Source organism: Bradyrhizobium tunisiense, from assembly GCF_042263385.1.
Lineage (GTDB): Bacteria > Pseudomonadota > Alphaproteobacteria > Rhizobiales > Xanthobacteraceae > Bradyrhizobium > Bradyrhizobium tunisiense.
On record NZ_JBHLEV010000001.1, the window covers coordinates 1 to 111,366 of the forward strand.

Genomic DNA, 111,366 nt, shown 5'->3' on the forward strand with positions numbered 1-111,366 from the left:
TTGGATGAGCCGGGATGCACGACACATACGCCGAAACCGAATTTCGGTAAAGTGGAATATTTTTGCGGGGAGGGGGTTGACGGAGGGCGACACGGGGGAGGGATTGGGCTGGAGGGTCAATCATCGCAGTCGCTAGACACAGCACCCAGCTTCCATGGCCCCTCACCCTGCCTCGAACGCCCCCCGCGCCGCCTTCACCGACGACGCGATGAACCGGTGCACCTCCTGGACCCTTCGCGTCCCGTGCGTATCCGGATGCGACGTCAGCCAGTAGCTCCGCACGAAGCGCACCTCGGGGAGCAGGCGGCGCAGTTCGGGGTAACGGCTGGCGGCGTAGTCGTGCAGGATGCCGATGCCGTGGCCGGCGCGGACCGCCTCGATCTGCGCGACGATGCTGCCGCATTCGTAGCGGCGGGACATCAGGCGGCCGAGGGCTGCGGCATAGTCGAGGGCGCGGCTGTAGGCGAAATCCTCGATGTGGGTGACGAACAGGCGGCCGGCGAGATCGGCCTGTGTCTCGATCGGTCCCTCGCGCTTCAGATAGGCTTTCGAGGCGTAGACGCTGAGGCTGTAGTCGGTGAGCTTGGACAGGATGAGCCGGCCCTGCTTCGGCCGGTCCAGCGTGATCGCGATATCCGCCTCGCGGCGCGACAGCGAGAAGGTGCGCGGCAGCGGTACGAGCTGGATCACGAGTGCCGGATGGCGCGCGGCCAGTGCGCCGAGATGCTCGGCGAGGAAGAAATTGCCAAGGCCGTCAGGCGCGCCGACGCGCACCGTGCCGCTGACGGTGTCCGCGCTGCCGCCGATGCTGGCGCCGACCTTGAGAAACTCGCTTTCGGCGCGCTCGGCCGCCTGGACCAGCGCCTCGCCGGCGGCGGTGAGCGTGCAGCCGGCGGTGTGCCGATCGAGCAGCTTTGCCTTCAGGCTCTTCTCCAGCGCGGTAAGCTGACGCGCCACCGTGGTGTGGTTCAGGCGCAAATTCTTCGACGCCTTGAGGATCTGCCCGGCGCGCGCGACCTCCAGAAAAATCCTCACCCGCTCCCAATCCATCGACGGCCCCCCTCGGACCACTCTGGCGATACGACGCGTCTTGCACAAGAGAGGCATATGGGAGCGCGGCGACGAGGCCGATTTCACGCACGGCTGCCCTCTCTTCTCTTTTCCACTGTGTGCTTCAGATCACAGCAGAATCGTGCGCCTGCGCCTACGATGACCGGGCATGGCCGCAAACAAGGTAACGGCGGTACGCGCGAGGCTGCGGAGGCGATCAACAGCTATGGACTTTTCGAGGCCGCCAGGGTGAAGAGCCCGGCGGCCTTTTTCTTGCCAAGCCCGCTCCAAGCCCTGCTTCTATTGTTTCGGCGACGCGTCGGACGACTTCCGCTCCTCGCGTTCAGCCTCCATCTGCCGTTCCGCTTCCAGCCAGAACTCCAGCTCGCGACCCGAAGGCCGTCCGGCCTGCTCCCAGAGCTCATAGGCACGCGCGCGCACCTGGCCGCGCCGCATCAGCCGGCGGAGCTTTCGCCTCAGTTCCTCGGCAAAACTCCTGAAGCGCTGGCCGGTGGTTTCGTCCTTGACCAGCGCGGCCGCTCGCGTCGCGAATTCGATCTGGTGCTCGATTTTTTTCTGCTCGTCCACCGCCGACACTGCCGTGGGATAAGGATTGCCTTGAAGGCCCGTGCTGGTCAGACACTGAATTCATTGCCGGGGTCGTCTGTTCCCCGCGATGCGCTGCGCAGGGTTGGTTAGCCCTGCGCACCATCACGTCGGGTCAACGCCGTCAGTGCCACGTCGTGTCGGGCTGGACGATCACCACGCGTATCCCGGGATCTTCGGTGGTGTTGCAGATGCAGGGCATGCCCTCACCGCAACGGCAGCCCCCGAGCTGTTCGCTCCAGACCCGGAGCGAATGGTTTTCGCAGACCCATCCCAGTCCCTGGCAGAATGGGCAATTGCTGTCGGTCACAACGTATCCGGCGTCCGCAACGTGTTCGACTTGTCCGCGTTGCGCAGCTCCTGCTCGGCGGCGTGCCAGAATTCGTCTTCGCGGCCTTCGGGCTTGCCGGCCTGCTCCCACAGGCGGTGCGCGCACTCTCTGATCTCTTGCTCGGTGATCTCTTGCTCGGTCGGCTCGGACAATTGCATCTCCTGCTTGTGAAGCACGGCCCCACCCTGGGGGGTATGGGGGGCTTGGAGGCGGGGCCGTGCAGGCCAGCGATCGGCGGCGAGGCTGGCCCGCTGATTCAAGTTTCGACCAGGTGCAAGAGTTCCTGCGCTTCTGACCGCGCCGGATGGCCCGGCTTGTCGCGGGCCTGCCCGCCTTTCGGCCCGGCATTGTGCCGATGTCGGATGCACATCGGCCGTTTACGTCATGCGAACCCAGACGCCCTTGCCCGCGGATGACCTCACCGCCGCATCGATCAACTTCACGCCGGCGAGGCCATCCTCGACCGTCGGGAAGACGACGTCGGGATGCGGCTTTTCACCGGCCGCTGCCGCGCGGATGGCACGCGCCGCCTCGGCATAGATCGTCGCGAAACCTTCGAGGTAGCCCTCGGGGTGCCCCGATGGGATGCGGGTGACCCGACCCGCCTCGCCCGATGCACCGGCCCCGCCGCGGGTCAGGAGCTGCCTGGGCTTGCCGTAGGGCGTGAACCAGAGCTGGTTCGGATTCTCCTGCGCCCATTCGAGGCCGCCTTTGCTGCCGTAGACGCGCAGCGTGAGCCCGTTCTCATTGCCGACGGCGACCTGGCTCGCCCACAGCATACCCCTGGCGCCGCCCTTCCACTTGAGGAGAATCTGGACATCATCGTCGAGCCGCCGCCCCTCGACGAAGGTCGACAATTGCGCAAGCAATTCGTCAAGCTCGAGCCCGCTGACGAAGCAGGCCAGATTGTAGGCATGAGTGCCGATGTCGCCGATGCAGCCGCCGGCGCCGGACCGGGACGGGTCGGTGCGCCACGCCGCCTGCTTCTGGCCGGTGGTTTCCATTGGCTCGGTCAGCCAATCCTGCAGATACTCGACCTTGACGAGACGGATCTCGCCGAGATCGCCGTTCGCGACCATGGCGCGCGCCTGCCGGACCATGGGATAGCCGGTGTAATTCTGCGTGACGACGAAGATCCTGCCGGTCCTCCTGACCAGCGCCACCAGTTCCTCGGCCTCGGCAAGTGTCGTCGTCAGCGGCTTGTCGCAGATGACGTGGATGCCGGCTTCGAGGAAGGCTTTCGCGACCGGGCTGTGCATGTGATTGGGCGTCACGATCGAGACCACCTCGATGCCGTCTGCTCTTGCCGCTTCAGCCCGCGCCATCTCCTCGAAGGAGCCATAGGCACGGTCGTCGGCGATGCCGAGCTCCTTTGCGGAGGCCTTGGCGCGAATTGGATCTGACGACAGCGCGCCGGCCACCAGCTCGAACTGGTCGTCGATACGCGCGGCAATGCGGTGGACGGCACCGATGAAGGCACCCTGGCCGCCGCCGACCATGCCGAGACGGATGCGGCGATGGCCGCCGGTTTCATTGCTTGCTTCGATCGCCATGTTGCACTCTCTGTTCAGGAGATGCCGAGCATCTTGCGGTTGGCAGCGGCATCCGTGCCGCTGCCGGCGAAATCGTCGAAGGCCTTCTCCGTCACCCGGATGATATGGTTTCGGATGAACTCGGCGCCTTCGGCCGCGCCTTGCTCGGGATGTTTCAGGGCGCACTCCCACTCCAGCACCGCCCAGCTGTCGTAGTCGTACTGGGTGAGCTTGGAGAAAATGGCGCCGAAATCGACCTGACCATCGCCGAGGGAGCGGAAGCGGCCGGCGCGGTCGACCCAGCTCTGGAACCCGCCATAGACGCCCTGGCGGCCGGTCGGATTGAATTCGGCGTCCTTGACGTGAAACGCCTTGATGCGCTGGTGGTAGATGTCGATGTAGTCGAGATAATCGAGCTGTTGCAGCACGAAGTGCGAGGGGTCGTAGAGCAGGTTCGCGCGCGGGTGGTTGTTCACCCGCTCGAGGAACATCTCGTAGGACACACCGTCGTGGAGGTCTTCGCCTGGGTGGATCTCGTAGGCGAGATCGACACCCTGCTCGTCGGCATAGTCGAGGATCGGCCGCCAGCGCCTGGCGAGTTCGTCGAAGGCGGTCTCGATCAGGCCCGCGGGACGCTGCGGCCAGGGATAGACGTAGGGCCAGGCAAGCGCGCCGGAGAACGTCGCCTGGGCACTGAGCCCGAGCCGCCGGGACGCCAGGATGGCACGCTTGACCTGGTCGACGGCCCATTCGGTGCGGGCCTTCGCGTTGCCACGCACCTCCGGCGCGGCGAAGCCGTCGAATGCCGCATCATAGGCCGGGTGAACGGCGACGAGCTGGCCTTGCAGATGGGTCGAAAGCTCGGTGATGGCAAGGCCATGTCGCGCCGCAATGCCCTTCACCTCGTCGGCGTAGGTCTGGGACTCCGAGGCCTTGTTGAGGTCGAACAGCCGCCCATCCCAACTCGGAATCTGGATCCCCTTGTAGCCAAGCGAGGCCGCCCATCCGCACATCGCATCGAGCGAATTGAACGGCGCCGCGTCGCCAGCGAACTGAGCGAGGAATATCGCCGGCCCCTTGATCATCTTCATCGCGTGCTTCCTTCCTTGGACGTTTCTTTGGGCGCATGCCGCTGGGGCGTGAGCGCACAATTTGGTGCGAGGATGCCGGCCATCAAGGGAGAGAGCAATAGGACGATGCGAGTAGGTTCGAGATCGAGATCGGCTACGTGAGCGAAAGCAATTGTACGGACGCAGCTCCGCATTCTCGCGGCTGAATTCGCCCGAGTTGTGCCTGGTCACTCCACCCTCTGAAAGCCAAGAGGGCACAGGGAAGGCCGGGTGCTGACATCGCACCCGCGGTCTGCTGCGCAAATGCACACGCAGAAGAACCGCACAGCAGCATACAGGTGGTGCCGATCACTCGGCCTTCCCTGCGCGATGGTCGGACGACTTATGCCGCGCTCTCCCGGGAGCCGAGTTCCTTCTGGCCTCCCTCGCGCCCGCGGAATTCACCGGCCTTCGCGCCGGTTGACGCGATTGCCGCCTCCGCAAGAGCTTGACCGTAGCAACGACGGCCAGGACCACACGGTTTTGCCGTACGCACGGCCCGCCATTTCGCCGCAGTTTTCCCTGACACCGTCGACAGCGCCGGAAACTTACAGACGAGACGAGACCTAGCAGCGCCGTTCGTCCGCGCGCGGTTTCGAGCTCTCCGGGGACTACCCTCCCTGCCCGCACCTTTCGCGCCCGACGCTGCCGCGTCCACCGCAAGCCCGGCTCGCGATCAAGACGACGACGCGATCGCCCCTCAAGGATGAGCCGGGATGGGCGGAAATGTACGACATTTCCGAAATTCGGTAAATGGGAATATTTTTGTGGGGAGGGGTTGACGGGATGGCGAAACAGGGCGGGCCTGCGGCAGAGCCTTGTCTTCAACACCTGGGACAGCCTCAAGACCTAACAAGAATACGCGCCACAACCTTCGCTTGTAATCGCGCCACTCAAGTGGCAGGCTTCGTATTGGCCGGGGACACGAAGATGCATCGAAGGCAAATACGTGCACTGTTTAGAAATAACCGGTCACGACCAGCGGCCCTTCGTGGAAACCGTTGGTCCGCCCCAATTCTAGCGAGCGTCGTAACTTTTCTGGTCACGGTACTTGGCTTCGGTATCTCTGCATTTGGATTTTGGTCCAGTCTTCGACAAACCGACGACCTTCGAGTGCTTATCACCTCGTCCACACCACTCATCACGATCGACAATGACAGCATCAACATTATGCAGGCGCTCGATCTAACCTACATAAACTCGGGAAATCGGCAGGCCCGCATTAGCAACCTCGCTTGATAGGACTCAAGTACAACGATACTCAATTTCCGACGGATCGGAACTGCGACGAAGGCGAACCGGACACAAAGATTTATCCGACGTTCGACTTCTCATCCGCGACCATTAAGCCTGGCGAGATACTCGACTTGCACGACCTCAAATATAGGCACGGCGCAATGAGCAGGCCGCTAGGCAAAGGAATCTCATTTCCGAATCTCTTCCGGCTTACCGCCAGCGAGTCCATGCTCGTATGCCTCCAACAACGAGTCATCACTCCAGACAGCTACGTTTCTTCGTTGAGCAAAGCACTATGGCTGATCCGAAAAAACGGAGGCGATCTCAAACCGCTATTCGATCAGGAAAGACCAATCACCGTAAAGAAGACTACTCGCTACTTCGACTAGACGATTGAAAACCGTTGATGCTTCGGCTTGTGGCCTCGCAGGATAGAGCAAGACCAAACCCATCAAACTGTCCGACGCCGAGATATGATGGGTTTTGCAAGCATCGATACCACCCGATGTGAAGCATGATGGGTTTCGCGAGTGCTCTACCCATCCTACAGGCACGTCAGCCAGCGCAAGCTCGTTCGATTTCAGTTACGCAGGATGTCCAGTCGAACGCAAAGGGGCCGACCTTCGACAGCTTGGTTTCGCTGTCATCTCCGTTTTCGTACGCAAAGTCGGACCAATGCACGACGGCCTCGCTCCGCGACACACGCGCAGTGATCGCTCCGCAGGCAAGGTCTCCGCATTCCGGACAAACATACAGAGCTACGCGGTTAGTCTCACCAATCGGAACGGCCGACGTCAGAAGTCGCGCAAGTCCATCGTTGAGGCGAACGGCAAGCTCGGGCTCTCGTTGAGGGACCGAAAGACAACCGGACAAATCGAAGTTGGCGGCACCGGTGACAGTAAAGAGAGATTGTCTGTTGACGACAAAATCGAACGTGTATCGCTCCTTCTTCGGGGGGCTTCCGCTCCGATGAAGCACTACAAGTTCAAGCTGGTCCGACATTCCGCAGCACTCTGCGCCAGATTACTTTGTAATGCAGCGCACCCGGCGCCGGCCGCCAGCAGAGCCATACAAATAGCTACCGCAACGCGTCAGCATTGGAGCGAGCGCATCCGAACTCTGGGACGTTATCGGCCTTTAAGGTGAGTTGGTAGCGGGAGAGGGACTCGAACCCCCGACCCCAGGATTATGATTCCCGTGCTCTAACCAGCTGAGCTACCCCGCCACAGGGCCGCGAACGGCGGAACGGCCGATCTCGCGAACGCGCGGCATATAAGGAAGGGGGCGGGGGTAAGTCAATCCGCCTTCGCTAAAGCTTCCGCCTTCGCTGAAGCTTCGGCGGACAGGTCGGCGCGACAGGGCCGCGAGGGGCCGAAATAGCCGGTTTTGGCTCGATATGTCGTTCGTTTGCACTAAATCCAGGTACAATCGTCATGGCCGGGCTTGTCCCGGCCATCCACGCCTCAATTCGCGGGCCCAAGAACGTGGATGCCCGGGACAAGCCCGGGCATGACGGCATTCTGGGAGGCAGCGCGCCCTTATTTCGGCCGGACGTTCGGATCGCCGCCGGGGCTACCAGGGGGCGGGATCACAGGGGTGTTGGCGCCGGTGCTGGGTGCGGGGGCGTGCATGTCGGGATCGACGCCCGCGGGCGGGCAGAGCACGCCGTCGGTCTTGGCGAGCTTGTCGCCGAGCGGTTCCCGGGACTGGCCGGTGGTGGTGCCGTCCTGGGTGGTGGCGAGCCGATCGGATGGGGCACAGCCGGCTGCGCGTTGCGGGGATGGCGGCGCGGTCGCTTGCGGCGGCGTCACCGGGGCGGGCGGAGCCTGCGCGATCGCACTGCCGGAGGCGGCGATCAGGAGGCTGGCCAGGATGATGTTCGATGTCGTGCGCATGGGAAGGGAACGCGCCGGCCTCGGCGCATGTTCCCGCGGCATGATCACGATTTGCGGTAGCGAATCAGCGAAAAGTGCCCCATGGGCGGCATCGGTCGGCGCTCGGCGAGTGTGACGCCGCCGTGCCTGGCCGCCCAGCCCTCGAGGCGGGCCCACGGGAATTCCGGGCGCCAGCCGAGGCGGCGGGCGATGGGCGCGAAGGCGAGCTCGAACAGTTTGCGCGGGCCGCTCTCGGCCCCGATGTGGTTGACGAGGATCAGCTCGCCCCCTGGCTTGAGCACGCGCATGAACTCGTCGAGCGTGCCTTCGGGATCGGGCACGGCGGTGATGACGTATTGCGCCACCACCGCGTCGAAGAAGTTTTCGGGGAAGGCGAGGTTCTTCGCGTCCATCACCGAGAGCACTTCGACATTCGAGAGGCGAAGCGAGCGCACACGCGCCTGCGCCTTGCGCAGCATCGGCTCGGAAATGTCGACGCCGCAGATCTTCGTGGTGCGCGCGTATTCGGAGAGCGAGAGGCCGGTGCCGACGCCGACGTCGAGGACGCGGCCGCCGATGCGGTCGGCCTCGGCGATGGTCGACTGCCGGCCGGCGTCGAACACCTTGCCGAACACGAGATCATACACCGGCGCCCAGCGGCCATAGGCCTTCTCGACCCCGGCCCGCGAGATGTCTGCTGCCATGCCCCTGCCCTGCGCGTTCCTAGAGTGTGATGCCTGGTGGTGAAATCAAATCTCGTTCCGAAATTGGTCTAGTGCCTCTCCCGCAGGCGGGAGAGGGAATGCACTGCCTTCGCGGTAGCAGTTGGATTTATCGTCGGCAAGATTAGCCGCGCACGGCTTCGGCGAGCGGGCGCGATGTCGCGGGTCCGACCTTCGCGGCGGCGCTCTGGATGAAACCGCCGCCGAGCACGCGCGCCTGCCCGCTGGGCGCGTCGTAGAACACGCAGGCCTGGCCGGGCGAGACGCCCTCCTCGCCGGCGACGAGCTCGACCTCGTAATGGCCGTCTCCGCCGCGCAGCCAGGCCGGCTGAGGGCTGCGGGTCGAGCGCACGCGCACGAACAGCTCGAGGCCCCCGCCAATGGCCCGGTCGATGTCACCCTCGCCGATCCAGTTGACGTCGCGCAAGGAGATGCGGTGCATCTTCAGCGCATCGCGCGGGCCGACGACGACGCGGCGGTTAGCTGCCTCCAGCCGCACCACGTAGAGCGGTGCGTGAGCTGCGATGCCGAGGCCGCGGCGCTGGCCGACGGTGAAATTGGCGATGCCGTTGTGCCGGCCGAGCACGCGTCCCTCGAGATCGACGATGTCGCCGGGGTCCATCGCGTTCGGACGCAGGCGCGTGATGATGTCGGTGTAGCGGCCGGTCGGCACGAAGCAGATGTCCTGGCTGTCGTGCTTGTCGGCGACGGACAGGCCATAGCGCCGCGCCAGCTCGCGCGTCTCCGGCTTGGTCATGTCGCCGAGCGGGAAGCGCAGGAAGTCGAGCTGCTCCTGCGTGGTCGCGAACAGGAAGTAGCTCTGGTCGCGATCGGCATCGGCGGCGCAGACCAGCGCGCGCGAGCCGTCTGCGCGGCGGCGCGAGGCGACGTAGTGGCCGGTGGCGAGCGCCTGTGCGCCGAGCTCGCGCGCGGTCTTCAGCAGGTCGCGGAATTTTACGCTGCGGTTGCACTCGATGCACGGCACCGGCGTTTCACCGAGGGCGTAGGAGTCGGCGAAATTGTCGATGACGGATTCGCGAAAGCGGTCCTCGTAGTCGAGCACGTAATGGGGGATGCCGAGCTTGGCCGCGACGTCGCGGGCGTCGTGGATGTCCTGGCCCGCGCAGCAGGCGCCCTTGCGATGGGTCGCCGCGCCGTGGTCGTAGAGCTGCAGCGTGATGCCGACGACGTCGTAGCCTTCCGCCTTCAGAAGCGCAGCCGTCGTCGAGGAATCGACGCCGCCCGACATGGCGACAACGACCCTGGTGTCCTCAGGACGGCCTTCGAGATCCAGACTGTTGAGCATGGGCCTTCAGGGGTTGTGGCGGCGGCGTGCGGCGATCCGCGATGTCGTGCTTCTCGCGGGACATCGGCGATCCCCGGGAACTTCAGTTCCCGAAAGGCACGATTGCCCGGTCGAAAGCGGCTGAGAGTAACCTCTTTAATATAGGCGGCATTCCGGTGAAGCAATCACAGGGGCGGCCAGCTTAGGGCAATTCTTGCCGGGGAGGCAGAAATGGCGGGGTCGCGGCAGCTCCCGCGGCGGCGGGTCTAAATCGTCAAGCTATTGATTTTTCTATAAAAAATCCACCGAGCGACGCTGGCCCGCTCCTTGCTCCCCTGATGGGGAAGATATTCCGAGGGGTTGCCTGTGGTCGGTCGTACGTCAGATGTCGTGGCAAGCGTGCAGGTTTCGAGCGCGCAGCAAAAGCCTGCGCGCTCGCAGAACGCCAAGGAGCCGTCCGCGAACGATAGCTTCGGGTCGCTGGTCGACAGCAACAGCCAGGCGATCAGCACCAATGCGGCGTCTCAGGCCCAGTCCCAAGCTCAGGACAGCGCGCCGCGGCGCAGCGATTCCTCCTCGTCCTCCCGGGACAAGGGCCCGCGCGACACCTCGTCCACGGATCAATCCTCGCAGAGCAAGGCGAGCGACGACACCGACGCAGCGGCGCCGACCAGGAACGACAAGACGAGCGATACGGCCACCGAAGCGGCCAAGGACGCCGGCAAGGCCGAGGATAAGGTCAAGGACAAGCCCGAGACATCCGACGCCAAATCGGCTGATGCGTCCGAGGAGACCAAGGGCGACAAGACCGAGACCGCCGACGGGCTCGCCGCCGCCGCCGTCGTCGATGCCGCGGCGACCGCGCCCACCAATGCGGCGCAGGCCGCCGTGCCCGACCCCAACGCGATCGTGGTGGCAGCGCCTGGCGTCCCGGCCGATCCGAGCGCCACCGCGAACCAGGCCGCCACGGCGTCGCCGCTGGCGATCGCCGCCGCCGGCATCGCCGCCAGTGCCTCGACCGCGGCCCAGATCGCGGGCCCCAAGACCGACGCCGCGACGCCGGGCGACAAGAGCGCCAAGACAGCAGGCGCCATCGTCGATGCCGACACTTCGGCGACGCTGGCCGATGCCGCAACCGGCGCAACCGAGGAGGCCGCGACCGAGGCCAAGCCGACCGGCGGGCTGATCCCCGCCAATCCCGGCACGCCGAAGACCTCGTTCCAGGCCGTCGCTGCCATGCAAGGACAGGCCGACGTCTCCAATATCGGCCAGGACACCGGCAAGGTGGACGCGGCCACGACGCCAGCGCCGGGGGCTGCGACCGCCAATGCCGCCGCGCATCCGCAAAGCGGCAAGCCGCAGGCGGATGGCAGTGCGACCGAGGGCAAGCCCGGCGCCGCTGACCGCAACCCCGAGGCGATCCCGGCCGCACCGGCCGCCCACGCCCATGCCAATGCGCATGCCGCTTTCAACACCACCGACACAAGCGCGCAGGCCGCCTCCGCCATGCAGGCGCCGCTGACCAACACGACCTCGACCGCCTCCGCATCGACCGCGACGCTGACCGCGACCGCGGCCGCCGCCACGGCGGTGCCGATCAACGGCATTCCGGTCGAGATCGCGGCCGCCATCCGCTCCGGCAGGTCCCGCTTCGACATCAGCCTCGATCCGGCCGAGCTGGGCCGCATCGACGTCCGCATCAACGTCGACCGCGCCGGCAACGTCACTTCGCATCTCACCGTGGAGAAGCCGGAGACGCTGCAGATGCTGCGCCAGGACGCGCCGCAATTGCAGCGCGCGCTCGACGATGCCGGGCTCAAGACCGGCAGCAACGGGCTGTCCTTCAGCCTGCGCGACCAGAATTCATCGGGCCAGAACTCCGGCCAGAACAACGACAATGGCGGCAATGCTCGCCGGCTGATCATCAGCGAGGACGACAATGTCGCTGCCGCACCCGTCGGGCGCGGCTATGGCCGCATGTACGGGCCGAGCAGCGGCGTCGACATCAGAGTGTAAGGAGTATTGGACATGACCACGACTGGCGCCACCGCCCCTTCCGTCGTCTCCGGGACGACCGACCTCCCGAAATCCTCCTCGTCGAACTCGCTGGGCTCGACCACGGGATCGACGCTCGCCGGCAACTTCCAGACCTTCCTGACGCTGCTCACCACGCAGTTGCAGAACCAGAACCCGCTGGATCCGCTCGACACCAATCAGTTCACCCAGCAGCTGGTGCAGTTCGCCGGCGTCGAGCAGCAGCTCAAGACCAACGATTCGCTGGCCCAGCTCGTCACCCTGCAGCAGACCACGCAGGCGACCCAGGCGCTGGGCTTCGTCGGCAAGACCGCCCTGGTCGACGGCTCGACCGCGACCATGAAGAACTCGTCGGCGACCTGGCATCTCAACGTGCCGACCGACTCGACCGTCGACATCACCGTCGCCAATGCCAGCGGCCAGACCGTGTTCACCGGCAAATACACCGCCGCCGCCGGCACGGACATTCCCTTCACGTGGAACGGCATGGGCAATGACGGCACGCAATGGCCCGACGGCAAGTACACGATCTCGGCGACAGGCAAGGATGTCGCGAACAACAATGTCGGCATCGCCGCGCAGGTGCAGGGCGTGGTGTCGTCGGTGGACCTGACCCAGTCGCCGCCGCTGCTCACCATCGACGGCGCCAGCTACACGCTGAGCCAGGTGAAGAGCATCATCGCGACCAGCAGCAATTAAGGGCGGACCGCCCTCGCCACAAATTCAGTGTCATCCCCGCGGACGCGGGGATCCATGACCACAGGAAGTCTTTTTAGCGTGAGGTCGTAACCCCGAGTCCTCGTCAAACCACTCCCTGGGGTTATGGATCCTCAGATGCGCAATTGCGCATCATAGCTCCCGCTGCGCGCGCCCCGGGATGACAGTTGAGAGCTTCGCAGCGCCCGCGTGCTGGCTCTATTCGTTAGTAAAGTATTAACGAAGACCCCCTCGACCGGCCTTCACGCCGGCCGGGAGAAGCGCGTTCCAGCCATTTTCAACGAGAATTGTATTGAAGCCTTAGGCTTAGCGGATTTTTAAGCCGCCGGGCGTAGGGTTACCGGTGTGAGTTCAGTGGTTGAGAGTTTGTGAGTACGCCATGACAGAACCCCATCGCCCGAGGGTAAAATACGTCATCGGGCCGGACGGCAGTCCGTTGACGATCGCGGATTTGCCTGCACCCGGCACCAAACGCTGGGTCATCCGCCGCAAGGCCGAAGTCGTCGCCGCTGTCCGTGGTGGACTTCTTTCGCTCGAGGAGGCCTGCAGCCGTTACACCCTGACGGTCGACGAATTCCTCTCCTGGCAGTTTTCTATCGACCAGCATGGTCTGGCGGGTCTTCGCACCACCCGTATCCAGCAATATCGCCAGTAAGGCGATCCGGAAAACTGCGGCTTTTGACGAAAATCGGCCTCGCCCTGCGAGGCCGATTTTTTTCATATCGCTCTTTGTCGCTGTTTGGCGCTACTTTTGTCCGACCTCTTAACCTTCGTTAACCATATCGAAACCATCCCCTAGGCAATAATTGCCCAGTCGGCCTTTCCGGTGAAAGCGGCCGAATCTGTTGGGGCGGTTGCTTGCAAGGTCTTGCGGACTTTCTGAAGAGTATCGGCGCCGCCCGGTTCGGGGCGATGATCGCGGTCACCGCCGCGCTCATCGGCTTCTTCGCGTTCGTCATCATGCGCGTCACCACGCCGCAGATGACGACGCTGTTCACCGACCTCAGCGTCGAGGATTCCTCCGGCATCATCAAGGACCTGGAACGCCAGGGCATCCAGTTCGAGATCCGCAACGAGGGCTCCATCATCATGGTGCCCAAGGACAAGGTCACCCGGCTGCGGATGAAGCTCGCCGAGGGCGGCCTGCCCAAGGGCGGCGGCGTCGGCTATGAGGTGTTCGACAAGTCGGACGCGCTCGGCACCACCTCTTTCGTCCAGAACATCAACCACCTCCGCGCGCTGGAAGGCGAGCTCGCCCGCACCATCCGCGCCATTGACCGCATCCAGAACGCCCGCGTCCATCTGGTGCTGCCCGAGCGCCCGCTGTTCGCGCGCGAGGCGCCGGAGCCGTCGGCCTCGATCGTGGTCCGCGTCCGCGGCGCGCTGGAAGCCCAGCAGATCCGCGCCATTCGCCATCTCGTCGCCTCCGCCGTGAACGGCCTGAAGCCGCAGCGGGTCTCGATCGTCGACGAGGCCGGCCAACTGCTCGCCGACGGCGCGGCGAACGATCCGGAGCAGGCGGTCGGCGACGAGCGCCGCATCTCCTTCGAGAAGCGGATGCGCAAGCAGGTCGAGGACATCGTTTCCTCCGTGGTCGGATCGGGCCGCGCCCGCGTGCAGCTCTCCGCCGATTTCGACTTCAACAAGGTCACCCAGACCTCGGACAAGTACGATCCCGAAGGCCGGGTGCTGCGCTCGAGCCAGACCCGCGAAGAGCAGAGCATGACCGCCGACAACAACGGCCAGGTCACGGTCAACAACGAGCTGCCCGGCAACCAGCAGAACAACGGCGCCGCGGCCAAGGACCAGAGCAAGAAGACCGAAGAGACCAACAATTACGAGATCTCCCGCACCACCAAGACCGAGGTGACCGAGGCCGGCCGGGTCAACCGCATCTCGGTCGCGGTGCTGGTCGACGGCATCTATTCCAAGAACGACAAGGGCGAGCTGGCCTATCAGGACCGCACCAAGGAGCAGCTCGACCGCATCTCGGCGCTGGTCCGCTCGGCCATCGGCTTCGACCAGAAGCGCGGCGACCAGGTCGAGGTGGTCAATCTGCGCTTTGCCGACGCGCCCTCCACCGCTCCGATCGGCGAACCTGGCGGCCTGCTCGGCATGCTCCAGTTCACCAAGGACGACGTCATGTACTTCGTCGAGCTCGGCGTGATGATGCTGCTCGGCCTGATCGTGCTGTTCCTGGTGATCCGCCCGCTGGTCAAGCGCATCCTCGCCTCCGACGAGGTCGCCGCCGCCATCTCCGGCGTGCTCACCGGCCCGGCGGTTTCCGAAGAGGCCGCGCCGGCCGCCCAGTCGCTGCTGCCGAGCGGCGCCGCCAGCGCGATCGACGTCGCCACCATTCAGGGCCAGGTCCACGCCCAGTCCGTTCATCGCGTCGGCGAGCTCGCCGAACGCAACCCCAACGAAACCGTCGCCATCGTCCGCCAATGGCTGAGCGAATCCGCAAAGTAATACGAGAAGTGAACTGACATGGCCGCCGCACTGCAAAACGCCAACAGCAACGACATCACCAGCGTGATCTCCACGCTTGGTCAGCGTGCCAATACAAGGGCAAAGGACGGCAAGCCGGCCGAACAATTGTCCGGACCGAAGCGCGCCGCGATCCTGATGCTCGCGCTCGGCGAGCAATATGGCGGCAAGATCTGGGGCCTGCTCGACGACGACGAGGTGCGCCAGCTCTCGCTGGAAATGTCGACGCTCGGCACCGTCGAGGTCGACACCGTCGAGGACATGCTGCTCGAATTCGTCTCGCGCATGTCGGCCTCCGGCGCGCTGATGGGCAATTTCGACGCCACCGAGCGGCTGCTCCAGCAATATCTGCCGCCGGAGCGGGTCAACGGCATCATGGACGAGATCCGCGGCCCTGCCGGCCGCAACATGTGGGAGAAGCTCTCCAACGTGCAGGAAGAGGTCCTCGCGAACTACCTCAAGAACGAATATCCGCAAACCATCGCGGTGGTGCTGTCGAAGCTGAAGCCGGAGCACGCCGCGCGGGTGCTCGGCATCTTCCCCGAGGAGCTCGCACTCGACGTCGTCAACCGCATGCTGAAGATGGAAGCGGTGCAGAAGGAGGTGATCGAGAGCGTGGAGAAGACGCTGCGCACCGAGTTCATGTCCAATCTGTCCCAGACCCGACGCCGCGACGCCCACGAGGTGATGGCCGAAATCTTCAACAATTTCGACCGCCAGACCGAAACCCGCTTCATCACCTCGCTGGAGGAGGACAACCGCGAATCGGCCGAGCGCATCAAGGCGCTGATGTTCACCTTCGACGACCTCGTGAAGCTCGATTCCGGATCGGCCCAGACCCTGATGCGCAACGTCGACAAGGACAAGCTCGGCGTCGCGCTCAAGAGCGCCAACGAGGACGTCCGCAACTTCTTCTTCGGCAACATGTCCTCGCGCGCGGCCAAGATGCTCCAGGACGACATGGCAGCGATGGGCCCGGTCCGCCTGCGCGACGTCGACGAGGCCCAGGCGCTTCTGGTCAACCTCGCCAAGGACCTCGCCGCCAAGGGCGAGATCATGCTGACCAAGAACCGCGCCGACGACGAACTGGTGTATTGATGGCGGCTCCGGCGAAATTCCTGTTCGATACCGACTTCGCGGCGCCCGAGCGGGCGACGCGCGAGAAGGCCGCGACCGCCGCCGAGATCGCCCAGAAGGTCGCGGAAGCCGAAGCGCGCGCCTACCAGGACGGCTTTGCCGCCGGCCAGCGCGAAGCCAAGGCCGAGAGCGACCGCCGCGTCGCACTCGCCATGGAAGAGATCAACATCGGCATTCGCGGCATCGCGACCGGTATCGGCAACATCGAATCCAAGATGGAAACCGAGGCGGTCGACGTCGCGGTGGCGGTCGCGCGCAAGCTGTGCGCCGACCTCGTCGCCGCGGAGCCGCTCGGCGAGATCGTCGCGCTGGTCAAGGACTGTTTCTCGCATCTGGTCGCGACGCCACATCTCGTCGTCCGCGTCAACGATGCGCTCTACGACGCGGCCCGCGACAAGATCGAGCGGCTTGCCAAGCAGAGCGGCTTCGAAGGCCGGCTGGTGATCCTGGCCGAGCCGGAAATTGCCACCGGCGACTGCCGGATCGAATGGGCCGATGGCGGCGTCGTGCTGGAGCGCGGCGCCATCGCGGCCAAGATCGACGAAATGGTCGGACGCTACGTCGCGTCCCGCAGGGGGAGTTAACCCATGAGCGACACCGACGGACAGGTCCCGCTGCCCGATCTCAACGGCCCGATGCCGCCTGCCGGCACGGACGTCGGCTACAACGAGGACGAATATGCGGCACGTGCCGCCGCCGACCTCGAGGCCGTGTTCGACGTGCCGGTTCAGGTCTCGGCGGTGCTCGGCCGCTCCAAGATGGACGTCAGCGAGTTGTTGAAGCTCGGGCCCGGCACCGTGCTCGAGCTCGACCGCCGCGTCGGCGAGGCCATCGACATCTACGTCAACAACAAGCTGGTCGCCCGCGGCGAAGTCGTCCTGGTCGAGGACAAGCTCGGCGTGACCATGACCGAAATCATCAAGACCGAACGCACGTAATAGGCGCGAACAGGGAATGACGCGCGGCAGCGCGACCAGACGGACAGGAGACTGACATGCGGCTTCTCATCGTTGGCACATTGAAGGGCCAGCTCACCACCGCCACCAAGATCGCGATGGACAACGGCGCCACCGTGACCCACGCCGAGGATCACGAGCAGGCGATGCGCGTGCTGCGCGGCGGCAAGGGCGCCGACCTCCTGCTGGTCGACGTCGCCCTCGACATCCGCGACCTCGTGATGCGGCTCGAAGCCGAGCACATCCATGCCCCGATCGTCGCCTGCGGCATCACCAACGACGCCCGCGCCGCGGTCGCCGCGATCCACGCGGGGGCCAAGGAATACATCCCGCTGCCGCCCGACCCCGAGCTGATCGCCGCGGTGCTCGCCGCCGTCGCCAACGATTCCCGCGAGCTGGTCTATCGCGACGAAGCCATGGCGAAGGTGATCAAGCTGGCGCAGCAGATTGCGGGCTCCGACGCCTCGGTGATGATCACGGGCGAATCCGGCACCGGCAAGGAAGTGCTGGCCCGCTACGTCCACACCCGCTCGGCGCGCGCCAAGCGCCCCTTCATCTCGATCAATTGCGCCGCGATCCCCGAGCATCTCCTGGAATCCGAGCTGTTCGGCCACGAGAAGGGCGCCTTCACCGGCGCGGTCGCGCGCCGCATCGGCAAGTTCGAGGAGGCAACCGGCGGCACGCTGCTGCTCGACGAAATCTCGGAGATGGACGTTCGCCTGCAATCGAAATTGCTGCGCGCGATCCAGGAGCGCGTGATCGACCGCGTCGGCGGCACCAAGCCCGTGCCGGTGGACATTCGCATCATCGCGACATCGAACCGCAATCTCGCCGAGGCCGTGCGCGAAGGCACCTTCCGCGAGGACCTCCTGTTCCGCCTCAACGTTGTGAATCTGAAGATCCCGCCGCTGCGCGAACGCCCCGCCGACATTCTGGAGCTGGCCCAGCATTTCGTGAAAAAATATGCCGAGGCCAACGGCGTGCCGATGCGCCCGGTCTCGGCGGAGGCCCGCCGCGTGCTCACGGCGAACCGCTGGCAGGGCAACGTTCGCGAACTCGAAAACACCATGCACCGCGCGGTGCTGATGGCGCAGGGCGACGAGATCGGCGCGGACGCAATCATCACCCCGGACGGCGACCGCCTCGACCTCGCCAAGACGGCGCCGGCGGTGGCGCATGCCACGATGGCCGCCGAACAGGTGACGCGCGCATTGGTGGGACGCACCGTGGCCGATGTCGAGCGCGACCTGATCCTGGAGACGCTGAAGCATTGCCTCGGCAATCGCACCCATGCCGCCAACATCCTGGGGATATCGATCCGCACGCTGCGCAACAAGCTCAACGAATACTCCGACGGCGGCATCCCGATCCCGCCGGCGGGCACGCCCGGCGAATATCCACGGATGCCGATGATGGGGGCGTAAGCCGCGCCTTCGAAGCTCAAGAGATGCGAGTGCCCGGGCTGGTCCCGGGCATTTTCTTTTTGCGGTGAGGCGAATGCTGGCGCCACGCCTCACCGTCGTCCGCGCCTGATGCACAATTGCGTACTCGGCGGGGACGATAGCGGTGGGCATGGCCGCACCGCGTTCTCCGACTAGGTCCGGCCCGCGCAACGCCCTATAACCCGCCTGACAACCACGCGAGGGACCACATGTCTGAAGCTCAAATCACGGACTGGCTGGCGTCGCAGAAGCAGGCGATGATCGATCTGCTCCGCGATGTCGTGAACATCGATTCCGGCTCCTATGACAAGGAAGGCGTCGATGCGGTCGGTGCGCGGTTCGAGCGGCATTTTGCCGAGCACGGCATTCCGTTCCGGCGCGAGAACCACGACGCCTTCGGCGACGCGATCCATGCCGAGGTGGCAAAGCCCGGCAGCAACGAGAGGCCGGTGCTGTTGATGGGACATCGCGACACCGTGTTCGGCAAGGGTGAAGCCGGGCGGCGGCCGTTCACGATTCGAGACGGACGCGCCTACGGTCCCGGCGTCGCCGACATGAAGTCCGGCGTCGTGATGAACATCTTCGTGGCGACCGCCTTCCACAAATTCGGCGGCAACCCGCATCCGATCAAGCTGCTGATCACCTCGGACGAGGAGATCGGCTCGCCCTCCTCCCGGCCGGTGATCGAGCGCGAAGGCCGTGCCGCCCGCGCCGTGTTCAATTCAGAGCCGGGCCGCCCCACGGGCAACGTCGTGACGGGGCGCAAGGGCGGCATCTTCATGCATTTGGCCATTACCGGCAAAGCCGCGCATTCCGGCGCCAATTTCGCCGCGGGCGTCAGCGCGATCGGCGAGCTGGCGCACAAGATCGTCCAGATCCACGCGCTCACCGATCTCGACAAGGGCATCACGCTGAATGTCGGCCTGGTCTCGGGCGGGCAGTCCGTCAACACCACGGCGCCTTTTGCCGAAGGTCAGATCGACCTGCGCTATGTCGATCCGGCCGATCGTGCGCGGGTGATGGGAGCGATCGAGACGATCGTCGCGAAATCTTACGTGCCGGGCACGAGCGCAACGCTGACCATCAAGGGCGAGTTCGTGCCGGTGGTGCAGAGCGCGGAGTCGAAAGCGCTGTTCGAAAGCTACCAGGCGGCCGCAAGGCGGGCCGGCCTCACCACGCTCCAGGGCGAATTCTCCGGCGGCTGCGCCGATTCCGGCTTCACCGCCGCCGTTGGCACGCCGACCATCTGCGGCCTCGGACCGGTCGGCGGGCTCGCACACACGCCGGAGGAATATCTCGAGCTCGACAGCATCGTGCCGCGCGCGCAGGCGCTGGCGCTGGCGATCCTGCGGGGGTGAAGCGCTCCCCGTCATGCCCGGGCTTGCCCCCACGTCTCTCCGAAACCGCCGATGCACGTGAATAGCCGGGTCAAGCCCGGCCATGACGAGGAGAGCGTGTCGTCACGAATAACTCGGCGCGTCGGGCTTGCGGAAGATGTGGATGGGGTCGCCCGGCACGATCGGCGATCCCGAGAACATCGCATAGGCATAGAGCGCGAGATAGGCGATCGCGAGCGCGCCGACGGCGTAGAAGGCGAAGGTCGCGATGCGCTTCATCGATCCGCTCCATGGCCGTCCCGAACGGGACGCTCAGGGCGCTTCTAGAGCGATGACGAGAAAAAGGCCAGCCTCTGCGCCCCCTTCGGGCGGCGATCAAACGCCGCGGCGGCCGCGCGCGGGAAGGCTGACATCGGCGAGCCTGGCCGCGTCCTCGTCCTGGTCGACCGCCACGTACCGGCCGTGCCAATAGGCCAGCGCGGCGGTGCGGGCCGAGCTCTTGATGTCCCTGACGCGGCCGATGACGATGCCGTGCGAGTGGCGTTCGACGATCTCCTCGACCTCACAATCGAAGGCCGACAGCGCGCCCGCCAGGAGCGGAACGCCCGAGACCGCCGTCACCCACCGGCTGCCTGCGAAACGATCAGCGCCCTTTAGCCCGCCCTTGCCGGAAAAGCGCTCGGCGACATCCAGCTGGTCGGCATTGAGGATGTTGACGCCGAAGGCGCCATGGCGGCGGATCAGCGGAAAGGAGGAGGCATCGCGGTTGATGCTGACCAGCAGCGTCGGCGGCTCGACCGACAGCGAGGTCACCGAGGTCACCGTCATGCCGGTGATGTCCTTGCCCCTGCCGGCGGTGATGACGCTGACGCCGCCGGTGAGATGGCGCATGGCGCCGCGGAAATCGGCGGACGAGACGGGGATTTCAGTCATGAGATCGCGGGGCACTACATTCATGGCATTGCTCCCCGAAGCGGGGTTCCCTGCATTTAGGTACGATCGTCCGCCGATAACAGGTGGCTCAGGATCGAGCCTTCGAGGCCGGCGAGCTCGGCCGAGCCGCGCTGGCGCGGCCGGACGGCGTTGACCGTGACATCGTGGGCGATGCGACCATCCTCGATCACGAGCACGCGATCCGCCAGCGCGACCGCTTCGGCGACATCGTGGGTGACGAGGATCGCGGTAAAGCCCTGGTCGCGCCAGACCCGCTCCAGCAGGCGCTGCATCGAGATGCGGGTCAACGCATCCAGCGCGCCGAGCGGCTCGTCGAAGGCGAGCACCCGCGGACGGGAGACCAGCGCGCGGGCGAGCGCAACGCGCTGCTTCTGGCCGCCCGACAGCACTGATGGCCATTGGTCGCGCTTGTCGGCGAGGCCGACCTCCGTCAACGCCTTCTCGGCGCGTGCGTGCGCGTCTTGCGACGCGCGATCGCGGCCGAGGCCGACTTCGACGTTGGACAGCACACGCGCCCAGGGCAGCAGCCGCGGCTCCTGGAACATGACGCGGATGTCTTCGGGCTGGACATCGCAGCCGAAGCTGATGCCGCCGGAATCGATCTGCTCCAGGCCGGCGATCAAGCGCAGCAATGTGCTCTTGCCGCAGCCGCTCTTGCCCACGATGGCGACGAACTGGCCAGCGGGGATGTGCAGGTCGATGCCGCGCAGCACCTCGTTATCGCCGAAGGATTTGCGAAGGCCACGGATGCTGAGCGGCAGGCCGGTGGTTTGCGCCGCGCGCTCCTCGCGCACCACGCGGGCGTGAGGTGCGAAATTCGCGCGGCTGCCAAGTTCAGACTCGGGAAGGGAGGTACGAAGCGCTGTCTGCATGTGATTCCCAGTCTTTCTGCTCAACGTTTCTGGAAGGCGGGGTGCCAAGAGAGCGTCGCCCGCTCCAGCACGCGGGAGGCGCTGTCGGCGAGCTTGCCGAGCAGGGCATAGATCAGGATCGAGAGCACGACGACGTCGATCAGCATGAACTCGCGGGCCTGCATCGCCATGTAGCCGAGCCCTGAGGACGCCGCGATGGTCTCGGCGACGATCAGGGTCAGCCACATGATACCGAGCGCGAAGCGGATGCCGACGAAGATCGATGGCAGCGCGCCCGGAAAGATCACGCGGCGGAACAATTCGCCGTCGGTCATGCCGTAGATGCGGCCCATCTCGATCAATTGCGGATCGACGGTGCGGATGCCGTGCAGCGTGTTGAGGTAGATCGGGAAGAACACCCCTAGCGCCACCAGGAACAGTTTTGCGCTCTCGTCGATGCCGAACCAGAGGATGACGAGCGGGATCAGCGCCAGATGCGGCACGTTGCGCACCATCTGCAGCGTGGTGTCGGTCAGCCTGGCCGAGAGCTGCGACAGGCCGTTGGCGAGGCCGAAGGCGAAGCCGATGCCGCCGCCGATCAAAAAGCCGATCGAGGCGCGCCAGAACGAAACCCAGATGTTGCGGATAAGCTCGCCGGAGAGCAGCAGCTTCCAGCCCGCGAGCAGAACGTCGCTCGGCGCCGGCAGAACGCGTGTCGGCACGAAGCCGGTGACGCTCGCGATTTGCCAGATCGCGATGATGGCGAGCGGCACGATCCACTGGACCAGGCCGTCGACGCGGGGCAGGCGGATGCTGCGCGGAAGCGAGATGCTGTCGATCAGGCTCATGACTGCGACACCCGGTGCTGCGGACGGAAATCGCTGCCGACCGTCTCGCCGAACGGACCGCCGTTGAAGTGCAGCCGGGTCACATTGCTAGGGTGCTCCAGCGAGAGCAGCGGGAACACCAGTTCGGCGAAGCGGTAGGCTTCCTCCAGATGCGGGTAGCCCGACATGATGAAGGTATCGATGCCGATCTCCTGATACTCCCTGATGCGGGCCGCCACGGTCTGGGCGTCGCCGACCAGCGCCGTGCCGGCGCCGCCGCGCACGAGGCCGACGCCGGCCCAGAGATTGGGGGCGATCTCGAGCTTGTCGCGCATGCCGCCGTGGAGCTGCGCCATCCGCTGCTGGCCGACCGAGTCCATGCGGGCAAAGTTCTTCTGCGCCAGTGCGATGGTTTCGTCGCTGACATGCCTGATCAGCTCGTTGGCGGCTCGCCAGGCCTCCTCATTGGTCTCACGGACAATGACGTGAAGGCGGATGCCGAAGGAGAGCTTGCGGCCGCGCGCGCTGGCGACCTCCCTCACCTTCGCGATCTTCTCGGCGACGAGTGCGGGCGGCTCGCCCCAGGTGAGATATTTGTCGACGGTATCGACCGCGACGTCGATGCCGGCATCCGAGGAGCCGCCGAAATACAGCGGCGGGCGCGGCGACTGCACTGGCGGAAACAGCAGCTTGCCGCCTTCGACATGGATGTGCTTGCCCTCGAAATTCACCGTCCTCCCGGCGAGCAGGTCGCTGTAGACACCCAGGAACTCGCGGGTGACCTCATAGCGCTCGTCATGGCCGAGGAAGATGCCGTCGCCCTTATTCTCGACGGGATCGCCGCCGGTGACGACATTGACGAGCAGCCGGCCATTGCTGACGCGATCGAGCGTCGCCGTCATGCGCGCGGCGACGCTGGGCGATTGCAGGCCGGGCCTGACGGCGACGAGGTAGCGCAGCCGCTCGGTGAACGGCGCGACGCTCGATGCGACGATCCAGGAATCCTCGCAGGATCGCCCGGTCGGCAGCAGCACGCCGAAATAGCCGAGCTGGTCGGCGGCCTGCGCGATCTGGCGCAGATAGTTGAAATTGACCTCGCGGCCACCGATGCCGGTGCCGAGATAACGGCCGTCGCCGTGGGTCGGCAGGAACCAGAGGATGTTGGTGTTGGATTGCTTGCTCATGACTATGCTCACGATCCTGACTTCCGGGTGACGTCGGAGATCCTGATGGATTTCGGGATGAGGCCGAGCGCGAAGAACGCATCAGCCACCCGCTGCTGGTCGGCGATAACGGCGTCGGTGATCGCCTTGATGCCATAGGACTGCCGCTTCAAGGCGACCTCGACCACGGGGACCGAAAGGCCGATCGTCGGGGCCAGCTGCTCGGCGACCGCGTGGATGTCACCCTTGGCCCAGTCGTCAACGGTGCTGAGCTCGGCGAGCACGGCGTCGACGATCTCAGGATTGGCATCGAGGAATTTCTTCGAGGAGAAGTAGAACTGATAGTTGGCGACGATGCCGGAGCCGTCAGCCAGCGTGCGCGCGCCGGTGGCCGCTTCCGCCGCGGCCTGGAACGGATCCCAGATCACCCAGGCATCGACCGCGCCGCGCTCGAAGGCCGCGCGCGCATCGGCGGGGGCCAGGAACACCGGCTCGATCTCCGAATACTTCACGCCCGCCTTCTCCAGCGCCTTGACCAGGAGATAGTGGACGTTGGAGCCCTTGTTCAGCGCGACCTTCTTGCCTTTGAGGTCGGCTACCGATTTCAGCGGACTATCCTTCGGCACCAGGATCGCCTCGCCTTGTGGGGCCGGCGGTTCATAGGCGACGTACTGGATCGGCGCGCCGGCGGCCTGCGCGAAGATCGGCGGGGCTTCGCCGGTGTTGCCGAAATCGATCGCGCCGACATTGAGCGCTTCGAGCAGCGGCGGGCCCGACGGGAATTCGGTCCACACCACCTTGTAGCCGGCGGCGGCCAGCTTCGGCTCCAGCGTGCCCTTGCTCTTCAGCAGCACCAGCTTGCCGTATTTCTGGTAGCCGATGCGGACCACCTTGTCCTGACCGTAGGAGGTGCCGACGGCGGCGGCGACGATGCCGATCGACAGCACGATGGCCGCGATCAGACGCTGGATGATACGCCTCATGTTCAGACCTTTTGAAATGGGGAGAGTGGTCGGCACGATCAGGCCGCCGGGTTGCGCCAGACGATGTCGCGGATCGCGATCGGCTTCGGGATCAGGCCGAGCTTGTAGAATCGGTCGGCGACGCCCTGCTGGGTCGCGACGATCTCGTCGGTGACGGGCCCCACCACGAAGTTCGCACGATTGGCGGCGAGGGTCTGGATGTCCAGCGGGACGCCGGTGATCGCAGCGAGCGATCTGGCGACCTCGTCGCGGTGCTGTTCAGCCCAACTGCCCGCGGCGGTCGTCACGTCGACGATCTGCCGCAGGATCGTTCCATGGTTCTTCGCGAAATCGCGATTGGCGATGTAGAAGGAATTCGTCTTGGTGACCTCGCGCGCATTGATCAGGATGCGGCCGTTCTGCCTGGTCTCGCCGATCGCGAAGTACGGATCCCAGATCGCCCAGGCTTCGATGCTGCCATTGGCAAAGGCCGGGCCCGCATCCGGCGGCGCCAGATAGACCGGCGTGATGTCGGCATAGGTGAGACCGGCCTTCTCCAGCGTCTGCACCACGACGTTGTGGGCGCTGGAGCCCTTGGTGAAGCCGACGCGCTTGCCCTTGAGGCCGGCGATGTCGCGGATCGCCGAGTCCTTCGGCACCAGGATGCCCTGCCCGTTGGTGATGGGCTGGCCCGCGGCATAGACGATCGCAGCCCCGGCGGCTTGCGCGAACACCGGCGGAGAGTCGCCGACCGCGCCGAAATCCACGCTGCCGACATTCATCGCTTCCATCATCGGCGGGCCCGAGGAAAACTCGATCCATTTCACGTCGATGCCCAAGGCAGTGAAATGTTTTTCCAAGCTCGCCTGCTGGCGCGCGATCACCAGCACGCCGGTCTTCTGATAGCCGATACGAATTTCCTTCACAGTGCCTTGCGCGATTGCAGGCGCGGCGATCGCTGCGGCGGCCGCAGTTCCGATCGATAGTTTGAGAAAGTCACGACGCTGCATTCCACACTCCCGGCCACGTGAGGCCGTTGTTCATCTTCGTGTGGAGGATGATGGTGCGGGTTGTTGGAGGTGTCGAGACGTCCAGGAAAATAGCGATGCGCGCACTGCGCGCGCGGCCGTGCGCATGATTAATCTTTCAAGCGCGCGCGATGGTGCAGAGAGATTCTTTTCGCACGCGGATGTGAGCGATGCACGGTTCCAGTTCGTGATCGCGAAGCACCGAACTGCGAAATGTCGAAAACAACCCCATGCACAGTAGCCGGCGGCAAGGAGATCAATGGCTTACGCCTGAAGCGATCTGGTCAGGCAAATCCTTTGCTCCGTCGGGCAAAACAGGCGCATGATGAAATGATCAGCATGGCGCGCGCACGTCTGCGGGCTCAATGCCCCCATCTCACCGGCAGATTCTGCAGCCCGCGGAACGCCCAGCCGCCGATCCGCACCGGCTCGTCATCGGCGATCTCCAGCTTCTTCGCCCGCGCAAACACGCTCGGTAGCGCGACATCGGCGATCATGGCGCGGGACGCCCAGGCGCCGGCGCAGAAATGCGGGCCGGCACCGAACGCGACGCTCTTGGTCAGGTCGCGGCGCACGTCGAACTGATCGGCGCGGTCGAAATGCTTTTCGTCCCGATTGGCGGAGCCGAACATCAGGAACACGCGCTCATCAAGCTCGAATGCCACGTCGCGAATGCTCCAGGGCTTTGCAATGCGGCGCGGCGACATGCCGATCGGCGAGATCCAGCGGGCATATTCCTCGAACGCCTGCAACCAGGTCACCTCTCCCCTGCGCACGAGGTCGAGCTGCTCGGGATGGGTCAGCAGCGCCCATACCGTGCCGGCGATCGCCTTGCGTGGTTCGTTCTGGCCGCCGGAGATCGCAAGTTTTACATTTGCGCGCACGCTCTCCATCGGCATGCCGGAGGCGAGAAGGACGCCGAGGATGCTTTGGTCGGGATACTTGCGCATCACCGGCAGAATGTCGTCGATCGCAGCGTCGATTCCCGACGTCGCGGCATGGCAGCGCGCCTCGACGGCGGGATCACCGGCGTAATTGGCGATGCCCTCGATCATGCCTTGCGACCACGCGTCCATGTCCTCATAGCGGATGTTGGTGAGTCCGGTGATCGACTTCAGGCATTCGCCGGAGAACGGCAGCGCGAAGTCGCGCATGAAATCAGTCCGGCCCGGCTCGATCGCGTCGATGATGCGATCCGCATGCGCCTGGAATTGCGCGGTCCAATGCGCCTTCACCGTCCTCGGCGACACCGTCGGGAACATCGCGCGGCGCTCGACCTGGTGCGCCTCGCCGTCCTTGCGCATCATGTTATGGCCCATCAGCCGGTTCATCAGGCCGGCGGGCTGGTGCGAGGAGAACACGTCGATCTGCTTCTCGGAGATCGAGATGTCGTCGCGGCTCGTCAGCAGCGTCGAGCCGAGCTGCGGCACGAAGGCGATCGGCGCGTCCTTCCGCATCGTCGCAAGCATCGGATAAGGGTCGGCCCAGAACGCGGCCGGGTCGATGTCGATGCGCGGCGCGGTGCTCAAGATGGTCTTCCCTTGGTTCCCGAGATGTCAGGACAGACTAGCTGGCCACGCGGCCGCCGTCTGTCCCCAACGATAGGGACAGGCCATATTGAAGCGCGTGTTCAGAAGCCGGGTGCGCGGGGGACATCGCGCGGGCATGGCATGGATGCCGGCGAACCCACTTGTGTCAGGAAGATCGGTCGGTCATTCGTCGCCGGCGTCTGTCCCTGGCGATAGAGACGAAGAGAACCGAGCTACTGCGCCTCGGCGATCTTCGCTCCAGACGGCAGCATCTGCGCGTTGGCTGCCAAGGGCCGCTTCGACGGCGGTGCCGGGTCCGGGAATCGGAAAGCGGCGTCGGACGGCGCTCCCTGGGATGGGCGACGGGCGGCATTTGCCGGAAGCACGATCACTTTCGCGCCGACCTTCACCCTCTCGTAGAGGTCCACGACGTCGTCATTGGTCAGCCGGATACAGCCGGACGACACGCGCTTGCCGATCGTATCGGGCTTGTTGGTGCCGTGAATTCGATATTCGGTCTCGCCCAGATACATCGCCCGCGCGCCGAGCGGATTGCCGGGACCGCCAGCCATGAACCGCGGCAGATAAGGCTGACGCGAGACCATCTCCACAGGCGGATGCCAATCCGGCCATTCTGCCTTGCGGGCTACGGTCTGCTCACCGGACCATGTGAAACCTTCGCGGCCGACACCGATGCCGTAGCGCATCGCCTGCCTGTCGTTCAGGACGAGATAAAGGAATGTGTTCCCGGTATCGATGATCACCGTGCCCGGCACCTGCCGGCTGGCGTAGTCAACCACCTGCCGGACCAATGCTCCGGGACCATCGGCGTCGGCTTTGGGCGGTTCGACCAGAGGCGCCGGGGCGGGGATCGGAGCCGGAGTTGGCGCCGATGCATGAACCGGAGGCGCCACGTAAACTGCGCTGGACGATGCCCGGGCTTCCTGCGCGGGCGGCTTCCGCACCGGTTGCACGCTCGCCGGGCGAGACAGCAAGCCATATCCCAATGCGGCGACGGCCAGAGAGCCAATTGCAACCCTCGCCGCCATCGGGATTGCGATCGTCTCTGCCTTCTTGCCGCGCTTGGCCCGCTTGCTCATGTCTTTTCCCAGGTCACCATGCCCAAGAGAGGTAACCAGCAAGTTTTAAGAAACTTCGAAGCGATCTCGCCCGGGCCGGAACCGGCAGCGATGGTTAATACCGGATTCCGGCTTGGCAGTATGAGAATAGAGCGCTTGCTCATCAGGTCACGACGTAGACGGCGAACTCCTCATCGCGGAAAGCCGAGGTCCGTATCGCCAGGCGGAGGGACACACTCCGCTCGTTCGTTAATGGCGGCTTCGGGCCATTAACGGACCTGCTCCCGGCGTGACGACATCGAGCCGATTCTGCCAATGGGGCAACCAGAACTCTTCGACGCGGGGTCGGCCCCACGCGTCCTCCTTGATCGACGGTTCGAAAAGCAGCGTCAACCGGCGTTCCCGCGGCCAATCAACATGCCATTGGTCTTCCGAAAGGATTTCGACGTGGCGACACCTTCAGTTCAGGCCGCGAGGCCCCGCAAGCAGACCCAGCACGATCGCGAACAATTCGTTCTGCGAGGAGATGCCGAGACGCTCATAGGCACGCTTGCGGTAGGTCAGGGTCGAATGCAGGCTGATGCCGAGTGCTTGCGAGATCGCCTCGGAGCTGAAGCCGAGCAAGATGCGGCGGCAGACCTCCTGCTCGCGCGGCGTCAGCGCGGAGAGTGGCGCGCGCCCCGCGAACAGTGCGGCGAGGTTCTGGTCGGGCGTCGCGGTCGAATCCTGCTGGAAATGACGTGCGACACTGGCACCGATCGCGGGCGCGATCGTTTGAAGCCGCGCACGCTCGGCGTCGCTGAAGCGGCCTTGCGCGGCGATGCGGTAGAAATTGACGTAGAAGCAGGTGCCGCCAGTCCAGATCGCGGTCGCGCATTTGTCGACGATGCCGGAATCGTGGAAGAAAAGCTTGCGGTAGCGCGCGCTATACATGCGCGGCGCGAAGGCCGGTAGCATGATGGGCGCATCGCCGTCGCTTTCGAGCAGGGCGTCCCGGTTGGGATCGATCGCGTGGAACTGGCCAGCATAGGCCGCGCCGAGATCTCCGCCGATCGGAATGTTGCCGGCATCGAGCAGGCAGCTTGCCGCACCCGCGCGGCTCAGGGCGAACACCATGCAGTGGCCGACGCCAGCCTGCCGCCGCAAGGTGTCGATCAGGACATTTGGAAAATCGGAGCGGCCGATGGCGAGCACGGCGGGCGTGACGTCGCCAGCCGCCAGGCTCGGGCCTGTTCCGTGGGGCCGCATCATTTCCTCCGTCAGACGTCCTTTTGCCGGAGGATAGCAGCAAGGGGATTTCACCGGAAGGAGGGAGCGGCAGCGCCGTTGAGCCTCCAGGGGTCCGGTCCGGCGCCCCAACGCCTTCTCGCCGGCCGCCTCACAAGGCCGCCCTGTGCACTCAATGGTGGTGGCGCATCTTGTGGCCATTGTGCCCGCCATAGCCGCGGAGCTCGGCGTATCTTCGCATCTGGTCCGGGCTGAGAAGGTCGGCGGTCGCCAAATGATATTTAAGGTGCGCTTCCCGCAGATCGCCCTGCGTGGCGGCAATTGCCGCGGTCGATGCTTTGAGGCTGGCCGGCGTGACGGTGCGGCTTGCGAACAGCCGGTCCAACTCGGCCTCCTGCGCAATCAGCCGCGAGCCCAGGGGCTGCGCTTCCGCCTTCATGGAGTCGAACAGTGCCTTGACGCGATCGCGCTGGCCTGCGTTGAGCTCCAGCTTGTCGGCCAATTCGAGAACGTGAGACGGACCCGGGTAACCGTTCAGCTCAGCCGCGAGCGCCAAACCCATGCCGCGCCCGGCATCGAGGTCCGAGACCTGCTGTTCGGACAGCGCCTTGATCTGGCGTGCCTGCATCCCGGCGTAAGGGGTCTGGGCGAAGACGGAAGCCGACGCCAGCAAGAGCGCGCCGGTCAAGAAAAGTCGCCGCATGGGTCCTCCCGCTCATATCGCTGCAAGATCTTGACGGGGAGCTTAGCCGCCACGGGACGAAGGCGGCAATCACGTTCTGGGGAATTCGGCGGCTCCGTCGCCGGGGCCGCTGAAGACGGAAACAGTCATGGCGCCGCGATGCCGACTGGACGCCGGAAGACGCAGCATTGCGTTGGTTTGCCCATCGAACCAGACTCGCGAACGAGCCTTGCGTTGGATTAATTGGACTTGCCGCGTCGCTGAACCGACGCGCGTCGGCTCGCGGCAAGAGGTATGCGCGCGCCCTACCCCGCCCGCGCCACGTTGATCGCGAGCTTGCCGTAGCGATCCGTGAAGGCCTCCGTGTCGATCTCCTCCAGCTCGATCTCGCCGCTCATGACGCCCTGCTTCCAGGCCGCCTGCGCCGGGTCGTTCTGGAACTCCGGCATCACCTCCCGGCCGAACAGCTCGAGCGATTCACAGATGTGCTCGTGGCTGTTCTTGCCGGCCTGGTTGAGCAGGATGACTTGGTCGATATGCGAGGACTGGAAGCGCTTCAGTTTCTTTCGGATCGTCTCGGGCGAGCCGATCAGACCGCCGCGCAAGGCCGCCTCCTGCGCCTCGGGGTTGTCGCGCTTCCACTTGTTGTACTCGTCCCACATGTTGACGGTGTAGGGCGCGGGCCGCTGGCGGTTCTGCGAGGCGCCGTAGAAGCGCAGCGCAAACTGGAAGAAGGTGGCGCCGTCGGCGCGCGCACGCGCCTCCTCGTCGGTCTTGGCGCACATGAAGAACGAGACCAGCGCCATGTTCGGGTTGATCTCGTAATCGGCGAGCTTGTGCAGCCGCTTGGTCATGGCGTTGTAGTAGGCGTGCACCCAGGCATGGGCAGCATCGGCGCTGACGAACTGGAAGCCGAGCGCGCCAAAACCGTGACGGCCGGCGCGCTCGATGGTCGGCAGTTGCGAGCAGGCCATCCACAGCGGCGGATGCGGCTTCTGCACCGGCTTCGGCACCACATTGCGCAAGGGAATGTCGAAATACTTGCCGTGATGCTCGCTGCCGGCATCCCTGAACATCGGGAAGATCGCGGCCACGGCCTCCTCGAACACCTCCTTCTTGGTCTCCATGTCGCGGCCGAACGGGGTGAGCTCGGTGATGGACGCGCTCTCGCCCATGCCGAACTCGCAGCGGCCGTTGCTGAGCAGATCGAGCACCGCGACACGCTCGGCGACGCGCGCGGGATGATTGGTGGTGAGCTGCAGGATGCCGTGGCCGAGCCGGATGTTTTTCGTGCGCTGACTTGCCGCGGCGAGGAAGGATTCCGGCGAGGGCGAGTGCGAATATTCCTCGAGGAAGTGGTGCTCGACCACCCAGGCATGGTCGTAGCCCAGCTTGTCGGCGAGTTCCATCTGCGAGAGCGCGTTCTGGTAGAGGGCGAGCTCGTCGCCGGCCACCCAGGGCCGCGGCAGTTGCAGCTCGTAGAAGATGCCGAATTTCATGGCGTCGCTCTCCCGCATTCTTGTTGTTGACGTCATCTTAATGCGCGAGGCGGCGCTGTCTACGAAGTCCCAATTCCGCTCCGCGGACATCGCTCGGGGGGTCGCACGATCACACAACGCTGATGGTGCGGTGTGCAACGCAGCGTTCGCCCTGAGCAGGTTGATCTAGATCAAGGCACCAAGACCTCGTCCACCTAAGGTGCCGACAAGGCAACGGCCCGGATGCCGTCCCGATTCCCACATCATTTCGAAGAGACCGAATATGTCGGCCCCTGACGACACGACCGCGCGCGTGCGCCGTAGGCGCATGGAGATTTTCGCTTTCCTGTTTCTGACCGCTGTCGTGATGCCCGTCCTCGCGGTCGGAACGGTCGGCTCCTACGGGCTCGGCGTCTGGATCTACCAGATGTTCGCCGGCCCTCCCGGCCCGCCCTCCCGCCATTGACTCCCCCAGAGCGAAAGACAGGCATCATGGCCCAGGTCTCACTCGACAAAGCCACACTGAACCGCCGCGCATTGATCACCGGACGGCTGCTCAGCGCCGACCGTATCGTGCCGCCGCCGGGCGCCGAGATCGCCAGCATCATCGTGCAGGCGCGCCCCGAGCGTCTCGCCGAGCTCGAAGCCGAGATCACCGCGCTGCCCGGCTGCGAGATCCACGGCCGGGATCCCCGCGGCAAGCTCGTCGTCGTGACCGAAGCGCCCGATGCCGGCAGCCTCGGCACCATGCTCAACACCATCCAGTCGCTGCAACACGTCTATTCCGCGGCACTGGTCTTCCACGCCATTGAAACCGCCTGAGTCAGGAAGAGCCATCATGACATCGCCCAAGCTCGACCGCCGCCAGATGCTGAAGCTCGAGGCCGCCGCAATCGCGGCCGCCGCCGCCGGCATGCCGGTTCCTGCGCTCGCCGCCAATCTCGTCACCGAGCGCAGCAGTGCCGAAATGAAATGGGACAAGGCCGCCTGCCGCTTCTGCGGCACCGGCTGCTCGGTGATGGTCGGGACCAAGGACAATCGCGTCGTCGCCACTCACGGCGACATCAAGTCCGAGGTCAATCGCGGCCTCAACTGCGTCAAGGGCTACTTCCTCTCCAAGATCATGTACGGCCACGACCGCCTGACCCAGCCGATGCTGCGCAAGACGGGCGGCAAATACGACAAGGACGGCGAGTTCACGCCCGTGTCCTGGACCGAAGCCTTCGACATCATGGAGCTGAAGTGGAAGGAGGCGATCAAGAAGCGCGGGCCGAACGGCGTCGCGATGTTCGGCTCCGGCCAGTGGACGATCTGGGAAGGCTATGCGGCCTCGAAACTGTTCAAGGCCGGCTTCCGCACCAACAACATCGACCCCAATGCACGTCACTGCATGGCCTCCGCCGTTGCCGGCATGATGCGCACCTTCGGCATCGACGAGCCACCCGGCTGCTATGACGACATCGAGGCGACCGACGCCTTCGTGCTGTGGGGCTCCAACATGGCGGAGATGCACCCGATCCTGTGGACGCGTCTGGCCGACCGCCGTCTGTCTGCGCCGCATGTCCGTGTCGCCGTGCTCTCGACCTTCGAGCACCGCTCGTTCGACCTCGCCGACATCGGCATGGTGTTCAAGCCGCACACCGACCTCTACATCCTCAACGCCATCGCCAACCACATCATCAAGACCGGCCGGGTCAACAAGGACTTCATCGCCAAGCATACCGTGTTCAAGCGCGGCCAGACCGACATCGGCTATGGCCTGCGGCCCGAGCATCCGCTGCAGAAGAAGGCAACCGGCGCGGCGAAACCCAACGACGCCACGGACATGAGCTATGACGAGTTCGTCAAGTTCGTGTCGGAATACACGCTGGAGAAGGCCGCCGAGATGTCGGGCGTGCCGCTCAACCGGCTGGAGGCGCTCGCCGAGCTCTATGCCGATCCCAAGACCAAGGTGGTCTCGTTCTGGACCATGGGCTTCAACCAGCACACCCGCGGTGTCTGGTGCAACAACCTCGTCTACAACATCCATCTTCTGACCGGAAAGATCTCCTCGCCCGGCAACAGCCCGTTCTCGCTGACCGGCCAGCCCTCGGCCTGCGGCACCGCGCGCGAGGTCGGCACCTTCTCGCACCGCCTGCCCGCCGACATGGTCGTGACCAACAAGGCGCATCGCGATCACGCCGAGCACATCTGGCAGCTGCCCGAAGGCACCATTCCGGACAAGAACGGCGCCCACGCCGTGCTGCAGAGCCGGATGCTGAAGGACGGCCTGATCAACGCCTATTGGGTGCAGGTCAACAACAACCTCCAGGCCGGGCCCAACATCAACGAAGAGACCTATCCCGGTTTCCGCAACCCCGACAATTTCATCGTGGTCTCGGATGCCTATCCTTCCGTGACCGCGCTTGCCGCCGACCTGATCCTGCCCACCGCGATGTGGGTGGAGAAGGAGGGCGCCTACGGCAACGCCGAGCGGCGCACCCAGTTCTGGCATCAACTCGTCCCCGCGCCGGGCGAGTCGAAGTCCGATCTCTGGCAGCTGATGGAGTTCTCCAAGCGCTTCAAGATCGAGGAGGTCTGGCCCGCGGAGCTGATCGCCAAGAAGCCGGACGTTCGCGGCAAGACGCTGTTCGACGTGCTCTACAGGAACGGGCAGGTCGACAAATTCCCTGTTACCGACATCGAGGCGGGCTACGCCAACGACGAATCCAAGGCCTTCGGCTTCTACGTCCACAAGGGCCTGTTCGAGGAATATGCCCAGTTCGGCCGCGGTCATGGCCACGACCTCGCGCCGTTCGACACCTATCACCGCGAGCGCGGCCTGCGCTGGCCGGTGGTCAACGGCCAGGAGACGAAGTGGCGCTTCCGCGAGGGTAGCGACCCCTACGTCAAGCAGGGCACCGACGTGCAGTTCTACGGCCATGCCGACGGCAAGGCGCGCATCTTCGCGCTGCCCTACGAGCCGCCGGCGGAATCGCCGGACAACGACTATCCGTACTGGCTCTCGACCGGCCGCGTGCTGGAGCACTGGCACTCCGGCACCATGACGCGCCGCGTGCCCGAGCTCTTCAAGGCCTTCCCCGAAGCCGTCTGCTTCATCCATCCCGACGACGCACAGGACATGAAGCTCCGGCGCGGCGACGAGGTAAAGGTCGTGTCCCGCCGCGGCTTCATCCGCGCCCGGGTCGAAACGCGCGGTCGCGACCGGCCGCCGCGCGGCCTCGTCTTCGTGCCCTGGTTCGACGAATCCAAGCTGATCAACAAGGTGACGCTGGACGCGACCGATCCGATCTCGCTGCAGACCGACTTCAAGAAATGCGCCGTGCGCATCGAGCGGGTGAGCCTGTCATGATGAAAAGATTTGCAATAGTCCTGCTCGCGGTCGCAATCGCCGCGGGTACGGGTTCACTGACCGCGCAGACGGTGACGTCCGGCCTGCGCGGCCCGACACCGCTCAACGACGAGGGACCGGCACCGCCGATGCTGCCGAACCGCAACACCTCCGAGAAGGAGGTGCGCAACTATCCGGAACAGCCGCCGGTGATCCCGCACAGTATCGACGGCTACCAGATCGACCTCAACGGCAACAAATGCCTGTCCTGCCACGCGCGGGCGCGCACCGCGGAATCGCAGGCGCCGATGGTCTCGATCACGCACTTCATGGACCGCGACGGCCAGTTCCTGGCCTCGGTCTCGCCGCGACGCTTCTTCTGCACGGAATGCCACGTGCCGCAGAACACCGCCAATCCGCCGGTCAGCAACGACTTCATCGACATCGACACGCTGCTGTCGCGCGCCAGCCCCGGTGGCCGGCGATGACGACGACCGCTGACGGGCCCAAGGCCGAGCTGAAGACCAAGCGCGGCTTCCTGGCGCGAAGCCGGGAGTTTGCGTTGGAGCTCTGGCAGGTGCTGACCCGGCCGAGCTCGGTATTCGCCCTTGGCACGCTGGTGCTGGCCGGTTTCGTTGCCGGCGTGATCTTCTGGGGCGGCTTCAACACCGCGCTGGAAATCACCAACACCGAGAAGTTCTGCACCGGCTGCCACGAGATGAAGGACAACGTCTACGCCGAGCTGAAGTCGACCATCCACTTCAGCAACCGCTCCGGCGTGCGCGCGACATGCCCGGACTGCCACGTGCCGCACAACTGGACCGACAAGATCGCGCGCAAGATGCAGGCCTCCAAGGAGGTCTGGGGCAAGATCTTCGGCACCATCGACACCCGCGAGAAATTCCAGGACCACCGGCTCGAACTGGCGGCGCATGAATGGGCCCGCTTCAAGGCCAACGATTCGCTGGAGTGCCGCAACTGCCACAGCGCCGATTCCATGGACATCACCAAGCAGTCGCCGCGCGCATCAGTGGCGCACCAGCGCTTCCTGTTCACCAAGGAGAAGACCTGCATCGACTGCCACAAGGGCATCGCCCATCAGCTGCCCGACATGCGCGGCGTTCCCGGCTGGCAGTAAGGCCAGCCTGGCGGCTTGAACGGGCGGAGCGAATGGTTAGTTTTGGGGGATAGCGAATCGCCTCGTTTCGCACCTCTCAAGACAGACATGGCCACCTTCACCCCGCATCAGGATGCCGCCCTCAAGGCCGTCGGCGACTGGCTGAAAGCAAAACCCGGTCGTAACGGCACGCCGCCGGTGTTCCGCCTGTTCGGCTTCGCCGGGACGGGCAAGACAACGCTGGCGCGGCACATCGCCGAAGGCGTCGATGGCGAGGTGAAATTCGCCGCCTTCACCGGCAAGGCCGCCCTTGTCATGCGCAACAAGGGTTGCGACGAGGCCTCGACCATCCATTCGCTGATCTACCGCGCCCGCGAATCCGGCGAGGAACAGCCGAGCTTCGAATTGTGGGACGACGCGCCGGCCTCGAAGGCCAAGCTGATCGTGATCGACGAATGCTCGATGGTCGACGCTGAATTAGGGCGCGACCTGATGTCGTTCGACTGCCCGCTGCTGGTGCTGGGAGATCCCGCGCAGCTGCCGCCGATCCAGGGCGGCGGCTTCTTCACCAATACCGAACCGGACGCGATGCTGACCGAGGTGCATCGCCAGGCGCAGGACGATCCGATCGTGCGGATGTCGATGGATGTCCGCGAGGGACGCGAACTCGACATCGGCCGCTATGGCGAGAGCGAGGTGGTCTCCCGCAAGGAGCTCGACCCCGACCGCGTCATGGGCGCCGACCAGGTGCTGGTCGGCCGCAACAACACGAGGCGCGCGTACAACATGCGGGTGCGCCAGCGCCAGAACATCGAGGACGTCTTTCCGGTCGCCGGCGACAAGCTGGTGTGCCTGCGCAACAACCGCAAGAAGGGCCTGTTCAACGGCGGCCTGTGGCGGGTGAAGTCACGCAACACCTCGCGCTCGAAGTCGCGCATCCTCTCGATGCGGCTGTCTCCGGACGAGGATTTCGGACACAAGGTGACCAAGGTCTCGGTGCGCGCCGATTGCTTCGAAGGCGGCGTCGAGCAGATCGCCTGGGAGCAGCGCAAGCCCTATGACGAGTTCGACTACGGCTATGTGCTCACCGTGCACAAGTCGCAGGGCTCGCAATGGGACGACGTCGTGCTGTTCGACGAGAGCTTCGCATTTCAGGAGTCCAGGGCACGCTGGCTGTACACGGGAATCACGCGCGCGGCGAAGAGGCTGAGTATCGTCGTTTAGATTCGCTGCCGTCGGGTGGGCAAAAGCGCAACGCGCCGTCCCCGCGCTCTCCCTCCGCAAGTCAAAAATCGTGGGTGCTTCGCTTTGCCCGCCCTACGGCACTCTGTCACTTCCCCGCGACGAAGTAGAAATCTTCCCGGCCCGGCGGCGAGCCGTAAGTGAACGGCTGCTGGGCGTGCCTGGTCGCGGCCCAGACGTCGTCGCGGATGATGTCGAACAGTTTCCGGATTTCGACGCGCGGCTGCTTGATCTCGCGGGCGAGCGCCGTGGCGAACGGGCTGTTGGCGGCACCATCGCCGTCCATCGCGGTCTCGCCATGCTTGGCGGCGTAGACCACCATGAAGCCGGCGCCGGGCTCGATGTTGGAAAAGCCCCTGTCGACCAGCTTCAGCGACAGCGTGCGTTGCATGGCCGGCGCGAACGGATTGTCGCGGCAGGCGTCCAGCACCACGAGACGCACCTTTCGCGCGGCCCCGACGGCGGCGATCACCTGCTCCAGCGCGACGGCCTCGGTCTCGGCGTCCTTGTCGGCGGTGAGCCTGGCGTCGACCGGAACCAGATAGTTCACCCCGCCGATCTCGAAACCGTGGCCGGCATAGTAGACCACCGCCCAATCGGCCTTTTCCGCTTCCTCGGCGAAGGCTTTCAGCGTCCGGAAGAACGTGTCGCGGGTGAGATCTTTGGCATCCATCACGCTCTGGAAGCCGAGATCGCGCAGCACGCCTGCGATTAGCTTCGCGTCGCGCGGCGGATTCGGCAGCGCATGGACGTTCTTGTAGGCGCCGTTGCCGATCACCAGCGCAACGCGGCGGCCGGTGGACGCGCCTCCCGGCGTCTGCGGCATCAGCGCGGCGAGCCGCTCCTGCGCCTTGGCGCGGGCGCGCGCGACATCGGGCTCGTCGAACTTCGTCAGCGAATAGGCCGCCGCCCGATAGTCGGCGCGCGCCTGGGCGAGATCGCGCCTCATCTCATAGATCTGGCCGCGGCCGGAATGGGCGCGAACGTTGTTCGGATTGATCTGGATGGCCGTGTTGTAGTCCTTCAGGGCGGCGTCGAGGTCGCCCTTCATCATGCTGACGTCGGCGCGATTGTTGACCGCGAATACGTTCTTCGGCTGCTTCTCGATCAGGCGGTTGCAGTCGGCAAAGGCCTGATCGAACTTGCCCATCATGCCGTAGGTGATGCAGCGGTTGCCGGCGATCTGCGGCGCGGCCGGGTCGATCTTCTCAGCCTCCGCGAAATCGGCGAGCGCACCGTCGAAATCCTTCATCAGCGTGCGCGCGCGGGCACGATTGGTCCAGGCGAGCAGGAATTTCGGCGTGTATTTGATCGACAGGCTGAAATCGTCGAGCGCACTTTGCTGCGCGCCTCTGCGCGCGTGGATGACGCCCCGATTGTTGTAGGGGACACCATAGGTCGGGCGCTTCTGGAGGGCGAGATTGTAGTCCGCCATGGCGAGGTCTTCCTGGCCCTTGCGCTCATGGGCGAGGCCGCGCAGGTTGAGGGCAATGACGTAGTCCGGATCGAGATCGAGCGCGATGGACAGGGTCTCGATCGCATGGTCGTAGTCGCGCCTGTTGATCAGCGAGCTGCCGCGCGCGGAGAGCGCAATGGCCTTGTCCTTGCCAGTGAGCTTGTCGGCCTTCAGCAGATTTTCGCAGGCATTGGCGCGGGCCTGCACGTCGGCCTGGCGGTCGCGGCAGGTGGCGAGCTCGTCGGCTTGCGGGTCGGCCGCGGCGCTCGACACGCCGGCGGCCAGGAGGACGAGGATCAGGGAAACCGCGCGCAGCATGTTGTCGGGCCTGCTCCAGCCGAATTCCTCTTGAGTCGATCATCGATCGCCCCGGTTCATCTAGCGCGGAGTTCCCGGTCTCGCCAAGCGGGCGCTCGCCGGACCGTGCCGCCCGGCTCATTTCACAGACTCGTGTCCGTCCCGCCGTAACAATCGGCGGCTGCGCCCGTATCTCGGGTGATGCGAAAAGGCGGCCGGGCAACTGTTCGTCCGGCCGCGACCGCCCTAGACTGTCAGACCTTCCGAAAGAGGATCCGCCATGCGCCGACCTGCCCTCGCCTCCCTGCTGGCCGCAACCACCGCCCTCTCGCTCACCTTTGCGCTGGCCTTTGCCACGCCGTCCCGGGCCGCCGAGGATGCGGTCGTGATCCCCGCCCCAGCCGTGGATGCGGCACAAGCGAGCGGGATCCAGACCGCGGTGGTCGCCGGCGGCTGCTTCTGGGGCGTGCAGGGCGTCTTCCAGCACACCGCAGGCGTCGTCAACGCGGTCTCCGGCTATGCCGGCGGCACCAAGGCGACCGCCGACTACAAGGCGGTCTCGAGCGGCCGGACCGGCCACGCCGAGGTCGTCGAGATCAAGTACGATCCGAAGAAGATTTCCTACGGCAAGATCCTCCAGATCTACTTCTCGGTGGTGCACGACCCGACCCAGCTCAACCGGCAGGGCCCCGACGTCGGCCCGCAATATCGCTCGGCGATCTTCGCCACCTCCGACGAGCAGAAGAAGGTGGCGGAGGCCTATATCGCCCAGCTCAATGGCGCCAAGGTCTTCAGCAAGCCGATCGTGACCAAGGTCGGCCCGCTGGAGGCGTTCTACCCCGCGGAGGCCTACCATCAGGACTATCTGACGCTGCACCCGAACCAGCCTTACATCGCCTATAACGACCTGCCGAAGGTCGAGAACCTGAAAAAGCTGTTCGCGGATAACTACATTGAAAAGCCGACGCTGGTCAGTGCCAGCAAGGCCACCAACTGATCGCGAGATCATCTCAGGAACGGGAGACCCATGCCCGACACCAAGACGAAAACCACAGACGACAAGGTCATCAAGAGCGAAGAGCAGTGGCGGCAAGAACTGACGCCGATGCAGTACGCGGTGCTGCGCGAGAAGGCGACCGAGCGGCCGTTCTCCGGCGAGTATGAGCACGACCACCGCGCCGGCACCTATGTCTGCGCCGGCTGCGGCAATCAGCTGTTCTCTTCCGACGCCAAGTTCGATTCCGGCTGCGGCTGGCCGAGCTTCACCGCGCCTGCCGTCGAGAGCCATATCGACGAGGAACGGGACGTCAGCCACGGCATGATCCGCACCGAAGTGCTCTGCTCCAAATGCAGCGGTCATCTCGGCCACGTCTTCCCCGACGGCCCCGGGCCGACCGGCCTGCGCTACTGCATCAACTCGGCGGCGCTGAAGCTGGAGCCTAAATAATCAGCATGCGGCGTCGGGTTCCCTCGTGGAACCCGACTCCGGGATGTGCTTTCTTCTCTGGCGGTGCGGTGAGGCCGATCACGCATTTTGGCGACCGCCAGGGAGGAAGCCATGTCACTCGGGACCATCCTGATCATCCTGGTGATCATCTATCTTCTCGGGGGCCTGTCCGGCCGCCTGGGGGGTTACGGCTATGGCCTGGGCCATTCCGGCATGGGGATCGGCGGCGTCGTGCTCGTGGTGCTGGTCCTGCTGTTGCTTCTTGGCAAACTGTAAGCCAAATAAAGCATTGAAATTACAAGGTTTATCGCGCGTGCGGGGCTGCCATGCGCGGATTCATCATCTCCCATCGCGGGGGTCGCATTTTTGTCAAAACGGCCTATATTAGAGGTCGAAAATGGCATGTGCGGCGGGCCCGCTTGATTGCGGCCCTGCCCTCCCAAACCCCACGCGCTTAAAGCCCCAGACAAGATCACGAGGTCTTTGACCATGCGTCCACTGCGTCCGTTCAACTTCAACACCTCCGCCGAACTCTTCCCCGCCGCGATCCGCAAGAAGAAGCGTGCAGGCTTCACCTATCGCCGGTTCGGCACCGCGGCCGAAGCCGTGCAGTTCGCGATGGAGCAGTTGCCGACGGATTCGCTGAACGGCGCCTATCTCCAGGTCGAGGAAGCGCGCTTCGACCAGAACGGCATCCGCTCGCTCTATGAGAGCGAAGCCTTCCCGTTGCCCCGTCGTCCCAAGCCGGCGCAGCCGGCCGAAGCCGACGCCGACGCGGCGTAAGTTTTTCGCAAGCATCCGATGTGCGTGGAAAGCGCGATGGCCGAAAGGCCGTCGCGCTTTTTGCGTTTTGAGGCTTTCGTGCTTCCACAGCGTCATGGCCTGGCTTGTCCGGGCATGACGAACCGCTGGGCAATTGCGCACCTACATCCGCGGCTGCTTGTCGAGCCAGCGCTGCAGCAGACGGACGTTGCGCATGTTGGCGCGGAACATGACGTCGAAAGCGTCGCCCGCGAACGGGACGATGCCGACCACGCCGTCGAGCGCGACATTGCCCAGCATGCGCGCGGTAATGTACCAGGGTGCGCCCAGCGCGCGGGCCTCGCGCACCAGCCACAGCGAGATCGCCGTCGTGATGATGTCGCCGACGACAGGGATCAGGCCGATCAGCCCGTCGATGCCGTAGCGGATGTTGGTGCCGGGCACGATGAAGGCAACGTCGAGCAGCTTTGCGATCGCCTCGAGCCGCGCGATCCGCTGCTCGCGCGTCAAATTGCCGAACGGATTGCCAGCAAACGGATTGTCCTTGCCGAGATCGAAGCGGAACTCGCGAGATCCCGGCTCCAGCGCCTCGGGGCGGACCTCATGGCCCTCCTGATCGATGATCGGCCCGCGCGCCGCCTTGCCTGAGGCTGCACGCGAGCCGCTGCCCGAACGGGATCGGCGCGGAGCAATGATATCGTCGTCGGACATGGTCATGGCCTCGAAGGAACGCGCCGCCGCGGCGAAAGGTTGCTGCGCCGCGCTCTAAAGTCGCGCGCTCAGGTCGGCGCCGCCACTGCTTGCGGCTCCTTGACGTATCTGTGCACGAGCCAGGACGAAATCACCGCCGGCACGAACCCGACGAGGCCGTACAGGATGAACTGCACCGCGCCCGAGTCCGGCCCGCGCGAACTGTAGGTGAGCGAAGCCAGCACGAAGGCGAACAGGCCGACCAGCAGCATCCGCAAGCCAGGGCCGATGCGCCTGATATGGACCAGGATGTCGTCGACCGCGCCGATCATCAGCGCGGGCAGGAAGCCGAACAGATAGCTGTATTGCAGGGTCTTGAAGAACACTGCGAACAGCTTGCCGACCTCGCCGAGACTGGTCTGGGTCCAATAGCCGGACTGATAGGTCGTCGTCAGCAGCAGCAGGAACCCGCCGACGAACGGGCCGACCAGCGCAAACACCAGATAGCGTTTCATCGAACACCCTCACACTTCTTCAGTGTTATAGCAGCGCCGTGGGAACCTTGAATAGCGGGGCGGACCTGCCTTTGCGGGAACAAGTGACACAGCGACGAGTTCAGACAGGACCTGAATTATCCCTGTCACATTGGAGCCGTCCATGGCCCGCAAATTTCTTCTGGCGACAGTCACGCTGGCGGCCCTGACCGGCCTGTCGAACCCGCCCGCCCTTGCGCAGGGCCATATGGGCACGCCGCAGGAACAGCAGGCCTGCTCGCGAGACGCGCAGCGCTTCTGTCGCAAGGACCTCGGCAATGACGGCGCGGTGCAGAGCTGCCTGCAAGCCAACCGGGCCAAGCTGTCGAAGTCGTGCAGCAAGGTCTTTCAGAGCCACGGCATGTGAGGCTAGGACCATCCCCAGCGAATGGAGAGTGAAGCCATGTTGCGCGACGAACAGCTCTCGATCCTGCGGGACATCAGCCAATCCGTTGCCTTCGCCGACGATCGGCAAGGCAAGATGGGGCAACTGATCGCGGACGGTTACGTGATGAAGGACGGCGACCTGTTCGAGCTCACCGCCAAGGGCGTCACCGCCATCGAGGAACACGCAGCCGCGCTCGGCACCACCGATGCGGAACAAGCGAGCGCGTCCTCTGATCGGCTGATTTGATCGCGCGCACGCTCTGTGCGTGACGTCGATGCAACAACTGCAAATTCCTTCATGTCGACCATTGCAGCCGCTCGACAATGGCGCATACTTCGCTCGGGCGGCGCAGCACTTTTCGATTCGAGCATCAAGAAATCGAGCGACCACATGCGGGACAAGGTTCCCGACGTGAAGGCTGTGACATGCGGCAGATCAAGTCGCGTGCGGCGCCCCAAAAAACCAAGTGGCTCAAGCCCAGGGACATCGGGGACCCATTCTGCATGACACGCACTCAGACCATCGCTTCGCTTTTCGTCGTCGCAACCACCGCCATCGCACTCCAGACCTCACCCGGCCTCGCCTTCTCGTCCGAAGCGCAGCAGATGTGCACGGGCGATGCGATGCGGCTGTGCTCCGGTGAAATCCCGGACATCCCCAGGGTCAGGGCCTGCATGGTGCGGAACAAGGCGCAAGTCAGCCCCGGCTGCCGCGCCGTGATGGACCGCGAGGCCGGCGCCGCAACTGCATCGCGCAAGCGGGAAGCGGCGGCGCAGTAGCGCCGGACCATCCGGTTGTCATTCCGGGCGACGCGACGGGACCGCGCAAAGCGCGGCCCGGAAACGTCGAACCCGGAATCCATTTCTCGACGTCACCCGCTGCACGATGGATTCCGGGTTCGCTTTGCACGCCCCGGAATGACAGCAGCAGCTCAATCGCCCCACTGCGCGAAGGCGTCGTTGAAGGCGCGTTCGCCGGGGGCGCCCTTCTCGATGGCGATGATGGCGCGGCGCTGGTTGGCATAGACCAGCGGCACGTCGAACCACGAGCGCTCCTTCAGGAGCTGGACGTTGCGGGAGCGGTCGGCGTCGACATTCGACAGGCCGACCAGGAAGAAGCCGTCGGTGACCTTGACCGCGAGCCCTGCGAGCGGCGTGCCGCGGGCCTGCTCGTTCGACTTCATCAGGATGCCCGGCACGTTGGAGACGCTGCCGCCGGGAAAATCCGGCGGCAGGATGAAGGTCAGCTCCGCCGTGTGGCTCGCCGGCAGCGAGGAATCGGTGTTGCGGCGGAACGACATCGTCATCTTGAACTTGCGGTCGGGAATCTCGATGTCGGCGCGCACGGCGACGTCGGCCTTCTGGTTGCCCGACGCCTTGATCGGCTCCAGCCGCCACACCACCGAGCCGACATATTGCTTGCCCTTCGGATCGGACGGATCCTCGTCGTAGAGCACCACCTTCTGCGCCACCGGCGCGACGGGCTGGTCGCTGGCCGAAGGCTGCCCGACGCGATCGGGGATCTTCGGCTTGCTCTGCGGCTGCGCCGGAGCGGGCGTGTCCGCCACCTGCGTCGCGGATGGCTTGATAAAGCCGTTGACGATCTGGACCAGCTGCTTGCCCCAGAGGATGCCGGCGCCGACCAGGATGAGCACGATGCCGACGGCGATCGCGCTCTTGAACGGGAAGGCGGAGCCGGTGCGGACGCGCTTCTTGGCCTCGCGCTCGGGCGCGATGCGCGGCCGCGGCGAAGACGGCTGCGGCGCGTAGCGCTCCGCCTCCTCGATCGACTCGTCGTAGGAATAGGGCGCCTCGGACTCGCCGGCGCGGTTTTCCAGGCTCGGCTCGAGCCGGTCGAATTCCGGCGTGGGCGAGGGCACGTTGGCGTAGGTGCGGCGTGCGGCGCGGCTGGCCTGCGCGGCAGCGCCGCCGAGATCATTGGCATCGGCCGTGATGTCGCGGAAGCCGCGCACGCCCGGTGCCGGCGGCAGCGGCGGCGGCGGTCCGGCATCAGGCGGACGGCGCGCACCGGCGCGATCGCGTCCGGCCGGCTCCGGCATCGGTGGCGGGGCAGACGGTCCCGGTTGGCGCGGGGCGTCGAAACGGGGCGCGCGCGGCGGACGCTGCGCCTCGCCCTGGTCATCGACGTTGAAGGACGGACGGTCGGCCCGGGGCGGCGGCGGAGCCGGACGCGTACGCGGCGGAGGCGGCGAGGCCGCAGCCGCGTTGCCTTCAGTGGCTCTTGTGCTGGCGCGGCGAAAGGCGTCGCCGCTGCGGCCGCCCCCACCGGGGCGCGAGGCCTCGCGGGCACGCTGGGCAGCCTCCGATTCGACCTTGCGGACGGCCTCCTCCAGCGACAACCTTTCGCGGGTGATCTCGGATTCGGAGAGCGGCGGCTGTACGCTGCGCAACTGCGCGATCAGGGCCGTGCGCGCCCGCTCATAGAGCGCGCGACGGCTTTCGCCGGGAGCGTTCGGGTCCAGGGCGGCAATAGCGCGGGCGATCAGCGGATAGTAATCAGCCATTTCAACTCAACTATACCCGCGTCCTGGTAAGAGATCGTTAAGCCTCAAACGGGTTTTGCACCAGGATAGTATCCTCGCGTTCGGGGCTGGTGGAAAGCAGTGCGACCGGGCACCCCACCAATTCCTCGATCCGCCGGACATATTTGATGGCCTGGGCCGGCAGGTCGGCCCAAGACCGCGCACTGGCGGTTGGCTCCTTCCAGCCCTCGATGGTCTCGTAGATCGGCTCGACCCGGGCCTGGGCGCCCTCGCCGGCCGGGAAATGGTCGATCTCCTTGCCGTCGAGCTTGTAGCCGGTGCAGACCTCGATCGTGTCGAAGCCGTCGAGGATGTCGAGCTTGGTCAGCGCCAGGCCGTTGATGCCGCAGGTGCGGACCGCCTGGCGGACCAGCACGGCATCGAACCAGCCGCAGCGGCGCGGGCGGCCGGTATTGGTGCCGAACTCGCGGCCGCGCTCGCCGATCTTGCGACCGGTCTCGTTATCCTGCTCGGTCGGGAACGGGCCCTGGCCGACGCGGGTCGTGTAGGCCTTGCACAGGCCGAGCACGTAGCCGACCGCAGCCGGCCCGAGGCCGGCGCCGGTCGCGGCCTGCGCCGCCACCGTGTTGGACGAGGTGACGTAAGGATAGGTTCCGTGGTCGACGTCGAGCAGCGCGCCCTGCGCGCCCTCGAACAGCATGCGCTTGCCTTCGCGACGCTTGATGTCGAGCAGCCGCCACACCGTCTCGGCGTAGGGCAGAAGCTGCGGCGCCAGCGCGGTCAGTTCCTTCAGGATATCCTTGCCGTCGAACTCCGGCAGGTTGAGGCCGCGGCGCAGCGCGTTGTGGTGGGCCAGCAGGCGGTCGATCTTGTGCGGGAGCGTGTCGAGGTCGGCGAGGTCCATCAGGCGGATGGCGCGGCGGCCGACCTTGTCCTCATAGGCCGGGCCGATGCCGCGGCGCGTGGTGCCGATCGCGGTCGCCGCGCTGGCGGATTCGCGGTGCGCATCGAGCTCGCGGTGCAGCGGCAGGATCAATGTGACGTTTTCCGCAACGCGCAGGTTGTCGGGGCTGATATCGACGCCCTGCGAGCGCAACTTGGTGACCTCGTCGAGGAAGGCGGCAGGATCGAACACCACGCCATTGCCGATCACCGATAGCTTGCCCTCGCGGAGCACGCCGGACGGCAGCAGCGCGAGCTTGTAGGTCTTGCCGTTGATGACGAGCGTGTGGCCGGCGTTATGGCCGCCCTGGAAGCGGACGACGATGTCCGCCTGCTCCGACAACCAGTCGACGATCTTGCCCTTCCCTTCGTCGCCCCATTGGGCGCCGACGACGACAACATTGGCCATTCGCGGGTAATCCTTCGAAGATTTCTCTGTAGGTGGTATGATCCGAACAGAAAACCGGGACCCACTTTTCCGGGATCATGCCTGCGCCCAGCCCAATTCCCGGCCCAAGGCCGATCACACGCGAGGCAGCCCAACCGGATAAAGGAAGCAGCCTCTCTAGGCAAGCAAGAACCGGACTTTTTCAGGGCTTCGAGGCCGCTCCAAGCCTTTGATATCCCCGGAAAATCCAGAAACCTTCGCCGTCGGCGCGCTCCCTTCGACCAAAGCGTAAGAGGCTCGATCCGCCGCTGCATGGTCGCGATGCATCCGGCCCCGTTGAAGCAACTTCGATTTCCGTGTCTTTGGGCAGCGCCGGGCGATCAGCCGGCCCGGATCCCGCCGGGCCGGAAGCCTCGGTGTACGCGGGGCCCACCAGACACAATGTCCGCCACCGGTCAAACCACCAGCGCGGAAACATCCGGTCATAGCTGGATCGCCAACCAGCCTTATCTGCTGCTCAGCATCACCGCGCTGTGCTGGGCCGGCAACGCCATCGTCGGGCGCCTCGCCGCCGGCCACATCCCGCCGGTCACGCTGTCGTTCCTGCGCTGGTTCTTCGCCTTCCTGCTGGTGCTGCCGTTCGCCTGGAAGCATCTCGCGCAGGACTGGCCCGCGATCCGCGGCAAGCTCGGCCTGATGGTCACGCTGTCTGTCGCCGGCATCGGCGCCTTCAACACGCTGCAATATTGGGCGCTGGAACATACCCAGGCCCTCAACACGCTGCTGCTGCAGTCATCCGCGCCGCTGATCGTGGCGCTGTGGTCGCTGGCCATCCTCGGCATCAGGCTCACCGCGGCGCAGGCGTTCGGCGTGCTGCTGTCGATGTGCGGCGTGCTCACGATCCTGCTGCACGGCGATTTCACCACGCTTTCGAGCATCGAGTTCAACAAGGGCGATCTCATCTTCATCGGCGCGCTAGTGATCTTCGGGCTGTATTCGGTGCTGAGCCTGAAGCGTCCGCCGATGCACGGCCTGTCGTTCCTCGCCTTCACCTTCGGGGTCGGCGCCGCCTGCCTCATTCCGCTGGAGATCTGGGAATTGTACGCGCGCCCGGTCATGATGCTCGACGGGCCGAATCTCTTGACGCTGTTCTACGTCGCGGTGTTTCCCTCGACGCTCGCCTATCTCTGCTTCAATCGCGGCGTGCGCCTGATCGGCGCCAACCGCGCCGCGCCGTTCTTCCACGTCGTGCCGGTGTTCGGCTCGATCATGGCGATGTTTTTTCTGGGCGAACTCCCCCAGGCGTTCCACTTCATCGGTTTTGCATTGGTGCTGTCGGGCGTGTTCGTGGCGTCGAGGACGCAGGCGAGTTGAATTCTTCCTTCTCCCCTTGCGGGAGAAGGTGGCGCGAAGCGCCGGATGAGGGGTTCTCTCCACTCGCGCGATTGTCCGTGAGGAGAGAACCCCTCACCCGTCTCGCCGCTATCGCGGCGAGCCACCCTCTCCCACAAGGGGAGAGGGAAAGAGCCGCGCCACAGACATTCCTACTTCGTCCTGAACTTGCTGTACGCCTCGCTGGTCGCAATGATCACGTGCTCGGCGCAGCCATTGAGGCGATGCGGGTCGGCTTCGCGCTCGTAGGCTTCGGAGGTCATCATGTCGAGGAAGGCCGCGACGGTCGGATAATAGACCAGCGCCACAAAGTCCCAGTCGTTGCCGGCGTGCGGTCCGAGCGCGATGGCCTTCGCCTCGCCGGTCCAGAGCAAGGTGCCGCCGCGCGCCTTGATCATCGGGACGGTGATCGCGCTGTAGCGCAAGTATGCGTCCCAGCCGGATCCGTCGCCGTCACGCGAGCGCGCGTGGAAACGCATCAGGTTCAACATCACCACCGGCGACTGTGGATCGATCTGCTCCAGCCCCTCGATGTTCAACATATTAACCGCCAAAGCCGCCTCCTCGGGTCATGCCTGCATTGTAGCATTGCGGCGCTGTGACTTGTGCCATGACGCCAATCCGGCGCAAGCTCGTAAGCAACGCCAATGACGATCGCTTCGCCCGCGCCAAAGGCCTCCAATCCGGCCAGTTGGCTCAACAACCAGCCTTACTTGCTGCTGAGCCTGACCTCGCTGTTCTGGGCCGGCAATATCGTGCTCGCGCGCCATGTCGGCGCGCATGTGCCGCCGCTGACGGTGACTACGATTCGCTGGTTCGGCGTGTTCCTGATCCTGTTGCCGTTCGCCTGGCCGCACCTGAAGAGCGACTGGCCTGCCTTGCGCAGGAGCCTGCCTCTGATGCTGTTCCTGTCGCTGGTGGGCTTTGCCTTCAACAACGCGATCTCGTACTGGGCGATGCAGTACACGGAGGCGTTGAACGCGCTGCTGATCCAGTCGGCAGGCCCCCTGTTCGTGGCGCTGTGGTCGCTGGTGCTGTTCGGCGTGCGGCTGACGGGTGCGCAGCTCGCCGGCATCGCAATCTCGCTGCTCGGCGTGCTCGTCATCATCCTGCGCGGCGATTTCGCCGCGCTCGCGAGCATCAGCTTCAACCGGGGCGACCTCATGTTCGCCTCCTCGCTGGTGGCGTTCGGACTCTACTCGGTGTTCATCCCGCGGCGGCCGAAGATCCACCAGCTCTCCTTTCTGGCCTTCACCACCTGCTGCGGCGCGACGATGCTGCTGCCCACAGCGATATGGGAGGCGGCCAGCGGCCGCGTGCTGCATTTCGACGGGATCACGCTGGCGACGATGGGCTACATCCTGATCTTCCCTTCGACGCTGGCCTATCTCTTCTTCAACCGCGGCGTGGCGCTGATCGGGCCGAACCGGGCGGCGCCGTTCTTCCATCTGGTGCCGGTGTTCGGCTCGGCGATGGCGATCCTGCTGCTCGGCGAAACGCTGCAGCGGTTCCACCTGATCGGCTACGCGCTGGTGCTCGCCGGCGTCGTGATCGCCTCGCGCCAGGGTTCGGCGGTGAAGTAATTCCGCGGGACGGACGCTGCGGGCTCGTGTCCCGGACGCGCTGCAGCGTGCAATGCTGCTGCGCAGAGCCGGGACACAGAGTGCCGCAGCATGGGCCCCGGCTCTGCGGCGCATCATTTCGTGCTGCGCAGCGTCCGGGGCACGAGACAAACTCCCGTCTTCCGGTTTCGGATCAGAGCAGCTAGGTTCCCAGCCAACCAAGAAGAGGGAACGTCCAGACATGATTTCAGCGTTGATTCGAAACCTGCGCGCCGTGGCTACGGCCGCGCTCTGTCTCGCCGCCGCATCCGCGGCACAGGCCGACAATTATCCCAGCCGCAACATCACGCTGGTGCTGCCGTTCGCGGCCGGCAGCGGCACCGACACCACGACGCGGCTGATTTCGCAGCAACTGTCGCAGGCGCTCGGCGTCGGCATCGTGATCGAGAACAAGGCGGGCGCCAACGGCATGCTGGCCGCGACCTATGTCGCAAAGGCCGCCCCCGACGGCTACACGCTGCTGGTAACCACCAACACCACGCATTCGGCCAATCCCTATCTGCTGAAGAGCCTCACTTACGATCCGGTCAAGGATTTTACCCCGATCGCGCGCACCGGCGATCTGCCCTTCATGCTGGTGGTCAATCCGGAAGTGCCGGCCAAGACCGTCGGCGAGCTCGTCGCCTATGGCAAGGCCAATCCGGGCAAGCTGAGCTACGCCTCGGGATCGTCCTCGGCGATCGTGTCGGGCGCGACCTTTGCGCATAATGCCGGGCTCGACCTGCTGCACGTGCCCTACAAGAGTTCGCCGCCGGCGCTCAACGACGTCATGGGCGGCCGCGTGTCGATGATGTTCGTGGATATCCTGACCGGCCTGCCGCACGTCAACGGGAATGCGCTGCGCGCGCTCGCGGTCACCACCAAGGACCGCTCGCCACTGGTGCCGCATCTGCCCTCGATGCAGGAGGCCGGCGTGCCTGATTTCGACATCTCGTCCTGGCAAGGCTATTTCGGTCCCGCCGGCATGCCCAAGGAGATCGTGGTGCGCCTCAACGCCGAGATCAGGAAGATCGTCGAGAATCCCGAGATCAAGGCCAAGCTCGCCACGCTCGGCATGGACGCGTTCTCAGGGACGCCGGAGCAGCTCGGCACGTTCGTCAACGAGCAGCTCGTGCTGTGGGAAAAGCTGATCACCAACGCGAAGATCGAGAAGCAGTAGAGTCCGCCACTGCTACTGTCATCGCCCGTGTAGGCGGGCGATCCAGTACTCCGAGACGGCGGCTGGAACCGAGAGGCTGCGGCGTACTGGATGCCCCGCCTTCGCGGGACATGACGGGCGAGAGGATGGAAAAAAGGTGGGCACGATGCTTTCGCGTCTTTGCCCACCTTACGAATTCAGCGCAGGAAACTCACGCCGCACGCACCTTGGCGAGGAAGCCGTCCACCGCGTTGCGCAAGGCGCCGGACTGGCTGTCCAGCTCACGGGCATTGGTGAGCACGTCGGTGGCCGCGTTGCCGGTCGCTTCCGCCGCAGAGGTGACGCTGCCGATATTGGCGTTGATCTCGCTCGAGCCGGTTGCGACCGACTGAATGTTGCGGGCGATCTCGCGGGTCGCCTCCCCCTGCTGCTCGATCGATGCGGAAATGCCCGCGGTGATCTCGCTCATCTCGGCGATGGTCTGGGTGATGCCGGAGATGGCCGTGACCGCATCGCTGGTCGAGGTCTGCATCGCCGCGACCTGCGCGGAGATCTCCTCGGTCGCCTTGGCGGTCTGGTTGGCGAGCGCCTTGACCTCGGAGGCGACGACGGCGAAGCCGCGCCCGGACTCACCGGCGCGGGCCGCTTCGATGGTGGCATTGAGCGCGAGCAGGTTGGTCTGCGCCGCGATCGAGTGGATCAGCTTGACGACCTCGCCGATCTTCTCGGCGCCGGTCGAGAGCACCTGCACCGTGGCATTGGTGCGTTCGGCGTCGCTGACGGCGCGGCTCGCGACTTCCGTCGAGCGCGTCACCTGGCGGGAGATTTCCGCAACCGAGCTCGACAGCTCTTCGGCGGCCGCGGCGACCGTGCCGACATTGCCGGAGGCCTTTTGCGAGGCAGCGCCGACCGTCGCCGCACGCGACGAGGCATCACTGGCGGTCGCGGTCATCGACTGCGCCGTCGTCTGCATGCCGGCCGCGGCCGAGGAGACCGAGCGGACGATGCCGTTGACGCTGCGTTCGAAGTCGTTGGCGAGCTCCACCATCGCATTGCGGCGTTCCGCCGCGGCCCGCTGCTGTGCAGCCGCCTCGGTCTGCTCGAGCTCGCGAATCTTCTCCGCATTGGTCTTGAAGATCTGGACGGTCGCGGCCATCGCGCCGATCTCGTCGCCGCGGCCGACGCCCGGGATATCCCCCTCCAGTCTGCCGTCGGCGAGCTCCTTCATGCGGGTCCCGAGCAGGCTCAGCGGCCGGCTGATACTGCGGCCGATCAGCCAGGCGACGGCGCCGGCCACGAGCATGATGCCCATCAGGGAGAGACCGAGCAGCCAGGCCACCGGCGCCAGCTTGGCATCGAGGTCATCGAGATACGCCCCTGTGCCGACGAACATGTTCCAGCCGGGAATCGCCACAGCATAGGACAGCTTGCGGATAACTTCCTTTTCGCCGGGGCGATTATATTCGTACCGCAGTGTGACGTCGCCTTTGGCAGCGACACCGTCGCGCAGCTCGCGCGCGAGCTTGCGGCCGTTGGTTTCGATGTCCAGGCGGTTGGTGCCGTGCTGCTTCGGGTCGGGCGTCAGCACGGCGACCCCTTCCATCGTATAGGCGAATATGTAGCCCGAGCCTTTATCATAGGTCATCGAGCTGCCGCGACGGACGAACTCCGCGATCGCCGCGTCCTTGGTGAGCTGCCCAGCATCGACCTGCTTTTGCAGACCGAGCGCCATGTTCCGCGACATTTCGACCATGGCTCTGGTCTGCTCCAAGCGGGCGTCGACCAATTCCCGCCGCATCAAGTGCGCTGCCAACAGGCCAGCGACGCAGAGTCCGAGCAGGGCCACGCCGACAAGGATGCCCAGCTTGGGGGCGATCTTCAGATTGCTCAACTTCACGGGATGGCTCCGGCAATAAGGGGATACGGGCACGCGACCAGATCGATCAAAATCAAATCAACTTCTATTGGCCGACCCCTTAGCAAGTTACTTACGCGCCTCCGTAGAAGCCCGGACGCAGGCGCGGAAACCGGCAACTTATCTCCGGCCCGACAACCGGGAATTGTAGGCCATCAGCTCGATTTCGCGTAAAAGACGTAAAGACCCACCCGCGGAGGCGGGTCGCAACAAGAACCGACAAACCAAATCGGGAGCGAGAAATGCCGAAATACAGGGTGGTGACGCCGAAGGGCGCGAGCTTCACGGTCGCGGGCAGCGACTATTCCTTCGAGCGCGAAGCGCTCGATCCGATCGATGCCGAGATCGTCGAGGCGCCCGCTGACGAAGCCGGATTCATTGCCGCCGCGAAGTCCGCCGACGCGATCTACGCCAAGGGCATCCCCATCACCAAGACCATCATCGACGCGCTGGAAGGCTGCAAGGTCATCACGCTCGGCTCGGTCGGCGTCGACAGCGTCGACGTCAAGGCCGCCACGGCGCGCGGCATTCCCGTCACCAACATCCCCGACACCTTCATCGAGGAGGTCGCCGATCACGCCATGATGCTGCTGCTCGCCGGCTTCCGCCGTCTGGTCGAGCAGGACCGCATGGTGCGCGACGGCCGCTGGGCCGAGGGCCGGCCAGCGCTGCTCAAGGTCCCCAGGCTGATGGGCCAGACGCTCGGCTTCATCTCGTTCGGCCGCGTGGCCCGTGCCGTTGCGAAGCGCGCGGCACCATTCGGCCTGCGCATGATGGCCTACGATCCCTTCATTCAGGAAACGCTGATGTACGACCACGGCGTGATCCCGGCGACGCTGAACGAGGTGCTGTCGCAATCCGACTTCGTCTCGATGCATGCCCCGGCAAGGCCGGAGGTCCATCACATGCTGACCGAGAAGCACTTTCGGCAGATGAAGAAGGGCTCGATCTTCGTCAACACCGGGCGCGGCGCCACCGTGGACGAGGAGAGCCTGATCAAGGCGCTGCAGGAGGGCTGGATAGCCCACGCCGCCCTCGACGTGCTGGAGAAGGAACCGCCCTCGCACAACAATCCCCTGCTCGGCATGGAGAACGTGACCCTGACCGCCCATGTGGCGTCGGCCTCGGCACGGTTTGACGAAGCGCGCAAGCGCCGGGTGGGCTACGAATTGTCACTGGTGCTGCAGGGCATGTGGCCGGTAAGCTGTGTCAATCCGTCGGTGCTGCAGTCCACCACGCTCCGTCGCTGGCAACCCGTCAGCATGGATCGGGGGCCGAACAGCTAGGCGGTCGGCGCGAACGCGCCGACGACCGAAACGACCCTTCACCGGTGATCAACGCCGGGAAGGGAGACATCATAGGGAGGTACTGATGAGGAACGACATCACACGTCGTGATGCCTTGGCGCTGGGCCTGTCCGCTGCAACGCTCGCGGCCACCGGTGCTGCAGCGCAAACATCCAATATCAAGGCCGCGGACGTGGCGGCGCCCAAGCGCGAGATCGAGAAGGGTGCATCCTTGCGGATGCTGCGCCCGGTGCGTTTCGTCCAGGCCGACGAGGATGTGTTCCGCGCAAATGCGGCAAAGTTCACCAAGGAGACCGGGGTCGAGGTCAAGGTCGACTTCGTCGGCTGGGAGGACATCAACCAGCAGACCGCGGTCACCTCGAACTCCGGCGCCGGCCCCGACATCATCATCGGCTTCTCCGACGCTCCCCACATCTACGTCGACAAGCTGATCGACCTGACCGACGTCGCCGACTATCTCGGCAAGAAGTATGGCGGCTGGCAAAATCTTGCGATGGCCTACGGCAAGAAGGCCAAGAGCGACACCTGGATCGGAATCCCGTTCGGGGCTACGGCCGGGCCTCTGATCTATCGCAAGTCGGTCCTCAAATCCGTTGGGTTCGACAAGGTCCCGGAAGATCCTGCCGGCTTTCTCGATCTGTGCAAGAAGCTGCAGCAGGCGGGAAAACCGGCCGGCTTTGCGCTCGGCAATGCGGTGGGCGACGGGAACGGCTTCGCGGACTGGATGATGTGGTCGCACAACGCCGCGCTGCTGGACGAGGAAGGCAATGTCACCATCAACAGCAAGGAAACTGTCGCGGCGCTGAAATACGTGAAGGAGCTCTATCCAACCTTCATCGCCGGCACACCGTCCTGGAACGACGTCAGCAACAATCGCGCCTATTCATCGCAAGAGATCGCACTGACCGCAAACGGCGTCTCGCTCTATTTTTCGCTGAAGAACGATCCGGCCACGGCTCCGATTGCCGAAGATTCAGAACATCAATTGTTGCCGAAGTTCCACGCACAAGCCTCGCCAATGTCGGGACTGACGCTGAATGCCATGGTGTTCAAGCACAGCCAGTACCCAAATGCCGCAAAGGCCTTCTTGCAATTCATGCTGGAAAAGGAACAGTACGAGCCGTGGCTCAACGCCAACAGCGGCTACTGGTCGCAATCGCTCGCGGCTTACGCCGATGCGGCAGTGTGGAAGAGCGATCCCAAGGTCGCGATCTTCAAGAATACCATGAACAGCAAGTACTACGCCGGCTACAAGGGCCCGATCTCGACTGCTACCGGCGCTGTTCGTGCGGATTATGTGACGGTGCAGATGTTCGCCTCGGTCGCGACCGGGGCGGCGACGCCGGAGGCCGCCGCCGCGGAAGCGGAGCAGCGCTGCAAACGGTACTTCCGGCGGCAGCGGTAAGGGCCGTCATTGCGAGCGAAGCGAAGCAATCCAGAAGCCCTCCGCGGATACAGTCTGGATTGCTTCGTCGCACCAGTGCAAAATTGCTTCGCAATTTTGTCACGGGCTCCTCGCAATGACGGTGGAGTGACTTCCTAGAACAGGGCAACAAACTGATGTCCGTGACCACCCTCTCCTCCACCGGCCTCGCGCACCGGCAGCCGTCCTGGCTGGTGCGGCTGTTCGACTACAAGCCGTTCCTGATCGTGATGTGCCTGGCGCCCGCGATCGGCTTGCTCTCGGTGTTCCTCACCTATCCGCTCGGCCTCGGCATCTGGCTCGCCTTCACCGACACCACGATCGGGCGGCGCGGTATCTTCGTCGGCCTCGAGAATTTCCAGTATCTGCTCACCGATCCCTTGTGGTGGAACGCGGTGTTCTACAGCGTGGTCTATACGGGGATAGCGACCTTCGGGAAGTTCGCGCTCGGCTTCTGGCTCGCGTTGCTACTCAACAACCATTTTCCGTTCAAGAGCATCCTGCGTGCGATCATCCTGCTGCCCTGGATCGTGCCGACCGTGCTCTCGGCGCTGGCGTTCTGGTGGATCTACGATCCGCAGTTCTCGATCATCTCCTATCTTCTCGTCGACGTGCTGGGTTGGCGTTCGAGCAATATCGACTTCCTCGGCTCGCCATGGCCGGCACGCTTCTCGCTGATCGTCGCCAACATCTGGCGCGGCATCCCCTTCGTCGCGATCTCGCTGCTGGCGGGCCTGCAGACCATCTCGCCCTCGCTCTACGAGGCCGCGATGCTGGACGGGGCCAGCGCCTGGCAGCGCTTCCGCTACATCACCTTCCCGATGATGATGCCGATCCTCGCCATCGTCATGACCTTCTCGATCATCTTCACCTTCACCGACTTCCAGCTGGTCTACGCCATCACCCGCGGCGGGCCGGTCAACTCGACCCATCTGCTGGCGACGCTGGCGTTTCAGCGCGGTATTGCCGGCGGTGAGCTGGGCGAAGGTGCCGCGATCGCGGTGTCGATGATCCCGTTCCTGGTGTTCGCGACGCTGTTCTCTTACTTCGGCCTAGCGCGCCGCAAATGGCAGCAGGGAGAGAGCAATGACTGATACCGTCGCCCGAGCGGCTGTCGCCGACGCCAAGGCCGTACCCGACACCATGGCCTGGGATTCCGGGCTGCGGCGGCTGATGATGATCTATTTGCCGCTCGGCTGCTTCGTGCTGATCCTGCTGTTTCCGTTCTACTGGATGGCGATCACCTCGTTCAAGCCGAATGCGGAGCTGCTGAACTACAAGGCGCACAACCCGTTCTGGATCACGTCGCCGACGCTGGCGCACATCAAGCATCTGCTGTTCGACACCGCCTATCCGCGCTGGCTGTGGACGACGATGACGGTGGCGATCGGCTCGACCACGCTGTCCTTGATCGCGTCGACGCTCGCCGCCTATGCGATCGAACGCCTGCGCTTCCGAGGGAGCCCCTATGTCGGCCTCGGCATCTATCTCGCCTATCTCGTGCCGCCATCGATCCTGTTCATTCCGCTGGCCACCGTGATCGTGCAGTTCGGTCTCTTCGACTCACCTCTGGCCCTGATCCTGGTCTATCCGACCTTCCTGGTGCCGTTCTGCACCTGGCTCCTGATCGGCTATTTCAAGTCGATCCCCTACGAGCTCGAGGAATGCGCGCTGGTCGACGGCGCAACGCGCCTGCAGATCCTGCGGCGGATCACGCTGCCGCTGGCCGTGCCCGGGCTGATCTCGGCCGGCATCTTCTCCTTCACGCTGTCCTGGAACGAGTTCATCTATGCGCTCGCCTTCATCCAGAGCGGCGCCAACAAGACCGTGCCGGTCGCGATCCTGACCGAGCTCGTCACCGGCGACGTCTACCAGTGGGGCGCGCTGATGGCGGGATCGCTGCTGGGATCGCTGCCGGTTGCGATCTTCTACTCGCTGTTCGTCGATTACTACGTGTCCTCGCTGACGGGCGCGGTGAAGGAGTAGCCGGCCACCGCGGCGTTTGGCCCGGCTTCACAAAACTGCAACACGCGATCCGCATAAGACGTGCTCCGCCAACAGGAGACGCACATGCGCGCGACTTTTCTTGCCACCGTCGCAACGATCATTTTCACCGCGAGCCCCGCGCTCGCGCAGAGCGAAGGCGAATTCCCGGCCAAGCTTGCCGGCCACGCAGTGATGCCGGCCGCCACCTTCATCGACGCTCCCGCAGATGCCCCCGCCGATCTCAAGATTTCGGGCAAATACACCACCGGCAAGCGCGTCGACGCGCTCGGCACGGTGATGGGCAAGTCCTATGAACGTCCGACCGGCGTGTCGCTGCCGTTCAAGGGACAGCCGCTGCAGGGCCATTCCGGTATCAAGACCATGCCCGACGGCAGCTTCTGGGTCATCACCGACAACGGCATGGGCGCGCGCGCCAACTCGCCGGATTCGATGCTGTATCTCAACCGCTACAAGATGGACTGGGCCGGGGGCAAGATCGAGCGGCTGGAGACCATCTTCCTGCACGATCCCGACAAGAAGGTGCCCTTCCGCATCGTGCATGAAGACACGCAGAAGCGTTACCTCACCGGCTCCGATTTCGACACCGAAGGCTTCCAGATCATCGGCGACACCTTCTGGATCGGCGACGAGTTCGGCCCCTACATCCTGAAGGCCGACAAGACAGGCAAGATCCTCGGCGTGTTCGATACGGTCGCGGACGGCAAGCCGGTGCGCTCGCCGGACAATTGGGCGGTGGGGACGCCGGCCGCGCCGGGCGCGACCTACACCAACGTCAACCTCCGCCGCTCCAAGGGCTATGAGGGCTTTGCGTCGTCCAAGGACGGAAAATTCCTCTACGGCCTGCTCGAAGGACCGCTGTGGGACGCCGACAAGAAGGACTGGGAGAAGGTCGACGGCAAGGAAGCCGCCCGCATCCTCGAATTCGACGTCGCCGCGGAAAAATTCACCGGCCGCCACTGGCAGTATGTGTTCGAGCAGAACGGCAACGCCATCGGCGATTTCAACATGATCGATCAGGCCTCCGGCCTGATCATCGAGCGCGACAATGGCGAAGGCACCGCCGACAAGGCCTGTCCGCAAGGCCAGCGCGGCGAGAACTGCTTTCCTGACCTTGCCAAGTTCAAGCGCATCTACAAGATCGAGCTGACCGACGCCAATGTCGGCAAGCCCGTGCGCAAGATCGGCTATATCGACCTGATGAAGATCAGGGATCCCGACAAGAAGGCGAAGAAGCCGCTCAACGACGGCGTCTACACCTTCCCGTTCTTTACCATCGAGAACGTCGATCGCGTCGACGATGTCCACATCATCGTCGGCAACGACAACAATCTGCCGTTCTCCTCCAGCCGCGATCCCAACAAGGCCGACGACGACGAGTTCATGCTGCTCGAAGTCGCGGATTTCCTGAAGGCGAAGTGAGCCTGTGTCAGCTCCTCTCCCGCTTGGCGCGGGGGAGGAGCTCCTTCATCTCCCGAAGATCACCGGGATGTTGATAGGAACCGTTGAATATGTGATCTCGGGCGGCATTGCCGGAAATGGTTGGGCCTGACGCATCATCGCTGCGGCCTGGGCGTCAAGCGCCGCAACACCCGACGATCCGCTAACTCGGCTGGACAGGACCTGGCCGCCGCGGCCGAGCGTGAAGCTCAGCCTGACGACACCTTTCTGACCATTCGCACCGGCCGGATACTGATGAAAGCGCATCAGATGCGCGCGGACGCGCTGGTAATAGGTCGCCATCGCGGATGCGACGGCACCAGCACTCACCGCCGAGGCAAGCGGAGCTTCGCGCTCCGCACGCGGCGGTGCGCTGGTGCGGGGCGCTGGGGGCGCCTCCGACGGCTTCCGGGCATCGGGGCGCACCACCTTGGGCTTGGCCGGCGCCGGCTTCTCGACGGGCACGACTTTCGCGGGCTCGGGCTTCGGCGGAGCTGGCTCGAGCTTCTGCTCCGGCGGCGCAACCACATCCGGCTTTTCCTGCGGCGGCGTCGGCGGAATCATGTCTTCGACGGCCTGCTGTTGCACCGGCTCCGGCGGCGAGGCGTCCGCCTGCTGCATCACCGGTCCGGGCGCGATATCGAGCGGTGTTGCCTGCGGTGCCGACGTCTCCGGCGTCATATCGACGAGGACGGCCGGCATGTTGACGCCCTCGTCCGGCACGTGTTTCAGCCAGTTCATCGCGAGCATTGCGGCCGCGATGTGCAACGCCACGATCGCCGCCGCCGAAGCGCCCCAGCGCGCGCCCTCACGCTCGCCGAGCGGCTCATGCAGGGCGAAGGCGTTCGCGGTCATCAGTTGCGTCCGTCGAGGCCGACCAGCGCGACCTTGAGATAGCCGGCGTTGCGCAGGGCGTTCATCACCTCCATCAGGTCTCCATAGGAGACGGCCTTGTCGGCGCGCAGATAGATGCGTTCATCCTTGCGGCCCTTGGTGGCCGCATCGAGCGCCGTGACGAGGCCTTCGCGTGCCATTGTCTCCTCACCGACGGCCACGGTGAGATCCGGCTTCACCGTCACGAAGGTCGGCTTGTCCGGCCGCGGCGCCGGCTCGGCGGCGGTGGCGGGCAGCTCAACGCCGATATCGACGGTTGCGAGTGGGGCTGCCACCATGAAGATGATCAGCAGCACCAGCATCACGTCGATGAACGGCGTGACGTTGATCTCGTGGGTGACGTCGAGATCGCTCGCGTCGCCGCGCGAGCCGAGCCTCGATGCGCCGAGCTTTGCTGCCATGGCCCTACTCCGCCGCCCGCGCCAGACGGAATTCCCGGTGGTCGCGCTGCCGGCTGACCAGCAGCATGAGCTGCGCCGAGGCGTCGCCGAGCAGCGCGCGATAATTGGCGATGCCTCGGACGAGGTGATTGTAGATCACGACCGCGGGGATTGCGGCGACGAGACCAAGCGCGGTGGCGAGCAGCGCTTCGGCGATGCCAGGCGCGACCACCGCGAGGCTGGTGGTGTGGCTCTCGGAGATGCCGATGAAGGCGTTCATGATGCCCCAGACCGTGCCGAACAGGCCGACGAAGGGCGCGGTGGCGCCGATGGTGGCGAGCACGCCGGTGCCGCGCGCGATCTGCCGTGACATCGCAGCCTCCACCCGCTCCAGCCGCAGCGCAACGCGCTCCTGAAGACCATCGTCGAGCACGCCGCCGGACAGCTCCGCCTCCTTCGCGCAGGACTGGATGAGCTGGGCGACCGCATCATGCGCATCGCCGGCCCGTTCGGCCGCCTCTGTCAGCTTGATATTGCCCTCGAGCGCGCGCGTCCGGCGCAAGGCAAGCGCGCCCTTGCGGCGCAGCTCGATGCTCTTGGCCAGCCACACCGTCCATGTCATCAGCGAGGCGACGGCCAATCCCACCATCACAGTCTTCACGACGATGTCGGCACCGAGGAACATGCCCCAGGGCGACAGATTGCGCGGCAACAGCGCCTCGTCGATCGCGAAGGCCGGCGCCGGCGCGAGCGCCAGTGCGATTGTCATGACCACATGCCGAAGCCAAAGATTGCCCTGCATCCTGATCTCCCGACAGATAGAGAAAGCTAAGTGGCCGGCTTTGCCGCAAGACGGTCCGCGAGTTGCCGAAACCGCGCCAGTTGATCCGCACGCAGCGCCCGCGTTTCGTCGCGGCCGACGAAAACCTTGAACATGATGCCGCCGTCGGCGTTCACGAAGGCGACGAAGGCCGAAGTCTTCCCCATGAACGGCCGCTCGACGAAGGCAACGGCCGCACAGCGCTCGTGGCGAAGATGTCCGTGCAGTCCTTTCGGCTGCATCAGGTTGAAATAGCCGCGGCCGATCTCGCCCGCGGGAATGCTGCCAGTGAACTCGAATATCGCATCGTCCGTATGCACGATCAGCGTGACCTCGCCCCATTCGGCGATGTCCCGCATGGCGGTGGCGAAATGCTCGCCGCTGCCGATGCGCACCATGGAGGACGGCAGCGCCTCGATCACCGCGCGCGGGCTGACGTTGCGCTCGCGCGCAACGTCCTCGATCACCGCACCGGGATTGTCGGCCATATGCGCCTTGAGATCGCCGAGATCGGTGCTCAGCATGTCCGGCTCCCTATCGTGATCAGCCGCGATCTAAGCGGCCGCGTTCGTCTTGCGCTCGGTCAGGATGACCTCGAAGCCCTCGAACTTGGGATGGCCGAGATAGAGGCTTTCGCCGGTCTTGTTGTCGGCGCGGGCATGTGCGCGGCGGAATTCCTCCGAGCGCGTCCAAGCCTCGAAAGCTGCCTTGTCGACCCACACTGTGTGCGAGGAGTACAGCGTGTGATCCTCGAGCACCGGCCCCTTGAGCAAATGGAATTCAACGAAGCCGGCCATGCTGCCGAGATATGACTCCCGGGTGCGCCAGACGGTCTCGAAGGCGGCTTCCGAGCCGAGCTTCACCTGAAAGCGATTCATTGCGATGAACATTCGATTTTTCTCCTGTGTCTTGTAAATCGGCGATTGCCGGTCGGATATTCTGGAACGTACAGAAGCCACGCTGAGACATCAGCGTGGTTCTGGAGATCAGCGGGGCATTCCCGCAGAGGACATCGGGTCCCCTGTTTAGGTACCGCCAAAGTGGTACTTGAGGCCTCCCTTGATCACGAGCCCGGCACCGGCGCTCGCCCACTTCACGTCGTTTTGCGTATCACCCGTGCTGCCGACCGGAATGGCGTAGGGCCGATAGTACTGATTGAGAAGATTTTCGACCGAGAAGTTGAGCGTGAGATCGGGCGTTGGCTGATACTGCGCATAGAAATTCACGAGCTCGTACGAGGTAGCCGGTGTGTAGGTCCGGGGAATGTCGTAGTTCGCAAGTACCGACGTCCACATCACCGACAGAACCAGGGTTCGGTCGAGCAGGCGGACGCCCGCAGTCGTGGTGACCTTCTGCGGCGGGATGCTGTAGAGGCCAAACCCGGTCTGCAGGTTCTTGCCAGTCTGGTAGGTGCCCGACAGGCCGAAGAACCAGAGGTTGGCGTCGTACATCGCCTCGGCCTCCACACCCTGGATGCGCGCCGAGGCGATGTTCTGATATTGCAGAAACGGCAACACCGTGATGCTGGGCGCCGGCGGCGGCCCGGTCGGCACCACGAGCGGATTTCCGTAGGCGACCTGATCGATGAAGTCGCTGACGTCGTTGCGGAAGACGTTGATCTTGCCGCGCAGCGTGTCGCCCGACGTGAAGAGATCGTTCTTCTTGATGTTGAAGCCGATTTCCTTGTTCTTGCCGACCTCAGCTCGCAGGTTTGGATTCGGCACGAAGCAGAAGGTCGAATCCGCGCCCGGCCCCGGCGTGCCCGACGGACAGCGGAAGAACGAATCGTTGACCGTCGCGCCGGAATGCGGTCCGCTGACCAGCGTTTCCGTGATCGAGGGCGCACGATAGCCTTCGGCGTAGCTGGCATAAGGGGTCACGACCGCGGTCGGAACCAGGGCGACCGTGATCTTTGGCGACAGGCGATCGCCGCCCGACGACGAGGTTGCAGAGGAAAGCTGATAATTGTCGTAGCGCAAGGCGCCGATCACCTCGAGCATCGAGGTGTAATTTGCCTTCCACTGCACGAAGCCGCCGGAGACAGTGCGCTGGCCGCCAGGCGTGGTGACTTCGGCGGTGCCTGTCCTGTCCCGCGTGGAGACCTTGTCCTGGAAAGCGTCCAGGCCATACGTCACCGCGTGGCGCCAGCTTCCGGTGTCGAACCGCGTCGTGTTGTGCACGTCGATACCGATCGTATCGAGCAGATATCCGCGGTTGCTGCCGATGCAACCGGACACGGGATTTCCGGGCACGCCGCCGCAATAGACGGACGGGGTGGCGCTGGTGTGTCTCGTCTTGATCTGATCGTTCTCGGTACGATTCCAGTAGATCTTCGCATCCCAGTCGAACCATTGATCGTCCGGCTGCGAGTATTTCCAGCCGAGCGTCGTGGTGTAGTTCTTCACATTGGATGCGTAGATCGACGTTCCGTTCAGATTGTTGGTGCCGTTCGCATTGGTCGAATTGGGATCGCCGGCGCGCCGCGGCGGCTGGCCCAGGCTGTAGATGTCTTCCTGGAAGATGGCGCCGAGCTTGACCTCGTGGCCGTCTGCCGGCCGTACCGTCAGCTTCGCGATGCCGCTGCTGAGCCGATTGCCGGTGTTGGCGACCTCGAAACCGGTGCCGTCCTTGTAATTCTCCTGCGTGGAGTAGGTGCCGCCCGCGAACACGTCGACATTCGGGTTGACGTGAACGCCGCCGAAGGCCGAGCCGAGCGCGCGGCCATAATTGCTGCCAAGGATAGTCTTGACGTCAACACCCCAGCGCTCGCCCACGCGGACGACGTCCTCGATGTCCTTGGTCCGGAACGATGCCACGCCGCCGATCGCGCCCGAGCCGTAGATATTGGCGGTCGGACCTCGTACGATGTCGATGCCGCTGATCAGTTCGGGGTTGAGGAAGAAGGACCTGTTGGCGAAGTGGCCCGTGCGCTGGTAATTCTGCCGCGCGCCATCGACGATGACCGCGACGCGGCCGAAATCCTGCAGGCCGCGGATATTGATCGAAGTCGATGGTTCATCTCCGCGATTCTGAACCCACACGCCCGGCACATTATAGATGAGATCGCCGACCGTGCTGGCCTGGCGCCCCTCGATCTGCGCCGAGGTCACGACGCTGACCGGTGCCAACGCATCCACGGCGCGCTCCTCGGTCTTCGTTGCCGCGACAGTAATCGCATCGAGCGTTTGCACGGGCGCTACGCCCCCGGCCTGCGCTCTGGCGTTCATCGCCTCAGGCGTTGCCTGCTGGGCAACAAGCTGCGGCTTGGCCTGCTTGCGCTTCGCCTGCTTCGGCCGCTCCGAGGACGCGCTTTCAGTCTGCGGCTCGACGGTCTGCGCAACACCGCGCTCCGCCGTCATCGCCGCGATTGTCACCACCGACGCGCCCAAAATCAGGACGCGCGAATACCTAGCCCCGTCAGCCATATCAGCCCCAGCCTGCACTTCACTTCTAAATTTGGCGTCTTTGGCTGGCGTGCGTTCGCAACGCGAACGGCTGGCTGGCTAATTTCTCAAGTCTCGGGACAAGTTCCCCGCCGCCATAATTGGTTACGTGGCAACACTCTGACGGTCAATGACATCAGGTTACAGTTTATATCGATTGTAAATTGCAGCCGTTGGAATGCGCTTCGTGCCGCTTATACAAACAAGCAGCACTCCAGGATTTAGAAAGCGCATCACACCTCACATGTCAGCAATGTCCGGAGACGGCAACGGCGGCGCGGCAGAGTCGGCAGGAAGCCCTTCTGCGACAACGAGAACCCTCACCATGCGGGGGACCCGGATCGACAGCCGCGAGCTGTTTGCGGCCGAGCGCGAGATCATCATCGCGCATGGTGAGGACAGTTACCGGCTTCGCCTGACCTCGCAGAACAAGCTGATCCTGACGAAATAATCCGTAATGACACTTTGTCGCACCATCGCCAACCTCCTGCTTTCCAGCGGAATCGCGCTCGGGTCTCCCGCGCACGCCGCCGGCATCACAGTGCATGACGCGCGCAATCGCGACGTCGCCGTGACCGATTTCGCACGCACGGTCTCGATCGGCGGCGCCATCACCGAGATCCTCTATGCCCTCGGGCTCGAGAACCGGTTGGTCGGCGTCGACACAACGAGCCTTTATCCGCCAGCGGCGCTGCACGACAAACCCAATGTCGGCTACATGCGCCAGATCTCTGCCGAAGGCGTGCTGGGTCTCAATCCCACCCTGATCCTGGCGATCCAGGGCTCGGGTCCGCGCGAGACCATGGAGATCCTGGAAACCGCGAAAGTGCCGTTGGTGCTGGTGCCCGAGACCTTCACCGAGGACGGCTTGATCGAGAAAATAAAGCTCGTCGGCCATGCCATGGGCGTCGACGCACGCGCCGAGTGCCTGAGCGCCGCGGTCGGCGCCGATCTCGCGCAACTCCGAAGGCTGCGCGCCAAGGTGACCAGGCCGGTGCGCGTGATGTTCGTGATGTCGCTCCAGAACGGGCGGGCCATGGTGGCCGGCCGGAAGACAGCGGCCGACGAAATCATCCAGCTCGCCGGCGCCGCCAACGCCGTCGACGATTTCGACGGCTACAAGATCATTGGCGACGAGGCGATCGCGGCGGCAAGACCCGAATTCGCGCTGTCGATCGAACGCGGCAAGGACTCGCTGCAGGCCGACGCGATCTATGCCCATCCCGGCTTTGCGCTGACACCGGTCGCGGCCAACAAGAGCTTCATCACGATGGATGGGCTCTATCTGCTCGGCTTCGGCCCCCGGACGGCGGCGGCGGCGCGCGATCTGTCCGTAAGACTCTATCCGGCCTTGGCCGGACCGGGCGATGCGTTCACGTCGGCGCTTTCGGCGGCGAATTGCCGGCAATGAGCGTGGCGATCGGCACCGAAGCGCGCAGCCCGGAACGACGCGCCAGCGCAAGACGACGGTCCGCATCGTTCGCAATTCCGCTCCTGATCGCCGTGCTCGCGGTCACCGCGGTCGTCGCGCTGACCCTCGGCGCCGCCGGCATCCCCCTCTCCCGCCTGCCTGCCGCACTCGGGCTATCAGGCGAGAGCACGGCCATGACGAGCCGCGACCAGCTCGTGCTGTGGTCGATCCGCATTCCCCGGATCGCGGCGGCAGCAATGGTCGGCGGCCTGCTCGCTGCGGCCGGTGCGATCATGCAGGGACTGTTTCGCAACCCGCTGGCCGATCCCGCGCTGGTCGGCGTCTCCAGCGGCGGCGCGCTCGCAGCCGCAAGCGCGATCGTCTTCACCGATTCGCGCTTCGGCGAGACGCTTCGCTTTCTCCAGACCGAGCTGCTGCCGCTCGCGGCATTCGCCGGATCCCTGGCCACGACCGTCATCCTCTACGGCATATCGAGCCGATCGGGCCGCACCTCGATCGCGATCTTCCTGCTTGCCGGCGTCGCCATCACCGCCATCGCCAATGCCGGCATCGGGCTGCTGGTGTTCGTCGCCGATGACCGCCAGCTCCGCGACATCACGTTCTGGCTGCTGGGCTCGATGAGCGGCGCGACCTGGACCAAGGCCGCCGTGCTCGCGCCGATCCTCATCATCGGACTTGCCGCCTGTGCCTTCGTCGCACGCGGTCTCGATCTCCTGGTGCTCGGCGAGGCCGATGCCTTTCACGGTGGGGTCGATGTCGAGCGTCTCAAGCGGATCTCGATCGTCATGGTCTCCGCCATGACCGGCGTCGCGGTGTCGATCAGCGGCGTCATCGGCTTCGTCGGCATCGTCGTGCCGCATCTGCTCCGCCTCGTCATTGGACCGACACACCGGCTGCTATTGCCGGCTTCGATCCTCCTCGGCGCGATCCTGATGGTTGGCGCCGACACGCTGGCGCGCACGATCGTGGCGCCGGCGGAGATGCCGATCGGCATCCTGACCGCGGCGGTCGGCGCACCGGTCTTCCTCGCCATCCTGCTGCGGCAGCGCGGCCTCGCCTCGCTATGAGTGCCGTGATCGAGGCGCGATCCCTCAGCAAGCGCGCCGGCCGCGCGACGCTGCTCGATGGCGTCGGCCTGACGGTTGCGGCCGGCGAGATGGTCGCCATCATCGGCCCGAACGGCGCCGGCAAATCGACGCTGCTGCGGCTGCTCTCCGGCGATCTCCGGCCGAATGCAGGCGAGGTCCGGCTGAAGCAGCGCGACATCGGCAGCTTCACGCCGCGCGAGCTCGCCGCGCGCCGCGCGATGCTGTCCCAGCACATCAACGTCACCTTTCCCTTCACGGTCGAGGAAATCGTGCTGATGGGCGCGGGCGAGCGCAGCGCGCGTGAAGCAGGCTTGCTCGTCGATGCGGCCCTGGACGAGGTTGGCTTATCGCATTTCCGCGAACGGCAGTTGCCGACGCTGTCAGGCGGCGAGCAGCAGCGCACCCATTTCGCCCGCGTCCTGGTGCAGCTCGCCTGCGGCGAAGCCGAGCATGGCCCCGGACTTCTGTTGCTGGACGAGCCGACCTCGAGCCTCGATCTGCGTCACCAGATCGACCTCGTCGAAGCGGCGCGCCGGCGCGCCGCCGGCGGCACGGCGGTAATCGCGATCCTGCACGACCTCAATCTCGCAATCCGCTTCGCCGACCGGCTCGTCGTGCTGGCCGGCGGCAAGCTCGCCGCCGACGGCTCGCGCGTGGATGTCGTCACGCGCGAGATCATCCGCGACATCTTCGAAATCGACGCCGTGGTGCACCGGGACGGCGACGGCGTGCCGTACGTGCTGCCTCAGTCGATGCGGGCGGCCGTACCGCCGCGGTGAAACGTGCTCCCCGTATGCGCAGGGCTATGGCTCTCGGTAACAGCCGAGTGCACGCCTCGTCCTTCGAGACGCGAGCAAGAGTGGGAGCGCACTCATTTGTGGCGAGCAACCTACCCCGCCGGCACGATCACCATGCCCTTGTCCTTCGGCCAGCGGACGCGCCAGGCGAAGTTGATGTCGCGGACCTCGCCGGGCTTGGCGTCGAACGACCATTCCAGCACTCCTCGCTTGTCACGGATATCCTTGGCCGTGGGGGGTGTGGTCGCGGGCAGCATCTCGACGACGATGTCCTCGCTCTCGCTGACCGGCAACTGGTCCTCGATCGCGACCTTGATCGGGAAATCATGCCCGTTGCGGATGGTGGTCTTGAACGAACGCTCGTCGGTCTTGGACGTCGTGACCAGCAGGCCGGCCGAGCCTTCGTTGCGCTTGAGCACGGCGCGCTCGATTTTGATCTTGTCGTCGGCGCCGAAGCCGAGCCGCACGATGTCGTCCTTGGCAGAGGCCGAGATCTTGCCGCGTCCGACAAAGACGCCGTCGCGGTAGATCGCGACTTTGCCGGGCAGCAAGGTCGTGTCATCCGTCTGCTTGAAGCTGGCTTCGAGGAAAGCGGTCGGGTCCAACACCGGCGCGGCGCGCGCAGCGAGATCGGCCGGCACGGTCATTGCCGCGATGCGCAGGCTCTTGGCGCCCTCGGCAGCGCCGAGGCTGACGCGCCCCGGAATTCTGAAGGTGGCCTGGAAGTCGCCGATCTCGGCGACTGCCTGCTGCTCCTCGGCGCGTTCGCGCGGTTCGGCCGACTCTGCAACCTTGGCCATCGCGGGCGATTGTGCCTGACGAGTCATAGGCGCGGGCCGCGCCATATCGGAGGCCGCGCCGAGCGCCATTGGTCTCTGCGGTTGCGGATACTGCGCCACGAGCGAGCCCAGCTCCGGCGCGCTGCCGCCGCGGCTGATGCGAACCGTGGAGACGCCGAGCGTGACGTTGGACCAGTCCTCGCCGGTCGATTGCGTGATCTCGGCGCGGCGGACCAGCTCCAGTTGCGGCTTGCGGTCCTTGGCGCCGGTATCGAGCCGGGCGTCGTAGAGCGGCAGCCAGCGCGCATTGCGCACATTGTAGGTGACCCGCAACGTCGCCTTGGTCGCGGCCGGCGCGGCAATGTCCATGCGAACCTCGAGCTTGCTCGCCGGCTTGGCCTTGCGCTCGACTTCGAGTTGGGCGATCTGACGATCGATCTCGCGCAATTTGCGCGTCGCATCACGGATGGCCGTATCGGCGCTCGCAATTTCCTCGCCGACCGCCGCAAACGCCGTGCGCCATTCGGCGATCGGCCGCGCCTCGCCCTTCTCGCCGATGCCCACGGGGGCGGCTTCCGCAAAGTGCTCCGCGAACTTACGGCGGGCGTTGGCCGAGTCGATCGCGCCTTGCAGGTCGGCGCGCTGGTCGTTCAGAGCTTCGATCCGTTTTTCCAGCTCGGGCAGGTTGACCGGCGCCGCGCGCGGCGCCCGCGCGTCGATTGTGCCGATGACGAGCTTGGCTCCGCCTTCACCCTCGACCCGGATCGAGGACGTATCGAGGGTGAGCGGAAAATCCTTGGCGACGAGGGTCGAGTCCCCGGACGGCAGGTCGACCGTGATGATGCGGCTGACGGTGGCGCCATCGGGATAGACGGTGACGGTATCGATCGCCGAACTGGTGGCCAATTCTGCGGCCCATGACGGCGATGCCGTCGCCATGGTGACCAGAACCAGGCTCGTCGTCGCCAAACATCTTGCGGTGATGCGCATAAAGTCCCTCCTGCCGGTATCGCCGCGCCGCCAGCCGGACGCACGCGATCAAATGCCTCGCCAACATGGTTGGACGCGGCAGGGAAGGAACTGGTTCGATTGGGGTTTCCGTGGGGCACCGCTGCGGCGGCACCAAGGCCGCAGAACGTACGACGATCCCGCGGCGGCCTCACGCCTGGGTCGGCGAGCCCTGGCCGAAGATGCGCCGCAGCAGATCGGTCACGTTCTTCGCACCAGCCTTCTTCAGGATGCCGGCGCGGTAGCCTTCGACCGTCCGCGCGCTCAGATGCATACGGCGGGCGATCTCCTTGTTGGTCAGGCCGGCGGCAAGGTGCTCGAGCACGTCGACTTCGCGCGCTGTCAACGGCTCGCAGCCGGACAGCCAGCGCTGCCGGCTCGCGCCGGGCTGCATGAATTCGTCGATGGCGGCGTCGATCCGGCCGACGATGTCGTGGGTGCGGAATGGCTTCTCGATGAAGTCGGCCGCGCCGCTCTTGATGGCGTCGACCGCCATGGCGATGCTGCCGTTCGCCGAGGTCACCAGCACCGGCGCCATGCAGTTTTCCTCACGCAGGCGCCTGAGCATGTCGAGGCCGGAGCGATCGGGCAGCAGCTCCATCAGCACGCAGGCCGGCATCCGCGCCTTTGCCTCGGATAACAGAGATGCACCGTCAGCGAAGCAGATCACCTCATAGGCGCTCTGCTGGAGCGCAGCCGAAAGTTGTTCGCGGGAGGCCGCGTCGGTGTCGATGACGAATACCTCACCCTTGGAAAGCGTGTTTCCCGGCATAATCCCGATCCAGCAATGTCTTGGTCAAATAGTCCGAGACGGCAGCGGGCCCCGTCGCCCAGCCGCACCGTCGTGAGCACGGCATTCACGCCAGTGCTTCGGTTTCCCTTATGTATGTTCGGCCCGGTTCCTTGATTTGACGGATGGAGACAAAAACTTTACATTTCGGGACATCTGCGGGAATGGCTGGCAGGAACGGTTCGCATGACCGACCTCGTTCGCAGCGCAGGCTTGAGCTATTACCCGGAGATCGCCCGGTCGGTCGGACTCGATCCCAAACAGATGATGCGCAAGGCCAAGCTGCCGCTGGCCTGCCTCGACAAGCCAGACACCCCCATTGCCGTCGCCGGCCTGCGCCGTCTGCTCGAATTGTCGGCAGAGGCGTCCGGCGCCGAGGATTTCGGCTTGCGTCTCGCCGAGCGCGGCGGCCTGACCAATTTCGGTGCGGTCGGCCTGATCGTGCGCGAACAGGCGACCGTCGGCGAGGCAATCGAGGCGTTCTCGCGCTTCATCCATATCCATCATGACGGCATGCGGCTGGAGGTCGCGCGCGGCAAGCAGACCGTGACCGTCACGCTGCACCTGCGCGGCCGTCAGCCGATCGCGCCGCGTCAGTCGATCGACATGGCGCTCGGCAGCGTCCACCGCATCATCCAGTCGCTGTACGGGCATGACTGGCGGCCGCAGGAGGTTCACCTGCATTATCCGCCGCCGCGTGATCGCAAGCGCTATCGCGACTTCTTCGGCTGCCGCGTCACCTTCAACGCCGAGGACGATGCGATCCTGCTGCCGGCGCACGACATGGAGCGCCGGATCCCGAGCGCGCATCCGCTGATTGCGACTTATCTGCGCAAGCGGATCGAGGCGATCGAGTCACGGCCCGCGAGTTGGGAGGGGAAGGTCGACGAGGTCGTGCGGACTCTGCTCGCCGGCGGCGACTGCACGGTCGAGCGCGTCGCCGAGCATCTGGCCTGCACCCGCCGCACCATCCACCGCCATCTCGCCGCTTCGGGCACCAGTTTCTCGGCCATCCTGGATGCGCAACGCGCGGGTCTCGTGACCCAACTGATCGACGACCCCGACCGGCCGCTGGCCGACATCGCGGTGCAGCTTGGTTTCTCCGCGCAGAGCGCCATGGCGCGCTGGTTCCGCGGTCGATTCGGCTGCACCATCACCGACTGGCGCAAGGGCGTGCGGCCAGCGCCGCCCGATGCGCACTCGGCGACCGCAGCCTGAGTTCAGCGCGCCGGCACGGGCACGCCCATCGTGGCGAGGGCACGCCGCCGGCTGCCGGCAAGCAGCGGGCCGAACGCGACGGCAAATCCGAGGAACGCGATGAGCCAGCCGCAGGCGGCGACGTGCAACAGCACATCGCTATGCGCGGGCAGCACCACGGCGGCGACCCGCGCCAGAGCTCCGACGACGATCGCAGCATAGATTCCCTGGATCGCCGGCGAAGCCGTCAACGCCTGGCCGGTATGGCCGAGACTCGCGCGGGTCATCACGGCGAGCGTCATGGTTCCCGCCGCACCCGCCATCCAGGCGTGGATGCCGGCGCTTGGCGGCAGCGTTCCGAAAACAGCCAGGGCATGCAGAATGAAGCCGAACGGCACGAAGACGTATCCGACATGCAGGATCACGAGCAGCCGCTCGCGGAAAGTGCGATCGCCGGCCCAGCGCGCAAGCCGCACCAGATGCAGCCCGCCGACCAGCGCCATCAGAACACCGGTGACGGCATTCAACGGTGCTGCGACCCACGAGATGAGCGCGAGCGCGCTCAATCCGATCACCGCGCCGTCGAAGCGTCCGAACGGCACCGGGAGCCGACCGGGATTGAACTTGACCAGCCAGTTGCGGGTGAAGCTCGGAATGATGCGGCCGCCGATCAGCGCGATCAGAAGCACGACGACGCCGATGCCGACGCGGACGCTGACATCGGCCGCGCCCTGGTCATGCGCCTCGATATGAAAAGCGACATTGCCGGCGAGCAGAACGGACACCAGCACCACGACGGGCAGATTGCGCCAGTTGCCGCCTGCGATGATCTCGCGCGCGGCGGCGGCGACGACCAGCGCCAGGAAGGCGGCGTCAACGACCAGTGCAAACGCCCAGCCGACATCGGCCGACAACGTCACCGCGACACGCCCCGCAAGCCAGACGGTCAAGAGCGCCCCCAGCGAGGTGCCCTGGATCGGCAGCCGCCCGGTCCAGTTCGGAATGGCCGTGAACAGGAACCCCGTGATCACCGCCGGCAGGAAGCCATAGAGCATCTCGTGGACGTGCCAGTCGCGCGGCGCGAATGCGGAACTCACCGACAGTTCGCCATAGAACATCGGCAGCCAGGCCAGGATCGCCAGCCCCGCCTGGATCGCGGCGAACAGGAAAAAGGGCCGAAAACTGTTCGCAAACAGCGGCCAGCCCTGAAAGTTGCGGGATCGGGCTCCAGCCATGGGGGCAACTCCAATAAATTTCAAACCGTTGTCTGGAAAAATACTGCCGCCCGGCGGTCCCGTTTTGCGCTATCGCAAACTATCGGACGATCGCAGGTGCCATCACACTCCCCGGTGCCAAGGAGGCAGAATGGCCAAGGTCGACACATCGCTGGTTGCGCATTTGCCGCTGTTTGCCGGGGTCACGCCGGAAGCCCTGGACGAAATCCTGCGTGAGGCCCGTTCGGCGCGTTATCCCAAGAACAGCGCCATCTTCGAGCAGGGCGCGGACGCACAGTCCTTCTTCCTGCTGCTGCACGGCCATGTCCGCGCGGCCAAGACCACGCCGACCGGCGAGCAGATCGTGGTACGCTATGTCGCGCCCGGCGAAACCTTTGGGCTGGCCATGGCGATCGGTGCCGCGCGATATCCGGCGACCGCGATCGCGGTCGACGACAGCGTAGTGCTGATCTGGCCGACTTCGGCCTGGCCACGGCTGGTCGAGCGGTTTCCCTCGCTTGCCGCCAACACGCTCCAGACCGTCGGCACGCGCCTCCAGGAGAGCCACACCCGCATCCTGGAAATGTCGACCCAGCAAGTCGAGCAGCGCATCGCCCATGCGCTGCTGCGCCTCGCCAAGCAGTCCGGCAAGAAGCTCGATCACGGCATCGAGATCGACTTCCCGATCAGCCGCCAGGACATCGCGCAGATGACCGGCACCACGCTGCACACCGTCAGCCGCATCCTCAGCGGCTGGGAAAGCCAGGGCCTCGTCGAGAGCGGACGCCAGCGCATCATCCTGCGCGACCCGCACGGGATCGTCGTGCTGGCAGAGCGTAACGCCGACAGCCGGCCGGCGTGAGCCGCCCCGGAACGTCTCCGCCAAGGATAGGGGTGAGGGGCGCTTCCGCTTACGGCGAAAGCCCTCCCTCACCCGGGACTACGCGCGCGCCCGCGCGAAGTCCGGACCACTTCACGCCGGCACGCAATCGTACAACGCGGCGAGGAACTTCTCGCGGTCGATGCCATGCTCGCGGCAGGCGTCATCCACCGTGTGGAAGGTTGCTATCGGGCAACCGACACAAGCCATCCTGAAGGCCAGAAATACGCGGATCGTGTGCGGCGCCGTACGCATGATGTCATCGACCAGATCGTCGGATCCAAAAGACATGGACAACTCCGTTCCGATAAGACGATAGCGGAGGGGAGCGAAGTTTCTTTGTGGAAGCGCAAGCTGGTTGTCATTCCGGGGCGCGCCTCTTGGCGCGAACCCGGAAATCCATCAGCCGGCGGATGACGTACAGAAATGGATTCTCAGATACGCAATTGCGCATCATAGCTCGCGCTGCGCGCGCCCCGGAATGACGAACTACACCGCCCTGCTATGCAGCTGCTTTGCCGGATTGAGATGCGCGTCGAACGCCGCGGCGACGCTGCGAACCAGGAAGCGCGAGTCATTTGCGACCGCGAGGCGATTGCCTTCCAGCCTGACGACGCCGTCGGAGATCAGCGGTTTCAGACGCGCCGCCGAGTTCAGCATCGCTCCCGCCTCCGCGCCATGGCGCGCGCAGATGTCACCGAGGTCGGCACTGAAGTCGCACATGATCCGTTCGATGATGTCGGCGCGCAGCCGGTCGTCGTCGGTCAGCCCATAGCCCTTCGCGGTGGCGAGACGGCCGGCGGCGATGTTCTGCGCATAGGCACCGATCTGCACCTCGTTCTGGACGTAACCCTGCGGCAGATGGCCAATCGCGCTCGCACCGAAACCGAGCAAGACTTCACCCTTGTCGGTGGTGTAGCCCTGAAAATTGCGCCGCAGCGTCCGCTCCTCCAAGGCCACGGCCATGGCATCGCCGGGCCGTGCGAAATGATCGAGCCCGATCTGCACGTAGCCGGCCTCCTTCAACGCGTTGGCGATCGCGCAGGCCTGGTCGTGGCGAGCAAGGCCGTCAGGCAGCACGCCCTCGTTGATCATGCGCTGGTGCTTCTTGAAATCCGGCACATGAGCATAGCCGAACACGGAGAAGCGGTCGGGGGCGAGCGCGAGGCTGCGCCGAACGGTATCCAGGCACGACGCGACGGTCTGGTGCGGCAACCCGTAGATCAGGTCGAAATTGAGCCCCCCGATGCCGGCGCGCCGAAGCATGTCGACCACGGACGCCGTCTGCTCGTAGCTCTGCACGCGGTTGATCGCCCGCTGCACCACGGGATCGAAGCTCTGCACGCCAAGGCTCGCGCGGTTGACGCCGGAAAGCCGCATCGCCTCGACCATGTCGGCCGTCAATGTGCGGGGATCGATCTCGACCGCAATCTCGGCGGAGGGCAGCACGAAGAACTTCTGGCGCATCGTCGCCATCAACTCGGCGAAAGCCTCCGGCGCCATGATCGTCGGCGTACCGCCTCCGAAATGAATGTGCTCCACCTTGATACGGCGGCCGATGGTTTCGGCGGTCAGGGCGATCTCGTTGCGCAGCGTCCGCTGATAGCCGGCGATGAGTTCGTCGCGGCGGACGATCTGGGTATGACAACCGCAATACCAGCACATCTCCCGGCAGAACGGCACGTGGAGATAGAGTGATGCGCTGGCGCCCGCCGGCAGCTCCGCCAGCCACCGGGCATAGGCGCCTTCTCCGATCGCCGGCGAGAAATGCGGCGCGGTCGGATAGCTCGTGTAGCGCGGCAATCGCTCCTCGCCGTAGCTCGCCGCAAGATCAGCTCTCATGTCTTACCCATTCGTAAACTTCCGCCGTGTGCAGTCGTCACGGCAAATCACGGAATACACTCCAATACCCTGCATCCGCAGAGGCGACCTTGCGCTCGCGCAAAGTCGGCCGGGAGGACCGCGGACGTTGCGCTCGCGCAAAGCGCAGCGGCCGGTTCCGGGCCAGACTGAGGCAATTCGCACGGCATCCGGAGCGTTTGCCCATGAGGCTTCTCGCACTCGAACTGATCTTCTCCTTGCTCGACATCCGCGGCCATATCCCGCGTTTCGACGACTTCCGGCCGGCCCCGGTCGCACCGGCCTCGACGGGTGCCGCGCGCGCTCTGGCCGCCGTTATCGCTGCCTTCGCCGCACTGTCGCTGGCGGTCTGGCTCGCCATCCAACTTTTCTAGCCGCGAGTTCGCGAAAGCTCCGGTCGGCGCACAAGGCTCCGGAAGGGCGACGACGGCCGCGCCCGCAGTGGTATCCGAAGCGAGAGATTGTCCAATCATCTCCATGCCGAAACAGCCGCAGCGAACATTCTCGGACCTCGTCGGCGCGCCGCTCCGGTCTAAATCCAACCCGAAGATGCAAACGAATTGCGCCGAGCGCTGATGCGGTTGCGCTCGCGCCCGGCAATCAACGTGACAGCACCTATCCTGCTCTGTTGAGACGCTCGAGCTGTCGAGAAGCTGAATCCGGCAATAGCTTGTCGCAGCGCAAACACTCTTGCCGTAACAGGCGCACACTGCATCCGTCATCAAAACCTTTTCACATGAAGGATGCTTCCGATGTTCACCCGCAGAGCCGCATTGATCAGCGCCGCCGCGACCGCCTTGATGTTAGCGGCCCCGGCTTTCGCCGCCAGCGACCTCAAGCTGCCGCGGCAGAAGGTAGAGCTGGTCGCTCCGCCCTTCGTGCACGCGCACGAGCAGGGCACGACGCAGGGCCCCAAGATCGTCGAGTTCAAGATGACGGTCGAAGAGAAGAAGGTCGTCATCGACGACAAGGGCACCACGTTCCAGGCGATGACGTTCAACGGCTCGATGCCGGGACCGCTCATGGTCGTACACGAGGGTGACTACGTCGAGCTGACGCTGGTCAATCCCGCGACCAACACCATGCCGCACAACATCGACTTCCATTCCGCGACCGGCGCCCTCGGCGGCGGCGAACTCACGCTGATCAATCCCGGCGAGGAGGTGGTGCTGCGCTGGAAGGCGACCAAGACCGGCGTGTTCGTCTATCACTGCGCCCCGGGCGGCCCGATGATCCCCTGGCACGTCGTTTCCGGCATGAACGGCGCGGTGATGGTGCTGCCGCGCGAGGGCCTCAACGACGGCAAGGGCCACGCGCTGAAGTACGACAAGGTCTACTATGTCGGCGAGCAGGACATGTATGTGCCGCGCGACGAGAAGGGCAATTTCAAGTCCTACGATTCGCCGGGCGAAGCCTACACCGAAACCGAAGAGGTGATGAAGAAGCTGATTCCCACGCACCTCGTGTTCAACGGCAAGGTCGGCGCGCTGACCGGCAAGAACGCACTGACTGCCAAGGTCGGCGAGAACGTGCTGATCGTGCATTCGCAGGCCAATCGCGACAGCCGTCCGCATCTGATCGGCGGCCATGGCGACTATGTCTGGGAGACCGGCAAGTTCGGCAATGCACCTGAAGTCGGGCTCGAAACCTGGTTCATCCGCGGCGGCTCGGCGGGAGCTGCGCTGTACAAGTTCCTGCAGCCCGGCATCTACGCCTATGTCACGCATAACCTGATCGAGGCCGCGAATCTCGGCGCCACCGCGCACTTCAAGGTCGAAGGCAAGTGGAACGACGATCTGATGACCCAGGTGAAGGCGCCTTCCGAAATACCGGCTCCCAAAACCAACTAGACGCAATGAGGGGCCGGTCACCACCGGCCCCTTTTTTCTTCTTCGGGGAATGACCATGCTGATCGCGTTCAAGCTCAAACTGGCACTCGCTTGCGTCGCCGGACTTGCAGGGCCGATCGCGGTGGCGCCACTGGTCGCGAACATGGCTGTCCACGACACGGCGGCTGAGCCTGCGATCGTCAGGGTCGCGCCGGGCAGCCTGTCCTATCGCGAGGCCGGTGATTTCACGCGCGGCGGGCAGCAGGCGGAAGCGCCGCTACGCGCGCTGCGGATCGACCGGCCACTGCACATCATGCGAAACCAGGTCTCGTCGTCCAGCTATCAGCTTTGCGTGCGGGATGGCGCCTGCCCCGCGCTGGATCGCGACGTGGCGATCGCCGCTGATCGCCCCGCGGTGCAGGTGAGCTGGCACGATGCCGAGGCCTATGCGGGCTGGCTGTCGCGCAAGACGGGCCACCATTACCGCCTGCCGAGCGACGAGGAATGGGCCTTTGCGGCGGGCACCAGGTTTAGGGATGACGGCGTGCCGGTCGACGCGGACGATCCTTCGAAGCGCTGGATCAGCCGCTATGAACGCGAATCCGAACGAGACCTCTCGGACACCACGGCGTACCCGTTCGGCAAGTTCGGCCCGAACGAGCACGGCGTCGAAGATCTCGCCGGCAAAGTCTGGGAGTGGACCTCGACCTGCTTCGTGCGGTCGCGGGTCGACGCTTCGGGCAATGCGATCCGTCCGACTGTGAATTGCGGCGTGCGCATCGCCGAAGGTGCCCACCGCGCCTATGTCACCGATTTCATCCGCGATGCCCGCGCCGGGGGCTGCGCCCAAGGCGTGCCGCCCGCCAATCTCGGCTTCCGCCTGGTGCGCGAGGAGACGTCGTGGCTGGTCAGCCTCTCCCAGCGCCTGAGCAAGACGAGACCGGCGAGATCATAGGGGCACCAGTGGGCTCGCTTGACCGCTCATGTCATTAGAACGAGTCTAAAGAGTAGATTGGAATTACTCTAAGCTCATGCCGTCGCGACATCGCGTCGCTGACTTTGCCCCAACGCCTGCGCTACTCAATTCGCATTCAATCGCGCGCCTGGGAGCAGCCTCTTATGATTAATCTTCGCGTCCTCGCCGCGTCTGCGGCGGTGTTGAGCCTGACCACGTTTTTCGTGTCGGAAGCAGCCGCCAATGGCGAGGTCAACGTCTATACCTACCGCGAGACCAAGCTGATCCAGCCGCTGTTCGATGCGTTCACCAAGGACACGGGCATCAAGGTCAACGTCGTCTCCGCAAGCTCCGGTCTGGAGCAGCGCATGAAGGCGGAAGGCGCCAACAGTCCGGCCGACGTGCTGCTGACGGTGGACATCGGCCGCATCGACGAGGCCGTGCAGGTCGGCGTCACCCAGCCGATCAAGTCGGAGGTGGTCGACAAGGTCGTGCCGGCGCAGTATCGGGATCCGGACGGACACTGGGCCGGTATCTCCATGCGCGCGCGCGTGATCTATGCCTCGAAGGATCGCGTCAAGCAGGACAAGATCACCTATGAGGAGCTCGCCGATCCCAAGTGGAAGGGCAAGATCTGCATTCGCTCGGGCCAGCACATCTACAACAACGCACTGTTCGCGGCCTACACGGCCAAGTACGGTGAGGCCAAGGCCGAGGAATGGCTGCGCGGCGTGAAGGCCAATCTCGCGCAGAAGCCGTCGGGCGGCGATCGCGAAGCCGCGCGTGACGTTGCTGCCGGCAAGTGCGACATCGGCATCGGCAACACCTATTACTGGGCGCTGATGATGAACAACGATCCCGAGAAGAAACCGTGGGCGGAAGCGACCCGCGTCGTCCTGCCGACCTTCGAAGGCGGCGGCACCCACGTCAACCTCTCCGGCGTGCTGCTCGCCAAGCACGCTCCCAACAAGGCCAACGGCATCAAGTTGATCGACTGGCTCGTGAGCGAGCAGGCGCAGCAGATGTATGCCGACCAGAACTACGAATATCCGGTTCGTGCCGGTGTCGCCATCAACCCCACCATCGCGGGCTACGGCAAGCTCGGTCCGGATCCGTTGCCGATCGCAAAGATCGCCGCCAACCGCAAGGCTGCGGCCTCGCTGGTGGACAAGGTCGGCTTTGACAACTGATCTCTGGCGACCCTCCTCTGTCGAACCAGTAGAAGCTACGGGGGCGCGGCTTCGTTCGAGAGGCCGCGCCCACGCCGGGCGCGCCGCAACCGCTATCGCGATCGCAACCGCGATCCTGGTCGCGGCGCCCGTGATCTCGATCGTTTCGCTGGCTCTTCAGCCGGCGCCCGACGTGTGGCACGACCTGATCAACTACGTGCTGCCGGCCGCGCTGCTGGATACCGCCCTCCTGCTCGTGGGGGTCGGCATGCTCACGCTTCTGATCGGCGCCGGGACTGCGTGGGTGATGTCGCGCCACGATTTTCCCGGCCGGGGCATGCTCCTGTGGCTGATACCGCTGCCGCTGGCGATTCCGACCTATCTTGCGGCTTACGTCTATGCCGACCTGTTCGAGCCGCTCGGCCTGGTGCATCGCACCCTGGCGATCTGGCTGCCGCTGCGCGATGCCCTCGGCTATCTGCCCAACCTGCGCTCGCTGCCGGGCGCCGTCTTCGTGATCGGGCTCGTGCTCTACCCTTACGTCTATCTGTCGGCGCGCGCGACGTTCCAGGTTCAGTCCGCCGAATTCGCCGAGGCGGCCAAGACGCTGGGCGCCGGCCGATGGACCGTATTCTGGCGCGTTTCACTGCCGATGGCGCGGCCGGCGCTCGCGGTCGGCGTGGCGCTGGTCGCGCTGGAAACGCTCAACGATATCGGCGCCAGCGAATATCTCGGCATCCGCACCCTGACGGTCTCGATCTTCACCACCTGGCTCAACCGCGGCAGCCTAGCGGGTGCGGCGCAACTCGCATGCCTGATGCTTGCGATCGTCGCCGGCCTGATCGCGATGGAGCGATACGGCCGCCGCAATGCCAACACCGAATTCTCGGCCGAAAGCCCGCATATGAGGCAGCGGACACTGCTTTCGGGCGCAAGAGCGTGGATCGCGTTCGCGGTCTGCGGGCTGCCGGTGCTGATCGGCTTCGTCGTGCCGCTGCTCTACCTGGTGCATCAGGCTTTCGGTCGCGGACTGCTTGCAAATTTCGACCCGCTCCTGTGGCGCCACACCTTCCATTCGTTTGCCTTTGCCGCGCTCGCGACGCTCATGGCGCTGTTGCTCGCGCTCGCCACGACGATCGCGCATCGCTTTCGGCCGGATCCTCTGCGATATTTGGCGATGAGCATTGCGCAGACCGGATACGCGCTGCCGGGTCTCGTGATTGCCCTCGGTCTGCTGACCCCGGTACTGGCCGTCGATAACGCGATGAGCGTGGTCGCCAGCGCGATGGGACGCCCTCTCCCCGGGCTGATCCTGGTCGGCTCCGGGATGGCCGTCGTCATCGCCTATACAATCCGTTTTCTGGCCGTGCCGGTCGGCATGATCAAGGCCGGATTGGACAGCATTCCGCGCGACTATGACGAGAGCGCGCGGACGGTCGGCGCCGGCCAGGCGGTCATGTTGAGGCAGATCTATCTGCCGTTGCTCCGGCCCGCGATGCTTGGCGCCGTCATCATCATGTTCGTCGACTGCCTGAAGGAGCTCCCGGCAACGCTGCTCTTGCGGCCCCTCAACGTCGAGACACTGTCGACGTCGATCTACCAGTTCGCGAGCCGCGGGAATTTCGAGGACGGCGCGCTCGCGGCCCTCCTGATCATCGCCGCCAGCATCGGCCCGGTCGCGTGGCTGACCCGCTTCTCCGAGGTGCCGAGTGGCCCCGCTTGACGGCCAAGGCCCAACGTTCGCGCATTCGCGCCAACAAGGATGATCAAATCGTCCGCGCGAACATGCGAAAGCCGGGAGCGCCGATGATCGCCTCGAAAGCCGGATCGCGCTTCTCTTCCGCAAAGCTGAAGCCAGCCTTGGCATAAGCACGCTCGGCCGGCTCATTGCCGATCAGGAACGAGATCGTCGCCCGTGCAAAACCGGCCGCTCGCCCTTTGTCCAGCGCATCGGCGATCAAGGCCTGCACCAAGCCGCGACCGCGGTGAGCCGGATCGGCCGCGACATGCTCGATCATCCAATCACCCTCGCCGCCCTGCACCCAGCAGGCACGCGTGTAGGTGCCGCGTTTGCGGATCGCCTCCAGTTCCGGCGCAGCAAGCTCCGTCGCGGCGGCAACTTCCTCGATCGCGCGCCAGGCCGCGGGTCCCGTGCCCGCCGCCGGCAAGGCACAAAGCGCCGCCGCCGGCTTGCCGTCGATTTCGGCGACGAGAAATTGCGAGACGTGCCACATCGACGCCGCATCCGCGGTCGCGATGCGCGCGATGAAGTCGCGGCTCTGCGCTTCTGGCCAGCCGAGCGCAACATCGAACCAGCCGCGCGGACGATAGCCGCGCTGCGACGACAGGATCGTTTGGGCGATGAATTCGGCGTCTTCGAGACGCGCAGACCGTATCGTCATGCGCGCCCCATTCTCGAGGCCTTAGGTGTTCTTCAGCGCGACGCGGAATTCGGCTTCGGTCTTGGACTTGACCTCGTCCAGCGAGACGCCGTCGGCGAGCTCGATCAGGGCCATGCCGCCGCTGCCGTGCTTGTCGATGGTGAACACGGCGAGATCAGTAACGACCATGTCGACCACGCGCTCGCCCGTCAGCGGCAGGTTGCACGTCTTCAGCAGCTTCGGGCCGTCCTTGGCCGAATGCTCCATCACCACGATGACGCGCTTGACGCCGGCGACAAGGTCCATCGCGCCGCCCATGCCCTTGACCATCTTGCCGGGGATCATCCAGTTGGCGAGATCGCCGTTCTGCGCCACCTGCATGGCGCCGAGGATGGACAGATCCATGTGGCCGCCGCGGATCATGCCGAAGGAATCCGCGCTCGAGAAATAGGAGGTCGAGGGCAGCTCGCTCACGGTCTGCTTGCCCGCGTTGATCAGGTCCGCATCTTCTTCGCCCTCGTAGGGGAACGGACCCATGCCGAGCATGCCGTTTTCGCTCTGAAGGCTGACGTCCATGCCGTCGGGGATGTAATTCGAGACCAGCGTCGGGATGCCGATGCCGAGATTGACGTAATAGCCGTCACGCAACTCCTTCGCGGCGCGCGCGGCCATCTGTTCACGGGTCCAGGCCATCTTAGTCTCCTGATCTCAAGCTGCCGTGCGCGGGCGGGTGTTGCGGAATTCGATGCGCTTCTTGGCCGAGCCGACCTCGACGATGCGCTTCACGAAAATGCCGGGCGTGTGGATATGATCAGGGTTGAGTTCACCGGCGGGAACCAGATGCTCGACCTCGGCCACCGTGATCTTGGCGGCGGTCGCCATCATCGGGTTAAAGTTGCGCGCGGTCTTGCGGTAGATGAGGTTGCCGGCGGTGTCGCCCTTCCAGGCGTGCACGATGGCGAGGTCGGCGAACAGGCCGCGCTCCATCAGGTACTTCTCGCCGTCGAACTCCTTCACTTCCTTGCCTTCGGCGATCAGCGTGCCGACGCCGGTCTTGGTGTAGAAGGCCGGGATGCCGGCGCCGCCGGCGCGGATGCGCTCGGCCAGCGTGCCCTGCGGGTTGAATTCGAGTTCCAGCTCGCCGGCGAGGAATTGCTGGGCGAACAGCTTGTTCTCCCCGACGTAGGACGAGATCATCCTCTTGATCTGGCGGGTTTCCAGGAGGCGGCTGAGCCCGATGCCGTCGACGCCGGCATTGTTGGAGACCACCGTCAGGCCCTTGACGCCGGACTCGCGGATCGCATCCGACAGTTCCTCGGCGATGCCGCAGAGGCCAAAGCCTCCCGACATGATCATCATGTTGTCCTTCAAGATGCCTGACAGAGCCGATTTGGCGTCGGGATAGACCTTGTTCATGGAAAAAACCTTCGACTAAACCTTCGGCTTGGGAGGCGTCTCGCCGTGTTGGCGGCGATTATTAGGCGAAATCCTCCAAAGCCGTCAATGATACGGGGTTCTCCCCACCGCGCCCGGGTGATAGAAGCTGCCCACGCCGTGGGCAGAACCGTCCGCGGCCTTGAAAGCGACAAGAAAACCCATCAAGTTGCGGGACTTAACACAATAGGGCTTGGGCGTGGGCACGCATGTTTCCCGGCCCGCCCTTCTGGCTCCAGCGACCAACCCGATCAGGACATGCCATTGACCATGGCCCAAGGAATGAAGCGCCTCGGGACGCCGATCGCGGCGCTGCTCGGCGTGACGTTGATCGCCCTGATCGCGACCTCCTGGCTTATCAACCGCGACGCGCTGCGCAAGGCGGTCGAAGCGCAGATCCGCGACGTCACCGGGCTCGAGCTCAATATTGCGGGCAGCATCGACATCTCGGTGCTGCCGGCAAGCTACATCTCCTTCCGCGATGTCGGCCTCAAGGGCGGCGGCACCAGCGATCCCGCGCTCCGTGTCGACGTGCTCACCGCCAATCTGCGGCTGCTGCCCTTGCTGATGCAACGTTTCGAGATCGCCGACCTGACGCTGCTGCGGCCGCGCATCCATGTCAGCCTGAAGCCGGACGGCGAGAGCAACTGGACGCCCTTCATCCAGACCATCGCGCGCACCATGAAGCCCGGGGCCGAGAACCAGATCTCGTTCTCCGAAATCCGGCTCCAGGACGGCGTGCTCGAATACGAGGACGCCGCTACGCACGCCACCGAGCAGTTCAGCGACATCGACCTGTCGCTGGCCTGGCCCTCGATCTCGCGCTCCTTCGCGGCGACCGGACAGTTCGACTGGCGCGGCGAGCGTGTCGACGGCACGATCAGCTTTTCCGATTTCGCCGCCGCACTCTCCGGCGAGCGCTCGGGCTTAAAGGCGCGGATCGCCAGCGCACCGCTCAAGCTCGCCTTCGACGGCAGCGTCGCCAACCGCACCAGCCCGATGATGGAAGGCACGCTCACGATCGACAGCTCCTCCTTGCGCAACGCGCTGCGCTGGACCGGGCAGCCGCAGCCCGCCAGCGGCGGTTTCGGCCGCTTTGTGCTGAAGGCGCGCGCCAACGTCGTCGGGGCCTCGATCGCGCTCACCAACGTCAATGTCGAGCTCGACGGCAACGCCGCCGAGGGCGTCATGACTTACGCCAATAACGGCCGGCAGATGCTGCAGGCCACGCTGGCCGCCGACGCGCTCGACTTCACACCTTATATCTCCACCTTCCGCCTGCTCGCGAGCGGCGCACGCGACTGGAACAGGCAGCTGTTCGATCTCAACGGATTGTCGACCACCGACCTCGACATGCGCCTGTCGGCGGCAAAGCTGACGGTCGGGTCGACGAAGCTCGGCCGCACCGCGATCGGCGCCAATTTGCGCAACGGCACGCTGGCGCTCTCGGTCGGCGAGGCGCAGGTCTATGGCGGGATCGCCAAGGGCTCGTTCAACATCGCACGCTCCGACACCATCGCCGACATCAAGGCGCAATTCCAGTTCACCGACGTCGATCTGCAGGCCTGCGCCACCGAACTGTTCGGCCTCAACAAGCTGTCCGGCCGCGGCAACATCAACGTGTCGCTCCTCGCATCGGGCTCGAGCCCGTTCGGCCTCGTGCAGTCGCTCGACGGCAGCGCCACCGTGACCGGGCATAACGGCGCGATCTCGGGCTTCAACGCCGAACAGCTCCTGAAGCGCCTGGAGCGCCGGCCGCTGTCGGGCGGCGGCAATTTCCGCAGCGGTTCGACGCCCTACAACAATCTCACCATCGCCGTGAAATTCTCCGACGGCATCGCTACCGCCGAGGACATCCGCATCGAGGGGCCGGCTGCGAAGATCACGCTGACCGGCACCGCCTCGGTGCCGACGCGTGAATACGACATGAAGGGCGTGGCGAGCCTCAACACGACATCAGGTTTTCAATTGCCCTTCATGGTGCAGGGTCCCTGGGACGATCCCCTGATCTTCCCCGACTCTGAAAGCCTGATCCGGCAATCGCCTGCGGCGTCTCCGTTCCTCGATCTGCTGAAGCAGCGCATCACGGGGAGCGGAAAGCGCCCCACGCAGGACGGATCGCCGACGGCTGAGAATGCCAAGGAGAATGCGAAGTCCAACTGAGGATCGCGTTCCTCGGCCGATGCCCGATGATCGCGAATTGATCAGGGTGAATTGATGCGGCGATTGGATCGATGCGCGCATATGAGCATCTCCGCAGCCCCGACACGCTACGACCTGGGTCCGACAAGATGCGTTGATTGCGCTACCACCATGCGCTAGTGTTTTATACGACCGGTTAAAAACACCGGCCGTTTGAGGGAGAAAAACGTGAAATCCAAGGTTATTGGCGCAGTATCACTGGCGGTCGCTGCGGTTGGACTTTTTGCTGCCACTGCACCCGCCTTTGCGCAGCAGAAGACGATTACGGTCTGGTGGGGCAAGGGCTTCTATCGCTCCGAAGACGACGCGCTGATCGAGACGATCAAGAAGTTCGAAGCCAAGACCGGCATCAAGGTCGAATTGTCGCAATACGCGATCCAGGACATGATTCCGAAGACCGTCGCCGCGCTCGATGCCGGCACCGTGCCCGATGTCGCCTATTCCGATTCCTATGACGTCCAGGCGCAGGGCAAGTGGGCCTATGAGGGCAAGCTCGAGGATCTCTCCGACGTGATGGAGCCGATCAAGGGCCGGTTCGTGCAGAACACGCTCGATGCATCGATCCTCTACAACGACGTCGCCAAGAAGAAGGCTTATTACGGCTTCCCGCTGAAGCAGCAGAGCATGCACGTCCAGATCTGGAACGACATGCTGGAGAAGTCCGGCTTCAAGCTCGCCGACATCCCGACAGACTGGGCAGGCTATTGGACGTTCTGGTGCGACAAGGTGCAGCCGGGGATCCGCAAGGCAACGGGCCAGCGCATTTACGCCGTCGGCCAGCCGATGGGCGTGGAGTCCACCGATGCCTTCCAGTCGTTCTACACGTTCATGGATGCCTACCACGTCAAGCTGGTCGACGACGACGGCAAGCTCACGGTCGATGATCCCAAGGTTCGCGAGAACCTGATCAAGGCGATGAAGGACTACACCGACACCTACATCAAGGGCTGCACCCCGCCGTCCTCGACGACCTGGAAGGATCCGGACAACAACGTCGCCTTCCACAACAAGACCATCGTGATGACCCACAACTTCACGATCTCGATCGCGGCGAAGTGGTTTGAGGATTCCTCGAACCAGGCACTGACGCCAGAGCAGCGCGAGGCCGGCAAGAAGGCCTATGAGCAGGACATCGTCACGGCGTCCTTCCCGAAGGCTCCTGATGGCTCGACCATCAAGTATCGCTCCGACGTCAAGACCGGGCTGATCTTCACCGCGGCCAAGAACAAGGCCGAGGGCAAGCAGTTCATCAGCTTCCTGCTCCAGGAAGAGAACATCCGTCCCTATATCGAGGGTGCGCTCGGCCGCTGGTTCCCGGTGACGAAGGAAAGCCAGGAAAGCCCGTTCTGGCAGGCTGACAAGCACCGCAAGGCCGTCTACACGCAGTTCAAGGGCGGCACCACCGCGTTCGACTTCACCAAGAACTGGAAGTTCACGATCCTGAACAACGAGAACATCTGGGCGAAGGCGATGAATCGTGTCGTCAGCGAGAAGGTTCCGGTCGACAAGGCTGTCGACGAACTGATCGCCCGCATTAAGCAGGTCGCAGGCTAAGTCATCGGCACCTCTCCCCGCGCTGCGGGGAGAGGTGTAAGAACAACACCGGCCGCGTTTCGCGGCCGGCTTCTCTTTGAAGAGTCCGAAAAGAATGGCGATCACGCTCTCTGGCGATCAGGCACTTCCCGGCCCGCCTTTGTCGTCGCGGCTGACCCCGGCGCAGGTCTGGGGCATCGTGCTGCTCGCGCCCTATTTGCTCGTTTTCCTCGCCTTCGTCGTCTATCCCGTCTGCTACGGCCTGTGGCTGGCGCGCGATCCGGCGAACTACGTCGCGCTGTACCATGACCCGATTTTTGCGCGCGCCGCGATCAACACGCTGATCTTCCTGGTCATCGGCATCAACATCAAGATGCTGATCGCGCTGTTCCTGTCCGGCTTCTTCGCCGTGCAGCGCCCCTGGATCAAATGGCTCTCGGTGATCTTCATCCTGCCCTGGGCGGTGCCATCGATTCCGACCATCCTGTCGGTGCGTTTCATGCTCAATCCCGAATGGGGCGTGATCAACCATCTCATCTTCTCCTTCACCGGCGATGACGGCCCGAACTGGCTGAACGACCCGACCGTAGCGCTCAGCATGGCGATCGCCGTGCACATTTGGAAATCGCTGCCGTTCTGGACGCTGATCCTGATCACCGGCCGCCTCGCGATCTCGCACGATCTGTTCGAGGCCGCCGAGGTCGACGGCGCGAGCTGGTGGCAGAAGTTCCGCTACATCACCTGGCCGTCGATGCAGACGCTCTACGTCACCTGCACGCTGCTCTCGATGATCTGGACGCTGGGCGACTTCAACAGCGTCTATCTGCTCACCGGCGGCGGCCCGGCCGATCTCACGCACGTGCTGGCGACGCTCGGCATCCGCTATCTCCGGCTCGACCAGCTCTCGCTGGCGATGGCATCCATCGTCTGCGCGATGCCGTTCGTCCTGCCGCTCGTGTACTTCATGATGAAACGGTTGTCGCGATGAAGCTCCCCGGCGTAAGCGAATTTTCCTGGCGCGACGTCGCGACCGAAGCGCGGCTGCTGCTGATCGGCATTCCCGTCTTCCTGTGGACGATGATCCCGATCTATCACATGTTCCTGTTCGCGATCTCCCCGAAGGAGGACGCGTTCTCGGGCAAGCTGTGGCCGGATCACCCGACGCTGCACAATTTCCAGATCGTATTCAAGCAGCAGCATTACTTCCTGCGCGACTTCTACATCCAGTTCTGGAATTCGACCGTGATCGCCGTCTCCGTCGGCGTGCTGACGCTGGTGATCGCGACCTCGGCAGCGTTCGCGATCTCGCGATTGAAGGTGCCGGGGGGACGCACCGTGCTGAACCTCGCGCTCTTCACCTATTTCATCCCCGCGGCGTTCCTCGCCGTGCCGATGTACCGCACCATGGGCAATTACGGCCTGCTCAATAATCACTGGTCGCTGATCCTGGCCATGGTGACGATCGCCAGCCCCTACGCGATCTGGGTGCTCAAGCAGGCCTCCGACAAGCTGCCGGTCGAGCTGGACGAGGCCGCCGTGATGGATGGCGCGACGACGCTCCAGATCTTCCGCCTGGTCTACCTGCCGCTGATGATGCCTTCGCTGGTCGCGATCGGCACCTACGCGGTGCTGCTGGCCTGGAACGAATATCTCTACGCGTTCCTGCTGCTCTCCAACGACCGCGAGATCACCCTCCCCGTCGCGCTCGGCAACTTCCTCGCCGCAGACGATTCTCCCTGGGAGCTGTTGATGACGACCGGCTTCATCTACGCGCTGCCGCCGGCCGCGGTCTATTACGCCTTCCGCCGCTACATGGTGGGCGGGCTCACGGCGGGTGCGGTGAAGTCCTGACGCTGCAGGACGCATCGCGGCGCTGCAAGCAAGCCGTTTGAGTGTCGGCGTGGGCAATTGAAGATTGTCCACGCCTGCTCTAACCTCCGGGTCCCAAGGCGGGGGGCCCGGCATCATGCGCAGCAACGACGCGATCCATCTCGGCCTGATGCTGCTGGCGCTCGCGGCCTCCTATCTGGTGCCGTTCGAGCTGCTGCTGCTGGCCTATGTCGTGCTCGGTCCGGCGCATTACTTCACCGAGATCTCGTGGCTGCATGACCGCAGCTATTATCTGCCCCATCGCGGGATTGCCGCGGCCCTCGCCATCGTGGCCGTGGTCGCGGCGCTGATCGACAACGCCTCGTGGTTCGGTTTTGCGATGTGGGCAGCGCTGATCGCGTGCGCCATGCTGGCGGCGACGAATTCGGCGATCGAAAGCATGCTGCTGTTCATGGCGGCGATCGCCCTGTCCGCGATCATGTATTCGAGCGGGTCCTCGCTCGCCGTCATCGGCATCCTGATTCCGACCCTGATCCACGTCTCGTTGTTCACGCTGATCTTCATGGTGCTCGGCGCTTACCGGTCCGGAAGCCGGGTGCAGGCTGCGCTGGTGGTGGCCTACCTCATCGCCATCGCCACGATCCTGCTGCTGCCGCCAACCGCCGAAATCCGCGTCGCGAGCTTTGCCCGCGTCGGACAGGACTATTTTGGCAATGTCGGCCCGGCCCTCGGCCGGCTGTTCGGCGTGCCCGGCCTCGTCCTCGACGCAAGACTGACCAGCCTGCTCGCCTTCGTCTACACCTATCACTACCTCAACTGGTTCATCAAAGCCGACGTGATCCGCTGGACCGCGGTGCCGAAGGCGCGGCTGGCGGCGATGGCCGCCGCCAGTGCAGCCGCAACCGCGCTCTATTTCTACGACTATGCGTTGGGATTCACCTTCCTGCTGGCGCTGAGCCTGATCCATATCCTGCTGGAGTTTCCGCTCGATGCGCTGGCGCTGCGGCAGCTCGGCGCGGCCGTCCAGGACGCAACCCGAGCACGGTTCGCAGCGCGAGCGGCTACAACGGCGCGGCGCTCTCGCCCTGTGAGCTCGACAGTTTCGAGGCGAGCGAGGCGATGACGATCACTACCGCGATCAGGGCGATCACCAGGGTGCAGATCGCGTTGATCTCGGGCTTCACGCCCAGCCGCACCTCGGAATAGATCCGGATCGGCAAGGTGGCCGAGCCAGGGCCGGTGGTGAAGCTAGCGATCACGAGGTCATCAAGCGACAGCGTAAACGCCAACATCCAGCCTGCGACGATGGCCGGCGCGATCAACGGCAGGGTGACGGAGACGAAGGCGCGGACCGGGTCGCAGCCAAGGTCCATCGCGGCCTCCTCCAGCGAACGATCGAGCGAGCCGAGGCGGGACTGCACGACCACGGCGACGAAACACATCGTCAGCGTGGTATGGGCGATCGTCACGGTCCAGAAGCCACGCTCGGCATTCAGCGCCACGAACAGCAGCAGCAGCGACAATCCCGTGATCACCTCCGGCATCACCAGCGGCGCATAGAGCATTCCCGAAAACAGCGTCCGGCCGCGAAACCGCTCGCCGCGGGACAGTGCGACCGCCGCGAGCGTGCCGAGCAGCGTGGCGATGGTGGCGGAGGAGACCGCGACCCGCAGGCTCATCCAGGCCGCCTCGATCATGGCACGGTCATTGAAGAACTCGTGATACCAGCGCAGTGACCAGCCGCCCCACACCGTCACCAGCCGCGAGGCGTTGAAGGAATAGATGACGAGGATGAGGATCGGCAGGTAAAGGAACGCCAACCCCAGCGCGAGCGAGGCGATGTTGAAGCGGGAGAGACGGGAGACCTTGCGCATCGTCTCAGCGCCCCTGTTCCAGCTGCCGTTTCTGCAGCCGCTCGTACAGCAGCAGCGGCAGCAGCAACACCACAAGCAGCACGATGGCCGCCGCCGAGGCGACCGGCCAGTCCTTGTTGGTGAAGAACTCGAGCCACAGGGTCTGGCCGATCATCAGCGAATTGGAGCCCGCCAGAAGGTCCGGGATGACGAATTCGCCGACGATCGGGATGAAGCACAAGAGCACGCCGGCACCGACACCGGGCAACGACAACGGGAAGGTGACGAGCCAGAACACTTGCCAGGGCGGGGCACCGAGGTCACCGGCCGCCTCCTCCAGCGCCGGCTCCATCTTGGCGAGCGTGGCGTAGAGCGGCAGGATCATGAACGGCAAATAGGAATAGACGATGCCGATATGCATCGCGCTGTCGGTGGAGAGCCACACCACGGGCTGGCTGACTAGATGCAGCGCCAGCAGGATCTGGTTGAGCAGGCCGTCATGCTGGAGGATGTTGATCCAGGCATAGATGCGGATCAGGAACGAAGTCCAGAACGGCACGATCACCAGCACCATCGCCACCGCCTGCCAGCTCCTCGGCAGCCGCGCCATGCCATAGGCGATGGGATAGCCGATCAACAGCAGCAGCGCAGTCGCGGTCACGGCGACGGTGAGGCTGCGCACGTAGGCGAACACGTAGATGTCGTCCGAGATCAGCAGCCTGAAATTGTCGATCGACAACGCGGCAAGGGCCGTCTTCAGCGCGTCCCATCCCGCCGTCAGGTCGAACACGGGCTCGTAAGGCGGCTGTGCGATCGCGGTCTGCGACAGGCTGATCTTCAGCACGAAGGCGAACGGCACCAGGAAGAACAGCGCCATCCAGAGATAGGGTGCAATAGCTGCAAGGCGCGCCGGCCGCGCGAAGATGCGATGGGAGCTCATGATTGCAGCACCACGCAGTCGTCGGGCGTGAACCAGGCGACGACGTCCTGGTTCACGCTATAGGCGTCGACGTCGAGGCGCGCGCTGTTGACGACCGAAGCTTGCAGCGTTCCGCCGGCGTCGAGCTTCACCTTGTAGGTCGTGGTGCCGCCGAGATAGCAGATATCGGCGATCACGCCGTCCAGACTGTTGATCGCCGCTTCACGACCGGCCTCGGACACCGGCGCGCGGCGCGAGAGCTTGACCTTCTCGGGCCGGATCGCGACCGACAATGTCGTCCCGTCGACCGGCTCGCGCGGCTCGCCGGTCAGCAGCGTGCCCGCTTCACGTGTGGCAATCACCAGGCGATGACCGTCACGCAGCTTGATCTCGCCGTCGAACACATTGACGTCGCCGACGAACTCGGCGATCCAGCGCGAGCGCGGCGCCTCATAAAGTTCGCGGGGGCTTGCGACCTGGGCCAGCTTGCCTGATTTCATCACGCCGATCCGGCTCGCCATCGTCATCGCCTCCTCCTGGTCGTGGGTGACGATGATGAAGGTCATGCCGAGCCGGCGCTGCAGTTCCATCAGCTCGGCTTGCGTGCTTTCGCGCAGCTTCTTGTCCAGCGCCGCGAGAGGCTCGTCGAGCAGCAGGAGCTGTGGCCGCCGCGCCAGCGCGCGGGCCAGCGCTACACGCTGGCGCTGGCCGCCGGAGAGCTGGTCGGGCTTGCGCTTCTCCAGTCCGTCGAGCTTCACCAGTGCAACCATCTCCGCCACGCGCGTGGCGATATCGGCGCGCGCGAGACCTGCGCGCTTCAGGCCGAAGGCGATGTTGTCGCGCACCGACAGGTGCGGAAACAGCGCGTAGTTCTGGAACATCATGTTGACGGGGCGCTGGTGCGGCAGCGCCTGCGCGATGTCCTTGCCGCCGAGCAGGATGCGCCCTTCGTCCGGCGCCTCGAAGCCGGCGAGCATCCGCAAGAGCGTGGTCTTGCCGCAGCCGGAGGGGCCGAGCAGCGCGAAGAACTCGCCGGCCTTGATGTCGAGCGACACACCATCCACGGCCCGGAACGTCCCAAAGGACTTGGCGACGCCCTCGATGCGCAGCAACGGCTGGCCGGCGGCCGGAGGCGTATCTCCGCCGGCTGCATCGGCCGTGACGTCTGTTCTGGGCAACTCGTCCGTCATGTTCCTGCCAACCCCGAATCCGCCGCACGCTAGCGGCCGATCGGACTTTGCTCAACCGGTTCAGGATGAATCCTTCACAGCCGACATGAACGCCGCCAGAGCATCACGGTCCGCCGCCGGCATGGTCAGGCCAAGCTTGGAACGGCGCCACAGGATGTCCTCCGGAAAGCGCGCCCATTCGTGGCTCATCAGATGGCGCACCTCGGCGCCGGTCAGTTCGGGACCGAAAGCAGGGCCGAGTTCGTCACGGCTCTTGGCGTCACCGAGCACTGCCACCAGGCGCGAGCCATAGGCCGCGACCAGCCGCTGAGCCTCCGGTTCGGACAGAAAGCGCCAGCGATCGCGTGCGAGGTCCACCTCCGTGTCGAAACGGTCCCAGGCGAAATCGCCGCCGGGCAGCGCTGCACCGCCGGTCCAGGGTGGCGTCATCGGACAGAACGGCGTCAGCTTCGTCAACGCACGCTCTGCGCGCAGACGCGAGGTGGTGACGTCGCCGCCGAACATCGTGATCAGCGGTGCCTTGCGCCGGCGCACGTGAAACAGGGTCGTGCCGTCACCTCGCCGCACGGACGCCGGCGTCAAGTTGACGCCGGAGACCGTCCGGACCACGTCGGTCGGGGCAACACGCTCGCGGAAATAGCGGCTGGCCGCCTCGCAGAGATAGCCGACATCCGCTCCTCGCATCGCAACGATCGCGGGATCGCCGATGAAATCATGCGTCACCGTGCCGATCAGCGTGAAGTCGCGCTCGAAGGGGGATGCGAAGATCAGTCGTCCATCACTGTTCTGGAAGACGTAGACGTTGTCTGAATCAAACAGCCTGGGCACGATGATCTGGCTCATCTGCATGGCCGCGACAGCAGGCTGCGGCTGACGCAGCACCGTCTCCGCGACCGTCGGAGTCCAGGCTCCGGTGGTGTTGGCCAGCGCCCGGGCCGTGATCGTGCGGCGAGGGCCGCGATCGACCACCGCGAGCCGCCAAATGTCGGTCCTGTCGGCGCGCACGCAGCGAGCACCGGTCCGGATCGCAGCGCCACGCTCGGCCGCGTCCAGCGCCGTAAGCACCACCAGGCGGGAATCGTCGACGACGCAGTCCGAATATTCGAACGCCGTCCCAAACGGACGCTTCAGCGCGTCGCCGACCGGATGATGCGTGATGTCGAGGGTGGCTGACGGCGGCAGGCCGCCCCGGTTCGTGAGCGCGTCGTAAACGTACAGGCCGGCGCGAAGCAGCCAAGGCGGACGCTCGTCGGAATGCGCGGGGATCACGAAGCGCTTCGGCCGGACCAGATGCGGCGCGATCCGGAGCCAGATCCGGCGCTCGGCGAGGGCCCGGCGCACGCGCCAGAACCCACGCCGCTCCAGCACCGACAAATCGCCGTGGATCAGCCGCGGCGTTGCCGACGACGCCGCGCCGCCGAGATCGCCCTGCTCGAACAGAATAACCCGCAGGCCGCGACCCGCTGCATCACGGGCGAGGCTGACACCGTTCAGCCCGCCGCCGATGATCGCGAGGTCGTAATCCGCCATCCTGCTGTTCCGACAATTGAAGAAGCAGGATCACATAACTATCGTCGTTGTTCTAAAGTCCAGCCTACCGCGAGATTCGTGTCACGTCGTCCAAAACCAATTGGTTCATACTGCAAATGAACGATGTCAACATGTAGCCATCATGCTCCGCTAGCGCGGTATCAAACGCCCGGATATTCCAAAACGGATCATTGGCGCGCGTTGGAGGAGAAATTCCGCCCACATCGAAGCCGTGAATAAATCGCAACGCAGGAAACCCCTCGAGTGCAACCTCACTGGGCTTGAGATCATAGGTATCCCAGTTCGTCGCATAGTGCTTTCTAGCTTTTCCATCCGCCTTTGCCTCTTGTTCAATCTTCGCCGCTTTTGTTCGCGACAACCAACCAAGAGCAACGGAGCATGCAGCTTCAGGGCCCGACGCCTCCAGGTAATCCAAGGGTATCTCGCGCGTAGGAGGCTTCGTCGACATTTTGCGTGTTGTAAGCTGCGATTGTTTATCCGACGCTCTTATTTCGTGAGTGGTCCCAAAGGGCTTCATGGTTGCCCCGTAACTCCGTAGATTCCCTCGGGGAGAGCGCGGTGGATCAAGATTTCCGATAGTCTGAGTTTGCTCGGGATCCGTCTGCATGAATGGCAGAACGCGAATCAGCTCACTTAAGAGAATCGCGATGGTGCGAGCCGGATGCAACAAGCTCTCGGAGACCGAACGTCGCCTCTGCACACATTCATCGCTCGGATCGAGCTGCGTGCCCCACAATTCGATTCGATCGGCCAAGGGACGAAGGTCTCCCTTGAACGCTGGAAACATATCGTGCGTGGCCCAATCGTAGTCGGCAAGCTGCTGGACAACAGCATTCTCCGTATTCTGGACGCGATCGCCAAAACTACAGTCCAGTTGTTGCCGTCCGCCTGGCGGCCAATTTCTAGCTGCAGTGACCGATAGGAAAATTGGACGCTGATCATCTCTAAAAAAAGACTGCGAGGCCTCGTACGCTTCTCCTCTGCGCCGCTCTCCATTGATAAGAGCTAACCTCCGCCACAACGTTCGCTGGATCGCCGTCCATTTCGACGCTTCTGACGCGGGATTGATCAGCACCACCAAATCGCCGAGCACAGGCTGCATGTAGGATCCGGCCTCATGCAAGGCAACTTTCTTCACCAAGTCATCGCCGAGCGCCGTCATCAGCATGTTGCCGCCGAGCGAATGACCAAAGATAATCATCTTGTTTTTCAGTTTGCGGGGGAGCTCCGAATAGGCATCCAAGCCTAGTGTATTCTCGATCGCGCGTAGGGCCGAAAGTGCTGACGGCGCAATGGCCTCGCTGACGGGCTTTCGATCAAAGAGCGTCAAAATTGCCGAAGCGGTTCCGAGTGAAGCGCCTCCAGGAAAATTTCGGGCGAGCCAATTTTCATCCGTTCGTGCGCCTCGCCATCCGATATATACCGCCGTAACACGCATGTCCTTGTAGGCATTGTCTACGGCGGCCCGGTCGGAAATAAACCGCGCGACTTGCGCTGCATACATGCGCAAATTCGCGACGTCGGAATCGCCTATGCTTGCATCGTGTCGCCAACCGTGAATGAAGACCAAGACGTAATTTGAAGTGTTCGTCTTTAGATGGTCCACCAGAGCCTCAAGTTGCCCCTTACTTTGACGCCGTATCGGCACCCCACGCTCCGCAACACATGATTCCTGCTCCCCACATTCAAGCCGCAATGCATATGGTTTGCCGTCTTCCTGAAATTCGAGAAAAGCGACGTCATACTCGATAGGCTTGCCGTTTTCCGTCTCAGGAATTCTGTGATGCTGGATCGAGCAACTAAGCTTGCGAGCCGAAATTAGACGCTGATCTATCGCGGCCCACTCGCGGTTATTGGTGGTAGCAAGGGCGTCCCAGCCTGGCGACTTCGCATCTCTACATGAGGGGGATTCTGCGGCCAAAGCTCGCGATGGAAGATGCCGATAAGTCGGAAACAAAAGAAGATTTGCCAGAAAAAGAAAAGCGAGAACGAGCAGCATCGCTCCGACGATCCATTTTGCAATCGTCCTCGCGACACGCATCGCGCTCGCCAACACTTTGAACGGAAAAAGCATTTGTAGCTCCCTATACGAGCAAATTCTGCTACTTTAGGGTGCTTTTGTGTTGCTAGCAACTATTTGGCGTCAGACGAGCCTGCCTCTAGCCGGTCTTGAGCGCAAGCTCCATGACTTGAGCGCGGCCGACGAGCCCGGCATATTTCCCGATCGGCAAGGGTTTGCCGAGCAGATAACCCTGCACGCCGTCGCAACCCTCCTTGGCGAGGAAGGCGAGTTGCTCGATCGTCTCGACGCCCTCGGCGATGATCGACATTTCGAGGCCGTGGCCGAGATCGATCACCGCGCGGACGATCGCCGCCGATTGCGGGTTGCGACCGAGATTGACGATGAAGGCGCGATCGATCTTGATCTTGTCGAACGGGAACGCCTGGAGATAGCTCAGCGAGGAATAGCCGCTGCCGAAATCGTCCATGGAGATCCGCACGCCGAGCGCCTTCAGGCGGCGCAGCAGCGCGAGGCCCCGGTCGAAATCCTCGATCAGCACGCCCTCGGTGATTTCCAGCTCGAGCCGGCCGGGTGCAAGGCCGGTCTCGATCAGGATCGAATGGACGAGGCCGACCACGTCGCCGTGCATGAACTGCGCCGGCGACAGATTGACCGCGACCTGGAGCGGCTTTGGCCAGGACGCCGCCTCGCGGCAGGCCTCGCGCAGGATCCACTCGCCCATCTCGACGATCAGGCCGCTCTCTTCGGCGATCGGGATGAATTCGACCGGCGAGACCTGGCCGCGCACCGGATGCTGCCAGCGTGCCAGCGCCTCGAAGCCGATGATCTCGCTCTCGGCGACGCTGTCACCCGCGGCCCCCTGCGGCTGGAACGCGAGTGAGAGCTCGCCGTTCTTGATCGCCATCGACAGGTCCTGGTGCAGCACGCGGCGGTCGCGGATCTGGTGATCCATCTCCGGCTGGTAGAGGCTGATCGTACCGCGGGACTTCTGCTTGGCACGGAACAGCGCTGCACCGGCATTGGCGAGCAGCGCGGCGCCATCGCTGCCATTGTGCGGGAAGACCGCCATGCCGGTGGTGGCGCCGGCGCGAACCGCCCGGCCGTCGATCTGGAATTCCTTTGCGACGGCCTCGCCGAGCTGCTGCGCCAGTGCAAGGCCCGCGTCCGGCTGCTTGCCGTCGATGATGAGGCCGAATTCGTCGCCGGACAGACGCGCCACCACGCCGCCACGCGCGGAGTCCTGAAGCCGCTGGGCAACCTCGATCAGGAGCTTGTCGCCGAGCGCGTGGCCGAAGACGTCGTTGACCTCCTTGAGGCCGTCGAGGTCGACACAGAGGACGGCGAACTCCTCGCCGGTGCCTTCGCAGGCCTCGATCATCTGGGTCAGTGCCTGAAGGAAGGCAGCACGGTTCGGCAAATCGGTGAGGCCGTCATGATAGGCCATGTGCGCCATGCGCGACTCGGTCTGCCGGCGGTCGGTGACGTCCTCGTGGGTCTTGATCAGATATTGCGGCTCGCCGGCGTCATTGAGCACGGTGGCGCGGCGGGTCAGGAACAGCCGCAGGCCGTCCTTGGTGGAGATCGGATGCTCCTCGGTGATCATCCCCCGCTTCTTGATCGCGGCCTCGTCGCGCGCGATGATCAGCTTGGCTTCCTTGAGGTTGAAGATGTCGGACGCGGTCAGGCCCGTGGCCTCCTCGCGCCGGCGGTTGAGGATCGTCTCCGCGCTGCGATTGGCGAGCAGATAGCGGCCGTCCTTGACCTGCTCGACGATCAGCGCCACCGGAATGTTGTCGACCACCAGATCGAGGAACTTCTTGGCGCTCTCCAGCTCCTTCGAGAGCACGCGGCGGTCAGTGATGTCCTCGAACACGAGCATCAGGAATTCGGGCTTGTTGTTCTCGTCGCGGACCACGATCCGGATCGAGGCGACCATGCGCCGCTCGCCGCCACGATCGACCTCGAATTCATTGCGGAATTGACCGTCCGGCGAATTGAGCGCCGCGCGGTCGGTCGCTTCGATGGTGGCCGCCGAGACGGGCGCGAACAGCTCGCGCGCATTCTTGCCGACGACATAATCCCGCGAGAACCCCCAGAACCGCTCATAGGCGCTGTTGGCGAAGATATAGCGGCCGTCCTCGATGTTCTTCGCGGCCACGCAGGCCGGCACGTTGTCCAGCACCGTTTCGAGGAACTGCTTGGTCGAGGCGAGCTGTCGCGACAGCTTGCGCTGCTCGCTGACGTCGAGATGTGTCGCCACCGAGCCGCCGTTCGGCAGCACGAAATATTTTACCAGGATGGCCCGTCCATCCGGCAGTTCCGTGATCAGACCGTTGGTGCTTGCCGCTTTCTCGTAGAATTCCTCGTCGGAGGCGAGGCCGAGCACGCCGCGCCTCCGTCGCAGCTCGAGGAGCTCGTGGCCACTCATGTTGGTCCAGACTTCCGACCGCGTCAGGCCGTAAATCTCGAGATAGCGGTCGTTGCAGAAGATGATGCGGCGCTGCGCATCCGTCATCACCACGCCCTGATTGAGATTGTTCATGGCGGAGGAGACGAAGGCGTTGCGACGCAACTGCAAACGCCTGGTGCGGCGCAACGAGGAATGGATCCACAGCACGATCGCGGCAAGGAACGCGCAGACGACGATCCCCGCGATCAGGACTTCCCAGACCACGTTGGGATCCAGCTGACCCAGATAGCTCGGCGCGGCGAAGCTGTCCGACAGCGCAAGGGCGCGCGCGGGCGCAACCGTGCCGGCCAGGCACACGACGGCCTGCACAGCAATCAGTAGCGTGCTGCCCTCGTGCCAGTTCTTCTCAGCCATCAGCCACCCGCGATTTCAACGTCGGATTGTCTGGCTTCACGGGTTTGGATCGGGTAAACGCCTGTACGCGCAACAGAAAAATGTGACGTAAAATACGGCAATTGCCCTGACATGATAAATTCTTCCTTAACGGAAAACGCCTCCGCGCCATTCGCCCCGGACTTGATGCCAGCGGACGTCCTGCACAACCATGGATAGGGTCGATTGCGTCGTCATCGGAGCCGGCGTGGTCGGGCTCGCGGTGGCCCGAAAGCTGGCGCAGGCCGGGCGCGAGGTCATCGTGCTCGAGGAGGCCGAGGCGATCGGCACCATCACCTCGTCGCGCAACAGTGAGGTGATCCATGCCGGCATCTACTACCGCGCCGGGAGCTGGATGGCGCGCATGTGCGTCGACGGCAAGCACGCGCTCTACCGCTACTGTGCCGAGCGCGGCATCCCGCACAGGAATTGCGGCAAGCTGATCGTCGCGACCAGCCCGCAGGAGACCGAGAAGCTGCAATCGATCAAGGCGCATGCCGAGGCCAATGGCGTGCTCGACATGCAGCTGCTCACAGGCGAGGCGGCACGCACGCTGGAACCGGCGCTCGCCTGCGATGCCGCGCTGCTGTCGCCGTCGACGGGCATCATCGACAGCCACGCCTACATGCTCTCGCTGCGCGGCGAAGCCGAGGCATCAGGCGCGGCCTTCGCGTTTCACACCCCGCTGATCCGCGCCAAGGCAGCGAACGGCCTCGTCGAAATCGAAGCCGGCGGCGAAGCGCCAATGACGCTGCAATGCAGCCTCCTCGTCAACGCGGCGGGGCTCTCGGCGACGAATGTGGCACGCAACATCGAGGGCATGCCGCTGGACCGGATTCCGCCAGCCTACCTCGCGAAGGGAAACTACTTCAGCTGCAATGCCAAGGCGCCGTTCTCGCGCCTGATCTACCCGGTGCCCGAACCAGGCGGGTTGGGGGTGCATCTGACGCTGGACATGGCAGGACAGGCGCGCTTCGGCCCCGACGTCGAGTGGATCGAGACGATCAATTACGAGGTCGACGCCTCACGCGCCGAGCGCTTCTATCCGGCGATCCGCAGATACTGGCCGACACTTCCCGACGGTGCATTGATGCCGAGCTATTCAGGAATTCGGCCGAAGATCGTGCCGCCCGCAGTGGCGACGCAGGACTTCCTGATGCAGGGCCCGCGCGACCATGGCGTGGCAGGCCTGGTCAATCTGTTCGGTATCGAATCGCCGGGACTGACGTCGTCGCTCGCGATCGCCGATCACGTCGCCGAGCTCGCAAACATCTAATCGCGCAAGGATCTTTGCAAGGTGTGCACCTTGCCGCAGGGATGAGCGCAAAGGCTCTCATCCCTGCGAGGGTACGATCAACTCTACGCTGTTACGGGGGTTACTAGTGGAGCGTGTCGCCGTGCCTCAGACGCTCGATCTGGTCCTTGACCATCAACTTCCGGCGCTTCAACTCAACAATTTGCAGGTCGTCTGTTGAAAGGTGCACGAGAGCTTCGTGCAATTCGTTTTCGAGAAGTTTGTGCTTCCGCTCCAATTCAACGAGATGTGCCTGAATTGTCATTCGAAACCTCCTCGGTAGGGTTGAACCTCAGGATTCGATCCGGACAACGAAGTCTACATCACCGATTCGTTCTGTCGATGGGTATCCGTCATCGCAGCTTCATTTTTGAAAATTCATATGTAACGAAGCGTGAGTAAGGGAACCGCGCGGGAAAAATCCATGATATCAATGCGCTTGCGCGGCACCTCAGCGCCCTGCAGAAATATGTTGCGGGAGATCGACGAGCGAGGGTTGCAGATCGCTTGCGGTCACGCCGCGCAAGGACGATAATTTCCACAGGGCATCCACAGCCTTAGTCTCACGCCATCGGTTTTCGGCCACCGCAGACATGACCAATGAAGACGAGCGTGAGCTCGAAGCCGAGCTCACCCGGTTGCAGCAGGAACACCGAGATCTCGATGCGGCAATCGATGCACTGCATCAATCGCCCGCCCCCGACCTGTTGCGGCTGCAGCGTTTGAAGAAGCGCAAGCTGTTGTTGCGTGACCGCATCGCGTTCATCGAAGACCAGATTACGCCGGACATCATCGCCTGATCCGTGAGCGGCTTCGCGGCTCCCGCCACATGAATCCGCTTGACTCGAAAAGAACAAAATAGGAACATTTGGGCACCCCGGCGCCTCCAGGAAACGCCCAGAACAATTGACAAGGACAACGCAGATGTCGGCAACCGCCCTTCTCGACAACAGCCATTATGAACAAGCCTGCGATCAGGCGATCGCGATGTGCGATGGCAATCTGCGCAGCACCATCAAGGCGCTGATCATGGCCAACGAATACCTGGAAGCAGAGCTGGAAGAATTGCAGGCGGCGATTTCCGCCGGCTGCATCCCGGACGCCTCACGCAGCAAGATGCGGAGCAGGAGCAGCGCCGCCTGAGTTTCGAAGCGCGATGAGATCGCGCTTCTGTTCTAAGCATGATCCTGACAGGAAACCGCTTCACACTGTTCGCTGACGCGGCCCTTCGGGTCCGGATCATGCTCCACCGGAGCAACGCCATGTCGGACGTGACCTATTACGTTGCAATGCCCTTTTTGATCGATGCCGACGGCTCGCCTGTCGCTGGCGCAGCGGAAGAATGCCAGAGTTCGACGGCCGCGTTGCGGCGCGCCGAGATCTTATCGCGGGGTGCAGGCCATATCGGCGCGGTCGCCTTCAGCCGCAGCGGCGATCCCATGACCGGCGAATTCGGCGACGCCACGCTGCTGCGCAAATTCGGCAACGTGCCCGAAGATCTCGCCACGCTGTAAGGTTGATTGCTTGAGCATGATCCCGTCGGAACACCGCTTCACGCTGTTCGCTGACGCGGCCCTTCGGGTCCGGATCATGCGCTAGCTGCTGACCAGCCTGATCCGGGCTCGTGCCGCCGGTGCGCCTTGCGCACATACATGGCGGCATCCGCCTCCTCCAGGGCGCGGCCTGCGTCGGACTGCGCACCCAGCAGCGCGACCCCTGCGGAGGCGCCCGAGGTTACGTGCTGGCCGCGAAAGACAAAGGATAATTCGTCGACCGCCTGCTCAAACGCCGCGGCCTTCGCCTTGGCGTCGGTCTCGCTGAGATTCCAGAGCAGCAGCGCGAACTCGTCACCCCCGAGCCGGCCGACCACGTCGGAGGCACGAACCTGCCGTGTCAGCGTGGCGGCAATCGCCTTGAGCACCTCGTCGCCGGCGCCATGACCGAACGAATCGTTGATCGGCTTCAGCCGGTCGACGTCGAGCACGATCAGCGCCCCGCTGGCGCGGTAGCGCTTCATATAGGCGATGGCGCGCGCCAGCTCCCGCTCGAAGCCGCGCCGGTTGGGAATCTCGAGCAGGAAATCGGTGTCGGCCGCAGCTTCCAGTTCCGCGACCCGCCGCTGCGCCTCCCTGAGCTTGGTCCGCAAGCCCCGGATCGTCGCACTGAGGCCGTCCTTGGCTCCACCATCGCCCGACGACGCGCCGCGCGCCGGCAGCTTCGCCGGACGCTTGGTCAGCCGCTTAGAGGCCGCTTTGGATCGGCCGAGGCTGGTCTTCCGGCCCTTCTTGGCCTTCGCAGCGCTCGCCCTTTTTGGTTTCTTCATGGGCATCCTGCTCAATTGAAGGCTTGCGGGGATTCACCAAGACAGGATAGTGGATTCCCTTCTCCTTGCCACCGCCTTGCGAGCCGCCGGCCGGAACCGTCAATCTGGCCTATCCTTCTGTTTTTCGGGCACAATAACGTCATGACCGCGCCGATCGCCATCATCATGGGAAGCCAGTCGGACTGGGACACGATGCGGCATGCCGCCGACACGCTCGGCGCGCTCGGCGTTGCCGCCGACACCCGCATCGTTTCGGCCCACCGCACCCCCGACCGGCTGTTTGCTTTCGCCAAGGGGGCCAAGGCCGCTGGTTACAAAGTCATCATCGCCGGCGCTGGAGGCGCGGCCCATCTGCCCGGCATGGCGGCGGCGCTGACCGAACTCCCGGTGTTCGGCGTTCCCGTCGAATCCAAGACGCTCAAGGGCCTTGATTCGCTCTATTCGATCGTCCAGATGCCGGCCGGCATCCCGGTCGGCACCCTCGCCATCGGCAAGGCCGGCGCGATCAACGCCGCGCTGCTGGCAGCCTCCGTACTGGCCTTGTCCGACCCGGCCTTGTCCAATCGCCTCGCCGCCTGGCGCAAGGCTCAGACCGAGGCCGTCGCCGAGCGCCCGGAGGACAAGGCGTGAGCGATACCAGGCACGTCAAGCTGAAGCCCGGTGACACCATCGGAATCCTCGGCGGCGGACAATTGGGCCGGATGCTGGCCATGGCTGCGGCACGGCTCGGCCTGCGCTGCCAGGTGTTCTCGCCCGATCCGGACTCACCGGCCTTCGACGTCGTCTTGAACGCGACCTGCGCCGAATATGCCGATGTCGAAGCGCTCGAACTGTTCGCGGGCGACGTCGACGTCATCACCTACGAATTCGAGAACGTGCCCGCCGCGGCCGCGATGGTGCTCGATGCACGCCGACCCGTGCTGCCCAACCGCAAGATTCTCGAGACCACCCAGGACCGGCTCGCCGAGAAGGATTTCGTGACGCGGCTCGGCATCGGCACTGCAGCCTATGCCGATGTCACCTCAGTGGCTTCATTGCGCGAGGCGATCGCCAGGATCGGACTGCCGGCCGTACTCAAGACCCGCCGCTTCGGTTATGACGGCAAGGGCCAGACCATCATCCGCGAGGGCGACGACATCGCCAAGGTGTGGACCAGCCTCGCCACGAAATCGGCAATCCTGGAAGCCTTCGTGCCGTTCGAGCGCGAGATCTCCGTGATCGCCGCACGCTCGATCACGGGCCAGGTCGAATGCTTCGACGTCACCGAGAACGAGCACCGCGACCACATCCTGAAGATATCGCGCGCGCCCGCCCCGATCCCGGATTCGCTCGCCGAGGACGCGCGCAGCATCGCCGGCAAGATCGCGAGCGCGCTCGACTATGTCGGCGTCCTCGCCGTCGAGATGTTCGTGCTCGCCAATGGCACCGGACCGAAGGTGCTGGTCAACGAGATCGCCCCGCGCGTGCACAATTCCGGGCACTGGACGCTGGACGGCGCCTCCGTCTCGCAATTCGAGCAGCATATCCGCGCCATCGCCGGCTGGCCGCTCGGCAAGCCGGTGCGCCACGGTGAAATCGTCACCATGACCAATCTGATCGGCGACGAGATCAACGATTACGACAAATGGCTGACCGTTCCCGGCGCCACGGTGCACATCTACGGCAAGGGCACGCCGCGCCCCGGCCGCAAGATGGGCCACGTTACCGAAGTCGGGCCGACGAAGAGCAAGTAGCAGGACCGCGGCAATCGCTGCGATCCCGCTTCGCGCGAAAGCGCTCTCTACGCCGTCTTCGCGCCTGCGACGACGCCTGCCGGCTCCTCGCTGAGCCAGCGATAGATCACCCCGCCCAGCGCGCCACCGATCAGCGGCGCGACCCAGAACAGCCAAAGCTGCGCCGTCGCCCAGCCGCCGACGAACAGCGCCGGGCCCGTGCTGCGCGCCGGGTTCACCGACGTGTTGGTCACGGGGATGCTGACGAGATGGATCATCACCAGCGCGAGCCCGATCGCGAGCGGTGCGAAGCCGGCGGGCGCGCGGCCGTGGGTGGAGCCCATGATGATGAACAGGAACATCATGGTCATCACCACTTCGGTGAGGAAGCAGACGATCATGCTGTACTGGCCCGGCGAATGCGCATCATAGCCGTTGGACGCGAAGCCCTTGCTGACGTCGAATCCGGGAGCCCCGCTGGCGATGACATAGAGCAGCCACGCGGCCACGATCGCACCGGCCACCTGGGCGATCACATAGGGCAGGATCTGCCCGGCGGGAAAACGGCCGCCTGCGGCAAGACCGACCGTGACCGCCGGATTGAGGTGGCAACCCGAGATATGGCCGATGGCATAGGCCATCGTGACGACGCTCAAGCCGAACGCGAGGGAGACGCCGACCAGGCCGATTCCGACCTGAGGAAAGCCGGCGGCGATCACCGCGCTCCCGCAACCTGCGAATGTGAGCCAAAACGTGCCGATGGCCTCAGCGGCGTATTTCTTGATATCCATGTGTCGTCCCCTACTTTCAAAGTTTCCGGAACAAGGCTCCGGAAACGGCCCCACACTTGGCGTCAAATCTCCCAAATCAGGGCCGCACGGAGGTATTTTGCCTTATTTAATGGCTGAACTTGGCCCAAATCCCCGCCTGGCCGGTGGACATCCCCCGTTTTGTCTGATACATCCGCGCCCTCAAGGTTAAGGGCTTGTGCGTTTCGCCATCCCCTTCGTCTTACCAGAATTCAAATCCGATCCACTGAAGAGGATGCCGCGTGCAGGTTCTCGTTCGCGATAACAATGTCGATCAAGCCCTCAAGGCGCTGAAGAAGAAGATGCAGCGCGAGGGAATTTTCCGCGAGATGAAGCTCCGCGGTCACTACGAAAAGCCCTCCGAGAAGAAGGCCCGCGAAAAGGCCGAAGCCGTGCGCCGCGCGCGCAAGCTGGCCCGCAAGAAGCTGCAGCGCGAAGGCCTGCTGCCGATGAAGCCGAAGCCGGTGTTCGGCGCCGGTCCCGGTGGCGATCGCGGCGGTCGTGGCGGCCCGGGTGCAGGTCCGCGCGGACCGCGCTGATCGACCTCGCGCGTTTAGCAAGACTTCAGTTTCCGATGACGCGGGCCTCTGGCCCGCGTTATTGTTTGTGAGCGGTGCCTTTCCTGGCGGGGCACGACCGATGCGGCGCTAGAGCGCGATAAAATAGGACAGATTGTCATCGCGCTTTAGTTTGCTGCCTGGGCATGATCTCTTCGGAAACCGCTACACACTTTTCGCTGCGGGCCTTCGGGTCCCGATCATGCTCTAGCGCGAGCGAACCGTAGATGGCCTCCCCTTTCCCCGAGCGCGGCTTGGCACGGCTACGCCAGATCTGGCAGCGGCCGTTCGCGCTGGCTTTGATGGGGATCGCGCTGTGCGGCTGTTCCTTCGATCTGGGCTCGCTGATGCCGGAGAAGGACAAGCCTCAGGAAACCCCCAAGGCGGCCGCACCGGTTGAGAGCGCGGTGAGCACCGGCAACGTCACCGAGGCTCAGGCCCACACCGCGAAAGCCCAATCCCTGGCGAAGTCAGGCGAGACTGCGGCGGCACTCGACGAGTTCAATCGCGCCGTCGGACTGGATCCCTATAATGCGCAGGCGCTCTATGGCCGCGCCCTGATCTATCAAGGCAATAACCAGCACGATTTCGCGATCGCCGATTTCACCGCGGCGAGCGGGCTCAACCCGCAGAAGGTCGAGCCCCTGCTCGGCCGCGCCACCAGCTATCTCGCGCTCGGCAAGGTCAAGGAGGCCGCAGCCGATCTGGATGAGGCCTCCGAGGCCGATCCGCACAACGCCCAGGTTTGGACCACGCGCGGACAGGCCTATGAACGGCTGGGCGACAAGGCCAAGGCGGCGGCGTCCTACACCAGGGCTGTCTCGCTTCGCCCACGCGACGATGCCGCGCGCAGCGGCCTCGCCCGCGTCGGCGGCTGACGATAGGGGCGCAACGCAGGCGCTGCCTTAATCGGGGGTGGCGTTCTTCGGCAGAACGGAGTTGAACATCGACTTCATGCCCGAGAGCATCTCGTCGGCGACATTGGTCTTCTTCGGCCGCGGCAAGGAGGCGCCGGCGTCGGCGCGCAGATCCAGCGGCGGCGCGATCACCGGCACGGGAATGTCAGCCGGCGGCGTCACCCGATTCGGATCGCCCTTGCTGACCGAGGCGGTGTAGGGCGCACCGGCCGACGAGGAGCCATCATTGCCATAGGCCTCGGATGAAGGCGTCGATACCGTGATTGGCGGCGGCAGCGGACGGACCGTAGCCGGCTCCATACTGATGACCCGCGGGGCCTCTGGCGTCGCACGGGCGGCTTCACGCACTGCAGGCTCTGTCGGCCTCTCGGCTGATCTGGCCTCGGACGGGCGAACCTCGGTGGGCTTGGTCTCGGAAGATCTGGCCTCAGCCGACCTGCCTTCGGACAGCTTGCCCTCAGGCGATTTGCGCAGGCGCTCGATCGCGGCACGGACGAGATCGTTGGCGTCGGGGGTCGCAGCCGGCGCCGAATTGGCCTCCGCCACCGGGGCAGCGGGAGCGGCTGCAGTGACGGCCGGGGTCGACGTCGGCGAAGACTTGGCGGCCGCCTTCTCGCGCGCCGACGGCTTGCTGCGCGGACTGGCTTCGGCCGGTGTCACATCCGCGGATTTGTGCTCGACGACCGGCTGGTCGGCAGCCTTCTCAGCCGCCGGCTTGTCCGTCACGCTCTTTTCGGGAATGCCTTTGGCCTTGACGCCGGGAGCAGGGAGATTGGCGACATCGGCGGGGTTGCCGTTCTTTCCGGCCTCGGCCGGGGCCACGACGGCCGCAGGGGCATCAGCCGCCGGCTTGGCGTTGATGTAATGGTTAACGATATACGCCCCGATGATCGTCGCGAGCACCGAGGGGAAAATATCCATCGAGATTTTAGCGAGGTATTTCAGCATTCCGGCCACTCCCCGCGCGATCTGATGCGGGAACTTTGGGGCATAGTAAGGGATCAACTGCGACGGATCGATGGCAAGTGGGTAAGGCCGGACTTACGGCTTCAGCTCGATCTCAAGGAACACGATCTCGGTTGAGGTTTCGTTAAGTACGTCATGCTGGACGCCGGCCTTGCGGAAATAGGATTTCCCGGCCGCAAGCTGCGCCTTGGAACGCTCCCCACCGGGCGCCACGATGGTCATTTCACCCGCCGCAACGGGAACAATGACGTAGTCCATGCCGTGGGTGTGATGCCCGGTGGCACTGCCGGGCGGAAGGCGCCATTCCGTCACCCGGACCTCCTCATTGTCGACCTGAACCTCGGACCTGGCGGCAAGCATCGGAACTCCCCCTATTGCGCTTCAGGGCACGAAGACCATGAACACATAGACCGCAAATACCACCATATGGACCAGTCCGAACAGGACATTGGTCCTGCCTGTGCCGAAGGTCAGCATGCTCAGGAAGAAGGTCAGGAGCAAGAGCACGCTGCCCTGGGCGTTGAGGCCGAGCTCGAGCTCCTTGTCGAGCGCGTAGGTGGCAACGCCGACGGCCGGGATGGTCAGCCCGATGGTCGCCAGCGACGAGCCCAGCGCCAGGTTGATGCTCTTCTGGAGGTCGTTCTTGCGGGCCGCCGAGACGGCCGCGAGGCCTTCCGGCATCAGGATCAGGAGCGCGACCAGAAGTCCGGTAAAGGCCGGCGGGGCGCCGATCTTGATCGCGACGGCGTCGACCACGAGCGAGAACTTCTTGGCGAGCAGCACGACCGCAAGCAGCGCAACCAGCAGCAGCACGACGCTGAGCACCAGCATCCTGCTCGACTGATGCGCCTCGCCGCTGCCGCCGTCCGACCGCTCGTGAACGAAGTAATCCTTGTGCAGGACGGTCTGGGTGTAGAGAAACACGCCGTACAGGGCCAGCGTGACCACGTCGACGAAACCGAGCTGAATCGCCGAATAGACGGGCCCGGGCGCGGTGGTGGTGTAGTTCGGCATGATCAGCGTGATGGTCGCGAGCGCGAACAGGACGCTGAGATAGACGTTGGCGCCGGAGAGCTGAAAACCCTGCTCGCGATAGCGCAGGCCGCCGATGAAGATGCAAAGTCCGACGAGGCCGTTGCAGACGATCATGACCACGGCGAACACGGTGTCGCGCGCCAGTGCCGGGGCAGGCTTGTCGCCGAGCATGATCGTGGTGATCAGTGCGACCTCGATGATGGTCACCGAGAGCGTCAGCACCAGCGTGCCATAGGGTTCGCCGACCCGCTCCGCGATCACTTCGGCATGATGAACCGCGGCGAACACCGCGCCGAACAGGATGACCAGAAGCACGATGGCGAAGACGAGCCCGCCCGGCGACAGCGTGAACACGTAGTCCGTCGCGCTGACGGCTGCGAACAACAGCACGGCGAGCGCCGGAAAGATCCAGGTCGACCGGGGCATCGGACTATGCGCGCTCATCCACAGCTTCCATTTTCCTGGATGAGCAGTAGCAAATCAGGCGCGAGATTCAATGCCAGTCCAGGAACGGCGCGACCGGCAGCAGCGTCAGCAGCACGAACAGGGGGATCAGCACGGCGCCGGCGCGCAGGAGATAGCCGAAGAAGCTCGGCATTTTGATGCCGTTCTCGCCGGCGATGCTGCTCACCATGAAGTTCGGCGCGTTGCCGATATAGGTGAGCGCCCCCATGTAGACGGCCCCCATGGAGATCGAGGCGAGCGTGCCCGAGAGCTGGTGCATCAGCACTTGCGGGTCGCCGCCGGCCAGCTCGAAGAACAACAGATAGGTCGGCGCATTGTCGAGGAACGCGGACATCAGACCCGTGAACCAGAAATAGGCGACTTCGCGCGGCGCACCGTCCGGCGCAGTCACCGCCGACAGCAGCCAGGCGAAGGCACCGTGATGACCGGCATTGAGCATGGCAATGACCGGGATGATGGCGACGAAGATTCCCGCGAACAGTTTTGCGACCTCGCGGATCGGCTCCCAGGTGAAGCCGTTGGCCTGCCTGTGCTCGTCGGGCGTCAGCCATACCGAGAGCGCAGCGATGGCCAGCATCGCCAGATTGCGCACGACGTCCTCCAGTTCCAGCTTGGTGCCGAAAATGTCGAAGGCAATGCCAGGCTTCCACATCGCCGACGCCAGCAGGCTCGCGACGATGGCCGCGATCAGCACCAGATTGACGAGGCCGCGGATGCGCAGCGGCTCCCCGCGGCCGGTATCGGCGGCCGGCGGCTCGCTGCGAAAGCGCCAGAGGTCGATGACGGCGAAGATGGCGAGCAGCAGCCCGGCCACGATCGCGGTCTGCAACCAGATCGTCCGCGTGGTCCAGAAGAAGTCGACGCCATGCAGGAAGCCGACGAACAGCGGGGGATCGCCGAGCGGGCTCAGCGCGCCGCCGACATTGGCGACGAGGATGATGAAGAAAACGACGACATGGGTGTTGTGGCGCCGAGGCCGGTTGGCGCGGATCAACGGACGGATCAGGATCATCGCAGCACCGGTGGTGCCGACGATGCTCGCCCCGAACGTGCCCAGCGCAAGGATGCCCAAATTGGTCGCGGGCGTCGCCTTGATGTCGCCGGTGATGAGGATGCCGCCGGCCACGACATAGAGCGCGAACAGCAGCACGATGAAGCCGAGATATTCGGCGAGCATGGCATGGACGAGCGCCGCCAGCGTCGCCGTGCTGCCGGCAAAGACAATGAGCGCGGCAAGTGCCAGCACCGACCACGCAGCTGCGATCTTGCCGTAGTGATGATGCCAGATCTTCGGAAACAGCAGCGGGCCCAGCGCGATCGACAGCAACAGGCCGGCAAAGGGCAGCGCATAGGGCCAGCGCATCGCCGCCCCGTCCAGCCCGGTCGCCGCAAGCGCATCCTGGGGCAGAAGAGGCAGGCAGAAGACGGCAAGCGCAGAACCGCGGCGTGCAAACAAGCTGTCAATTGCCAATGAAGTCTCTCGCCGTTTCGATTGCGCCATATTGATCGAGATCGTCGTGCCCGCCGGCCATGCGGACGAACCGCTTGGGCTCATGGGCGAGCGCGAACAGACGCTCTCCGAACGCGATCGGAATGGCAAGATCGTTGGTGCCATGCATCACGAGGAGCGGCACAGTGACGCGCGCGATGCGCTCGTCGGAATGGAAGGGATCACGCATCAGCAGGCGGACCGGAACGTACCAGAACGATGCCGCCGCAATGTCGGCCGTCGATGTATAGGGCGCCTCCAGGATGAGTTTTCCAACGCGATGCTCCGAGGCGATGGCAACCGCGACGCCTGTCCCGAGTGAAAACCCCCAGGCGACGATGCGTTCCGCCGCATAGCGCGCGCTCGTGAAGGCATACGCGGCTGCAGCGTCGCGCAGCAGGCCCTGCTCACTCGGCGCGCCGCTCGAGCCGGCATAGCCACGATAGGACAGCGCGACGAGCCCGGTACCGTCAGCCGTCATCGCCTTGAAGCGGCTGACGCGGCCGGCGAGAAAATCACCATTGCCCGGGAAGT

108 protein-coding genes, 1 tRNA gene and 1 pseudogene (1 of these 110 only partly in view) are annotated in these 111,366 nt (G+C 64.5%); 54 read left to right on the plus strand and 56 right to left on the minus strand.

Annotated elements, in window-relative coordinates; genetic code table 11:
* Positions 1 to 162: 162 nt before the first annotated feature.
* The 9 genes from ACFDR6_RS00005 to mnmA form a co-directional block, all read right to left on the minus strand.
* Positions 163 to 1,050 (minus strand): LysR family transcriptional regulator, encoded by an 888-nt coding sequence (locus tag ACFDR6_RS00005; protein ID WP_375856956.1) that lies wholly within the window; start codon positions 1,048 to 1,050, stop codon positions 163 to 165.
* 300 nt (positions 1,051 to 1,350) lie between these two features.
* The gene (locus tag ACFDR6_RS00010; RefSeq protein ID WP_212088405.1) at positions 1,351 to 1,638 is read right to left on the minus strand and encodes a DUF2934 domain-containing protein; all 288 of its coding nucleotides are present in this window, start codon (positions 1,636 to 1,638) and stop codon (positions 1,351 to 1,353) included.
* A gap of 324 nt (positions 1,639 to 1,962) precedes the next feature.
* Positions 1,963 to 2,145, minus strand: a complete 183-nt coding sequence (locus ACFDR6_RS00015; protein WP_212089102.1) for a DUF2934 domain-containing protein — start codon at positions 2,143 to 2,145, stop codon at positions 1,963 to 1,965.
* A gap of 219 nt (positions 2,146 to 2,364) precedes the next feature.
* On the minus strand, positions 2,365 to 3,540 hold the full coding sequence (locus ACFDR6_RS00020; protein WP_375856959.1) for a Gfo/Idh/MocA family protein: 1,176 nt from the start codon (positions 3,538 to 3,540) through the stop codon (positions 2,365 to 2,367).
* 14 nt (positions 3,541 to 3,554) lie between these two features.
* Positions 3,555 to 4,610, minus strand: a complete 1,056-nt coding sequence (locus ACFDR6_RS00025) for a sugar phosphate isomerase/epimerase family protein (RefSeq protein WP_375856961.1) — start codon at positions 4,608 to 4,610, stop codon at positions 3,555 to 3,557.
* A gap of 2,402 nt (positions 4,611 to 7,012) precedes the next feature.
* A tRNA-Met gene (locus tag ACFDR6_RS00030) sits at positions 7,013 to 7,089 on the minus strand.
* 313 nt (positions 7,090 to 7,402) lie between these two features.
* A complete protein-coding gene (locus ACFDR6_RS00035) occupies positions 7,403 to 7,759 on the minus strand; it encodes a hypothetical protein (RefSeq protein WP_212089100.1) in 357 nt (118 codons plus the stop codon).
* Positions 7,760 to 7,803: 44 nt separating this feature from the next.
* Positions 7,804 to 8,442: a class I SAM-dependent methyltransferase gene (locus ACFDR6_RS00040; RefSeq protein ID WP_375856963.1), complete on the minus strand. Its 639-nt coding sequence runs from the start codon at positions 8,440 to 8,442 to the stop codon at positions 7,804 to 7,806.
* 142 nt (positions 8,443 to 8,584) lie between these two features.
* Positions 8,585 to 9,766 (minus strand): tRNA 2-thiouridine(34) synthase MnmA, encoded by a 1,182-nt coding sequence (gene mnmA / locus ACFDR6_RS00045; protein WP_375856965.1) that lies wholly within the window; start codon positions 9,764 to 9,766, stop codon positions 8,585 to 8,587.
* A 345-nt stretch (positions 9,767 to 10,111) separates the two neighbouring features.
* Between mnmA and ACFDR6_RS00050 the strand changes: the two genes are divergently transcribed.
* From ACFDR6_RS00050 to ACFDR6_RS00090, 9 genes are all read left to right on the plus strand, one after another.
* Positions 10,112 to 11,761, plus strand: a complete 1,650-nt coding sequence (locus ACFDR6_RS00050) for a flagellar hook-length control protein FliK (protein WP_375856967.1) — start codon at positions 10,112 to 10,114, stop codon at positions 11,759 to 11,761.
* A gap of 12 nt (positions 11,762 to 11,773) precedes the next feature.
* Positions 11,774 to 12,478 carry a flagellar hook assembly protein FlgD gene (locus ACFDR6_RS00055; protein ID WP_212088386.1) on the plus strand — a complete coding sequence of 235 codons (705 nt, stop codon included), beginning with the start codon at positions 11,774 to 11,776 and terminating at the stop codon, positions 12,476 to 12,478.
* 397 nt (positions 12,479 to 12,875) lie between these two features.
* Entirely contained in the window at positions 12,876 to 13,151 is a 276-nt protein-coding gene (gene sciP, locus ACFDR6_RS00060; RefSeq protein WP_002714638.1) for a CtrA inhibitor SciP, read from the plus strand.
* A 203-nt stretch (positions 13,152 to 13,354) separates the two neighbouring features.
* On the plus strand, positions 13,355 to 14,965 hold the full coding sequence (gene fliF / locus ACFDR6_RS00065) for a flagellar basal-body MS-ring/collar protein FliF (protein ID WP_212088384.1): 1,611 nt from the start codon (positions 13,355 to 13,357) through the stop codon (positions 14,963 to 14,965).
* A gap of 18 nt (positions 14,966 to 14,983) precedes the next feature.
* The gene (gene fliG / locus ACFDR6_RS00070; RefSeq protein WP_212088382.1) at positions 14,984 to 16,081 is read left to right on the plus strand and encodes a flagellar motor switch protein FliG; all 1,098 of its coding nucleotides are present in this window, start codon (positions 14,984 to 14,986) and stop codon (positions 16,079 to 16,081) included.
* Positions 16,081 to 16,704: a FliH/SctL family protein gene (locus ACFDR6_RS00075; protein WP_212088380.1), complete on the plus strand. Its 624-nt coding sequence runs from the start codon at positions 16,081 to 16,083 to the stop codon at positions 16,702 to 16,704. The genes fliG and ACFDR6_RS00075 overlap by 1 nt, the downstream gene beginning before the upstream one ends.
* 3 nt (positions 16,705 to 16,707) lie before the next feature.
* Positions 16,708 to 17,058 carry a flagellar motor switch protein FliN gene (gene fliN / locus ACFDR6_RS00080; RefSeq protein WP_018641467.1) on the plus strand — a complete coding sequence of 117 codons (351 nt, stop codon included), beginning with the start codon at positions 16,708 to 16,710 and terminating at the stop codon, positions 17,056 to 17,058.
* A gap of 56 nt (positions 17,059 to 17,114) precedes the next feature.
* On the plus strand, positions 17,115 to 18,500 hold the full coding sequence (gene flbD / locus ACFDR6_RS00085; RefSeq protein ID WP_317241012.1) for a sigma-54-dependent transcriptional regulator FlbD: 1,386 nt from the start codon (positions 17,115 to 17,117) through the stop codon (positions 18,498 to 18,500).
* A gap of 227 nt (positions 18,501 to 18,727) precedes the next feature.
* Entirely contained in the window at positions 18,728 to 19,876 is a 1,149-nt protein-coding gene (locus tag ACFDR6_RS00090) for a M20 family metallopeptidase (protein WP_375856971.1), read from the plus strand.
* Positions 19,877 to 19,978: 102 nt separating this feature from the next.
* Here ACFDR6_RS00090 and ACFDR6_RS00095 read toward each other — a convergent pair whose 3' ends face one another.
* The 12 genes from ACFDR6_RS00095 to ACFDR6_RS00150 all read right to left on the minus strand — a co-directional run bounded on the left by ACFDR6_RS00095 (position 19,979) and on the right by ACFDR6_RS00150 (position 31,656).
* On the minus strand, positions 19,979 to 20,134 hold the full coding sequence (locus tag ACFDR6_RS00095; protein WP_212088372.1) for a hypothetical protein: 156 nt from the start codon (positions 20,132 to 20,134) through the stop codon (positions 19,979 to 19,981).
* 96 nt (positions 20,135 to 20,230) lie between these two features.
* On the minus strand, positions 20,231 to 20,812 hold the full coding sequence (locus ACFDR6_RS00100; RefSeq protein WP_375856973.1) for a flavin reductase family protein: 582 nt from the start codon (positions 20,810 to 20,812) through the stop codon (positions 20,231 to 20,233).
* Positions 20,813 to 20,844: 32 nt separating this feature from the next.
* Positions 20,845 to 21,681 (minus strand): ATP-binding cassette domain-containing protein, encoded by an 837-nt coding sequence (locus tag ACFDR6_RS00105; protein ID WP_375856975.1) that lies wholly within the window; start codon positions 21,679 to 21,681, stop codon positions 20,845 to 20,847.
* Between the two features lie 20 nt (positions 21,682 to 21,701).
* Entirely contained in the window at positions 21,702 to 22,508 is an 807-nt protein-coding gene (gene ssuC, locus ACFDR6_RS00110; protein WP_375856976.1) for an aliphatic sulfonate ABC transporter permease SsuC, read from the minus strand.
* Complete coding sequence (ssuD, locus tag ACFDR6_RS00115) at positions 22,505 to 23,671, minus strand: FMNH2-dependent alkanesulfonate monooxygenase (RefSeq protein WP_375856978.1); 1,167 nt, start codon at positions 23,669 to 23,671, stop codon at positions 22,505 to 22,507. The genes ssuC and ssuD overlap by 4 nt, the downstream gene beginning before the upstream one ends.
* Before the next feature lie 8 nt (positions 23,672 to 23,679).
* Positions 23,680 to 24,633, minus strand: a complete 954-nt coding sequence (locus ACFDR6_RS00120; protein WP_375856980.1) for a sulfonate ABC transporter substrate-binding protein — start codon at positions 24,631 to 24,633, stop codon at positions 23,680 to 23,682.
* A gap of 38 nt (positions 24,634 to 24,671) precedes the next feature.
* Positions 24,672 to 25,622 (minus strand): sulfonate ABC transporter substrate-binding protein, encoded by a 951-nt coding sequence (locus tag ACFDR6_RS00125; protein ID WP_375856982.1) that lies wholly within the window; start codon positions 25,620 to 25,622, stop codon positions 24,672 to 24,674.
* Between the two features lie 380 nt (positions 25,623 to 26,002).
* The gene (locus ACFDR6_RS00130; RefSeq protein WP_375856984.1) at positions 26,003 to 27,169 is read right to left on the minus strand and encodes a cytochrome P450; all 1,167 of its coding nucleotides are present in this window, start codon (positions 27,167 to 27,169) and stop codon (positions 26,003 to 26,005) included.
* Between the two features lie 233 nt (positions 27,170 to 27,402).
* Positions 27,403 to 28,269 carry a L,D-transpeptidase gene (locus ACFDR6_RS00135; protein WP_375857897.1) on the minus strand — a complete coding sequence of 289 codons (867 nt, stop codon included), beginning with the start codon at positions 28,267 to 28,269 and terminating at the stop codon, positions 27,403 to 27,405.
* Between the two features lie 438 nt (positions 28,270 to 28,707).
* Positions 28,708 to 29,496 carry a helix-turn-helix transcriptional regulator gene (locus ACFDR6_RS00140; RefSeq protein WP_212088350.1) on the minus strand — a complete coding sequence of 263 codons (789 nt, stop codon included), beginning with the start codon at positions 29,494 to 29,496 and terminating at the stop codon, positions 28,708 to 28,710.
* Between the two features lie 151 nt (positions 29,497 to 29,647).
* Positions 29,648 to 30,163: a Spy/CpxP family protein refolding chaperone gene (locus tag ACFDR6_RS00145; protein ID WP_375856986.1), complete on the minus strand. Its 516-nt coding sequence runs from the start codon at positions 30,161 to 30,163 to the stop codon at positions 29,648 to 29,650.
* A gap of 299 nt (positions 30,164 to 30,462) precedes the next feature.
* Entirely contained in the window at positions 30,463 to 31,656 is a 1,194-nt protein-coding gene (locus ACFDR6_RS00150) for an LLM class flavin-dependent oxidoreductase (protein WP_375856988.1), read from the minus strand.
* A 262-nt stretch (positions 31,657 to 31,918) separates the two neighbouring features.
* On the opposite strand from ACFDR6_RS00150, the gene napE reads away from it, so the two are divergent.
* The 6 genes from napE to ACFDR6_RS00180 all read left to right on the plus strand — a co-directional run bounded on the left by napE (position 31,919) and on the right by ACFDR6_RS00180 (position 37,307).
* Positions 31,919 to 32,101 carry a periplasmic nitrate reductase, NapE protein gene (gene napE, locus ACFDR6_RS00155; protein WP_212088344.1) on the plus strand — a complete coding sequence of 61 codons (183 nt, stop codon included), beginning with the start codon at positions 31,919 to 31,921 and terminating at the stop codon, positions 32,099 to 32,101.
* Positions 32,102 to 32,127: 26 nt separating this feature from the next.
* A complete protein-coding gene (locus ACFDR6_RS00160) occupies positions 32,128 to 32,457 on the plus strand; it encodes a chaperone NapD (protein WP_212088342.1) in 330 nt (109 codons plus the stop codon).
* A gap of 16 nt (positions 32,458 to 32,473) precedes the next feature.
* The gene (gene napA / locus ACFDR6_RS00165) at positions 32,474 to 34,987 is read left to right on the plus strand and encodes a nitrate reductase catalytic subunit NapA (protein ID WP_212088340.1); all 2,514 of its coding nucleotides are present in this window, start codon (positions 32,474 to 32,476) and stop codon (positions 34,985 to 34,987) included.
* Complete coding sequence (locus tag ACFDR6_RS00170; protein ID WP_212088338.1) at positions 34,984 to 35,454, plus strand: nitrate reductase cytochrome c-type subunit; 471 nt, start codon at positions 34,984 to 34,986, stop codon at positions 35,452 to 35,454. The genes napA and ACFDR6_RS00170 overlap by 4 nt, the downstream gene beginning before the upstream one ends.
* On the plus strand, positions 35,451 to 36,104 hold the full coding sequence (locus tag ACFDR6_RS00175) for a NapC/NirT family cytochrome c (RefSeq protein ID WP_249153350.1): 654 nt from the start codon (positions 35,451 to 35,453) through the stop codon (positions 36,102 to 36,104). The genes ACFDR6_RS00170 and ACFDR6_RS00175 overlap by 4 nt, the downstream gene beginning before the upstream one ends.
* A gap of 87 nt (positions 36,105 to 36,191) precedes the next feature.
* The gene (locus tag ACFDR6_RS00180) at positions 36,192 to 37,307 is read left to right on the plus strand and encodes an ATP-dependent DNA helicase (RefSeq protein WP_212088336.1); all 1,116 of its coding nucleotides are present in this window, start codon (positions 36,192 to 36,194) and stop codon (positions 37,305 to 37,307) included.
* A 106-nt stretch (positions 37,308 to 37,413) separates the two neighbouring features.
* Here the strand turns inward: ACFDR6_RS00180 and ACFDR6_RS00185 are convergent, their stop codons facing one another.
* Positions 37,414 to 39,099, minus strand: a complete 1,686-nt coding sequence (locus tag ACFDR6_RS00185; RefSeq protein ID WP_375856990.1) for a caspase family protein — start codon at positions 39,097 to 39,099, stop codon at positions 37,414 to 37,416.
* A 259-nt stretch (positions 39,100 to 39,358) separates the two neighbouring features.
* On the opposite strand from ACFDR6_RS00185, the gene msrA reads away from it, so the two are divergent.
* The 4 genes from msrA (at position 39,359) to ACFDR6_RS00205 (ending at position 41,308) form a co-directional block, all read left to right on the plus strand.
* The gene (msrA, locus tag ACFDR6_RS00190; RefSeq protein ID WP_317241025.1) at positions 39,359 to 40,075 is read left to right on the plus strand and encodes a peptide-methionine (S)-S-oxide reductase MsrA; all 717 of its coding nucleotides are present in this window, start codon (positions 39,359 to 39,361) and stop codon (positions 40,073 to 40,075) included.
* A gap of 30 nt (positions 40,076 to 40,105) precedes the next feature.
* Positions 40,106 to 40,525: a peptide-methionine (R)-S-oxide reductase MsrB gene (msrB, locus tag ACFDR6_RS00195; protein WP_212088329.1), complete on the plus strand. Its 420-nt coding sequence runs from the start codon at positions 40,106 to 40,108 to the stop codon at positions 40,523 to 40,525.
* A gap of 111 nt (positions 40,526 to 40,636) precedes the next feature.
* Entirely contained in the window at positions 40,637 to 40,801 is a 165-nt protein-coding gene (locus ACFDR6_RS00200) for a DUF3309 family protein (protein ID WP_212088327.1), read from the plus strand.
* Between the two features lie 213 nt (positions 40,802 to 41,014).
* Positions 41,015 to 41,308 (plus strand): hypothetical protein, encoded by a 294-nt coding sequence (locus ACFDR6_RS00205; protein ID WP_212088325.1) that lies wholly within the window; start codon positions 41,015 to 41,017, stop codon positions 41,306 to 41,308.
* A gap of 141 nt (positions 41,309 to 41,449) precedes the next feature.
* Here ACFDR6_RS00205 and ACFDR6_RS00210 read toward each other — a convergent pair whose 3' ends face one another.
* Together ACFDR6_RS00210 and ACFDR6_RS00215 are read right to left on the minus strand one after the other, a co-directional pair.
* Positions 41,450 to 42,004: a DUF4112 domain-containing protein gene (locus tag ACFDR6_RS00210; RefSeq protein WP_212088323.1), complete on the minus strand. Its 555-nt coding sequence runs from the start codon at positions 42,002 to 42,004 to the stop codon at positions 41,450 to 41,452.
* Positions 42,005 to 42,066: 62 nt separating this feature from the next.
* Positions 42,067 to 42,492, minus strand: coding sequence for a DUF5413 family protein (locus ACFDR6_RS00215; RefSeq protein WP_212088321.1), 426 nt, complete (start codon positions 42,490 to 42,492; stop codon positions 42,067 to 42,069).
* Between the two features lie 142 nt (positions 42,493 to 42,634).
* Here ACFDR6_RS00215 and ACFDR6_RS00220 point away from each other — a divergent pair, with 142 nt between their 5' ends.
* The 3 genes from ACFDR6_RS00220 (at position 42,635) to ACFDR6_RS00230 (ending at position 43,677) form a co-directional block, all read left to right on the plus strand.
* Complete coding sequence (locus ACFDR6_RS00220) at positions 42,635 to 42,877, plus strand: cysteine rich repeat-containing protein (protein WP_212088319.1); 243 nt, start codon at positions 42,635 to 42,637, stop codon at positions 42,875 to 42,877.
* A gap of 36 nt (positions 42,878 to 42,913) precedes the next feature.
* Positions 42,914 to 43,144 carry a PIN domain-containing protein gene (locus tag ACFDR6_RS00225; RefSeq protein WP_317241028.1) on the plus strand — a complete coding sequence of 77 codons (231 nt, stop codon included), beginning with the start codon at positions 42,914 to 42,916 and terminating at the stop codon, positions 43,142 to 43,144.
* A 257-nt stretch (positions 43,145 to 43,401) separates the two neighbouring features.
* Positions 43,402 to 43,677, plus strand: a complete 276-nt coding sequence (locus ACFDR6_RS00230) for a hypothetical protein (protein ID WP_212088315.1) — start codon at positions 43,402 to 43,404, stop codon at positions 43,675 to 43,677.
* 152 nt (positions 43,678 to 43,829) lie between these two features.
* Here the strand turns inward: ACFDR6_RS00230 and ACFDR6_RS00235 are convergent, their stop codons facing one another.
* Both ACFDR6_RS00235 and ACFDR6_RS00240 read right to left on the minus strand, forming a co-directional pair.
* Positions 43,830 to 45,422 (minus strand): hypothetical protein, encoded by a 1,593-nt coding sequence (locus ACFDR6_RS00235; protein ID WP_375856993.1) that lies wholly within the window; start codon positions 45,420 to 45,422, stop codon positions 43,830 to 43,832.
* Positions 45,423 to 45,459: 37 nt separating this feature from the next.
* Positions 45,460 to 46,752 (minus strand): adenylosuccinate synthase, encoded by a 1,293-nt coding sequence (locus ACFDR6_RS00240; RefSeq protein ID WP_212088305.1) that lies wholly within the window; start codon positions 46,750 to 46,752, stop codon positions 45,460 to 45,462.
* Between the two features lie 420 nt (positions 46,753 to 47,172).
* On the opposite strand from ACFDR6_RS00240, the gene ACFDR6_RS00245 reads away from it, so the two are divergent.
* Positions 47,173 to 48,105, plus strand: a complete 933-nt coding sequence (locus ACFDR6_RS00245; RefSeq protein ID WP_212088303.1) for a DMT family transporter — start codon at positions 47,173 to 47,175, stop codon at positions 48,103 to 48,105.
* A 170-nt stretch (positions 48,106 to 48,275) separates the two neighbouring features.
* On the opposite strand, the gene ACFDR6_RS00250 is transcribed toward ACFDR6_RS00245, so the two are convergent.
* The gene (locus tag ACFDR6_RS00250; protein WP_212088301.1) at positions 48,276 to 48,665 is read right to left on the minus strand and encodes a DUF1330 domain-containing protein; all 390 of its coding nucleotides are present in this window, start codon (positions 48,663 to 48,665) and stop codon (positions 48,276 to 48,278) included.
* 105 nt (positions 48,666 to 48,770) lie between these two features.
* Here ACFDR6_RS00250 and ACFDR6_RS00255 point away from each other — a divergent pair, with 105 nt between their 5' ends.
* Together ACFDR6_RS00255 and ACFDR6_RS00260 are read left to right on the plus strand one after the other, a co-directional pair.
* The gene (locus ACFDR6_RS00255; RefSeq protein ID WP_212088299.1) at positions 48,771 to 49,706 is read left to right on the plus strand and encodes a DMT family transporter; all 936 of its coding nucleotides are present in this window, start codon (positions 48,771 to 48,773) and stop codon (positions 49,704 to 49,706) included.
* A 220-nt stretch (positions 49,707 to 49,926) separates the two neighbouring features.
* The gene (locus ACFDR6_RS00260) at positions 49,927 to 50,904 is read left to right on the plus strand and encodes a Bug family tripartite tricarboxylate transporter substrate binding protein (RefSeq protein WP_212088297.1); all 978 of its coding nucleotides are present in this window, start codon (positions 49,927 to 49,929) and stop codon (positions 50,902 to 50,904) included.
* Between the two features lie 190 nt (positions 50,905 to 51,094).
* Here ACFDR6_RS00260 and ACFDR6_RS00265 read toward each other — a convergent pair whose 3' ends face one another.
* Complete coding sequence (locus tag ACFDR6_RS00265) at positions 51,095 to 52,780, minus strand: methyl-accepting chemotaxis protein (protein WP_375856997.1); 1,686 nt, start codon at positions 52,778 to 52,780, stop codon at positions 51,095 to 51,097.
* A 260-nt stretch (positions 52,781 to 53,040) separates the two neighbouring features.
* Between ACFDR6_RS00265 and ACFDR6_RS00270 the strand changes: the two genes are divergently transcribed.
* The 5 genes from ACFDR6_RS00270 (at position 53,041) to ACFDR6_RS00290 (ending at position 58,954) form a co-directional block, all read left to right on the plus strand.
* Positions 53,041 to 54,084: a C-terminal binding protein gene (locus ACFDR6_RS00270; RefSeq protein WP_375856999.1), complete on the plus strand. Its 1,044-nt coding sequence runs from the start codon at positions 53,041 to 53,043 to the stop codon at positions 54,082 to 54,084.
* 85 nt (positions 54,085 to 54,169) lie between these two features.
* Entirely contained in the window at positions 54,170 to 55,510 is a 1,341-nt protein-coding gene (locus tag ACFDR6_RS00275) for an ABC transporter substrate-binding protein (RefSeq protein ID WP_317241034.1), read from the plus strand.
* Positions 55,511 to 55,665: 155 nt separating this feature from the next.
* On the plus strand, positions 55,666 to 56,622 hold the full coding sequence (locus ACFDR6_RS00280) for a carbohydrate ABC transporter permease (RefSeq protein ID WP_317241035.1): 957 nt from the start codon (positions 55,666 to 55,668) through the stop codon (positions 56,620 to 56,622).
* Complete coding sequence (locus ACFDR6_RS00285; RefSeq protein ID WP_375848412.1) at positions 56,615 to 57,514, plus strand: carbohydrate ABC transporter permease; 900 nt, start codon at positions 56,615 to 56,617, stop codon at positions 57,512 to 57,514. The genes ACFDR6_RS00280 and ACFDR6_RS00285 overlap by 8 nt, the downstream gene beginning before the upstream one ends.
* Before the next feature lie 84 nt (positions 57,515 to 57,598).
* Positions 57,599 to 58,954, plus strand: a complete 1,356-nt coding sequence (locus ACFDR6_RS00290) for an esterase-like activity of phytase family protein (RefSeq protein ID WP_375857001.1) — start codon at positions 57,599 to 57,601, stop codon at positions 58,952 to 58,954.
* A 45-nt stretch (positions 58,955 to 58,999) separates the two neighbouring features.
* Here ACFDR6_RS00290 and ACFDR6_RS00295 read toward each other — a convergent pair whose 3' ends face one another.
* From ACFDR6_RS00295 to ACFDR6_RS00320, 6 genes are all read right to left on the minus strand, one after another.
* Complete coding sequence (locus ACFDR6_RS00295; RefSeq protein ID WP_375857003.1) at positions 59,000 to 59,827, minus strand: TonB family protein; 828 nt, start codon at positions 59,825 to 59,827, stop codon at positions 59,000 to 59,002.
* Positions 59,827 to 60,267: a TonB system transport protein ExbD gene (gene exbD / locus ACFDR6_RS00300; RefSeq protein ID WP_375857005.1), complete on the minus strand. Its 441-nt coding sequence runs from the start codon at positions 60,265 to 60,267 to the stop codon at positions 59,827 to 59,829. Before exbD ends, ACFDR6_RS00295 begins: the two co-directional genes overlap by 1 nt.
* Positions 60,268 to 60,271: 4 nt before the next feature.
* The gene (gene exbB / locus ACFDR6_RS00305) at positions 60,272 to 61,048 is read right to left on the minus strand and encodes a tonB-system energizer ExbB (protein ID WP_212088280.1); all 777 of its coding nucleotides are present in this window, start codon (positions 61,046 to 61,048) and stop codon (positions 60,272 to 60,274) included.
* A 26-nt stretch (positions 61,049 to 61,074) separates the two neighbouring features.
* Positions 61,075 to 61,590 (minus strand): heme utilization cystosolic carrier protein HutX, encoded by a 516-nt coding sequence (gene hutX, locus ACFDR6_RS00310; protein WP_375857008.1) that lies wholly within the window; start codon positions 61,588 to 61,590, stop codon positions 61,075 to 61,077.
* A gap of 30 nt (positions 61,591 to 61,620) precedes the next feature.
* On the minus strand, positions 61,621 to 61,956 hold the full coding sequence (gene hmuQ / locus ACFDR6_RS00315) for a heme-degrading protein HmuQ (protein ID WP_008546138.1): 336 nt from the start codon (positions 61,954 to 61,956) through the stop codon (positions 61,621 to 61,623).
* A gap of 135 nt (positions 61,957 to 62,091) precedes the next feature.
* The gene (locus ACFDR6_RS00320; protein WP_375857010.1) at positions 62,092 to 64,491 is read right to left on the minus strand and encodes a TonB-dependent hemoglobin/transferrin/lactoferrin family receptor; all 2,400 of its coding nucleotides are present in this window, start codon (positions 64,489 to 64,491) and stop codon (positions 62,092 to 62,094) included.
* A 262-nt stretch (positions 64,492 to 64,753) separates the two neighbouring features.
* On the opposite strand from ACFDR6_RS00320, the gene ACFDR6_RS00325 reads away from it, so the two are divergent.
* The 4 genes from ACFDR6_RS00325 to ACFDR6_RS00340 are packed head-to-tail and all read left to right on the plus strand — an operon-like array spanning position 64,754 to position 67,808.
* The gene (locus ACFDR6_RS00325; protein ID WP_375848405.1) at positions 64,754 to 64,960 is read left to right on the plus strand and encodes a hemin uptake protein HemP; all 207 of its coding nucleotides are present in this window, start codon (positions 64,754 to 64,756) and stop codon (positions 64,958 to 64,960) included.
* A 6-nt stretch (positions 64,961 to 64,966) separates the two neighbouring features.
* On the plus strand, positions 64,967 to 65,920 hold the full coding sequence (locus tag ACFDR6_RS00330) for a heme/hemin ABC transporter substrate-binding protein (RefSeq protein ID WP_212088274.1): 954 nt from the start codon (positions 64,967 to 64,969) through the stop codon (positions 65,918 to 65,920).
* On the plus strand, positions 65,917 to 67,008 hold the full coding sequence (locus ACFDR6_RS00335) for a FecCD family ABC transporter permease (RefSeq protein WP_375857012.1): 1,092 nt from the start codon (positions 65,917 to 65,919) through the stop codon (positions 67,006 to 67,008). The genes ACFDR6_RS00330 and ACFDR6_RS00335 overlap by 4 nt, the downstream gene beginning before the upstream one ends.
* Positions 67,005 to 67,808, plus strand: a complete 804-nt coding sequence (locus tag ACFDR6_RS00340; RefSeq protein WP_375857014.1) for a heme ABC transporter ATP-binding protein — start codon at positions 67,005 to 67,007, stop codon at positions 67,806 to 67,808. The genes ACFDR6_RS00335 and ACFDR6_RS00340 overlap by 4 nt, the downstream gene beginning before the upstream one ends.
* Before the next feature lie 110 nt (positions 67,809 to 67,918).
* On the opposite strand, the gene ACFDR6_RS00345 is transcribed toward ACFDR6_RS00340, so the two are convergent.
* Together ACFDR6_RS00345 and ACFDR6_RS00350 are read right to left on the minus strand one after the other, a co-directional pair.
* Positions 67,919 to 69,595 (minus strand): mucoidy inhibitor MuiA family protein, encoded by a 1,677-nt coding sequence (locus ACFDR6_RS00345; protein ID WP_375857016.1) that lies wholly within the window; start codon positions 69,593 to 69,595, stop codon positions 67,919 to 67,921.
* 169 nt (positions 69,596 to 69,764) lie between these two features.
* Positions 69,765 to 70,385, minus strand: a complete 621-nt coding sequence (locus ACFDR6_RS00350; RefSeq protein WP_375857018.1) for a response regulator transcription factor — start codon at positions 70,383 to 70,385, stop codon at positions 69,765 to 69,767.
* 204 nt (positions 70,386 to 70,589) lie between these two features.
* Between ACFDR6_RS00350 and ACFDR6_RS00355 the strand changes: the two genes are divergently transcribed.
* Complete coding sequence (locus ACFDR6_RS00355) at positions 70,590 to 71,621, plus strand: AraC family transcriptional regulator (protein ID WP_317241043.1); 1,032 nt, start codon at positions 70,590 to 70,592, stop codon at positions 71,619 to 71,621.
* A gap of 2 nt (positions 71,622 to 71,623) precedes the next feature.
* Here ACFDR6_RS00355 and ACFDR6_RS00360 read toward each other — a convergent pair whose 3' ends face one another.
* On the minus strand, positions 71,624 to 72,835 hold the full coding sequence (locus tag ACFDR6_RS00360; RefSeq protein WP_212088263.1) for an NnrS family protein: 1,212 nt from the start codon (positions 72,833 to 72,835) through the stop codon (positions 71,624 to 71,626).
* A 130-nt stretch (positions 72,836 to 72,965) separates the two neighbouring features.
* Here ACFDR6_RS00360 and ACFDR6_RS00365 point away from each other — a divergent pair, with 130 nt between their 5' ends.
* Positions 72,966 to 73,676 carry a Crp/Fnr family transcriptional regulator gene (locus ACFDR6_RS00365; RefSeq protein ID WP_212088257.1) on the plus strand — a complete coding sequence of 237 codons (711 nt, stop codon included), beginning with the start codon at positions 72,966 to 72,968 and terminating at the stop codon, positions 73,674 to 73,676.
* A gap of 111 nt (positions 73,677 to 73,787) precedes the next feature.
* Here ACFDR6_RS00365 and ACFDR6_RS00370 read toward each other — a convergent pair whose 3' ends face one another.
* Positions 73,788 to 73,985 carry a DUF1858 domain-containing protein gene (locus ACFDR6_RS00370; protein ID WP_212088255.1) on the minus strand — a complete coding sequence of 66 codons (198 nt, stop codon included), beginning with the start codon at positions 73,983 to 73,985 and terminating at the stop codon, positions 73,788 to 73,790.
* A gap of 198 nt (positions 73,986 to 74,183) precedes the next feature.
* Positions 74,184 to 75,536 (minus strand): oxygen-independent coproporphyrinogen III oxidase, encoded by a 1,353-nt coding sequence (gene hemN, locus ACFDR6_RS00375; RefSeq protein WP_317241046.1) that lies wholly within the window; start codon positions 75,534 to 75,536, stop codon positions 74,184 to 74,186.
* 203 nt (positions 75,537 to 75,739) lie between these two features.
* Between hemN and ACFDR6_RS00380 the strand changes: the two genes are divergently transcribed.
* The 5 genes from ACFDR6_RS00380 to ACFDR6_RS00400 all read left to right on the plus strand — a co-directional run bounded on the left by ACFDR6_RS00380 (position 75,740) and on the right by ACFDR6_RS00400 (position 81,230).
* Positions 75,740 to 75,928, plus strand: a complete 189-nt coding sequence (locus ACFDR6_RS00380) for a hypothetical protein (protein WP_317241047.1) — start codon at positions 75,740 to 75,742, stop codon at positions 75,926 to 75,928.
* Between the two features lie 378 nt (positions 75,929 to 76,306).
* Complete coding sequence (gene nirK / locus ACFDR6_RS00385) at positions 76,307 to 77,404, plus strand: copper-containing nitrite reductase (RefSeq protein ID WP_375857021.1); 1,098 nt, start codon at positions 76,307 to 76,309, stop codon at positions 77,402 to 77,404.
* Positions 77,405 to 77,459: 55 nt separating this feature from the next.
* Complete coding sequence (locus ACFDR6_RS00390; RefSeq protein ID WP_375857024.1) at positions 77,460 to 78,338, plus strand: SUMF1/EgtB/PvdO family nonheme iron enzyme; 879 nt, start codon at positions 77,460 to 77,462, stop codon at positions 78,336 to 78,338.
* Between the two features lie 164 nt (positions 78,339 to 78,502).
* Positions 78,503 to 79,528, plus strand: coding sequence for a Fe(3+) ABC transporter substrate-binding protein (locus tag ACFDR6_RS00395; RefSeq protein WP_317241050.1), 1,026 nt, complete (start codon positions 78,503 to 78,505; stop codon positions 79,526 to 79,528).
* A gap of 94 nt (positions 79,529 to 79,622) precedes the next feature.
* Complete coding sequence (locus tag ACFDR6_RS00400) at positions 79,623 to 81,230, plus strand: ABC transporter permease (RefSeq protein ID WP_375848503.1); 1,608 nt, start codon at positions 79,623 to 79,625, stop codon at positions 81,228 to 81,230.
* A 43-nt stretch (positions 81,231 to 81,273) separates the two neighbouring features.
* Here ACFDR6_RS00400 and ACFDR6_RS00405 read toward each other — a convergent pair whose 3' ends face one another.
* Genes ACFDR6_RS00405 through ACFDR6_RS00415 form a run of 3 tightly spaced genes read right to left on the minus strand, consistent with a single transcriptional unit; the run spans position 81,274 to position 83,304 of the window.
* Positions 81,274 to 81,909, minus strand: coding sequence for a GNAT family N-acetyltransferase (locus tag ACFDR6_RS00405; protein ID WP_375857026.1), 636 nt, complete (start codon positions 81,907 to 81,909; stop codon positions 81,274 to 81,276).
* A gap of 21 nt (positions 81,910 to 81,930) precedes the next feature.
* Entirely contained in the window at positions 81,931 to 82,581 is a 651-nt protein-coding gene (locus ACFDR6_RS00410) for a CoA transferase subunit B (protein ID WP_212088235.1), read from the minus strand.
* A 15-nt stretch (positions 82,582 to 82,596) separates the two neighbouring features.
* Entirely contained in the window at positions 82,597 to 83,304 is a 708-nt protein-coding gene (locus ACFDR6_RS00415) for a CoA transferase subunit A (protein ID WP_375857028.1), read from the minus strand.
* A 288-nt stretch (positions 83,305 to 83,592) separates the two neighbouring features.
* Here ACFDR6_RS00415 and ACFDR6_RS00420 point away from each other — a divergent pair, with 288 nt between their 5' ends.
* The 5 genes from ACFDR6_RS00420 (at position 83,593) to ACFDR6_RS00440 (ending at position 90,010) form a co-directional block, all read left to right on the plus strand.
* On the plus strand, positions 83,593 to 85,485 hold the full coding sequence (locus tag ACFDR6_RS00420) for an AsmA family protein (protein WP_375857898.1): 1,893 nt from the start codon (positions 83,593 to 83,595) through the stop codon (positions 85,483 to 85,485).
* A gap of 207 nt (positions 85,486 to 85,692) precedes the next feature.
* A complete protein-coding gene (locus tag ACFDR6_RS00425; RefSeq protein ID WP_212088231.1) occupies positions 85,693 to 87,078 on the plus strand; it encodes an ABC transporter substrate-binding protein in 1,386 nt (461 codons plus the stop codon).
* A 94-nt stretch (positions 87,079 to 87,172) separates the two neighbouring features.
* Positions 87,173 to 88,045 (plus strand): carbohydrate ABC transporter permease, encoded by an 873-nt coding sequence (locus ACFDR6_RS00430; protein WP_212088223.1) that lies wholly within the window; start codon positions 87,173 to 87,175, stop codon positions 88,043 to 88,045.
* The gene (locus ACFDR6_RS00435; protein ID WP_024337670.1) at positions 88,042 to 88,908 is read left to right on the plus strand and encodes a carbohydrate ABC transporter permease; all 867 of its coding nucleotides are present in this window, start codon (positions 88,042 to 88,044) and stop codon (positions 88,906 to 88,908) included. Before ACFDR6_RS00430 ends, ACFDR6_RS00435 begins: the two co-directional genes overlap by 4 nt.
* Before the next feature lie 115 nt (positions 88,909 to 89,023).
* Positions 89,024 to 90,010 carry a hypothetical protein gene (locus ACFDR6_RS00440; protein ID WP_212088221.1) on the plus strand — a complete coding sequence of 329 codons (987 nt, stop codon included), beginning with the start codon at positions 89,024 to 89,026 and terminating at the stop codon, positions 90,008 to 90,010.
* On the opposite strand, the gene ACFDR6_RS00445 is transcribed toward ACFDR6_RS00440, so the two are convergent.
* The 6 genes from ACFDR6_RS00445 to ACFDR6_RS00470 form a co-directional block, all read right to left on the minus strand.
* The gene (locus ACFDR6_RS00445) at positions 89,949 to 90,761 is read right to left on the minus strand and encodes an ABC transporter permease (RefSeq protein WP_212088219.1); all 813 of its coding nucleotides are present in this window, start codon (positions 90,759 to 90,761) and stop codon (positions 89,949 to 89,951) included. The genes ACFDR6_RS00440 and ACFDR6_RS00445 overlap by 62 nt on opposite strands.
* A 4-nt stretch (positions 90,762 to 90,765) precedes the next feature.
* On the minus strand, positions 90,766 to 91,680 hold the full coding sequence (locus ACFDR6_RS00450; protein ID WP_375857030.1) for an ABC transporter permease: 915 nt from the start codon (positions 91,678 to 91,680) through the stop codon (positions 90,766 to 90,768).
* A complete protein-coding gene (locus ACFDR6_RS00455) occupies positions 91,677 to 92,849 on the minus strand; it encodes an ABC transporter ATP-binding protein (protein WP_375857032.1) in 1,173 nt (390 codons plus the stop codon). Before ACFDR6_RS00455 ends, ACFDR6_RS00450 begins: the two co-directional genes overlap by 4 nt.
* A gap of 60 nt (positions 92,850 to 92,909) precedes the next feature.
* Positions 92,910 to 94,379, minus strand: coding sequence for a glycerol-3-phosphate dehydrogenase (locus ACFDR6_RS00460; protein WP_375857034.1), 1,470 nt, complete (start codon positions 94,377 to 94,379; stop codon positions 92,910 to 92,912).
* A gap of 64 nt (positions 94,380 to 94,443) precedes the next feature.
* Positions 94,444 to 96,474, minus strand: a complete 2,031-nt coding sequence (locus ACFDR6_RS00465; RefSeq protein ID WP_212088206.1) for a hypothetical protein — start codon at positions 96,472 to 96,474, stop codon at positions 94,444 to 94,446.
* Between the two features lie 85 nt (positions 96,475 to 96,559).
* On the minus strand, positions 96,560 to 99,247 hold the full coding sequence (locus tag ACFDR6_RS00470; RefSeq protein WP_375857036.1) for a sensor domain-containing protein: 2,688 nt from the start codon (positions 99,245 to 99,247) through the stop codon (positions 96,560 to 96,562).
* A 190-nt stretch (positions 99,248 to 99,437) separates the two neighbouring features.
* Between ACFDR6_RS00470 and ACFDR6_RS00475 the strand changes: the two genes are divergently transcribed.
* A complete protein-coding gene (locus ACFDR6_RS00475) occupies positions 99,438 to 100,541 on the plus strand; it encodes an NAD(P)/FAD-dependent oxidoreductase (RefSeq protein WP_317241057.1) in 1,104 nt (367 codons plus the stop codon).
* Between the two features lie 103 nt (positions 100,542 to 100,644).
* On the opposite strand, the gene ACFDR6_RS00480 is transcribed toward ACFDR6_RS00475, so the two are convergent.
* On the minus strand, positions 100,645 to 100,824 hold the full coding sequence (locus tag ACFDR6_RS00480) for a YdcH family protein (RefSeq protein ID WP_026201910.1): 180 nt from the start codon (positions 100,822 to 100,824) through the stop codon (positions 100,645 to 100,647).
* A gap of 328 nt (positions 100,825 to 101,152) precedes the next feature.
* Between ACFDR6_RS00480 and ACFDR6_RS00485 the strand changes: the two genes are divergently transcribed.
* From ACFDR6_RS00485 to ACFDR6_RS00495, 3 genes are all read left to right on the plus strand, one after another.
* Positions 101,153 to 101,359: a YdcH family protein gene (locus ACFDR6_RS00485; protein WP_008546179.1), complete on the plus strand. Its 207-nt coding sequence runs from the start codon at positions 101,153 to 101,155 to the stop codon at positions 101,357 to 101,359.
* 124 nt (positions 101,360 to 101,483) lie between these two features.
* Complete coding sequence (locus tag ACFDR6_RS00490; protein WP_212088200.1) at positions 101,484 to 101,702, plus strand: hypothetical protein; 219 nt, start codon at positions 101,484 to 101,486, stop codon at positions 101,700 to 101,702.
* Between the two features lie 119 nt (positions 101,703 to 101,821).
* A complete protein-coding gene (locus tag ACFDR6_RS00495; RefSeq protein ID WP_151647513.1) occupies positions 101,822 to 102,073 on the plus strand; it encodes a hypothetical protein in 252 nt (83 codons plus the stop codon).
* A gap of 81 nt (positions 102,074 to 102,154) precedes the next feature.
* On the opposite strand, the pseudogene ACFDR6_RS00500 reads toward ACFDR6_RS00495, so the two are convergent.
* Positions 102,155 to 102,882 (minus strand): annotated as a pseudogene (locus ACFDR6_RS00500) (GGDEF domain-containing protein).
* Positions 102,883 to 103,023: 141 nt separating this feature from the next.
* Between ACFDR6_RS00500 and purE the strand changes: the two are divergent.
* Both purE and ACFDR6_RS00510 read left to right on the plus strand, forming a co-directional pair.
* A complete protein-coding gene (purE, locus tag ACFDR6_RS00505) occupies positions 103,024 to 103,512 on the plus strand; it encodes a 5-(carboxyamino)imidazole ribonucleotide mutase (RefSeq protein ID WP_212088196.1) in 489 nt (162 codons plus the stop codon).
* On the plus strand, positions 103,509 to 104,615 hold the full coding sequence (locus tag ACFDR6_RS00510) for a 5-(carboxyamino)imidazole ribonucleotide synthase (RefSeq protein ID WP_375857038.1): 1,107 nt from the start codon (positions 103,509 to 103,511) through the stop codon (positions 104,613 to 104,615). The genes purE and ACFDR6_RS00510 overlap by 4 nt, the downstream gene beginning before the upstream one ends.
* Before the next feature lie 47 nt (positions 104,616 to 104,662).
* On the opposite strand, the gene aqpZ is transcribed toward ACFDR6_RS00510, so the two are convergent.
* On the minus strand, positions 104,663 to 105,385 hold the full coding sequence (aqpZ, locus tag ACFDR6_RS00515; RefSeq protein WP_375857040.1) for an aquaporin Z: 723 nt from the start codon (positions 105,383 to 105,385) through the stop codon (positions 104,663 to 104,665).
* A gap of 260 nt (positions 105,386 to 105,645) precedes the next feature.
* Here aqpZ and rpsU point away from each other — a divergent pair, with 260 nt between their 5' ends.
* A complete protein-coding gene (gene rpsU, locus ACFDR6_RS00520; protein WP_008546194.1) occupies positions 105,646 to 105,942 on the plus strand; it encodes a 30S ribosomal protein S21 in 297 nt (98 codons plus the stop codon).
* A 245-nt stretch (positions 105,943 to 106,187) separates the two neighbouring features.
* The gene (locus ACFDR6_RS00525) at positions 106,188 to 106,838 is read left to right on the plus strand and encodes a tetratricopeptide repeat protein (protein WP_375857042.1); all 651 of its coding nucleotides are present in this window, start codon (positions 106,188 to 106,190) and stop codon (positions 106,836 to 106,838) included.
* A gap of 27 nt (positions 106,839 to 106,865) precedes the next feature.
* Here ACFDR6_RS00525 and ACFDR6_RS00530 read toward each other — a convergent pair whose 3' ends face one another.
* The 5 genes from ACFDR6_RS00530 to ACFDR6_RS00550 form a co-directional block, all read right to left on the minus strand.
* Positions 106,866 to 107,825, minus strand: coding sequence for a hypothetical protein (locus ACFDR6_RS00530; protein WP_375857043.1), 960 nt, complete (start codon positions 107,823 to 107,825; stop codon positions 106,866 to 106,868).
* Positions 107,826 to 107,918: 93 nt separating this feature from the next.
* A complete protein-coding gene (locus ACFDR6_RS00535; RefSeq protein ID WP_317241063.1) occupies positions 107,919 to 108,203 on the minus strand; it encodes a cupin domain-containing protein in 285 nt (94 codons plus the stop codon).
* 21 nt (positions 108,204 to 108,224) lie between these two features.
* Complete coding sequence (locus tag ACFDR6_RS00540; protein WP_212088184.1) at positions 108,225 to 109,322, minus strand: calcium:cation antiporter; 1,098 nt, start codon at positions 109,320 to 109,322, stop codon at positions 108,225 to 108,227.
* A 49-nt stretch (positions 109,323 to 109,371) separates the two neighbouring features.
* Positions 109,372 to 110,844, minus strand: coding sequence for a sodium:proton antiporter (locus tag ACFDR6_RS00545; RefSeq protein WP_375857045.1), 1,473 nt, complete (start codon positions 110,842 to 110,844; stop codon positions 109,372 to 109,374).
* A protein-coding gene (locus ACFDR6_RS00550; RefSeq protein WP_212088182.1) for an alpha/beta hydrolase crosses the window boundary here: on the minus strand, positions 110,804 to 111,366 show its 3' portion. Its footprint extends 232 nt past the window's final position; only the last 563 of its 795 coding nucleotides appear in the window; its start codon lies off the right edge, out of view; the stop codon is at positions 110,804 to 110,806. The genes ACFDR6_RS00545 and ACFDR6_RS00550 overlap by 41 nt, the downstream gene beginning before the upstream one ends.

Excerpts from the sequence above, each read along its gene's own strand:
- ACFDR6_RS00005 (WP_375856956.1), bottom strand. The coding sequence starts at position 1,050 with ATGGATTGGGAGCGGGTGAGGATTTTTCTGGAGGTCGCGCGCGCCGGG.
- ACFDR6_RS00015 (WP_212089102.1), bottom strand. The coding sequence starts at position 2,145 with ATGCAATTGTCCGAGCCGACCGAGCAAGAGATCACCGAGCAAGAGATC.
- ACFDR6_RS00020 (WP_375856959.1), bottom strand. The coding sequence starts at position 3,540 with ATGGCGATCGAAGCAAGCAATGAAACCGGCGGCCATCGCCGCATCCGT.
- ACFDR6_RS00025 (WP_375856961.1), bottom strand. The coding sequence starts at position 4,610 with ATGAAGATGATCAAGGGGCCGGCGATATTCCTCGCTCAGTTCGCTGGC.
- ACFDR6_RS00035 (WP_212089100.1), bottom strand. The coding sequence starts at position 7,759 with ATGCGCACGACATCGAACATCATCCTGGCCAGCCTCCTGATCGCCGCC.
- ACFDR6_RS00040 (WP_375856963.1), bottom strand. The coding sequence starts at position 8,442 with ATGGCAGCAGACATCTCGCGGGCCGGGGTCGAGAAGGCCTATGGCCGC.
- mnmA (WP_375856965.1), bottom strand. The coding sequence starts at position 9,766 with ATGCTCAACAGTCTGGATCTCGAAGGCCGTCCTGAGGACACCAGGGTC.
- ACFDR6_RS00055 (WP_212088386.1), top strand. The coding sequence starts at position 11,774 with ATGACCACGACTGGCGCCACCGCCCCTTCCGTCGTCTCCGGGACGACC.
- sciP (WP_002714638.1), top strand. The coding sequence starts at position 12,876 with ATGACAGAACCCCATCGCCCGAGGGTAAAATACGTCATCGGGCCGGAC.
- fliG (WP_212088382.1), top strand. The coding sequence starts at position 14,984 with ATGGCCGCCGCACTGCAAAACGCCAACAGCAACGACATCACCAGCGTG.
- ACFDR6_RS00075 (WP_212088380.1), top strand. The coding sequence starts at position 16,081 with ATGGCGGCTCCGGCGAAATTCCTGTTCGATACCGACTTCGCGGCGCCC.
- fliN (WP_018641467.1), top strand. The coding sequence starts at position 16,708 with ATGAGCGACACCGACGGACAGGTCCCGCTGCCCGATCTCAACGGCCCG.
- flbD (WP_317241012.1), top strand. The coding sequence starts at position 17,115 with ATGCGGCTTCTCATCGTTGGCACATTGAAGGGCCAGCTCACCACCGCC.
- ACFDR6_RS00090 (WP_375856971.1), top strand. The coding sequence starts at position 18,728 with ATGTCTGAAGCTCAAATCACGGACTGGCTGGCGTCGCAGAAGCAGGCG.
- ACFDR6_RS00095 (WP_212088372.1), bottom strand. The coding sequence starts at position 20,134 with ATGAAGCGCATCGCGACCTTCGCCTTCTACGCCGTCGGCGCGCTCGCG.
- ACFDR6_RS00100 (WP_375856973.1), bottom strand. The coding sequence starts at position 20,812 with ATGAATGTAGTGCCCCGCGATCTCATGACTGAAATCCCCGTCTCGTCC.
- ACFDR6_RS00105 (WP_375856975.1), bottom strand. The coding sequence starts at position 21,681 with ATGCAGACAGCGCTTCGTACCTCCCTTCCCGAGTCTGAACTTGGCAGC.
- ssuC (WP_375856976.1), bottom strand. The coding sequence starts at position 22,508 with ATGAGCCTGATCGACAGCATCTCGCTTCCGCGCAGCATCCGCCTGCCC.
- ssuD (WP_375856978.1), bottom strand. The coding sequence starts at position 23,671 with ATGAGCAAGCAATCCAACACCAACATCCTCTGGTTCCTGCCGACCCAC.
- ACFDR6_RS00120 (WP_375856980.1), bottom strand. The coding sequence starts at position 24,633 with ATGAGGCGTATCATCCAGCGTCTGATCGCGGCCATCGTGCTGTCGATC.
- ACFDR6_RS00125 (WP_375856982.1), bottom strand. The coding sequence starts at position 25,622 with ATGCAGCGTCGTGACTTTCTCAAACTATCGATCGGAACTGCGGCCGCC.
- ACFDR6_RS00135 (WP_375857897.1), bottom strand. The coding sequence starts at position 28,269 with ATGAGCAAGCGGGCCAAGCGCGGCAAGAAGGCAGAGACGATCGCAATC.
- ACFDR6_RS00140 (WP_212088350.1), bottom strand. The coding sequence starts at position 29,496 with ATGCGGCCCCACGGAACAGGCCCGAGCCTGGCGGCTGGCGACGTCACG.
- ACFDR6_RS00150 (WP_375856988.1), bottom strand. The coding sequence starts at position 31,656 with ATGAAATTCGGCATCTTCTACGAGCTGCAACTGCCGCGGCCCTGGGTG.
- napE (WP_212088344.1), top strand. The coding sequence starts at position 31,919 with ATGTCGGCCCCTGACGACACGACCGCGCGCGTGCGCCGTAGGCGCATG.
- ACFDR6_RS00160 (WP_212088342.1), top strand. The coding sequence starts at position 32,128 with ATGGCCCAGGTCTCACTCGACAAAGCCACACTGAACCGCCGCGCATTG.
- napA (WP_212088340.1), top strand. The coding sequence starts at position 32,474 with ATGACATCGCCCAAGCTCGACCGCCGCCAGATGCTGAAGCTCGAGGCC.
- ACFDR6_RS00170 (WP_212088338.1), top strand. The coding sequence starts at position 34,984 with ATGATGAAAAGATTTGCAATAGTCCTGCTCGCGGTCGCAATCGCCGCG.
- ACFDR6_RS00175 (WP_249153350.1), top strand. The coding sequence starts at position 35,451 with ATGACGACGACCGCTGACGGGCCCAAGGCCGAGCTGAAGACCAAGCGC.
- ACFDR6_RS00180 (WP_212088336.1), top strand. The coding sequence starts at position 36,192 with ATGGCCACCTTCACCCCGCATCAGGATGCCGCCCTCAAGGCCGTCGGC.
- ACFDR6_RS00185 (WP_375856990.1), bottom strand. The coding sequence starts at position 39,099 with ATGCTGCGCGCGGTTTCCCTGATCCTCGTCCTCCTGGCCGCCGGCGTG.
- msrA (WP_317241025.1), top strand. The coding sequence starts at position 39,359 with ATGCGCCGACCTGCCCTCGCCTCCCTGCTGGCCGCAACCACCGCCCTC.
- msrB (WP_212088329.1), top strand. The coding sequence starts at position 40,106 with ATGCCCGACACCAAGACGAAAACCACAGACGACAAGGTCATCAAGAGC.
- ACFDR6_RS00200 (WP_212088327.1), top strand. The coding sequence starts at position 40,637 with ATGTCACTCGGGACCATCCTGATCATCCTGGTGATCATCTATCTTCTC.
- ACFDR6_RS00205 (WP_212088325.1), top strand. The coding sequence starts at position 41,015 with ATGCGTCCACTGCGTCCGTTCAACTTCAACACCTCCGCCGAACTCTTC.
- ACFDR6_RS00210 (WP_212088323.1), bottom strand. The coding sequence starts at position 42,004 with ATGACCATGTCCGACGACGATATCATTGCTCCGCGCCGATCCCGTTCG.
- ACFDR6_RS00215 (WP_212088321.1), bottom strand. The coding sequence starts at position 42,492 with ATGAAACGCTATCTGGTGTTTGCGCTGGTCGGCCCGTTCGTCGGCGGG.
- ACFDR6_RS00220 (WP_212088319.1), top strand. The coding sequence starts at position 42,635 with ATGGCCCGCAAATTTCTTCTGGCGACAGTCACGCTGGCGGCCCTGACC.
- ACFDR6_RS00225 (WP_317241028.1), top strand. The coding sequence starts at position 42,914 with ATGTTGCGCGACGAACAGCTCTCGATCCTGCGGGACATCAGCCAATCC.
- ACFDR6_RS00230 (WP_212088315.1), top strand. The coding sequence starts at position 43,402 with ATGACACGCACTCAGACCATCGCTTCGCTTTTCGTCGTCGCAACCACC.
- ACFDR6_RS00235 (WP_375856993.1), bottom strand. The coding sequence starts at position 45,422 with ATGGCTGATTACTATCCGCTGATCGCCCGCGCTATTGCCGCCCTGGAC.
- ACFDR6_RS00240 (WP_212088305.1), bottom strand. The coding sequence starts at position 46,752 with ATGGCCAATGTTGTCGTCGTCGGCGCCCAATGGGGCGACGAAGGGAAG.
- ACFDR6_RS00245 (WP_212088303.1), top strand. The coding sequence starts at position 47,173 with ATGTCCGCCACCGGTCAAACCACCAGCGCGGAAACATCCGGTCATAGC.
- ACFDR6_RS00250 (WP_212088301.1), bottom strand. The coding sequence starts at position 48,665 with ATGTTGAACATCGAGGGGCTGGAGCAGATCGATCCACAGTCGCCGGTG.
- ACFDR6_RS00255 (WP_212088299.1), top strand. The coding sequence starts at position 48,771 with ATGACGATCGCTTCGCCCGCGCCAAAGGCCTCCAATCCGGCCAGTTGG.
- ACFDR6_RS00260 (WP_212088297.1), top strand. The coding sequence starts at position 49,927 with ATGATTTCAGCGTTGATTCGAAACCTGCGCGCCGTGGCTACGGCCGCG.
- ACFDR6_RS00270 (WP_375856999.1), top strand. The coding sequence starts at position 53,041 with ATGCCGAAATACAGGGTGGTGACGCCGAAGGGCGCGAGCTTCACGGTC.
- ACFDR6_RS00275 (WP_317241034.1), top strand. The coding sequence starts at position 54,170 with ATGAGGAACGACATCACACGTCGTGATGCCTTGGCGCTGGGCCTGTCC.
- ACFDR6_RS00280 (WP_317241035.1), top strand. The coding sequence starts at position 55,666 with ATGTCCGTGACCACCCTCTCCTCCACCGGCCTCGCGCACCGGCAGCCG.
- ACFDR6_RS00285 (WP_375848412.1), top strand. The coding sequence starts at position 56,615 with ATGACTGATACCGTCGCCCGAGCGGCTGTCGCCGACGCCAAGGCCGTA.
- ACFDR6_RS00290 (WP_375857001.1), top strand. The coding sequence starts at position 57,599 with ATGCGCGCGACTTTTCTTGCCACCGTCGCAACGATCATTTTCACCGCG.
- ACFDR6_RS00295 (WP_375857003.1), bottom strand. The coding sequence starts at position 59,827 with ATGACCGCGAACGCCTTCGCCCTGCATGAGCCGCTCGGCGAGCGTGAG.
- exbD (WP_375857005.1), bottom strand. The coding sequence starts at position 60,267 with ATGGCAGCAAAGCTCGGCGCATCGAGGCTCGGCTCGCGCGGCGACGCG.
- exbB (WP_212088280.1), bottom strand. The coding sequence starts at position 61,048 with ATGCAGGGCAATCTTTGGCTTCGGCATGTGGTCATGACAATCGCACTG.
- hutX (WP_375857008.1), bottom strand. The coding sequence starts at position 61,590 with ATGCTGAGCACCGATCTCGGCGATCTCAAGGCGCATATGGCCGACAAT.
- hmuQ (WP_008546138.1), bottom strand. The coding sequence starts at position 61,956 with ATGTTCATCGCAATGAATCGCTTTCAGGTGAAGCTCGGCTCGGAAGCC.
- ACFDR6_RS00320 (WP_375857010.1), bottom strand. The coding sequence starts at position 64,491 with ATGGCTGACGGGGCTAGGTATTCGCGCGTCCTGATTTTGGGCGCGTCG.
- ACFDR6_RS00325 (WP_375848405.1), top strand. The coding sequence starts at position 64,754 with ATGTCAGCAATGTCCGGAGACGGCAACGGCGGCGCGGCAGAGTCGGCA.
- ACFDR6_RS00330 (WP_212088274.1), top strand. The coding sequence starts at position 64,967 with ATGACACTTTGTCGCACCATCGCCAACCTCCTGCTTTCCAGCGGAATC.
- ACFDR6_RS00335 (WP_375857012.1), top strand. The coding sequence starts at position 65,917 with ATGAGCGTGGCGATCGGCACCGAAGCGCGCAGCCCGGAACGACGCGCC.
- ACFDR6_RS00340 (WP_375857014.1), top strand. The coding sequence starts at position 67,005 with ATGAGTGCCGTGATCGAGGCGCGATCCCTCAGCAAGCGCGCCGGCCGC.
- ACFDR6_RS00345 (WP_375857016.1), bottom strand. The coding sequence starts at position 69,595 with ATGCGCATCACCGCAAGATGTTTGGCGACGACGAGCCTGGTTCTGGTC.
- ACFDR6_RS00350 (WP_375857018.1), bottom strand. The coding sequence starts at position 70,385 with ATGCCGGGAAACACGCTTTCCAAGGGTGAGGTATTCGTCATCGACACC.
- ACFDR6_RS00355 (WP_317241043.1), top strand. The coding sequence starts at position 70,590 with ATGACCGACCTCGTTCGCAGCGCAGGCTTGAGCTATTACCCGGAGATC.
- ACFDR6_RS00360 (WP_212088263.1), bottom strand. The coding sequence starts at position 72,835 with ATGGCTGGAGCCCGATCCCGCAACTTTCAGGGCTGGCCGCTGTTTGCG.
- ACFDR6_RS00365 (WP_212088257.1), top strand. The coding sequence starts at position 72,966 with ATGGCCAAGGTCGACACATCGCTGGTTGCGCATTTGCCGCTGTTTGCC.
- ACFDR6_RS00370 (WP_212088255.1), bottom strand. The coding sequence starts at position 73,985 with ATGTCTTTTGGATCCGACGATCTGGTCGATGACATCATGCGTACGGCG.
- hemN (WP_317241046.1), bottom strand. The coding sequence starts at position 75,536 with ATGAGAGCTGATCTTGCGGCGAGCTACGGCGAGGAGCGATTGCCGCGC.
- ACFDR6_RS00380 (WP_317241047.1), top strand. The coding sequence starts at position 75,740 with ATGAGGCTTCTCGCACTCGAACTGATCTTCTCCTTGCTCGACATCCGC.
- nirK (WP_375857021.1), top strand. The coding sequence starts at position 76,307 with ATGTTCACCCGCAGAGCCGCATTGATCAGCGCCGCCGCGACCGCCTTG.
- ACFDR6_RS00390 (WP_375857024.1), top strand. The coding sequence starts at position 77,460 with ATGCTGATCGCGTTCAAGCTCAAACTGGCACTCGCTTGCGTCGCCGGA.
- ACFDR6_RS00395 (WP_317241050.1), top strand. The coding sequence starts at position 78,503 with ATGATTAATCTTCGCGTCCTCGCCGCGTCTGCGGCGGTGTTGAGCCTG.
- ACFDR6_RS00405 (WP_375857026.1), bottom strand. The coding sequence starts at position 81,909 with ATGACGATACGGTCTGCGCGTCTCGAAGACGCCGAATTCATCGCCCAA.
- ACFDR6_RS00410 (WP_212088235.1), bottom strand. The coding sequence starts at position 82,581 with ATGGCCTGGACCCGTGAACAGATGGCCGCGCGCGCCGCGAAGGAGTTG.
- ACFDR6_RS00415 (WP_375857028.1), bottom strand. The coding sequence starts at position 83,304 with ATGAACAAGGTCTATCCCGACGCCAAATCGGCTCTGTCAGGCATCTTG.
- ACFDR6_RS00420 (WP_375857898.1), top strand. The coding sequence starts at position 83,593 with ATGGCCCAAGGAATGAAGCGCCTCGGGACGCCGATCGCGGCGCTGCTC.
- ACFDR6_RS00430 (WP_212088223.1), top strand. The coding sequence starts at position 87,173 with ATGGCGATCACGCTCTCTGGCGATCAGGCACTTCCCGGCCCGCCTTTG.
- ACFDR6_RS00435 (WP_024337670.1), top strand. The coding sequence starts at position 88,042 with ATGAAGCTCCCCGGCGTAAGCGAATTTTCCTGGCGCGACGTCGCGACC.
- ACFDR6_RS00440 (WP_212088221.1), top strand. The coding sequence starts at position 89,024 with ATGCGCAGCAACGACGCGATCCATCTCGGCCTGATGCTGCTGGCGCTC.
- ACFDR6_RS00445 (WP_212088219.1), bottom strand. The coding sequence starts at position 90,761 with ATGCGCAAGGTCTCCCGTCTCTCCCGCTTCAACATCGCCTCGCTCGCG.
- ACFDR6_RS00450 (WP_375857030.1), bottom strand. The coding sequence starts at position 91,680 with ATGAGCTCCCATCGCATCTTCGCGCGGCCGGCGCGCCTTGCAGCTATT.
- ACFDR6_RS00455 (WP_375857032.1), bottom strand. The coding sequence starts at position 92,849 with ATGACGGACGAGTTGCCCAGAACAGACGTCACGGCCGATGCAGCCGGC.
- ACFDR6_RS00460 (WP_375857034.1), bottom strand. The coding sequence starts at position 94,379 with ATGGCGGATTACGACCTCGCGATCATCGGCGGCGGGCTGAACGGTGTC.
- ACFDR6_RS00465 (WP_212088206.1), bottom strand. The coding sequence starts at position 96,474 with ATGCTTTTTCCGTTCAAAGTGTTGGCGAGCGCGATGCGTGTCGCGAGG.
- ACFDR6_RS00470 (WP_375857036.1), bottom strand. The coding sequence starts at position 99,247 with ATGGCTGAGAAGAACTGGCACGAGGGCAGCACGCTACTGATTGCTGTG.
- ACFDR6_RS00475 (WP_317241057.1), top strand. The coding sequence starts at position 99,438 with ATGGATAGGGTCGATTGCGTCGTCATCGGAGCCGGCGTGGTCGGGCTC.
- ACFDR6_RS00480 (WP_026201910.1), bottom strand. The coding sequence starts at position 100,824 with ATGACAATTCAGGCACATCTCGTTGAATTGGAGCGGAAGCACAAACTT.
- ACFDR6_RS00485 (WP_008546179.1), top strand. The coding sequence starts at position 101,153 with ATGACCAATGAAGACGAGCGTGAGCTCGAAGCCGAGCTCACCCGGTTG.
- ACFDR6_RS00490 (WP_212088200.1), top strand. The coding sequence starts at position 101,484 with ATGTCGGCAACCGCCCTTCTCGACAACAGCCATTATGAACAAGCCTGC.
- ACFDR6_RS00495 (WP_151647513.1), top strand. The coding sequence starts at position 101,822 with ATGTCGGACGTGACCTATTACGTTGCAATGCCCTTTTTGATCGATGCC.
- purE (WP_212088196.1), top strand. The coding sequence starts at position 103,024 with ATGACCGCGCCGATCGCCATCATCATGGGAAGCCAGTCGGACTGGGAC.
- aqpZ (WP_375857040.1), bottom strand. The coding sequence starts at position 105,385 with ATGGATATCAAGAAATACGCCGCTGAGGCCATCGGCACGTTTTGGCTC.
- ACFDR6_RS00525 (WP_375857042.1), top strand. The coding sequence starts at position 106,188 with ATGGCCTCCCCTTTCCCCGAGCGCGGCTTGGCACGGCTACGCCAGATC.
- ACFDR6_RS00530 (WP_375857043.1), bottom strand. The coding sequence starts at position 107,825 with ATGCTGAAATACCTCGCTAAAATCTCGATGGATATTTTCCCCTCGGTG.
- ACFDR6_RS00535 (WP_317241063.1), bottom strand. The coding sequence starts at position 108,203 with ATGCTTGCCGCCAGGTCCGAGGTTCAGGTCGACAATGAGGAGGTCCGG.
- ACFDR6_RS00540 (WP_212088184.1), bottom strand. The coding sequence starts at position 109,322 with ATGAGCGCGCATAGTCCGATGCCCCGGTCGACCTGGATCTTTCCGGCG.
- ACFDR6_RS00545 (WP_375857045.1), bottom strand. The coding sequence starts at position 110,844 with ATGGCGCAATCGAAACGGCGAGAGACTTCATTGGCAATTGACAGCTTG.